The organism is Fundidesulfovibrio terrae, from assembly GCF_022808915.1.
Taxonomy (GTDB): domain Bacteria; phylum Desulfobacterota; class Desulfovibrionia; order Desulfovibrionales; family Desulfovibrionaceae; genus Fundidesulfovibrio; species Fundidesulfovibrio terrae.
This window is the reverse complement of the sequence record NZ_JAKZFS010000002.1, coordinates 56,158-171,500: the sequence shown is the minus strand read 5'-3', so window position 1 is coordinate 171,500 and position 115,343 is coordinate 56,158. Positions and strand designations below refer to the sequence as shown.

The 115,343-nt window shown below is 64.2% G+C and carries 97 protein-coding genes, 1 tRNA gene and 1 riboswitch (2 of these 99 only partly in view); of the genes, 54 read left to right on the top strand and 44 right to left on the bottom strand.

The genetic code is table 11. The features are described from left to right. Both ML540_RS07925 and ML540_RS07920 read left to right on the top strand, forming a co-directional pair. On the top strand, positions 1–1,964 hold the 3' portion of the coding sequence (locus ML540_RS07925) for a tetratricopeptide repeat-containing diguanylate cyclase (protein ID WP_243359851.1). The gene continues 442 nt to the left of window position 1, outside the view; the window shows 1,964 of its 2,406 coding nt (coding positions 443–2,406); the start codon falls outside the window, past its left edge; its stop codon occupies positions 1,962–1,964. A gap of 15 nt (positions 1,965–1,979) precedes the next feature. Continuing rightward, the gene (locus ML540_RS07920) at positions 1,980–2,348 is read left to right on the top strand and encodes a cupin domain-containing protein (RefSeq protein WP_243359850.1); all 369 of its coding nucleotides are present in this window, start codon (positions 1,980–1,982) and stop codon (positions 2,346–2,348) included. Between the two features lie 110 nt (positions 2,349–2,458). Here the strand turns inward: ML540_RS07920 and ML540_RS07915 are convergent, their stop codons facing one another. The 4 genes from ML540_RS07915 to ML540_RS07900 all read right to left on the bottom strand — a co-directional run bounded on the left by ML540_RS07915 (position 2,459) and on the right by ML540_RS07900 (position 7,495). Beyond that, positions 2,459–3,481, bottom strand: coding sequence for an AI-2E family transporter (locus tag ML540_RS07915; protein WP_243360847.1), 1,023 nt, complete (start codon positions 3,479–3,481; stop codon positions 2,459–2,461). Positions 3,482–3,546: 65 nt separating this feature from the next. Next, on the bottom strand, positions 3,547–4,443 hold the full coding sequence (locus ML540_RS17790; RefSeq protein WP_279343331.1) for an MCP four helix bundle domain-containing protein: 897 nt from the start codon (positions 4,441–4,443) through the stop codon (positions 3,547–3,549). Between the two features lie 105 nt (positions 4,444–4,548). After that, positions 4,549–7,026, bottom strand: coding sequence for a heavy metal translocating P-type ATPase (locus ML540_RS07905; RefSeq protein WP_243359849.1), 2,478 nt, complete (start codon positions 7,024–7,026; stop codon positions 4,549–4,551). A gap of 157 nt (positions 7,027–7,183) precedes the next feature. Next, positions 7,184–7,495, bottom strand: a complete 312-nt coding sequence (locus ML540_RS07900) for a metal-sensitive transcriptional regulator (RefSeq protein ID WP_243359848.1) — start codon at positions 7,493–7,495, stop codon at positions 7,184–7,186. A 279-nt stretch (positions 7,496–7,774) separates the two neighbouring features. Between ML540_RS07900 and ML540_RS07895 the strand changes: the two genes are divergently transcribed. After that, positions 7,775–8,593, top strand: a complete 819-nt coding sequence (locus ML540_RS07895; RefSeq protein ID WP_243359847.1) for a sirohydrochlorin cobaltochelatase — start codon at positions 7,775–7,777, stop codon at positions 8,591–8,593. On the opposite strand, the gene corA is transcribed toward ML540_RS07895, so the two are convergent. Continuing rightward, complete coding sequence (corA, locus tag ML540_RS07890) at positions 8,590–9,666, bottom strand: magnesium/cobalt transporter CorA (protein ID WP_243359846.1); 1,077 nt, start codon at positions 9,664–9,666, stop codon at positions 8,590–8,592. The genes ML540_RS07895 and corA overlap by 4 nt on opposite strands. 278 nt (positions 9,667–9,944) lie before the next feature. Between corA and ML540_RS07885 the strand changes: the two genes are divergently transcribed. Further along, positions 9,945–10,088: a DUF3096 domain-containing protein gene (locus tag ML540_RS07885; RefSeq protein WP_243359845.1), complete on the top strand. Its 144-nt coding sequence runs from the start codon at positions 9,945–9,947 to the stop codon at positions 10,086–10,088. A gap of 57 nt (positions 10,089–10,145) precedes the next feature. Here ML540_RS07885 and glgP read toward each other — a convergent pair whose 3' ends face one another. Continuing rightward, the gene (gene glgP / locus ML540_RS07880) at positions 10,146–12,719 is read right to left on the bottom strand and encodes an alpha-glucan family phosphorylase (RefSeq protein ID WP_243359844.1); all 2,574 of its coding nucleotides are present in this window, start codon (positions 12,717–12,719) and stop codon (positions 10,146–10,148) included. 186 nt (positions 12,720–12,905) lie between these two features. Here glgP and dut point away from each other — a divergent pair, with 186 nt between their 5' ends. The 3 genes from dut to ML540_RS07865 all read left to right on the top strand — a co-directional run bounded on the left by dut (position 12,906) and on the right by ML540_RS07865 (position 15,709). Then, a complete protein-coding gene (gene dut, locus ML540_RS07875; RefSeq protein WP_243360845.1) occupies positions 12,906–13,349 on the top strand; it encodes a dUTP diphosphatase in 444 nt (147 codons plus the stop codon). A 180-nt stretch (positions 13,350–13,529) separates the two neighbouring features. Further along, positions 13,530–14,741, top strand: a complete 1,212-nt coding sequence (locus ML540_RS07870) for an aspartate aminotransferase family protein (protein ID WP_243359843.1) — start codon at positions 13,530–13,532, stop codon at positions 14,739–14,741. Between the two features lie 68 nt (positions 14,742–14,809). After that, positions 14,810–15,709: a 50S ribosomal protein L11 methyltransferase gene (locus ML540_RS07865; protein ID WP_243359842.1), complete on the top strand. Its 900-nt coding sequence runs from the start codon at positions 14,810–14,812 to the stop codon at positions 15,707–15,709. Between the two features lie 73 nt (positions 15,710–15,782). On the opposite strand, the gene ML540_RS07860 is transcribed toward ML540_RS07865, so the two are convergent. Then, positions 15,783–16,457, bottom strand: a complete 675-nt coding sequence (locus ML540_RS07860; protein ID WP_243359840.1) for a flavodoxin family protein — start codon at positions 16,455–16,457, stop codon at positions 15,783–15,785. 485 nt (positions 16,458–16,942) lie between these two features. On the opposite strand from ML540_RS07860, the gene ML540_RS07855 reads away from it, so the two are divergent. The 7 genes from ML540_RS07855 to ML540_RS07825 all read left to right on the top strand — a co-directional run bounded on the left by ML540_RS07855 (position 16,943) and on the right by ML540_RS07825 (position 25,535). Beyond that, positions 16,943–18,376 carry a M15 family metallopeptidase gene (locus ML540_RS07855; RefSeq protein ID WP_243359838.1) on the top strand — a complete coding sequence of 478 codons (1,434 nt, stop codon included), beginning with the start codon at positions 16,943–16,945 and terminating at the stop codon, positions 18,374–18,376. Positions 18,377–18,494: 118 nt separating this feature from the next. Beyond that, positions 18,495–19,445, top strand: a complete 951-nt coding sequence (locus ML540_RS07850; protein ID WP_243359837.1) for a UDP-glucuronic acid decarboxylase family protein — start codon at positions 18,495–18,497, stop codon at positions 19,443–19,445. A 313-nt stretch (positions 19,446–19,758) separates the two neighbouring features. Further along, positions 19,759–20,709 (top strand): glycosyltransferase family 2 protein, encoded by a 951-nt coding sequence (locus tag ML540_RS07845; RefSeq protein ID WP_243359835.1) that lies wholly within the window; start codon positions 19,759–19,761, stop codon positions 20,707–20,709. Between the two features lie 3 nt (positions 20,710–20,712). Beyond that, on the top strand, positions 20,713–21,705 hold the full coding sequence (locus ML540_RS07840) for a glycosyltransferase (protein WP_243359834.1): 993 nt from the start codon (positions 20,713–20,715) through the stop codon (positions 21,703–21,705). Beyond that, positions 21,706–23,178, top strand: a complete 1,473-nt coding sequence (locus tag ML540_RS07835; RefSeq protein ID WP_243359833.1) for a B12-binding domain-containing radical SAM protein — start codon at positions 21,706–21,708, stop codon at positions 23,176–23,178. Positions 23,179–23,373: 195 nt separating this feature from the next. Further along, positions 23,374–24,342, top strand: coding sequence for a glycosyltransferase (locus ML540_RS07830; protein ID WP_243359832.1), 969 nt, complete (start codon positions 23,374–23,376; stop codon positions 24,340–24,342). A 107-nt stretch (positions 24,343–24,449) separates the two neighbouring features. Continuing rightward, positions 24,450–25,535, top strand: coding sequence for an NAD-dependent epimerase/dehydratase family protein (locus tag ML540_RS07825; RefSeq protein WP_243359831.1), 1,086 nt, complete (start codon positions 24,450–24,452; stop codon positions 25,533–25,535). 76 nt (positions 25,536–25,611) lie between these two features. Here ML540_RS07825 and ML540_RS07820 read toward each other — a convergent pair whose 3' ends face one another. Then, on the bottom strand, positions 25,612–26,793 hold the full coding sequence (locus ML540_RS07820) for a GGDEF domain-containing protein (protein ID WP_243359830.1): 1,182 nt from the start codon (positions 26,791–26,793) through the stop codon (positions 25,612–25,614). A 96-nt stretch (positions 26,794–26,889) separates the two neighbouring features. Further along, positions 26,890–28,062, bottom strand: a complete 1,173-nt coding sequence (locus tag ML540_RS07815) for a GGDEF domain-containing protein (protein WP_243359829.1) — start codon at positions 28,060–28,062, stop codon at positions 26,890–26,892. A 182-nt stretch (positions 28,063–28,244) separates the two neighbouring features. Between ML540_RS07815 and ML540_RS07810 the strand changes: the two genes are divergently transcribed. From ML540_RS07810 to ML540_RS07800, 3 genes are all read left to right on the top strand, one after another. Continuing rightward, positions 28,245–29,390 carry an MFS transporter gene (locus ML540_RS07810; RefSeq protein ID WP_243359827.1) on the top strand — a complete coding sequence of 382 codons (1,146 nt, stop codon included), beginning with the start codon at positions 28,245–28,247 and terminating at the stop codon, positions 29,388–29,390. A gap of 113 nt (positions 29,391–29,503) precedes the next feature. Beyond that, on the top strand, positions 29,504–30,583 hold the full coding sequence (locus ML540_RS07805) for an NAD-dependent epimerase/dehydratase family protein (protein WP_243359824.1): 1,080 nt from the start codon (positions 29,504–29,506) through the stop codon (positions 30,581–30,583). 306 nt (positions 30,584–30,889) lie between these two features. Beyond that, positions 30,890–33,013: a PocR ligand-binding domain-containing protein gene (locus tag ML540_RS07800; RefSeq protein WP_243359821.1), complete on the top strand. Its 2,124-nt coding sequence runs from the start codon at positions 30,890–30,892 to the stop codon at positions 33,011–33,013. A gap of 42 nt (positions 33,014–33,055) precedes the next feature. Here ML540_RS07800 and ML540_RS07795 read toward each other — a convergent pair whose 3' ends face one another. The 9 genes from ML540_RS07795 to ML540_RS07755 form a co-directional block, all read right to left on the bottom strand. Then, positions 33,056–34,195, bottom strand: coding sequence for an acyltransferase family protein (locus tag ML540_RS07795; RefSeq protein WP_243359819.1), 1,140 nt, complete (start codon positions 34,193–34,195; stop codon positions 33,056–33,058). Positions 34,196–34,402: 207 nt separating this feature from the next. Then, positions 34,403–34,936, bottom strand: a complete 534-nt coding sequence (locus ML540_RS07790; RefSeq protein WP_243359817.1) for a DUF488 domain-containing protein — start codon at positions 34,934–34,936, stop codon at positions 34,403–34,405. Positions 34,937–35,722: 786 nt separating this feature from the next. After that, entirely contained in the window at positions 35,723–37,792 is a 2,070-nt protein-coding gene (locus tag ML540_RS07785; RefSeq protein WP_243359815.1) for a ribonucleoside triphosphate reductase, read from the bottom strand. Then, positions 37,707–38,444: a radical SAM protein gene (locus ML540_RS07780; RefSeq protein WP_243359813.1), complete on the bottom strand. Its 738-nt coding sequence runs from the start codon at positions 38,442–38,444 to the stop codon at positions 37,707–37,709. The genes ML540_RS07785 and ML540_RS07780 overlap by 86 nt, the downstream gene beginning before the upstream one ends. A gap of 223 nt (positions 38,445–38,667) precedes the next feature. After that, positions 38,668–38,862: riboswitch (cobalamin riboswitch) on the bottom strand. A 38-nt stretch (positions 38,863–38,900) separates the two neighbouring features. Next, positions 38,901–41,279, bottom strand: coding sequence for a glycosyltransferase family 39 protein (locus tag ML540_RS07775; RefSeq protein ID WP_243359811.1), 2,379 nt, complete (start codon positions 41,277–41,279; stop codon positions 38,901–38,903). Continuing rightward, positions 41,279–41,872, bottom strand: coding sequence for a glycerol-3-phosphate 1-O-acyltransferase PlsY (plsY, locus tag ML540_RS07770; RefSeq protein ID WP_243359810.1), 594 nt, complete (start codon positions 41,870–41,872; stop codon positions 41,279–41,281). The genes ML540_RS07775 and plsY overlap by 1 nt, the downstream gene beginning before the upstream one ends. A gap of 136 nt (positions 41,873–42,008) precedes the next feature. Beyond that, positions 42,009–44,126, bottom strand: coding sequence for a ribonuclease catalytic domain-containing protein (locus tag ML540_RS07765; protein ID WP_243359809.1), 2,118 nt, complete (start codon positions 44,124–44,126; stop codon positions 42,009–42,011). Positions 44,127–44,269: 143 nt separating this feature from the next. Further along, a complete protein-coding gene (locus ML540_RS07760) occupies positions 44,270–45,286 on the bottom strand; it encodes a DUF697 domain-containing protein (protein WP_243359808.1) in 1,017 nt (338 codons plus the stop codon). Between the two features lie 235 nt (positions 45,287–45,521). Then, on the bottom strand, positions 45,522–46,799 hold the full coding sequence (locus tag ML540_RS07755) for an IMP cyclohydrolase (RefSeq protein WP_243359807.1): 1,278 nt from the start codon (positions 46,797–46,799) through the stop codon (positions 45,522–45,524). Between the two features lie 126 nt (positions 46,800–46,925). Between ML540_RS07755 and ML540_RS07750 the strand changes: the two genes are divergently transcribed. Then, on the top strand, positions 46,926–47,273 hold the full coding sequence (locus tag ML540_RS07750; protein ID WP_243359806.1) for a hypothetical protein: 348 nt from the start codon (positions 46,926–46,928) through the stop codon (positions 47,271–47,273). Between the two features lie 27 nt (positions 47,274–47,300). Here the strand turns inward: ML540_RS07750 and ML540_RS07745 are convergent, their stop codons facing one another. Continuing rightward, on the bottom strand, positions 47,301–48,275 hold the full coding sequence (locus ML540_RS07745) for an SAM-dependent methyltransferase (protein WP_243359804.1): 975 nt from the start codon (positions 48,273–48,275) through the stop codon (positions 47,301–47,303). Between the two features lie 353 nt (positions 48,276–48,628). Between ML540_RS07745 and ML540_RS07740 the strand changes: the two genes are divergently transcribed. The 7 genes from ML540_RS07740 (at position 48,629) to ML540_RS07710 (ending at position 59,088) form a co-directional block, all read left to right on the top strand. After that, on the top strand, positions 48,629–49,909 hold the full coding sequence (locus ML540_RS07740) for an adenylosuccinate synthase (RefSeq protein ID WP_243359800.1): 1,281 nt from the start codon (positions 48,629–48,631) through the stop codon (positions 49,907–49,909). 3 nt (positions 49,910–49,912) lie between these two features. Then, complete coding sequence (locus tag ML540_RS07735) at positions 49,913–50,764, top strand: DNA polymerase III subunit delta' (protein WP_243359799.1); 852 nt, start codon at positions 49,913–49,915, stop codon at positions 50,762–50,764. Between the two features lie 162 nt (positions 50,765–50,926). Then, on the top strand, positions 50,927–52,087 hold the full coding sequence (locus tag ML540_RS07730) for an ABC transporter substrate-binding protein (protein WP_243359798.1): 1,161 nt from the start codon (positions 50,927–50,929) through the stop codon (positions 52,085–52,087). A 3-nt stretch (positions 52,088–52,090) separates the two neighbouring features. Continuing rightward, positions 52,091–54,349, top strand: a complete 2,259-nt coding sequence (locus ML540_RS07725; protein ID WP_243359797.1) for a hybrid sensor histidine kinase/response regulator — start codon at positions 52,091–52,093, stop codon at positions 54,347–54,349. Between the two features lie 39 nt (positions 54,350–54,388). Further along, positions 54,389–56,617: a DUF3536 domain-containing protein gene (locus ML540_RS07720; RefSeq protein ID WP_243359796.1), complete on the top strand. Its 2,229-nt coding sequence runs from the start codon at positions 54,389–54,391 to the stop codon at positions 56,615–56,617. Positions 56,618–56,774: 157 nt separating this feature from the next. Further along, positions 56,775–57,503 (top strand): orotidine-5'-phosphate decarboxylase, encoded by a 729-nt coding sequence (pyrF, locus tag ML540_RS07715; protein WP_243359795.1) that lies wholly within the window; start codon positions 56,775–56,777, stop codon positions 57,501–57,503. 34 nt (positions 57,504–57,537) lie between these two features. Beyond that, the gene (locus ML540_RS07710) at positions 57,538–59,088 is read left to right on the top strand and encodes a pentapeptide repeat-containing protein (RefSeq protein WP_243359794.1); all 1,551 of its coding nucleotides are present in this window, start codon (positions 57,538–57,540) and stop codon (positions 59,086–59,088) included. 4 nt (positions 59,089–59,092) lie between these two features. On the opposite strand, the gene trmFO is transcribed toward ML540_RS07710, so the two are convergent. Beyond that, positions 59,093–60,421 carry a methylenetetrahydrofolate--tRNA-(uracil(54)-C(5))-methyltransferase (FADH(2)-oxidizing) TrmFO gene (gene trmFO / locus ML540_RS07705; protein ID WP_243359792.1) on the bottom strand — a complete coding sequence of 443 codons (1,329 nt, stop codon included), beginning with the start codon at positions 60,419–60,421 and terminating at the stop codon, positions 59,093–59,095. 75 nt (positions 60,422–60,496) lie between these two features. Here trmFO and ML540_RS07700 point away from each other — a divergent pair, with 75 nt between their 5' ends. From ML540_RS07700 to ML540_RS07690, 3 genes are read left to right on the top strand one after another with little or no spacing between them, the layout of a single operon-like run. Further along, a complete protein-coding gene (locus ML540_RS07700) occupies positions 60,497–61,474 on the top strand; it encodes an ABC transporter ATP-binding protein (RefSeq protein WP_243359790.1) in 978 nt (325 codons plus the stop codon). Continuing rightward, positions 61,471–62,457: an oligopeptide/dipeptide ABC transporter ATP-binding protein gene (locus ML540_RS07695; RefSeq protein ID WP_243359788.1), complete on the top strand. Its 987-nt coding sequence runs from the start codon at positions 61,471–61,473 to the stop codon at positions 62,455–62,457. The genes ML540_RS07700 and ML540_RS07695 overlap by 4 nt, the downstream gene beginning before the upstream one ends. Positions 62,458–62,484: 27 nt before the next feature. Then, complete coding sequence (locus tag ML540_RS07690) at positions 62,485–62,979, top strand: hypothetical protein (protein WP_243359786.1); 495 nt, start codon at positions 62,485–62,487, stop codon at positions 62,977–62,979. 198 nt (positions 62,980–63,177) lie between these two features. On the opposite strand, the gene ML540_RS07685 is transcribed toward ML540_RS07690, so the two are convergent. The 3 genes from ML540_RS07685 to ML540_RS07675 form a co-directional block, all read right to left on the bottom strand. Next, positions 63,178–64,542, bottom strand: a complete 1,365-nt coding sequence (locus tag ML540_RS07685; protein WP_243359784.1) for an NAD-dependent succinate-semialdehyde dehydrogenase — start codon at positions 64,540–64,542, stop codon at positions 63,178–63,180. Positions 64,543–64,614: 72 nt separating this feature from the next. Further along, on the bottom strand, positions 64,615–65,721 hold the full coding sequence (locus ML540_RS07680; RefSeq protein WP_243359782.1) for a D-alanyl-D-alanine carboxypeptidase family protein: 1,107 nt from the start codon (positions 65,719–65,721) through the stop codon (positions 64,615–64,617). Between the two features lie 258 nt (positions 65,722–65,979). Then, complete coding sequence (locus ML540_RS07675; protein ID WP_243359779.1) at positions 65,980–66,603, bottom strand: FlgO family outer membrane protein; 624 nt, start codon at positions 66,601–66,603, stop codon at positions 65,980–65,982. 195 nt (positions 66,604–66,798) lie between these two features. Between ML540_RS07675 and ML540_RS07670 the strand changes: the two genes are divergently transcribed. Further along, positions 66,799–67,707, top strand: coding sequence for a LysR family transcriptional regulator (locus ML540_RS07670; RefSeq protein WP_243359778.1), 909 nt, complete (start codon positions 66,799–66,801; stop codon positions 67,705–67,707). On the opposite strand, the gene ML540_RS07665 is transcribed toward ML540_RS07670, so the two are convergent. From ML540_RS07665 to ML540_RS07655, 3 genes are all read right to left on the bottom strand, one after another. Beyond that, positions 67,704–68,150, bottom strand: a complete 447-nt coding sequence (locus ML540_RS07665) for a C-GCAxxG-C-C family protein (protein WP_243359776.1) — start codon at positions 68,148–68,150, stop codon at positions 67,704–67,706. The two genes, ML540_RS07670 and ML540_RS07665, sit on opposite strands and share 4 nt — an antisense overlap. A 284-nt stretch (positions 68,151–68,434) precedes the next feature. Beyond that, the gene (locus ML540_RS07660) at positions 68,435–68,968 is read right to left on the bottom strand and encodes a hypothetical protein (RefSeq protein WP_243359775.1); all 534 of its coding nucleotides are present in this window, start codon (positions 68,966–68,968) and stop codon (positions 68,435–68,437) included. A 216-nt stretch (positions 68,969–69,184) separates the two neighbouring features. After that, positions 69,185–69,652 (bottom strand): PAS domain-containing protein, encoded by a 468-nt coding sequence (locus tag ML540_RS07655; RefSeq protein ID WP_243359774.1) that lies wholly within the window; start codon positions 69,650–69,652, stop codon positions 69,185–69,187. 332 nt (positions 69,653–69,984) lie between these two features. On the opposite strand from ML540_RS07655, the gene ML540_RS07650 reads away from it, so the two are divergent. The 4 genes from ML540_RS07650 (at position 69,985) to ML540_RS07635 (ending at position 72,889) form a co-directional block, all read left to right on the top strand. Continuing rightward, positions 69,985–70,221 carry a hypothetical protein gene (locus ML540_RS07650; RefSeq protein ID WP_243359773.1) on the top strand — a complete coding sequence of 79 codons (237 nt, stop codon included), beginning with the start codon at positions 69,985–69,987 and terminating at the stop codon, positions 70,219–70,221. A 72-nt stretch (positions 70,222–70,293) separates the two neighbouring features. Next, on the top strand, positions 70,294–70,506 hold the full coding sequence (locus ML540_RS07645; protein WP_243359772.1) for a hypothetical protein: 213 nt from the start codon (positions 70,294–70,296) through the stop codon (positions 70,504–70,506). A gap of 9 nt (positions 70,507–70,515) precedes the next feature. Next, positions 70,516–71,235 (top strand): lysophospholipid acyltransferase family protein, encoded by a 720-nt coding sequence (locus ML540_RS07640; RefSeq protein WP_243359771.1) that lies wholly within the window; start codon positions 70,516–70,518, stop codon positions 71,233–71,235. Between the two features lies 1 nt (position 71,236). Continuing rightward, on the top strand, positions 71,237–72,889 hold the full coding sequence (locus tag ML540_RS07635; protein WP_243359770.1) for a ribonuclease J: 1,653 nt from the start codon (positions 71,237–71,239) through the stop codon (positions 72,887–72,889). Between the two features lie 219 nt (positions 72,890–73,108). Here ML540_RS07635 and ML540_RS07630 read toward each other — a convergent pair whose 3' ends face one another. From ML540_RS07630 to ML540_RS07605, 7 genes are all read right to left on the bottom strand, one after another. Continuing rightward, positions 73,109–73,513 carry a hypothetical protein gene (locus tag ML540_RS07630; protein WP_243359769.1) on the bottom strand — a complete coding sequence of 135 codons (405 nt, stop codon included), beginning with the start codon at positions 73,511–73,513 and terminating at the stop codon, positions 73,109–73,111. 69 nt (positions 73,514–73,582) lie between these two features. Beyond that, complete coding sequence (locus tag ML540_RS07625) at positions 73,583–73,795, bottom strand: hypothetical protein (RefSeq protein ID WP_243359768.1); 213 nt, start codon at positions 73,793–73,795, stop codon at positions 73,583–73,585. Between the two features lie 168 nt (positions 73,796–73,963). Continuing rightward, entirely contained in the window at positions 73,964–75,166 is a 1,203-nt protein-coding gene (locus ML540_RS07620) for an MBOAT family O-acyltransferase (protein ID WP_243359767.1), read from the bottom strand. A gap of 21 nt (positions 75,167–75,187) precedes the next feature. Continuing rightward, positions 75,188–76,783, bottom strand: coding sequence for an amino acid adenylation domain-containing protein (locus ML540_RS07615; RefSeq protein WP_243359766.1), 1,596 nt, complete (start codon positions 76,781–76,783; stop codon positions 75,188–75,190). A 14-nt stretch (positions 76,784–76,797) separates the two neighbouring features. Beyond that, complete coding sequence (locus ML540_RS07610; protein WP_243359765.1) at positions 76,798–77,040, bottom strand: acyl carrier protein; 243 nt, start codon at positions 77,038–77,040, stop codon at positions 76,798–76,800. A 2-nt stretch (positions 77,041–77,042) separates the two neighbouring features. Then, a complete protein-coding gene (locus tag ML540_RS17785) occupies positions 77,043–77,171 on the bottom strand; it encodes a hypothetical protein (RefSeq protein ID WP_279343328.1) in 129 nt (42 codons plus the stop codon). Then, entirely contained in the window at positions 77,168–78,598 is a 1,431-nt protein-coding gene (locus ML540_RS07605) for a hypothetical protein (protein ID WP_243359764.1), read from the bottom strand. Before ML540_RS07605 ends, ML540_RS17785 begins: the two co-directional genes overlap by 4 nt. 197 nt (positions 78,599–78,795) lie before the next feature. Between ML540_RS07605 and rpsB the strand changes: the two genes are divergently transcribed. The 5 genes from rpsB (at position 78,796) to uppS (ending at position 82,615) form a co-directional block, all read left to right on the top strand. Continuing rightward, positions 78,796–79,584 carry a 30S ribosomal protein S2 gene (gene rpsB, locus ML540_RS07600; RefSeq protein WP_243359763.1) on the top strand — a complete coding sequence of 263 codons (789 nt, stop codon included), beginning with the start codon at positions 78,796–78,798 and terminating at the stop codon, positions 79,582–79,584. Between the two features lie 2 nt (positions 79,585–79,586). Continuing rightward, positions 79,587–80,198 carry a translation elongation factor Ts gene (gene tsf / locus ML540_RS07595; protein ID WP_243359762.1) on the top strand — a complete coding sequence of 204 codons (612 nt, stop codon included), beginning with the start codon at positions 79,587–79,589 and terminating at the stop codon, positions 80,196–80,198. 187 nt (positions 80,199–80,385) lie between these two features. Next, the gene (gene pyrH, locus ML540_RS07590) at positions 80,386–81,099 is read left to right on the top strand and encodes a UMP kinase (protein WP_243359761.1); all 714 of its coding nucleotides are present in this window, start codon (positions 80,386–80,388) and stop codon (positions 81,097–81,099) included. 10 nt (positions 81,100–81,109) lie between these two features. Then, positions 81,110–81,664 (top strand): ribosome recycling factor, encoded by a 555-nt coding sequence (gene frr, locus ML540_RS07585; RefSeq protein ID WP_243359759.1) that lies wholly within the window; start codon positions 81,110–81,112, stop codon positions 81,662–81,664. A 210-nt stretch (positions 81,665–81,874) separates the two neighbouring features. After that, on the top strand, positions 81,875–82,615 hold the full coding sequence (uppS, locus tag ML540_RS07580) for a polyprenyl diphosphate synthase (protein WP_243359757.1): 741 nt from the start codon (positions 81,875–81,877) through the stop codon (positions 82,613–82,615). 22 nt (positions 82,616–82,637) lie between these two features. On the opposite strand, the gene ML540_RS07575 is transcribed toward uppS, so the two are convergent. After that, positions 82,638–83,462 (bottom strand): DNA/RNA non-specific endonuclease, encoded by an 825-nt coding sequence (locus tag ML540_RS07575; RefSeq protein WP_243359756.1) that lies wholly within the window; start codon positions 83,460–83,462, stop codon positions 82,638–82,640. A 179-nt stretch (positions 83,463–83,641) separates the two neighbouring features. Beyond that, on the bottom strand, positions 83,642–85,039 hold the full coding sequence (locus ML540_RS07570; RefSeq protein ID WP_243359755.1) for a sensor histidine kinase: 1,398 nt from the start codon (positions 85,037–85,039) through the stop codon (positions 83,642–83,644). A gap of 201 nt (positions 85,040–85,240) precedes the next feature. Between ML540_RS07570 and ML540_RS07565 the strand changes: the two genes are divergently transcribed. After that, positions 85,241–86,932, top strand: coding sequence for a PAS domain S-box protein (locus ML540_RS07565; protein WP_243359754.1), 1,692 nt, complete (start codon positions 85,241–85,243; stop codon positions 86,930–86,932). Positions 86,933–86,949: 17 nt separating this feature from the next. Here ML540_RS07565 and ML540_RS07560 read toward each other — a convergent pair whose 3' ends face one another. Further along, positions 86,950–88,431, bottom strand: coding sequence for a hypothetical protein (locus ML540_RS07560; RefSeq protein ID WP_243359753.1), 1,482 nt, complete (start codon positions 88,429–88,431; stop codon positions 86,950–86,952). Positions 88,432–89,026: 595 nt separating this feature from the next. On the opposite strand from ML540_RS07560, the gene ML540_RS07555 reads away from it, so the two are divergent. Next, positions 89,027–89,103: transfer RNA gene (locus tag ML540_RS07555), tRNA-Pro, on the top strand. A gap of 324 nt (positions 89,104–89,427) precedes the next feature. Here the strand turns inward: ML540_RS07555 and ML540_RS07550 are convergent. From ML540_RS07550 to ML540_RS07540, 3 genes are all read right to left on the bottom strand, one after another. Next, the gene (locus ML540_RS07550; protein WP_243359752.1) at positions 89,428–92,490 is read right to left on the bottom strand and encodes an efflux RND transporter permease subunit; all 3,063 of its coding nucleotides are present in this window, start codon (positions 92,488–92,490) and stop codon (positions 89,428–89,430) included. Continuing rightward, the gene (locus ML540_RS07545) at positions 92,487–93,590 is read right to left on the bottom strand and encodes an efflux RND transporter periplasmic adaptor subunit (RefSeq protein WP_243359751.1); all 1,104 of its coding nucleotides are present in this window, start codon (positions 93,588–93,590) and stop codon (positions 92,487–92,489) included. The genes ML540_RS07550 and ML540_RS07545 overlap by 4 nt, the downstream gene beginning before the upstream one ends. 68 nt (positions 93,591–93,658) lie before the next feature. Next, positions 93,659–94,285: a TetR/AcrR family transcriptional regulator gene (locus ML540_RS07540; RefSeq protein ID WP_243359750.1), complete on the bottom strand. Its 627-nt coding sequence runs from the start codon at positions 94,283–94,285 to the stop codon at positions 93,659–93,661. Positions 94,286–95,346: 1,061 nt separating this feature from the next. On the opposite strand from ML540_RS07540, the gene ML540_RS07535 reads away from it, so the two are divergent. From ML540_RS07535 to ML540_RS07475, 13 genes are all read left to right on the top strand, one after another. Continuing rightward, on the top strand, positions 95,347–97,326 hold the full coding sequence (locus ML540_RS07535) for a sensor histidine kinase (protein WP_243359749.1): 1,980 nt from the start codon (positions 95,347–95,349) through the stop codon (positions 97,324–97,326). A gap of 72 nt (positions 97,327–97,398) precedes the next feature. Beyond that, positions 97,399–98,025, top strand: coding sequence for a response regulator transcription factor (locus ML540_RS07530; protein WP_243359748.1), 627 nt, complete (start codon positions 97,399–97,401; stop codon positions 98,023–98,025). A gap of 294 nt (positions 98,026–98,319) precedes the next feature. After that, entirely contained in the window at positions 98,320–98,679 is a 360-nt protein-coding gene (locus ML540_RS07525; protein WP_243359747.1) for a hypothetical protein, read from the top strand. Positions 98,680–98,749: 70 nt separating this feature from the next. Beyond that, entirely contained in the window at positions 98,750–99,166 is a 417-nt protein-coding gene (locus tag ML540_RS07520) for a hypothetical protein (protein ID WP_243359746.1), read from the top strand. Between the two features lie 31 nt (positions 99,167–99,197). After that, positions 99,198–99,875: a hypothetical protein gene (locus ML540_RS07515; protein WP_243359745.1), complete on the top strand. Its 678-nt coding sequence runs from the start codon at positions 99,198–99,200 to the stop codon at positions 99,873–99,875. Between the two features lie 74 nt (positions 99,876–99,949). Further along, positions 99,950–100,486, top strand: a complete 537-nt coding sequence (locus tag ML540_RS07510) for a hypothetical protein (RefSeq protein ID WP_243359744.1) — start codon at positions 99,950–99,952, stop codon at positions 100,484–100,486. 45 nt (positions 100,487–100,531) lie between these two features. Then, complete coding sequence (locus ML540_RS07505) at positions 100,532–101,089, top strand: hypothetical protein (RefSeq protein ID WP_243359743.1); 558 nt, start codon at positions 100,532–100,534, stop codon at positions 101,087–101,089. 662 nt (positions 101,090–101,751) lie between these two features. Beyond that, positions 101,752–104,244: an arylsulfatase gene (locus ML540_RS07500; RefSeq protein ID WP_243359742.1), complete on the top strand. Its 2,493-nt coding sequence runs from the start codon at positions 101,752–101,754 to the stop codon at positions 104,242–104,244. A gap of 86 nt (positions 104,245–104,330) precedes the next feature. Next, positions 104,331–104,684 carry a hypothetical protein gene (locus ML540_RS07495; RefSeq protein ID WP_243359741.1) on the top strand — a complete coding sequence of 118 codons (354 nt, stop codon included), beginning with the start codon at positions 104,331–104,333 and terminating at the stop codon, positions 104,682–104,684. A gap of 152 nt (positions 104,685–104,836) precedes the next feature. After that, on the top strand, positions 104,837–105,706 hold the full coding sequence (locus ML540_RS07490; protein ID WP_243359740.1) for a B12-binding domain-containing radical SAM protein: 870 nt from the start codon (positions 104,837–104,839) through the stop codon (positions 105,704–105,706). 30 nt (positions 105,707–105,736) lie between these two features. After that, the gene (locus tag ML540_RS07485) at positions 105,737–106,921 is read left to right on the top strand and encodes a diguanylate cyclase domain-containing protein (RefSeq protein WP_243359739.1); all 1,185 of its coding nucleotides are present in this window, start codon (positions 105,737–105,739) and stop codon (positions 106,919–106,921) included. Between the two features lie 233 nt (positions 106,922–107,154). Continuing rightward, the gene (locus ML540_RS07480) at positions 107,155–108,546 is read left to right on the top strand and encodes a flagellar brake protein (protein ID WP_243359738.1); all 1,392 of its coding nucleotides are present in this window, start codon (positions 107,155–107,157) and stop codon (positions 108,544–108,546) included. 89 nt (positions 108,547–108,635) lie between these two features. Next, entirely contained in the window at positions 108,636–109,208 is a 573-nt protein-coding gene (locus tag ML540_RS07475) for a lytic transglycosylase domain-containing protein (RefSeq protein ID WP_243359737.1), read from the top strand. A gap of 96 nt (positions 109,209–109,304) precedes the next feature. On the opposite strand, the gene ML540_RS07470 is transcribed toward ML540_RS07475, so the two are convergent. The 4 genes from ML540_RS07470 to fba all read right to left on the bottom strand — a co-directional run bounded on the left by ML540_RS07470 (position 109,305) and on the right by fba (position 113,047). Next, on the bottom strand, positions 109,305–110,258 hold the full coding sequence (locus ML540_RS07470) for a nucleoside recognition domain-containing protein (RefSeq protein WP_243359736.1): 954 nt from the start codon (positions 110,256–110,258) through the stop codon (positions 109,305–109,307). Between the two features lie 119 nt (positions 110,259–110,377). Continuing rightward, positions 110,378–110,797, bottom strand: coding sequence for a response regulator (locus tag ML540_RS07465; protein ID WP_243359735.1), 420 nt, complete (start codon positions 110,795–110,797; stop codon positions 110,378–110,380). 241 nt (positions 110,798–111,038) lie between these two features. Beyond that, positions 111,039–112,025 carry a type I glyceraldehyde-3-phosphate dehydrogenase gene (gene gap, locus ML540_RS07460; RefSeq protein ID WP_243359734.1) on the bottom strand — a complete coding sequence of 329 codons (987 nt, stop codon included), beginning with the start codon at positions 112,023–112,025 and terminating at the stop codon, positions 111,039–111,041. Positions 112,026–112,123: 98 nt separating this feature from the next. Next, positions 112,124–113,047 carry a class II fructose-1,6-bisphosphate aldolase gene (gene fba / locus ML540_RS07455; protein WP_243359733.1) on the bottom strand — a complete coding sequence of 308 codons (924 nt, stop codon included), beginning with the start codon at positions 113,045–113,047 and terminating at the stop codon, positions 112,124–112,126. A 203-nt stretch (positions 113,048–113,250) separates the two neighbouring features. On the opposite strand from fba, the gene rbr reads away from it, so the two are divergent. Then, the gene (gene rbr, locus ML540_RS07450; RefSeq protein ID WP_243359732.1) at positions 113,251–113,826 is read left to right on the top strand and encodes a rubrerythrin; all 576 of its coding nucleotides are present in this window, start codon (positions 113,251–113,253) and stop codon (positions 113,824–113,826) included. 15 nt (positions 113,827–113,841) lie between these two features. Here the strand turns inward: rbr and ML540_RS07445 are convergent, their stop codons facing one another. Next, positions 113,842–115,343: the 3' portion of a hybrid sensor histidine kinase/response regulator gene (locus ML540_RS07445; RefSeq protein ID WP_243359731.1), read on the bottom strand. Its footprint extends 1,156 nt past the window's final position; 1,502 of the gene's 2,658 nt are visible here — the last part of the coding sequence; the start codon falls outside the window, past its right edge — the gene reads right to left on this strand; its stop codon occupies positions 113,842–113,844.

Sequence of the window (115,343 nt, the reverse complement as noted above, 5' to 3'; positions counted from 1 at the left end):
GTCTGGACGCTCCGGGCGAGGCGCGCGGCAGTTTCGGGCTTGCGCTCTTCGACGTGGATTTCTTCTCCTGGGTGAACCAAGGGTACGGCTACCTCTTCGGCGAGTCGCTGCTGGCCAAGCTCGGCGCGCTGCTGGCCGAGAAGGCGCCGGACGGCGCCCTCTGCGCGCGCCTGGGCGAGGACGTGTTCGCGGTGCTCCTGCCCGGGGCCTCCCCTGCCCGCTGCCAGGAACTGGCCGAGTCCTTCCGCGCCGCCGTGGCCGAGGAGATCTACGAATACCCGGTCAACGGCGAGCGGGTGCGCCTCACGGTGAGCGCCGGTTTCGCGGTCTATCCCCGCGACCTGCACGGCGGGCAGCTGGCCGCCCCGGTGGGCGAGGCCGCGCGCATCCTGGTGCAGAAGGCCCGCAAGACCCTGGCCTGCGCCAAGGACCTGGGCCGCGACCAGGTCATGAGCTTCTCGAAGCTCCTGCGCGAGGGAGGGCAGGTGCTGGAATGCCTGCCGCTCGGCCGCCTGGCGGTCAGCCTGGGACGGGGCGTGGACGCCAAGGAGGGCCAGCGCTTCCTGGTGTGGTCCCCGCGCTTCGACGGGGCGCACGCCCTGGTGCGCGGCGGAGACCACCGGGTGTCCGGGCGCTATCCGGCCATGGTCAAGGGCGAGATCATCCTCATGGAGACCCAGGAGGACGTGAGCTTCGCCGAGGTGCTGCACCTGACCGACGCCTCCTGGACCATCGAACCCGGCGACCGGCTGCTTCTGGCCCAGGAACCCGAGGACCTCTTCGCGGCCGACTCCGAGCCCGCAGCGCCGCCGCAGCGCGACATGGTCAGCGGGCTGCTCGGCCACCGCGACTTCATCCGCCACATCAGCCTGGCCCGCGAGGCCCAGAGCGTGTTCACCCTGGCGCTCATCCGCCTGCCCGAGCCGGGCAAGGAACGCCAGCTCCAAGGCGGCTCTCCGGCCGAGGCCCGCGTGCAGGAGGTCACGGCCCTGTGCCGCGAGTTCTTCGGCCAGGACGCCCAGGGCGGGCGCTTCTCCACCGGCAGCCTGATCCTCTTCGTGCCCGGCCACGATCCCCTGGTGCTCAAGGAGCGCTTCGCCGCCTTCATGGAGCAGGCCGAAGCCCGCCTCGGGCTCAAGCTGGCCGTGGGGCTGGCCGGATATCCGTTCCTGAATTTCGGCAAGGCCGACGTGCTGGAGAACTGCCGCAAGGCCCTGGACCATTCGCTGCTCATCGCACAGGGGCGAAAGCTCGCCGTGTTCGACTCCATCTCGCTCACCATCAGCGCCGACCGGCTCTTCACCCTGGGCGACGTGTACGGGGCCGTGGAGGACTACAAGCTGGCCCTGCTGGCCGACGAGGAGAACCTGCTGGCGCGCAATTCGCTGGGCATCTGCCTGGCCAGGCTCGGACGCATGGCCCAGGCCAAGGCCGAGTTCGAACGGGTGCTCGCCAAGGACCCGCGCAACATCATGGCCCTGTACAACCTGGGCCACGCCTGCCACCGCCTGGGAGAGGAAGCCGCGGCGCGCAAGGCCTTCCAGCGCTGCCTGAAGCTCAACACCCAGGATGTGTACAGCCTGCTCCGCCTCGGGCGCATGGCCGAGGAAGCCGGAAAGCTGGCCAACGCGCGCAAGTATTACGAGAAGGCGGCGGCCCTGCCCTCGGGCAAGGAGCTCACCGTGCGTCACCTGGCGAGGGTGGAGCTGGCCTCGGGCCACGCCGAGAAGGCCAGGGAGTACCTGCACCAAGCCCTGCTGCACGACCCCAAGGACGCGTTTTCGCTGAACCTGCTGGCCCGGATGTACCTGGACGGCGGCGAGGACCCGGCCATCGCCGAGGCCCTGGCGCGGCAGAGCGCGGCTCTCCGGCCCGACCAGAAGCAGTTCTGGAAGGACCTGGCCCGGGCGCTGGAGAAGCAGGGGAAGGTTGAGGAGGCGCGGCAGGCCTTAGCGCGGGCGTAACGAACCGGAGGAAACGTGAAAGCACTCGACCTGAAAAAAGCCGTCTCCGGCATCGACGCCCTGTGGTCGCCGCGCGTGGCGGCCAAAATCAACGACACCTTCGTGAAGCTCGCCCGCATCCAGGGCGACTTCGTCTGGCACGCCCACGAGCACGAGGATGAGATGTTCGTGGTCCTCAAGGGCCGCCTGTGCATCAAGTTGCGCGACGGCGACGTGTGGCTGGAGGAAGGCCAGGCCCTGGCCATCCCGCGCGGCGTGGAGCACTGCCCCCACGCGCCCGAAGAGGTCCACATCATGCTCATCGAACCGGCCACCACCGTGAACACCGGCGACGCCACCGGAGACGAAAGGACGCAGGGCGAAACGCTTTACCTGGAAGGGTAAGGCGGGAGAAGAAGAGCCTCCGGCGGCCAAAGGGACCAGTCCCTTTGGGATCCCCTTCAGCTTCGCGGGGTTGAGCGGGCGTGTTGTCCGTGAATGTCCCTGCGAACGCCCTAGACAAGCCCCCGATCGCTGAGTTCCCGCTTCACGTAGGCGTAGTAGATCGGCGCGGCCACCAGCCCGGCCAGCCCGAAGGCCGACTCCATGACCACCATGGCCAGCAGGAGCTCCCAGGTCCTGGCGTTGATGTGCCCACCCACGATGCGGGCATTGAGGAAATACTCCAGCTTGTGGATCACCACCAGAAAGGCCAGGGACCACAGCGCCATGGAGAAGGAATAACTCAGGCTCACCACCACGATGACCGTGTTGGAGATCAGGTTGCCCACCACCGGCAAAAGGCCCGCCACGAAGGTTATGGCCACCATGGTCTTGACCAGGGGCAGGTGGACTCCCAGCGCGGGCAGGACCACGATGAGATAGAGAAAGGTCAGCAGCGTATTCACCGCCGAAATGCGGACCTGGGCGAAGACGATGGAGCGGAAGGCGTCGCCCACGCGCCTGACGCGCTCCACCAGGGCGGCGGACAGGGGGCCGTACCCGCCTTCCCGCGTCGTCTCGGCGGTCAGCGAGACGATGGCTCCCAGGGCCATTCCCACGACCACGTGGGCCAGGGTCAGCCCGATCCCCTTTCCCGCCTCCTGCATGGTGGCGGCGTGTTCCCGCAGCATCGACGCTACGCCCAGGTTGATGTCCTCGACGTTCTCCGGAAGGCTGTCCAGCGCCCAGGCAGGCACCTTGGCGCGAACGTTGTCGAGAATCTCCGCCATCTTCTTGAGCAGGGCCTGCAGGCTCGCCTCTTCGCTTTGGAAGAACACGGCCGCCTTCCAGATCAGGGCGGCCAATACCGAGACGATCACCGCCGCGAGAAGCCCGACCACCACCATTTTGGCCCGGCGGTGGCTGATCCTGGCGACGTTGAGAAGCGGCGCGGCCAGATGGACGAGCTCGCAAACGAGCAGCCCCGCCATCAGGGCCGAGAACAGATGAAGCGGAAAGACCAGCAGAAGCCCGAAGCCGGCCAGAATCCAGGCCGCGACGTCGTAAGACGTGGGCCTCGCGTGGACTGAGCTCATGTTCCTCCCCGGAGCGCAAAAGTCGATTGACGGACGACCGGTCCGATCCTGACGGTCGCCGCCGCCTAGCGCGTGGCCTTGAATCCACGGTCGAAAGCGGTCTTCTTGAGCGCGGCCAGTATCTCCGAGCAGCTGGCCGTGGCCGAGCGCTTGCGGCTGAGCGACAGGCGCAGCGAATCCAGGTTGGTGTTCTGGCGCGACAGGGCCACGATGGAGGCCGTGACCTGGGCGTACTCCTCCAGGATGGCCCCGCACTCCTTGACGCCACTTGCGCCCGGCAGGCCGGAAAACCGGGACAGGGCGTCCCGGGCCTCGGCTTCGCGCGACCGCATTTCCGCCTCCAGGGCGTCCATGCGGGACGCGCCCGATTCGTCGATGTGCGGAGAATGCAGGATCTGCACCTGCTGCACGGCGATCAGGGCCTTGTCCGCCAGCACCCGGGCCGCAGGATCGGGCGTCGCCCCCTGTGGACCGGACAGGACCCGGTTCAGGCAGTCCGCGAAGGCGGCCACGAGCTCCCTGGCCTTGCCCTGGGAGAGCCGCGCCGCCTTGATGTTGGTATTCTTCACCGCAAGATCGAGGATTTCCTTGTCCAGCTTGCGGAATTCCGTCCAGCAGGTGCTGAAGTCGGCCAGCAGCGCGGCTTCCTTGTCCAGCTTGCCCTGCTTGACCAGCTCGGACAGCTCCTGCCGGGCCTTCTCGATGGCGTTGGCGATGGCCGTGGCCTTGTCCGCGAATTCCACCGACGCCTCGTCGGTGTCGGCCATGACCGCGAGCTTCTCGGCTTCCGAGGCCGCGAACAGGGACGACTCCATGGACGTGATCAGGCTGATCTCGCGCAGGCGCTCCGCGTACTTGGCCTGCAGCGACTGGGCCTGGGCGGCTGTCGCCAGGACGGATACGGCCATGCAGGCAACCAGTCCGGCCAGGACGCGATCCGGGACAAAACGGAGCACACGCATGAGGACCTCCGGGATGTTGCTGGACGGCGCTCGGGGATTCAGGTCCCCGACGTTCGCATGACCACTCCTCTTTTCACCGCGCACTGTCAAGCAGGACAAGACCCTCTATCCCTTGAAGAAACGCAACCGCAAGGCGTTCGACACCACGGAGACCGAACTCATGGCCATGGCCGCGCCCGCGATCATGGGCGAAAGCGTGGGGCCGCCGAAGGCGTGCAGCACCCCGGCCGCGACCGGAATGCCCAGCACGTTGTAGGCGAAGGCCCAGAACAGGTTCTCCTTGATGTTGCGCACCGTGGCCTTGGAAAGCCTGATCGCCGTGAGCACGCCGCGCAGGTCGCCGCGCATGAGCACGACGTCCCCGGCCTCGATGGCCACGTCGATGCCCGTTCCCATGGAGATGCCCACGTCGGCCACGGCCAGGGCCGGCGCGTCGTTGATGCCGTCGCCCACCATGGCCACCGTCAGTCCCTCATCCTTGAGGGCGCGGACCTTCTCGGCCTTGCCCTCGGGGGGAACCTCGGCCAGCACCTCGGTCACGCCCGCCTGATCGGCCACGGCCCGGGCCGTGCGCGGGTTGTCGCCCGTGAGCATCACCACGCGAACGCCCATGAGGCCGAGCTCGCCCACCACCTGGGCAGCTTCCGGGCGCACCGCGTCGGCCACGGCCAGCACGCCAAGCATGCGCGCTCCCTCGGCCACGAAGAGCGGCGTCTTGCCGGCGGCGGAAAGCTCCGCGCCCTGCGCTTCCAGCTCAGGCGGGACAGCGGTTCCCTCGGCGGCCAGCCAGCTCGAGCGCCCCACCAGCACGCGCTGGCCCAACCCCGCGTCCGACACCATTCCTGACACGCCCTGGCCGGGCACGGCCGAGGCATCCGAGGCGCCAGGCAATGCAAGACCCCGCGCCGACGCGCCCTGCACCACGGCCTGCCCCAGCGGATGGGCCGACAGGGCCTCCACTGCGGCGGCGCTGGCAAGCAGGCGCGAGGAGTCCGCGCCGGGAGCCGGGAGCACGTCCGTAAGCAAGGGCTTGCCCAGCGTGAGCGTTCCGGTCTTGTCCAGGACCACGGCGTTCACGGCGCTGGCCGTCTCCAGGGCGCGCCCGCTTTTGATGAGCACGCCGAGCCTGGCCCCGCGCCCGGTGCCCACCATGATGGACGTGGGCGTGGCCAACCCCATGGCGCAGGGGCAGGCGATGACCATTACCGAGACGAAGATGCGAAGCGCAAAGCCCCAGCCCTCCCCGGCCCACAGCCAGGCGAGCGCCGCAAGCACGGCCAGGGCCATGACCACGGGCACGAAATAGAGACTCACCCGGTCCGCCAGGCTTGCTATGGGGGCCTTTGAGCCCTGAGCGTCGCGCACGAGGCGGATGATGCGGGCCAGCACCGTGTCCGCGCCCACGCGCTCGGCGCGCATGGTCAGCGCCCCCAGGGCGTTGAGCGTGCCGGAGGCCAGCGGATCGCCGGGGTTCTTGGCCACGGGAACAGACTCGCCCGTGAGCATGGACTCGTCCACCTCGGAAGCCCCCTCCACCACCACTCCGTCCACGGGCACGCGCTCGCCGGGGCGCACCAGGAGCATGTCGCCCGGACGCACCAGCTTGACCGCCACGCTCTTCGCGCCATCCGGCCCGACCAGCGTGGCCGTGTCCGGGGCAAGCGACAAGAGCGACTTCACGGCCTCGGTGGTCTGGGACTTGGAGCGGGCCTCGAAGTACTTGCCCAGGGAGATGAGCGCGATGATGACCGCGGCGGACTCGTAGTAGAGCCCATGGGCGTTGTGCGCGGCCCCATGGCCCAGGACGATCTCCAGGGTGGTCCAGAGCGAGGCCAGGAAGGCCGCGCCCGTACCCAGGGCGATGAGCGAATCCATATTGGGCCCGCCGCGCAGGAGCGCGGGCACGCCGTCCAGGTAGAAGCGCCTCCCCAGCCACAGGAGCGGCAGGGTGAGCGCCAGCTGCGTGAGCGCATAGACGGCGGGCGAGGTGTCCGGCGAGAGGAACGCGGGCAGGGGCAGCCCGAGCATGGGCCCCATGGCGATCAGGAGAACCAACCCGCCCAGCGTCAGCTGCGGTCCCAGGGCCTTGCGACGCATTTCCAACCGCTCGGCGGCGTCGCGCTGCTGGGCCTCGAACAGGGATTCGTCGTCCCCGGCCAGGGGGGATGCGGTGAACCCGAGGCCCGCGATGCGCCCGATGACCACATCCAGGGCAGGACCGCCGGGGGCCAGCTCCAGCTCGCCGGTCTCGGTGGCCAGGTTGACGCGCATGGCCGCCACGCCCTCCATGCCTCCCACCACCGTCTCGATGCGCCGCGAGCAGGAGGCGCAGTGCATGCCACCGATGGCCAGGCGCACGATCCCTGCGGGGGCCGGGGGAACGGCCGTAAAGCCGAGTTCCGCCACGCGGGCCGTGATGCCGTCGAGCGTGACGATGGAGGGGTCGAAGCTCACGTCCATGGTCTCGGCGGCCAGGTTTACGGCTACGGACTCCACGCCCTCCATCTTGCCCACGGTCCTTTCGATGCGGCTCGAACACGAGGCGCAGTGCATGCCTTTGACGGGCATGGTCAGCTTTTCCATGGCGCACTCCTCATGGGGAATCGCGCGGGGGCTTCGGTGTTGGAAGCCTCCGGCGGCCAAAGGGCTTCGCCCATTGGAATCCCCTTTTATTATCGTGGTGTGCCGGGCATCCACGCGGACCGGGCCCCAAAGGCTGTCGCGTGCATGATTCCCGTTCCTATTTCAAAAATCGCGACAAGGCGGTTTTGACTTCGTCCAGCAGTTCCGGCTGGGTCATGGGCCGGGCTTTTTCGTGCTCGGTTCCGCTGCCGTGACCCAGCACGCAGCTTTCCAGATGCCTGGTCAGGAGCTCCACTCCCAGGGCGTCGAGAGCCGAGCGCACGGCTGAGATCTGGTTCAGGATGTCCACACAATAGCGCCGGTCATCCAGCATGCGCTCGATTCCCGCCACCTGCCCGGCGATGCGCTTGACCCGCGCGGTCATCTTCCTGTCCGTCGCGGCCTCTTTCGAACATTTCTCGCAGCCCATTCTTTCCCTCCAGGATACCCCGCCTGGGTATCTAGATACTCCCCCCAGGTATTCTGTCAAGAGCCTCTCCAGAGAACACCGGAATTCGCATCCACGAAACACGGCCCTATACGGGATTCCAAAGGGACTGGTCCCTTTGGCCGCCGGAGGCTTCCTCCCCCCCATGGGCGCCCACGCCGCGAGCGTTCCGTCTCGCAGTTTCAGCGCCGGGGAGGCCCCGCTCCCGGCCTCTCGGGCATTGGCTCGCGGTGCGAAGTCTGCTAGGGATTTCCCCCTCCCATGACCAACCCGGACACCGTCCTCATCCTGGCCGCTCACGGCTCCTCGCATCCCGGCGCGCGCACGGCGCTGGAGGGCTTCGCGGCGCGGGTGCGTTCGGCCGCGCAGGCCTCGCGGGTGCTGCTGGCGTACACGGCGGTCAGCCGGACCGGCGGGCATCATCCGTCGCGCTACCCGGGCTGCGGCCTGGAGGACGTTCTGGCGGGGCTTGGCGGGGAGGGTCCGCTCGATTTGCGGGTACAGTCGCTGCACGTCATCGCGGGCGACGAGTTCGACAGGATGTGCGAGACGCTCGCGGCGTTCTCCACGGCGCGCGGGGCGGGGCTTGCCGTCTCGGGGCCGCTTCTTTCCGGCCCGGGGGACGCGCCCGGCGTGGCCCGGGCGCTGTTGGAAAGCTTCGGGACGGCCGAGAAATCCAGCGCGGCCGGAGGCTCCGCGCCCCAGGCCTGCGTGCTCATGGGGCACGGCACCACCCACGACGCCCAGGAACTCTACCGGATTCTCGCGCGGGAACTGAACGGCGCGTGCGCGCGGACCAGGCTCGGGGTTCTGGAGGCTGCCGACCCGGACGATCCCCTGTCCATACACGCCATCGCCAGGGACCTGGCGGCCTCGGGCGTGCGCGCGGCCCGGCTCATCCCCTTCCTCACCGTGGCCGGACGCCACGCCCACAAGGATCTGGCCGGGGATCAGCCCGGTTCGTGGAAGTCAGTGCTCCTGCGGCACGGGATCACAAGTATGCCCGACCTCGCCGGGCTCGTGGAGCGCGAGGCGTTCGCGCGGCTATGGCTTGAGCGGGCTTGCGCGTCCGAAGGCTAACGCCCGCCGATCCACCCCTTGCGCCTGAAGAAGAACAGCATGCTCACGGCCGTCACGCCCATCACCCCGAGCACACCGTAATATCCCCACTCCAGGTCCAGCTCGGGCATGTGCTTGAAGTTCATGCCGTAGAGCCCGGCCAGGAAGGTCAGGGGTATGAAGAGGCTGGAGAACATGGTCAGCACCTTCATGATCTCGTTCATCTTGAGGCTGATGTTGGAGAGGTAGAGCTCCACCATGCCTCCCAGCATGTCCCGGAAGGTCTCCACAGTGTCCATGACCTGGATGGTGTGGTCGTAGAGGTCGCGCAGGTAGAAGATGGTGTTGTCGGCGATGAGGTCGTTGCCGCCCTTCTCCAGCTTGGCCACCACCTCGCGCAGGGGGAAGATGTACTTGCGCAGGTACAGGGCCTCGCGCCGCAGCGCGTGCAGGGCCTCCAGGTGCTCCGGGCGCGGCGCGTTCAGGAGCTTCTCCTCGATGTCCTCGATCTCCTCGCCCATGCGCTCCAGCACCACGAAATAGTTGTCCACGATGACGTCCATGAGGGCGTACATGAGGTAGTCCGGCCCGAGCCCGCACACCCGCCCCTTCTGGCCCAGGATGCGCTTGCGCACCTCGTCGAACACGTCGCCGCCGGGCTTCTCCTGGAAGGTGAGCAGGGAGTGGCGCCCCAGGATGAAACTCACCTGCTCGTCCTCGATCCGGCGATCCTTCTCGTTGTAGGTGAGCATCTTGAGGATGACGAAGACCGAGTCGCCCAGTTCCTCCATCTTGGGGCGCTGGCCGGTGTGGACGATGTCCTCGGTCACCAGAGGATGGATGTGGAAGACCTCGGCGGCCTGGTTGATGACGTCCATGTCGTGCAGGCCGTCGATGTTGACCCAGGTGACCTTGGGGCCTTCTTCGAAGCAGGCGCACTCGCGGAGCACCTTGGGCTGGGTCACGGTGGCCCCGCCCTTGTCGTAGGCGATCATCTCCACGCTGACGGGATCGCTGCGTTCTACGCCCACGTACATGGGGGTCCCGGGCGGGCGCCCGGCTGACTGGCTTCTGCGGCGGAGGTATTCGAACATGCAAAGTGCTCCTTGCGGCCGCTCTAAACGAAAACGGCGCGAGGGCAAAGCCCCCGCGCCGGATCATTGCTACATCGTCATGCTGTGGATCGGGGGGCGAGGGACGAAACCGCCCCTGCGGCCTACCCGCGTTCATCTCCTTTTAAGCTTGCCGCACCCCGGCCGGGCGGATACTAAGGCCAGTGGTGGTATCAGGCGCGCCGCGCAGCGCAAGCCGCCCGGCGCTTCGGCATTCAACCCAGACGCCGTTTGGTCTGGTCCGCGAAAGGAGAAGGACCATGATATTCGGATTCGCCATGCAGCCCATGATCGCCTTGATCGCAGGGATTCTGATCCTCGTGATGCCCAGGCTGCTCAACTACATCGTAGCCATATACCTGATCATCATCGGCCTGCTGGGGCTCACACACGGCAGAATGTGAAAAGCGGCGACGGGCCAGGCCCGCCGCCGCTTTTCACGCCAAGCAAACGCGCGCCCCCTACCCCTGGTCCGCCCAGCGGATGAGCCCCAGGGAGTGGCTGTCCAGAAGCAGCGGGTGGTGCGGCAGGATGCGCACGGTGAAGCCGAAGCGCCCGGCCTCCACCGGCATCACCTCGCCCCTGAACTGCTGCCAGCCCTCCTGCATGTCGCCCGCGGGCTGCATGATGGTGGTCTCGCGCTGGCTGAACTTGCCCTCGAAGTCCACGGGGCCGGAGTATATCTCCACCCGCACGTCCTGGGGGCGGATGCCGTTCAGGTTGATCTCCGCCGTGACCACGATGGGCTCGCCCACGAACACCTGCTGTGGGTCCGTGGCGTGGACGTTGCGGATGTCCAGGCTGGACCACTTGGTCATCATGTCCATCCGCCACTGGGCCAGGTCCTTGGCGGCGGCGAAGTCCTTCTTGACCAGCCTGTTGTAGTTCTCGATGGCCGGGCCGTAGGCCACCTTGGCGTAATCCTCCACCATGCGGTGCGAGGAGAACACGGGGCCGAGGTAGCGGATGGAGTCCTTCATCTTCCTTATCCAGGCGCGCGGCAGGTTGCCGTGGCCCCGGTCGTAGAAGGTGGGGATGATCTCGTTCTCCAGCACGTTGTAGAGGGTCTGGGATTCCACGAAGTCCTGATATTGGACGTCCTCGTACTCCTCGCCGAGGCCGATGGCCCAGCCCAGCGAGTTGTCCGGCCGCCAGGCCTCGGCCCACCAGCCGTCCAGGGTGGAGAAGTTGAGCACGCCGTTGACCATGGCCTTCATGCCCGAGGTGCCGCAGGCCTCCAGGGGGCGTCGCGGGGTGTTCATCCACACGTCGCAGCCCTGGTACATGTAGGAGGCCACCTCCATGTCGTAGTCTTCCAGGAAGACCATGCTGTAGCGGCATTCGGGCGTGCCGCACAGGGCCACCAGCTGCTGGATGAGCTTCTTGCCCTCGTTGTCGTGGGGGTGGGCCTTGCCCGCGAAGATGAACTGCACCGGGCGCGGCGACTCGGAGAGAATCTTGATCAGGCGCTCCTGGTCGGAAAGGATCAGCGTGGCCCGCTTGTACGTGGCGAAGCGGCGGCCGAAGCCGATGGTCAGGGCCTGGGGGTCCAGGACCTCCTCGGCCATCTGGAGCTCCTTGCGCTTGGCCCCGCGCTGCAGGAGCTGGTCGTGGAGCTTGCGGCGCACGTAGTCGATGAGGCGTTCGCGCAGCCGCTCGTGGGTGCGCCAGAGCTCGGCGTCGGAGATGGCCTCGGCCTGCTCGAACACCCGGGTGCAGTCCGGATCCTCGCGCCAGTTGGAGCCCATGTAGCGGTCGAAGAGCAGCGCCATGTCCGGGGCCACCCAGGACGGGGCGTGCACGCCGTTGGTCACGGCCCCGATGGGCACGTCCTCCACGGGATACTGCGGCCAGACCCGCTTCCACATGTTGCGCGACACGTGGCCGTGCAGCAGGGACACGCCGTTGTTGATGCGCGAGAGCCGAAGCGCCAGCACGGTCATGCAGAAGGGCTCGGCGTCGTTGCGCGGGTCTTCGCGGCCAAGGGCCAGGAACACCTTCCAGGCCAGCCCGAGCTTGCGGGCGTAGTCCTCGAAATAGGGCTGCATGAGGTCGGGCGGGAAGCGGTCGTTGCCCGCCGGGACCGGAGTGTGCGTGGTGAAGATGGATGACGAGGCCACCAACTCGGCCGCGGCCTCGAAAGTCAGCTTGGAGTCCTCCATGAAGCGGCGGATGCGCTCCAGGCCCGCGAAGGCCGAGTGGCCCTCGTTCATGTGGATCACCTTGGGCTTGTAGCCCAAAAGGTCCAGGACCTTGATGCCGCCGATGCCGAGCAGAATCTCCTGCCACAGGCGCATCTCCAGGTTGCCGCCGTAGAGGCGCGTGGTGATCTGCTTGAACTGGGGCTGGTTCTCCGCGATGTTGGTGTCGAGGAGCAGAAGCTTGATGCGCCCGACCGCCACCTTCCATATTTGGGCGAAGATGCGGTCGCCTTTCAGGTCCACGGAGACGAGCACGCGCTTGCCCTCGGCATCGGTGGCCAGGGTCATGGGCATCTGCTCGAAGTCGTAGATGGGGTAGCGCTCCTGCTGCCAGCCGTCGGGAGTGAGGTACTGGCGGAAGTAGCCCTGCTGGTAGGCGATGCCGATGGCCACCAGGGGCAGGCAGAGGTCGCTGGCCGACTTCAGATGGTCGCCCGCAAGGATTCCAAGGCCCCCCGAATAGATGGGCAGCGCCTTGGACACGCCGTACTCCAGGCTGAAATAGGCGATGACCGGCTCCTGCCCTTCGTTCTCGGGGAAGGGGATGGAGGTGGCCGTTTTGGAAAGGTAATGCTCGAGGCTCTTGCGCAGCTCGGTTAGGCGGTCCAGGAAGAATTGGTCCCCGGCCAGGCTTTCCAGCGTTCGCTGGGGCAGCCTGTTCAAAAAGCCCACGGGATTGCTCTCGCATTCGCGCCAGAGCTTCTGGTCCACCTGCGCGAACAGTTCCGCGATCTCGGTGTTCCAGGAGAACCAGCAGTTGTAGGCCAGTTCCCACAGGGGCTTGAGCTTGGGAGGCAGTTTGGGGACGACGCTGTAGACGCGCAAGGGCTGCATGGGCGATCCTCGATGTAAGAGTTTCAGCATGGGCACCATGCCAGTCCTCCCGGGAAATGGCAAGGAGACAGAAACATTGCCCCTCCCGCCCATTTTTCGCTTTTGCCCGGGGGCCAAAAACGCTAGTGGAAGGCGACGCCGACGCCTCAAGGAGCAGCCGTGAGCCTTTCCTCGATTCAAGTTCCCATGAAGGTGAAATACCTCCACCCGGTGTGGAGCGAATTCCCCCTCGAACAAGCCACCCCCGGGTCGGCGGGCATCGACCTGCGCGCCTGCATGGACGAGCCCTCCGTGGACATCCCCCCGGGCGGCCGCCACGCCTTCGGCGCGGGGCTGGCCATCGAGATCTGCGAGCCGGGCCTGGCCGGGTTCGTGTTCTCGCGCTCCGGGCTCGGGGCCAAGCACGGCCTTACCGTGGCCCAGGGAGTTGGCGTCATCGACCCGGACTACCGGGGCGAGATCGTGGTCTGGCTGCTCAACACCTCGGAAACGCACAAAACCGTCGCGCGGGGAGAGCGCATTGCCCAGCTCGTCGTCATGCCCTTCAGGCAAGCCCTGATTACGGCCGTGGACGAACTGGGCGAAACCTGCCGAGGCGGCGGGGGATTCGGCCACACCGGCACGGTGTAGACGCGAACGCCCCCGGGCGGGTCCTGAAGATCCCGCCTGAGGCCACCGCGCACGATCCGCGCAGGCAATGGCCCGAATGAAGCCTCCGGCGGCCAAAGGGCTGCGCCCTCTGGACTCCCTTAGAGTATCTGCATGTAACGATCCCGCGCCGCCCAAGGCGGCGCGGGAGGCGAGGACGACATGAGCGAGAAATTCGACGAATTGAAGGACCGGACCTCGAAGTCCGTCATGAATACTTACGGCCGCTACCCCCTTGCCCTGGCCAGGGGCAAGGGCTGCCTCCTCTACGACCTGGACGGGCGCGAATACCTGGACCTGCTGGCCGGCATCGCCGTCACCAACCTGGGGCACTGCCACCCGGAAGTGACCCAGGCCATGTGCGCCCAGGCGAGCGAACTGGTGCACGTTTCCAACCTCTTCTACCAGGAGCCCCAGGTGGCCCTGGCCGAAGCGCTCATCGCCACGTGGCGGCCCGGCCGGGCGTTCTTTTGCAACTCCGGAGCCGAGGCCAACGAAGGGGCCATCAAGCTGGCCCGGCGCTACATGCGCAAGGTCAAGAACCAGGACCGCTACGAGATCATAACCCTCACCGGCTCCTTCCACGGCCGCACCCTGGCCACCCTGACCGCCACCGGCCAGGACAAGGTCAAGGAGGGCTTCGATCCCCTGCCCCAAGGGTTCGCCACCGTGGAGGCAGGAAACCTCGAGGCCATGCGCGCGGCCGTGACGGACAAAACCGCCGCCGTGCTCCTGGAGGCCGTGCAGGGCGAGGGAGGCGTGAAGCCCTTCCCCGCCGACTATCTCAAGGGCGTCCAGGCCCTGTGCCGCGAAAAAGGCGTCCTCTTCATGGTGGACGAAATCCAGACCGGCATGTGCCGCACCGGCAAATGGTGGGCGCACCAGAACTACGGCCTGGAACCGGACGTCATCACCATCGCCAAGGGCCTGGCCAACGGCCTGCCCATGGGCGCGGTGCTGGCCACCGAGGAAGTGGCGGGCGGCTTCGAGCCCGGCTCCCACGCCACCACCTTCGGGGGCGGCCCCGTGGTGGCCGCAGCCGCCTGCAGGGTCTTGGAGATCATGAACCGCGACCGGATGCCCGAGCGCGCCGCCCGCATGGGCGACTTCGCCAAGGCGCTTTTCGAGGACGTTTCCGCCGACAACCCGGGCAAGATCGCCCAGGTGCGCGGCCTGGGGCTCATGATCGGCATCGACCTGGCATCGGACATCCCGGGGGGCGGCCAGAAGGTCTGGGAGGAACTCGTCAAGCGCGGCTTCATCCTGAACCTGACCCAGGGCACGGTGCTGCGCCTGCTGCCCCCGCTGACCATCGAGCAGGAGGACCTGCGGCGCTTCGCACAGGCCCTGGGCGACGTGCTCTCGGAGCAGTAGCCCGCTACGGCCGACACATAATCCGGGGCCGGGCCGCGAGGCCCGGCCCCTTTTTCGAGGATAGAGCTATGTCCCGACTTCTCAAGACCGAAATCGTCGTCCCCGGCACCATCGCCGGACTGGACCCGGAATCCATCGGCGAGGAAATCGATGGCTTCCTGGCCGCCAACTCCCTGCAGGGCTGGGAGGAACTCACCGCCCCCGCCACCCGCGACCTGACCTTCCGCTTCTACCTGGAGCCCGAGTCGCCCCTGGCCGGGTCGTTGAAGGACCAGGTGGCCGCGCGCTGGCCCGAGGCCCGCGTCTCCATGGAATCCATGGAGCAACAGGACTGGTCCGCCGCCTGGAAGGAGTTCTTCACCCCCATCGACATCGGCGGGCGCTTCGAGATCGTGCCGCCCTGGCTGGCCGACAACGACCACCACGGCCTTGAGCCCATCATCATCGAGCCCAAGATGGCCTTCGGCACCGGCCACCACGCCACCACGGCCCTGTGCCTGGAAGGAATCACCAAGCTGGTGGAATCCGGACGCCTGGCCAAGGGCGCGAAGTTCCTGGACCTGGGCACGGGCTCGGGCATCCTGGCCATCGGCCTGGCCAAGCTCGGCTGCTCGGGCGTGGCCGTGGACATCGACCCCCAGGCCATCTTCTGCGCCGCCGAGAACCTGGCCCTGAACGGCCTGCCCGCCTCGGGCACGCCCGGCGCGCCCATCCAGCTGGCGGTCGGCGGCCTGGAGAGCCTGCACCCGGAGCTCACGTTCGACTGCATTGTCGCCAACATCCTGGCCCAGCCGCTCATCGACATGGCTCCGTATCTGCTGAAGCACCTGAAGCCCGGCGGGGCGCTGATCCTCTCGGGCATTTTGACCACCCAGGCCGACGGCGTGGCCAAGGCCTACGTCATGCAGGGGCTGCCCGAACCGGCTAGGAAAGACGACGGGGAGTGGACGGGACTCTTCTGGGTGTAGGGTATATCCCGTCACGGTTCAGAATGAAAACCGGCGGCCGGACGCAAAAGCGCGTCCGGGCCGCCGGTTTTCGTTACATCGCTCCTCTGATGGGCTCACCCGCCTGGGGCGCGGCCAGCCTCTCTCCCAGGGCGTACGCCTTGGCGCAGTCCTGGGGGAAGACCTCCTCGCGCCTCTTGGCCTTGGCCGCCGCGTCCCAGGCGGTGGTCAGGTATTTCCCGTAGTCCTTGAACTGGCACGTGTCCGTGGCCGTAAGCACCTCGCAGGAACCGAAGACCCGGGCCATGGTGCCCTGCATGCGGTTCATGAAGGTGTTGTAGCCCAGCTGTCCCAGGGCCTCCTCCTTCACGTTCATGGTGTAGATGAGGGCCGTTGGCATCTTCTTGGGCGCGATGGCCTGATAGCCCGGCGTGTAGGTCACGAAGGGGAAGAGCAGCCGCTCCAGGAACGAGCGCGCCTCGCCCGACTCCGTGCCGAAGTACACCGGCGAGCCGAACACCAGGGCGTCGGCCCTGGCCGCGCGCTCGAGCACCGGGGCCAGCTCGTCCTTCACGGCGCAACGGCCGTAGCTCTTGCCGCCGATCTTCTTGCACTCGAAGCAGCTGATGCATCCCTTGTACGCCAGATCATAGAGATGGATCATCTCGCACTCGGCCCCCTTGCTCCTCGCCCCGTCCAGGACGTGCGCGAGCATGGTGGCCGTGTTCCATTTCTTTCGCGGGCTTGCGTTGAACGCCAGTATGTTCATTGATCCTCCCTCGGCCGGTCGGCCGGTTTTCATCCGAGCCTGTACGCCCGGACGGGGCATCGCTCAACCGCTTACCGGGAAGATACGCAGGCACCGGGAGGGTACCGGCGCAGGACTGCGGGACCAGGCCCGGCGGATGTGCGCGATGATTCCTCAAGGGGCGGCTCCCAGTTGCCCCGGCACAAGCCGTCGCACGCACGTTCATCCGCAATGAACATCCGGAATGACTCCAGTAGAGCAATATCCAAACACCTGTTTCAACGGCATTTGTCCATGACGACAGACGAATAGCGGAATACCATTCCGTGTTTTCCAATTCGATGCTGACAACCATTCATATCCCTACTAAGAACACGGCAAAGTATCATCCTGAGCGTCTTCACCGCAGGCGATGTTGTTCTGTTTTGTTCCGGTTTGGCTTGGCTTTCCCATTGGGAATGTTCCTTTTAAAGGAACATCAACAATCAAAATGCGAGCGAAATAAGATGGTTACTCCTGAACAACGCAAGAAGATCGCGGCCTCGATCCTTGATTTCGAAGCCCGCCGGGACCAAGGCAGGCTGCAGGTCTACATGCTGCCGGACGGCGACGGAGGCGGCACCTTCGAGGTGGCCGGCATCAACGAGCGCTACCACCCGGAGGAGGCCCGGCTCCTGGCCGAACTCATCAACGAGGGCCGGTTCCCCGAAGCGGAGGAGGCGGCCCTGGAGTTCATCGCCACGTTCACGGACACGGTGAGCTCCTGGTCTGGTTGTGCGGCAGTGGAAAGCTACCTGCGCGATTGCGCGTTCAACCGGGGGCTCCGCGGGGCCGGGCGCATCCTGCAGCGCGCCCTGGAGGTGAAGGACGACGGCGTGGTCGGCCCCGTCACGCGGGCCGCACTGTCCGAAAAGGAGACGGCCCCGCTGCCGCTGCTCAAGTCCTTGCGTGTCGCCCGCGAGCAGTACGAGCGTGACGTTGTCCGCCGCGACGAGAGCAGCAAGTTCTGGAACGGGCTGGTCAACCGTTGGAACAAGGCCATGGCGTTCGCCATGAGCTTCCTTCCGTCTGACGATGCCGAGGCGGCCGCCTCTGTGGCCTCGGCCTTCCCGCCACCGGAGCCGGAAGTGCCCCCGGGCACGGCCCCGGTGGTTCTCCGGGCCCTGCGCCTGGGCTCCGAGGGTGAATTCGTGCGCGCCTGGCAGAGCTTTCTGTGCGGGAGCGGCTTCGCGCCCGGCGAGGCGGACGGCATCTTCGGCGACAAGACCTTTGCCGCCACGGTGGCCTTCCAACAGAAAAACGGGCTGGCTGCCGATGGCGTAGCCGGGCGGCAGACGCTGCTCAAGGCCGTTGATCAGAGCTTCGAACTGCTGGAGGAGCCGGCGGCCGACACGAGCGGCTCCAACTTTCCGTTGCGTCCAAACTTCCCTCCCTTGAAGGGCCTGGCTGGCCGGCAGGCGGTCTTTGGCGCCTTCAGCTACGTGTCCGAGCCAACCCCGGGCAATCCGGAGGCCGTCCGCATCCTGGGCGACTGGGAGGCGAAAACCATTGTTGACGTGGAGATTCCCCAGCTGCGCGCAGCCCTGGGGCCCGGCGCTCCGAGGACCATGCGGTTCCACCGCCTGGCGGCGGCGCAACTCCAGGGGGTGTGGGCGGACTGGGAAAAGAACGGACTCCTGGACCGCATCCTGAGCTATGAAGGGTCCTTCAACGCCCGGTTCATCCGCCACAGCCAGACGACACTCAGCAACCACGCTTTCGGCACGGCCTTCGACCTCAACGCGGGGTCGAATCCCATCGGCGCGCGACCTCCCCTGGCAGGGCAGAAGGGCTCGCTGCGCGAACTCGTGTCCCTGGCGAACGCCTGGGGCTTCTACTGGGGCGGTCACTTCCAATCTCGGCTGGACGGCATGCACTTCGAGGTCGCCTTCCTGAAATGATTGCGCGGCCCAGGACACCTACCCGTTCGGGCCCGAACCCGATTTACAAACCTCCCGAACCGGTTTACAGCCCTGCGGCAAGGACCTTTTCATCTCACCCATTAAAGGATCATCCGACATGCACCTGAACAAACGTGTGCTCGTCACCGGCGGCGCGGGCTTTCTCGGTTCCCACCTGTGTGAACGCCTGCTCTCCGAAGGCTGCGAAGTCGTGTGCCTGGACAACTACTTCACAGGCACCAAGCTGAACATCCAGCACCTCCTGGACAACCCCAGCTTCGAGCTCATGCGCCACGACGTCACCTTCCCCCTCTACATCGAGGTGGACGAGATCTATAACCTGGCCTGCCCGGCCTCGCCCATCCACTACCAGTTCGACCCGGTGCAAACCACCAAGACCAGCGTGCATGGCGCCATCAACATGCTGGGCCTTGCCAAGCGCGTGCGCGCCAAGATCATGCAGGCCTCCACCTCCGAGGTCTATGGCGACCCCTCCGTGCACCCGCAGCCGGAGTCCTACTGGGGCAACGTCAACCCCATCGGCTTCCGCTCCTGCTACGACGAGGGCAAGCGCTGCGCCGAGACGCTCTTCTTCGACTACCGCCGCCAGCACAACCTGAAGATCAAGGTCGTGCGCATCTTCAACACCTACGGCCCGCGCATGCACCCCAACGACGGCCGCGTGGTGTCCAACTTCATCGTCCAGGCCCTGCAGGGCGAGCCCCTCACCGTGTACGGCGAGGGACAGCAGACCCGCTCCTTCTGCTACGTGGACGACCTGATCGACGGCTTCGTGCGCTCCATGAAGACCCCGGACGAGTTCACGGGCCCCGTGAACCTGGGCAACCCCGGCGAGTTCACCATCATGGAACTGGCCAAGCTGGTGATCGAGTACACCGGCTCCAAGTCCAAGATCGAAAAGCGCCCCCTGCCCTCCGACGACCCCAAGCAGCGCAAGCCGGACATCACCCTGGCCAAGAGCGCCCTGGGCTGGGAGCCCACCATCAAGCTGGCCGACGGCTTGAAGAAGACCATTGAATACTTTGACTGGTTCCTGAAAAGAAAATAAGGATGCCTCCGGCGGCCAGGGGGAGAAGCCTCCCCCTGGACCCGGCGGTTAGCCGCCGCACCCCGCAGCCCCAGCCGGGAGCCTTTGCGGGGCGGCTTATGATGCGTTCGTCTCGGCCCGGATGTATGATTTAACCGTACAATCTGGCCGCCGATGAACGCGAAGCCATTTGAAAGTTTTTGAAGGAGAGTTTGAGAGGACAACTTTTCAGGAAGAAAAGTTGGACGCTGTGCGACAGCGCCCATCAGGGCGCGGGCCAGGACGGCCCGCGTCAAACTTTTTTCAGGAAGTTTCCTCTCAAGAGTATTCTTACATGCCCGATTCTTCTCCCAAATCCCTGGCGGTCGTGGTCCCGGTCTACAACGAGTCCCAGGGCCTCGACGCGCTGCACGCGCGCCTGCGCGCCGTCCTGGAAACGCTGCCCTACGACTGGCAGATCATCCTGGTGGACGACGGCAGCCCCGACCGCTCCTGGGACAAGATCCGCGAGATCGCCGGACGCGACCCGCGCGTGAAGGGCCTCATGCTCTCGCGCAACTTCGGCAAGGAGATGGCCCTCACCGCCGGGGTGGAGCTCTGTCCCGACGTGGATGCGGTCATCTGCATAGACGCCGACCTGCAGCATCCGCCCGAACTCATCCCGACGCTGACCGCCAAGTGGGAGGAGGGCTACGAGATCGTGGCCACCGTGCGCGAAGCCGTGGCCGACTACTCGCCCATGAAGAAGCTCGGCTCCAAGGCGTTCTATTGGGTGATGACCCGCTTCTCCGACCTGGACATCCCCCCCTCCAGCACGGATTTCCGCCTTCTGGACCGCAAGGTGGTCCGGACGCTTCTGCAGTTCACCGAGCGCACCCGCATGTTCCGGGGCCTCATCGACTGGATGGGCTTCAAGAAGATCTACATCCCCTTCGTGGCCCCGGCCCGCGACACCGGCCAGGTGGGATACTCCTTCAAGAAGCTCTTCAACCTGGCCGTGAACAGCTTCACCTCCTTTTCGCTCCTGCCGCTTCGGTTCACGGGCTACCTGGGGCTGACCATCATCGCGGTGTCGCTTCTCTTTCTGATCCTCATGATGACCGGAAACGTGCTGTGGGGCGCCAACTACACCCCCATGGCCTTTTTCATGGTTTTCAACACGTTCCTCATCGGCATCGTGCTCTGCGGGCTGGGCATGGTGTCGCTCTATATCGGCCACATCCATACGGAAGTGGTGCAAAGACCGCTGTACATCATCCGCGAACGCGCGGGCACCTGGGAGTAGACCATGGCGGACACCCCCCTGTTTTCCATCATCATCCCCTTCAAGGAGCCGGGCGTGCTGGTGGAGGAGAGCCTTCGCCACATCTTCGCCATGCACGAGACCCGCTACGAGGTCATCCTGCTGCCCGACGCCCCCCTCGCCCCCGAGGCGGTCAAGGGCGTGTACGCCCATCCTTCGGTGAGCATCCTGCCCACCGGCGCGGTGAGCCCGGCCATCAAGCGCGACAAGGGCGCCGAGGCCGCCAAAGGCGAGTACCTGGCCTTCATCGACGACGACGCCTATCCCGAGCCCTACTGGCTCACCTTCGCCCTGCAGGCGTTCGAGCGCGAGCCCGGCGTGGCGGCCGTGGGCGGACCGGCCCAGACCCCCGTGTCCGACCCCTTCTGGGCCAGGGCCTCGGGCGCCGTGTTCCTGTCGCGCCTCTCGGGCGGATTCCCCCAACGCTACCTGCCCCTCCCCCCGCGCCGCTACGTGGACGACTGGCCCACGGTGAACCTCATCGTGCGCCGCGAGGCGTTCTTGGACGTGGGCGGATTCGACAACGAGTACTGGCCCGGCGAGGACACCAAGTTCTGCATGGACCTGGTGCGCAAGACCGGCGGCAAGATTCTCTACCTGCCCGAGATGCTGGTGTGGCACCACCGCCGCGAGGGACTGTGCAAGCACCTGCGCCAGGTGGGCAACTACGGCGCGCACCGGGGCTATTTCGCCCGCAACTATCCTGAAACCTCGCGCCGCCTGCCCTACTTCATGCCTGTTCTGTGGCTTCTTTTCCTGGTGCTGGGCTCTCTCGTGCTGCCCTGCTCCCTCTACGAGACGGGCCTGTTCGTGTACGGCGCCGCCCTGGCCCTGGCCGCGATCGACATCAAGCGCCACGAGCCCCTGGACGTGACCCTGGCCGCCGTCCCCTACATCGTTCTCACGCACCTCTGGTACGGCTGGCGCTTCCTGCGCGGCTGGTTCACCAACGATCTCAAGAGCACCCTCGGCAGATAAATGAAAGTATCCGTTTCCTATCCTCCCCTGGAATCCTCCAAGGGCGTGGCCCTGTTGTCCCAGAACCGCCAGTTCCAGTGGTTCACCAACCCCACCTACATCTACCCCATGGTGCCCTCCTACGCGGCCAGCCTGTGCAAGGCGCGCGGCCATGAGGTGTTCTGGGACGACGGCATTGCCGAGGAAATGACCTACGCGGCCTGGCTCGACCGCATCAAGCGCGAGAAGCCGGACCTGATCGCGCTGGAGTCCAAGACCCCGGTCATCAAGCGCCACTGGAAGATCGTGGAGGAGCTGAAGCGCGAGCTGCCCGGCTCCAAGGTGGCCCTCATGGGCGACCACGTCACCGCCCTGCCGCGCGAATCCATGGAGAACTGCCCGGTGGACTTCGTCATTGCGGGCGGCGACTACGACTTCATCCTGGGCGACCTGGCCGACCACCTCTCGGGCAAGTCCCCGACCCTGCCCGGCGGCGTATGGTACCGTGAAGGCGGCGAGATCAAGGACAGCGGCCCGGCCAGCCTCGAGCACGACCTGGAGAAGCTGCCCTACATCGACCGCGAGCTGACCCGGTGGGAACTCTACGCCTACAAGAACGGCAACTTCAAATACACCCCCGGCACCTACGTCTACGCCGGCCGCGACTGCTGGTGGGGCAAGTGCACCTTCTGCTCCTGGACCACCCTGTATCCGGGCCGCAACTACCGCACCGTCTCCGTGGAACGCCACCTGGACGAGATCGAAAAGCTCGTGGCGCTCGGCGTGAAGGAAATCTTCGACGACTCGGGCTGCTTCCCCAAGGGTAAGTGGCTGGAGGACTTCTGCCGCGGCATGATCAAGCGCGGCCTCAACAAGAAGGTGGTCATGGGCTGCAACATGCGCGTGGGAGCGCTGTCGCAGGAGCAGTGGAACCTGCTCAAGGCCGCCAATTTCCGGTTCATCCTGATCGGGCTTGAGTCCGTGGTGCAGTCCACGCTGGACCGTCTGGTCAAGGGCATCAAGGTGGCCCAGATCGAGGAGACGCTCAAGATGTGCAAGAAGGCCGGACTGGCCCCGCACATCACCACCATGGTGGGCTACCCTTGGGAAACCATGGCCGACGCCCGCGCCACCATCGACTTCGCCAAGCGCATGTTCACCCAGGGCTACCTGGACACGCTCCAGGCCACCATCGTGGTGCCCTACCCCGGCACGCCTCTTTTTGCAGAGGCCAAGAAGCAGGGCTGGCTGACCACCGAGAACTGGGAAGACTACGACATGCGCAGAAGCGTGTGGAAGTCGCCCATCTCAAGCGATGACGTGTTGCAATTCAAGAACGAACTGTATAAGGCCGCCCTGACCCCGGCATTCATCCTGCGCAAGATTCTGTCGATCCGCAGCGTGGACGATATCGCGTTCTTCTACCGCGCCGCCGGGAAGCTGATCGGACATTTGCTGAACACCCGCAAGGGTTGTTCGGAGTGCAAGAAGTAAGGCGGGGCTTACGCCCCGCACCCCGGCAGGGCTCTGCGCATTACCCCGCTGGGGGGACAATTGCGCGGGACAGCGCAATCGGGCGTTGCGAAGCAGCGCCCGAAGGGCGAGGGCAAGGATGGCCCGAGTCCATGATTTCCCCCGGGCCCCCTCGATAGGGGGTTTTAGCGTTTTATCGGAGACATACGAGCTATCATGAACGGCGAGCGCGTCTCGGTCATCATCACCACCCGCAACGAATCCCGAAACATCGGCAACTGCCTGGAGTCCATCAAGGCCCAGAGCTATCCCGCCGAGCTCATCGAGATCATCGTGGTGGACAACCAGTCCACGGATGACACCAAAGCCATCGCCGGGAGCTTCACGGACAAGGTCTTCGACAAGGGCCCCGAGAGGAGCGCCCAGCGCAACTTCGGCTTCGCCAAAGCCACCGGGGACCTGTTCATGTTCCTGGACGCGGACATGATCCTCTCGGCCACCGTGGTCGAGCGCTCGGTGGCCAAGATGCGCCGCGAGGCGCTCTGCGCCCTGTACATCCCCGAGATCGTGCTCGGGAAGGGATTCTTCCCCACGGTGCGCCGCTTCGAACGCAGCTTCTACGACGGCACGGTCATCGACTGCGTGCGCATCTTCACCCGCGAGGCCTTCGAGGACATCGGCGGCTTTGACGAGAGCCTCACCGGCCCCGAGGACTGGGACTTCGACCGGCACATGCGCAACCGCTGCCGGGTGGGGGTCCTGTCCGAATACGATTTCGACCGGGTGGACGCCTACGTGTCCTCGCTTCCGGACGCTGCGGGGTCGCGTGCCGCCTGCGGCTGCACCATCGCCGGATCGGACATGGTCTCGAAACTTTCCGGCTATGAAAATTTCTCCCGGGACGACACGCCGCTCCTGTTCCACAACGAGGCGGCCTTCGACCTGTGGCGGTATCTGACCAAGAAGACGTACTACGGCGGGTCCTTTGAAGCCTATATCGCCAAGTGGCCCGCAGGCGATCCGGACATCAAGCGCCAGTTCGGAGCCGCGTACAGGTTCTTCGGGGTCTTTCTGGAAAACGGCCGCTGGCGGCGGCTCGCGTCGCATCCCCGCCTGGCCTTCGGCATGTATTTCCTGCGTTTTCTGGTGGGCTTCATGTTCATACTGGACAAAATCAAACGGTAACCCCCCCTATTGCAGGGTCCCGGGGGATCATACCCCTGGCGAGTGCAGGGCGGAGCCCTGCCGGGGTTTGGGGCAGCGCCCCAACTTACTCTTCAAGGAGCTACTTCATGTCTGTCGCCATCGTCACCGGCTCCGCCGGTCTCATCGGTTCGGAAACCGCCCGCTTCTTTGCGGACAAGGGCTTCGATGTCGTCGGCATCGACAACAACCTGCGCAAGACCTTCTTCGGCGAGGACGCCTCCACCGAGTGGAACCGCAACCGCCTGGAGCAGGACCTCAAGGGCTACACCCATTACAGCGCCGACATCCGCGACCACGACGCCATCAGCAAGATTTACGCCCGCTACGGCAAGTCCATCAAGGCCGTGATCCACTGCGCCGCCCAGCCCTCCCACGACTGGGCCGCCTCCGACCCCTACATGGACTTCACCGTCAACGCCAACGGCACCATGGTGATGATGGAGAACTTCCGCCAGCACTGCCCCGAGGGCGTGTTCATCTTCACCTCCACCAACAAGGTCTACGGCGACACGCCCAACTACCTGCCCCTGGTGGAGTTGGACAAGCGTTTCGAGATCGAGAAGGGCCACAAGTGGGAAGGCGGCATCGACGAGACCATGTCCATCGACCAGACCAAGCACAGCCTGTTCGGCGCCTCCAAGGTGGCGGCCGACGTGGTGGTGCAGGAGTACGGCCGCTACTTCGGGCTGAACACCGGAATCTTCCGCGGCGGCTGCCTGACCGGTCCCGCCCACTCCGGCACCAAGCTGCACGGATTCCTGTCCTACCTGATGCGCTGCTGCATCACCGGCAAGAAGTACTTCATCTACGGCTACAAGGGTAAGCAGGTCCGCGACAACATCCACTCCTACGACCTGGTGAACTCCCTGTGGCACTTCTTCGAGAAGCCCCGCGTGGCCGAAGTGTACAACATGGGCGGCGGCCGCTACTCCAACTGCTCCATGGCCGAAGCCATCGACATGTGCCAGGAAATCACCGGCAAGGAAATGAACTACGAATACGACGAGACCAATCGCATCGGCGACCACATCTGGTGGGTGTCGGGTCTCAAGAAGTTCGAAGAGCACTACCCCAACTGGAAGATCACCTACAACGTGCCCAAGATTCTGAAAGAAATCTACGAGGTGCAGAAGGACGTGGTCAAGGAAGGCGGCGCCGGCGGGAACTGCTAGCGAGCCTGGAGAATTAAACGCCTCCGGCGTCCAGGGGGATGATCCCCCTGGACGCCGGAGGCAGCCCATCCCAATTTTATCCCGCAGCCACGCACACCCTGTCCCGCCCTTCCCGTTTCGCCCGGTACAGGCACTGGTCGGCGCGGGCCACCAATTCCTCGAATCCCTCGCTGCCCATTTCAGCCACGCCGAAGCTGGCCGTGGTCATGATGTCCGTCCCGGGCATGGGGCGCAGGCTACGCAGCAGCCCGCGCAGCCGCTCGGCGCTGAGCCGGGCGTCCTCCAGGCCTGTCTGGGGCAGGAGCACCGCGAATTCCTCGCCGCCCCAGCGGGCCACGGTGTCCACCTCGCGCATGGCCCCGAGGCAGACCCCGCCCACTGCCGCCAGCACCGCGTCGCCCACGGCGTGGCCGTGCGTGTCGTTGATGCTCTTGAAGTGGTCCAGGTCGAAGATGATCAGGCTCATGCGGTGTCCGTAGCGCCGGGCCATCCTGACGTCGTGGGCAGCCATCTCGGTGAAGCCCCGCCGGTTCAGAAGTCCGGTCAGCGGATCGGTGTCGGCGATCTCCCGCAGCCGGGACTGGGCGTCGCGCAGCTCTTCCTCCAGGCGGATGTGCATGAGCGAGATGAAGCCGTAGACCGCAATGACCACCCCGAAGAGCCCCAGGAGCAGCAGGGGCTTGAGCAGGGGGTCCTGCAGCTGCATGCTGGGGTATGGGGCGTCGATCACGGCCATGGCGGCCCGGACGAAGAGCAGCCCGGCGATGACTCCGAAGCTCAGGCTGATGCCCAGCTGGACTAGGTTGTGCCGCGCCCTGGCGATCAGCAGGGGGGCGATCCCGGCCCGCAGCAGGAGGAAGCCCGTCACCAGCGAGTTCACGAACACCCGCAGGTTGGAGTTCTGCCAGGTGAAGAAATTCCAATACACGACGCACAGGCCCGCGCAGGCCACGGCCACATCCACGGCGAGGCGCCGCTTGCGGTTCTCCATGGCGTAAAACCGCATCAGGCCGCTGTGCATGAGTATGCCGAACAGATACAGGAGCAGATTTCCCAGCAGGACCGTCATGGTGTCTCCGATGACGGACCTGGAGAAAAACGCTCCGCTGGCCAGCACCCAGCAGGCGATGCCGATGGTCCAGCTGCGGAACCCGGGGTAGATTTTCCTCGTGAGGTAGGTCTGGAGCATCACCAGCGCCAGGGCCGTATGCAGCACCAGCCCTATGACGGCGACGGTTTTCAGATCCAGAATCGGCATTGGTTGCATCCAGGCATTCGCGCTACGCACTCAGCGGCTGCATCCATATACCTCCAAGAGGCCGGAATCCAGCGGTTCGGCCCCCAAAAAATCCTATCAGCCCGCTACGCACACCCGGTCGCGCCCCTCCCGTTTCGCCCGGTACAGGCACTGGTCGGCGCTGGCCACCAGTTCGTCGAAGCTCTCGTCACGCAGTTCGGCCACGCCGAAACTGGCGGTGGTCATGATGTCCGCCCCGGACTTGGGCCGCAGTCCCCGCAACAATTCACGCAGGCGCTCGGCGGTCAGCCGGGCGTCCTCCAGGCCGGTCTGGGGCAGGAGCACCGCGAATTCCTCGCCGCCCCAGCGGGCTAGGGTGTCCGCCTCGCGCATGGCCCCGAGGCTGGCCCCGCCCACCGCCGCCAGCACCGTGTCGCCCACGGCGTGGCCGTGGGTATCGTTGATGTTCTTGAAGTGGTCCAGATCGAAGAGGATCAGGCTCATGCGGTGCCCATAGCGCCTGGACATGCGGATATCGTGGTTCGCAATCTCCATGAACCCCCGGCGGTTCAGAAGCCCGGTGAGTGGGTCGGTGTTAGCCTGTTGCCGCAAGAGCGACTGCGCCTGGAGCAGGTCCTCCTCCAGGCGCTCGTGCATCAGGGCTATGTAGCCGTAGACCATGAAGGCCATGAGAAAGATCCCCAGCATGATCACAAGCTTCAGGATCGGGTCCAGCAGTTGGGGGTGCTCGCTCTGCGGACCGATCACCACCGCGCAGGCCCGCAGCAGCAGAAGCGCGGCCACCAGCCAGAGGCCCAGGCCGAGGTTCGCCCTGTTGCGCGTCTCCCGGGGAACCTTGCGCGCGCGGAGCCCGGCCCTGAACAGGAGAAAGCACATGGCCAGCGAATTGACGCCCACCCGGGCGCCCACGCTGTCCACAACGAAGTAGTTCCAATAGATGACCGCCAGACAGGCCAGCGACACGCCCACGTCCCACCGCAGGAGCCGCCGGGGGTCGCCCAGGCCGAAGAATCTGATGAACCCGCGATGCGACAGGATCGCGAACAGGAAAAAAAGGGGGTTGCTCAAGACGATGGAGACGGGCTCTCCGATGGCCGGACGCAGGAAGAACGCCGCGCAGGCCAGCACCCAGCTGATCTGCGACAGGGTCCAGCTGCTGAACCCTGGATAAGTCTTCCGGGTAAGGTACGTCTGGATCATCACCAGGGCCAGCGCCGAGTGCAGCATCAGCCCAACGATGGCCACGGACAGCAAATCGAGGCTCGGCATTCGAACACATCCTTCCGAAACGACACGGGAGGCCGCTCTTTACCCCATGACGGCCGCTTTTTCCACCACGCCCACCCCGTATTTTGCACCCGGAACGCGCCTTCGGGCGAAACGGCGCTCGACCCCTCACCCCTTTTCTGGCATGAATCTGCTCCTCCCGATCCGCCCACAAGGATTCCCGCATGTCTGATTCGCAACGCCGGATGTACATTTTCCTGCTCGTGGCCACCATCGCCTCCCAGGTGGGCATGCAGGGATGGGTCACGCTCATCAACAACTTCGGCGTCGAGGCCGCCGGGCTGGACGCCTTCCGCATGGGGCTGGTGCAGTCCATCCGCGAGATTCCCGGATTCCTCTCGCTTTTGGTGATCTACGTGCTGCTGGTGCTCTCGGAGCACAGGGCCGCCGCCCTGTCCATCCTGCTCCTGGGCCTGGGAGTGGCCCTGTCCGGGCTGGTTCCGAGCTTTTGGGGGGTGGTGTTCACCACGCTCATCATGTCTACGGGGTTCCACTACTACGAGACGCTCAACCAGTCGCTGTCGCTGCAGTATTTCAGCCTGGAGATGGCCCCGGTGGTGCTTGGCAAGCTGCGCGCGGCCTCGGCCATAGCCAACATCGCCGTGGGCGTGCTCATTTTCGCCCTGGCCGGCAGGCTCGGCTACCCGAGCCTCTTCGGACTCATCGGCGGTGCGGTGGTCTTGATGGGCCTGTGGGCCGTCCTGCAGGACCCGTCCGACAAGTCCATGCCGCCCCAGCACAAGAAGATGGTCCTGCGCTCGCGCTATTGGCTCTACTACGCCCTGACCTTCCTCTCCGGGGCGCGCCGCCAGATATTCATGGTGTTCGCCGCGTTCTTGCTGGTGGAGAAGTTCGAGTACTCGCTCACGGCCATGAGCGCGCTGTTCGTGGTGAACAACCTGGTGGCCTGGGTGGCCAACCCAATCATCGGCCGCATGATCAACCGCTTCGGCGAGCGGGCGCTCATGAGCGTGGAGTACGCCTCGGCCATCCTGGTGTTCCTCACCTACGCGTTCACCGAGTCGCACGTGCTGGCCGGAGCCATGTTCATCCTGGACAGCCTGGCCTTCAACTTCGTGGTCTGCATCCGCACCTACCTGCAGAAGATCGCCGACCGGCCGGACATCGCCCCCTCCTCGGCCGTGGGGTTCACCATCAACCACATAGCGGCCGTGTTCATCCCGGTCATGGGCGGCTGGCTGTGGACCTTCAATTACCGCATCCCCTTCCTGGCCGGAGCGGCCATGGGCGCGGTGTCGCTTCTGCTGGCGCAGCTGGTGCGCACGCCGTCCCAGACCCCGGCGCGCTAGCCCCTTCCCTTTCGGGTCCGCGCCTGTTACCCAGGCCGCCTATCATACGACACCAAGCGCGGCGTGCGGGATGACCTGCATGGTTCCCCTGGCCGCCGGAGGCTCTTCTTCCTATGAAAAAATACGACGGCGCGATCCTGATCACCGGCGGAGCCGGGTTCGTGGGCTCCAACCTGGCCATGGCCTTCAAGGCCCGTTACCCCAAGCAGGAAATCATCGTCCTGGACAACCTGAAGCGCCGGGGCTCCGAGTTCAACCTGCCCCGTCTGGCCCAGGCCGGGATCAAGTTCGTCCACGGCGACATAAGAAATCCCGAGGATCTGAGCTTCGAGTCCAAGATCGACCTGTTGCTGGAGTGCTCGGCCGAGCCCTCCGTGCTGGCCGGATTCGGCGGCAGCCCCGAATACCTGGTGAACACCAACCTGGTGGGCACCATCAACTGCCTGGAAGTGTGCCGCAAGCAGAAGGCCGACGTGGTGTTCCTCTCCACCAGCCGCGTCTACGCCTATGATCCCCTGAACGAGATCCCGGTTGCCGAAGGGGCCACCCGTCTGGTCTGGGCCGCCGAGACCGGCCCCGAAGGCTGGTCCCCCCAGGGCGTGTCCGAGCGCTTCCCCATCTACGGGGCCAAGTCCATGTACGGGGCCACCAAGCTCTGCTCGGAGTTCGTTCTGGAGGAATACCGCGCCATGTACGGCGTGCGCGGCGTGGTGAACCGCTGCGGCGTCATCGCCGGGCCGTGGCAGTTCGGCAAGGTGGACCAGGGCGTGTTCTCCCTGTGGATGCAGGCCCACTATTTCAAGCGCAAGCTCAAGTACATCGGCTTTAATGGCACCGGAAAGCAGGTGCGCGACCTGTTCCACCCCGCCGACCTCTTCGACCTGCTGGAACTCCAGCTGGCGGACTGGTCCAAGGCCGACGGCGGCATCTTCAACGTGGGCGGCGGCCTGGAAGTGAGCCTGTCGCTCCTGGAGACCACCATGCTTTGCGAGGAGATCACCGGCAACCGCATCCAGGTGGACGTGGACCCGGTGAACCGCCCGGCCGACATGGCGATTTACATTACCGACGCCCAGAAGGTGAAGGACACCTTCGGCTGGGAACCCAAGAAGAGCGCCCGCAACGTGCTGGAAGACCTGTTCACGTGGGTGAAAGAGCACGAAAAGGAGCTGGAGACGCTGGCGAAGCTGTAGAAGCCCCCAACCGGAGCGAGAGGGAAGAAGCCTCCGGCGGCCAAAGGGAGTTCCTCCCTTTGGAATCCCTTATCGCTTCGCGTCGATCGCTGTGAATCATGTCGGGCCGGAAGCGCGCAAGGCCGCGCTTCCGGCTTTTTGCCGTTTTTCCGCCCGGCCCGACGGGCATCCTTGACCGCGGAGGCAATCGCAGCCAAATGGCTGGGAATCGCCACAAGATGATTGTGTCCTGCCGGGTAATGGGGTTACCTCTTTCATAGGACCATGGTCTGAAGCTCTCGAGCAATCCGTACGCTGGAGGGTCCGATGGTACAGGAAGTATCCGAGCCGGGAATCGTCGACCTCATCAACTTTTCCGACATCCAACGTATGCTGGATGCCCACTACCAGGCAGCAGGAATGCCGAGCGGCGTCATCGACGCTCGGGAAGGCGCCGTGCTGGCCGGAACCGGGTGGCAGGACATCTGCGTCCATTTCCATCGGGCCAACCCCGACACCGCCGCCCGCTGCCGCCAAAGCGACCTGGCCATCGCCCAGCACATCGCCGATGGAAACTCCCACGGTTACAAGTGCCCCAACGGCATGTGGGACATCGGCATTCCCATCTTCGTCGCCGGGAAACACCTGGCCACGTTCTTTCTCGGACAGTTCCTCTTCGAAGACGAGGCGGCCGACCGGACCTTCTTCGAACGCCAAGCGGACCAGTTCGGGTTCGACAAGCACGCCTACCTTGAGGCGCTGGACAAGGTGCCCGTGTTCACGCGCGCCAAGGTGGAAAACATCCTCGATTACAACAGGGCGCTGGCGTCCTTCATCGGCAGTCTCGCCGAGAGCAATTTCCTGCTCCGCCGCCAGCTGGAAGCCACCGAGCAGGTCAAAAAGGGCCTGGACGACCAGCGGGCCTACATGCAGTCCATTTTCGAGACCATCCCCACCCCGCTGTTCACAAAAAACAAGGACCTGGCCTACACCGGCTGCAACGCGGCCTTCGAGCAGATGATGGGGCTGCCCAGGGAGCGCATGCTCGGCTCCACGGCAGGGTCCTTTTGCGTTCCCGACCTGGCGCGGGTTTACGAGCGGATGGACAGGGCGCTGCTCGATACCGGGGAGCGGCAGGCCTACTCCACCCAGGTGCGATCCAGTGAAGGCGGCATGCGGGAGGTCCAGCTCCACAAGGCGCTTCTGCACGACGCGTCCGGCACGGTCACCGGGATCGTGGGCGTCGGCTTCGACATCACCGAGCGCATCGAGGCCGAGAGGGAGCTCGAGAAATCCCGCAACCTCATCAAGAACATCCTGGAGTCGGCCCCCTCGGCCATCATCGGCGTGGATGAACACGGCGTGGTCAACCATTGGAACGCCTGTGCGAGCGATCTTTTCGGCAAGCATCCCGAAGACGTGGTGGGGCATCCGCTGCAACAGGCCCTGCCGTTCATGGGAAAGCACCTGGACAAGATGGCCGCCGCTCTCAGCGAACGGCATGTCGAGACGCTGGAGAAGCAGCCCCTGGTGCGCGAGGGGTCGGTGCATCTGCTCGACATCCAGTTCTATCCGCTGGTCGCCAACGGCATCAACGGCGTGGTCATCCGCATGGACGACGTCAGCGAACGGGAACGCCTGCGGGAGATGATGATCCAGACCGAAAAAATGATGTCCGTGGGCGGACTGGCGGCCGGAATGGCCCACGAGATCAACAACCCGCTGGGGGCCATCCTCCAGTCGGCCCAGCTCATCGAATTGCGCCTCTCGCCGTTTCGCGAGGCAAACCAGGCGGCCGCGCGCAAATCCGGGTGCGACCTGGACGGGTTACGGCGCTATCTCGAGGACAAGAACATCTTCTCCTTCCTGGAGAACATCCGCGAGGGGGGGCTGCGAGCCAGCCGGATCGTCTCCAACATGATCGAGTTCAGCCGCAAAAGCGACACCAGCAAGGAATTCGTCCAGCTTTCGGATCTGGTGGACAAAAGCGTGGAGCTCGCCTCCAACGACTACGATCTCAAGAAGAAGTACGACTTCCGCCACATATCCATCCTCAAGGAGTACGACCCCGGCCTGCCTCCGGTATTCTGCTCCCGCATGGAGATCGAGCAGGTGATGCTCAACCTGCTGAAAAACGCGGCGCAGGCCATGGCTTCCAAGAACTACGGGGAGCAACGCCCGGCGATCACCTTGCGCGTGCGCTCCTCCGGAGCCATGGCAGTAGTCGAGGTGGAGGACAACGGGCCGGGGATCGATCCTGCCCTGCGCCAGAAGGTGTTCGAACCCTTCTACACCACCAAGGCGCCCGGCGACGGCACGGGGCTCGGGCTGTCGGTGTCCTACTTCATCGTGTCCAACAACCACTGCGGGAGCATCCGGGTGGAGGAGCCACCCGGCGGAGGGACGCGGTTCGTCATCGAGCTGCCGCTGGGCGCCGGACCTTCGCGCTGACCCCAAGCCTCCCGCCAGCAGTTTCCCTGAGCGGCGGGGACGTCAGGAACGGACCAGGGAGCGCAGGACGGGGGTGGCCCGTATGAGCCGGGCAGCCGCGAAACAGACAGGCAGCGCCACCGCGCAGACCAGCAGGAATTTCGGAAGCGCCGCCAGTTCGACGCCGCGCAGCATCAGCGAGATGAAGACCAACATGGGCGCGTGGAACACGTAAACCGCGAAGGCGCTGTCCGAGAGGCTCTTGGCGAACGCGCCCTGGGTGTTCCAGTGCCTGCGCAGCACGCCCACCAGCCCCACGGTCATGAACACCCCCGTGAAGGACTCCCACAGCGAGAAGGCCGCGTTTTGCCACGTGAACCCGCCACGGAAGGACTGGTCCCCGGCCATGGCCCCGCTCAGGAAGAAGAATCCCAGCAGCACCGCCATGCCGAGCCCCGCCGCCGCGAGGCAACGTACGGCCAGCGGGTATTCGATCCGCTCCAGCCAGCCGTTGCCGTGGGCGGCGATGCCGAAGCAGAACAGGATCACGTACTGCGAGAAATAGCACAGCTGCATGTTGAGGAAATTGGTCCCGATGGGCCATTCGAGACGCAGCGCGAAGGCCAGGGCGCTTGCCGCCAGGGCCACCAGCACCGGCAGGCGCGAGGGGAAGGGGCGCGGCGAGGGCGTCCGGCCGGGCGTCCCGGACAGTTGCCTGATCGCGGCGAACACCACGCAGAAGATGAGCAGGGCCAGGGCGAACCACATGGGGCCGGTGCCGCCGAGCACCCGGCCGCCCTCGATGTAGGCGGCATAGAAGCGGGTGAAGGGCACGGGATAGAGCGTGTGGTCCCAGTCCTTCAGGTAATAGACCGTGAACGGGTTGATCACCAGCATGTAGAAGAGGGTCGGCGCGCCCAGGCGGATCAGGCGGCCCTTGATGAACCCGCCCGCGCCCTTGGAGGCGAGGGACGCGGCGGCGTAGTAGCCCGCCAGCATGAAGAGCGTCCCCATGAAGAACGCCTGGAGGAAGCACTGGAATACGGCGAAGAAGATAAACGATGCCGTGCCGAGGGGGAGGCCTTCCTTGTAGTACCAGTCGCCCAGGCCGGAATAGGTGACCGCCACGTGCATGCAGACCACCAGGACGATGACGCCGAGGCGCAGGTTGTCCACGAAGAGCATCCGTTGCCGCTGTTCCATCACGCCTCCCATGATTGTCACGGTCGCCGCACCCTGCCACGCCCTTTACGGCAAGTCATCCCGGACGTCCTTTCGCCGGACCGGCGCGGAGCGAAAAAGGATTCCAAAGGAACGAAGTTCCTTTGGCCGCCGGAGGCGTCTTTCTCCCTTCGCCGTCGCGCTCCCGGAATCATCCGCATCGGGCGCTGGGGCAACCCGACCGCGACGCTAGTCGAAGAGAGTCGGCCGCGACGGCTCTGCGGGGGTACCTCGCGTACCTGCCTCCGCCTCGGCCAGCGCGGCCTCGTCCTGGACGCGCCCGTCGCCCCGGATGTGCAGGACGGTGACGCCGCGCGCGGTAAGCCGAGGGGCGATCAGGTGGCGGCGGTGGCAGCGGGAGGGGTCCTCCTCGCCGCACATGAGGGCGATGGTGTGCGTGGCCGCGCCCGCGACCAGGCGGTCGATGCCCCGTGCGAACGCCTCGGATGCGGCGATGCGGGCATAGTCGGGCTTGCCGTCCGGGCCCAGCAGGTCCGGGTCGTCCGGCTTGCCGCCGATCAGGTCGCCCAGGAAGACGTAGGCGATGCCCGAAGCGCGCAGCAGGCGCTCGATGGGCTCGCGGCAGAAGTGCTTGGCGTATTTGGTGTAGGGTTTGGAGCGCACGTCGGCCACGGCGGTGATTGCGTGCTCTCGCAGAAGATCGAGAAAGCGTTCGGCCGGGTGGTTGGAGTGGCCGATGGTGTAAACGAGACTCGCTTTCACCGTCTCATCGGATCGCCGGGATATACGCATCACAGGAGGCGGGTATATCCTTCTCGCAAAAATATCAATTTGTCACAGAAGAGGCCCCGGAAAATCCAGGGCCTCCCTCGATTGGTTGTGGTTAACGATCTTTATTGGCCTGAGACAGGACGCTTCCCGCGAGCGCCTGCGTTATCTCAGCTGAGTTTGGATTGTGCAAAGCTTTCGAAGCCTTTGACTCCATGTCTGCTCCGGTTTGTTTACCAGTCCCAGTTTGAGACAGAGCAGACCCCGCAAGGCTCTTCTGAATGCCCGAAGCATGCGGATCAGCAAGTACGCTCGCAGCAAGCTTGGCAATGTCAGGAGACGATTGTTTGGTATTTTTCGGCATAACTAGAACACCTTATCCAGCCCATTGGGCTAGTATATTTAATCAATTGGCTGTTAACAACACCTGCAACAAGCTAAAAGGTGTTTCCCCTGCATAGCTGACGTTGCAGGAAAACTACCGCCTCAATAACAGACGGCGAAAGTTCACCTTAGCGATTTCTCAGCGACATGAACCATCCATGTCGTTCGATAACCATGCGTGTTAACTTGTGTTGTTTTTCTTGAACGTCATGAAAGCCTCCACTCAAGTGGCTTTCCTTGACGGAGAAGTGCCCAGGCGTTAGTTAAGCCAAGCGATAGCGGGCACCATTCCCCGCAAGGAGTCCCCGAACCAGCCACAAGTTGAAATTTCGGGGCTCTTTTCAAAAGCCCTTCAGATGCTGCAACATCTGAAGGGCTTTTTATCATTAATCGTTCCTACAACTGCCCCGGCTCGCAGCCGCACGTCCCCACGTACGTCACCCTATCCACGTACTCCGCCTTCTTGCCCTTGTTCCAGCGCGACACCGGCCGGTAGTACCCGACGATCCTGGTGAACACCTCGGCGTCCTCGCCGCAGGTGGGGCATTCGAAATGCTCCCCCGACATGTACCCGTGCTGCTTGCACACGCTGAAGGTGGGCGTGATGGACAGGTACGGGATCTTGGTCATGCGGAAGGCCTTGATGATGAAGTTCTTGAGCGCCTCGGTGTCCACGACGGCCTCGCCCAAGAACGTATGGAACACCGTGCCGCCCGTATACAGGGGCTGCAGCTTGTTCTGGTGCTCCAGGGCGGCGATGACGTCCTCGCACTGCCCCACAGGCAGGTTGGTGGAGTTGGTGTAGTACGGCGTGCCGTTGCCCGAGGCCTTGATGTCCGCGTAGAGGTTCTTGTCGATCTTGGCCAGGCGGTAGCTGGTGCCCTCTGCCGGGGTGGCCTCCAGGTTGTAGAGGTGCCCGGTCTCCTCCTGGAAGCGGGAGGTGATTTCCCGCAGGTGGTTGAGCACCCGGGTCATGAGGCGGATGCCGGCGTCGGTCTCGATGCCCTTGCCCAGGATGTTCAGGCAGGCCTCGTGCCCGCCCACCAGGCCGATGGTGGAGAAGTGGCCCTTGTAGCCGTTTTTTAAGTAGCGCGCCGAATAGGGGAACATGCCCCGGTCCAGGTAGTCCTGGATGAGCTTGCGTTTGAATTCCAGGGCGTCCTTGGCCATGGTGGCGTATTCGGCCACCAGGTCCAGGAAGTCCTCCTCGCCCTGCGACAGATAGGCCAGCTTGGGCAGGTTGAGCGTCACCACGCCGATGGAGCCGGTGAGGTCGCCCGCGCCGAAGAGCCCGCCCACCTTGTTGCGCAGCTCGCGCAGGTCCATCTGCAGGCGGCAGCACATGGAGCGCACGTCCTCGGGGGAGAGGTCGGAGCTGATGAAGTTCTGGAAGTAGGGCGCGCCGTACTTGGCGGTGAGCTCCAGAAGCCTCGTCCCGATGGGCGAATCCCAGGGGAAGTCCTCGGTGACGTTGTAGGTGGGGATGGGGAAGGAGAATATCTGCGAGAAGTAGTCGCCCTCGGCCATGACCTCCAGGAAAGCCTGGTTGAACATGTCCATCTCGGCCTGGAAGTCGCCGTAGACCGCGTCCTGGAGCTTGCCGCCGATGATGACCGCCTCCTTGGCGATGTGCTTGGGCGGGGTCAGATCGAAGCTCAGGTTGGTGAAGGGGGTCTGGCCGCCCCAGCGCGAGGTGGTGTTCAGGTTGAACACGAACTTCTGCACGGCCTGGCGCACCTTGTCGTAGTCCAGCCCGTCGTGGCGGATGAAGGGGGCCAGGTAGGTGTCCACGTTGTTGAAGGCCTGGGCGCCGGCCCACTCGTTCTGGAGCGTGCCCAGGAAGTTGACCATCTGGCCCAGGGCCGAGTCGAAGTGCTTGGCCGGTCCGGCGGAGGAGCGCCCGTCCAGGTTGAAGCCTTCCAGCAGCAGGTCGCGCAGGCTCCAGCCCGCGCAATAGCCCGCCAGGCCGAAGGACAGGTCGTGGATGTGGAAATAGCCGTGGTCGTGGGCGGCGCGCACTTCCTCGGGATACTTCTCCAGGGCGTAGCGGGCCTGCACGGTGCCCGACAGGTGCAGCATGAGCCCCTGGAAGGAGTGGGCCATGTTGGCGTTCTCGGCCACGCGCCAGTCGGCCTTGGAGAGGTAGTTGTCGATGGTGTCCTTGATGTCCAGGTAGGCGGCCTTCTGCTCGCGCAGGGTGCGGCGCTTCTCGCGGTAGATGATGAAGCGCTTGGCCACGTCGAACAGGCGCGACTCCATGAGCACGCGCTCAACCATGTCCTGCACGTTCTCCTGAAGCGCGACGGGCTCGTCGCCCAGCTTCTCCTCCACCTTGCGGGCCATGCGCTTGGCCAGCAGGGGGTCCTGGATGCCGCTGGCCCTAAGGGCCTTCAGTATGGCTTGGGCGATCCGTTCCAGGGACCAGGTTTCCAGGCAGCCGTCGCGTTTCTGTATCTGCAGGGGCATAGGGGCTCTCCTCCCTCCGCGCGGGTTGGACGTAGGGTTGTTCTCTCAGAGTGAAACCGCTGGGCAGGTACTCCCGCGCGGTCTGGACGTCCTCCGGGCCGAGCCCGGGAACGAGGGTGATCCTAAACAGGAACGACTGGGGCGAGGCCCAGGCCAGGGCGAAGATCGATCCAAGCCGCTCTCGCGCCTGGGCGGGCGTCGCCGCGCCACCGGTGAGGACGGGATACTTCTCCCACGGACCCTTCACGTCCACGGCGAAGAGCGTGCCCGGGCTGCGCTCCCGGACGGCCGCCACCACCTCCGGCAGCATGCCGTTGGTGTCCACCTTGACCGGCAGGCCGAGCCCGTGCAGCGCGTCCACAAGCGCGGGCAGGCCGGGGTCCAGGGTGGGTTCGCCGCCGCAGACCACCACCCCGTCCAGCCAGCGCTTGCGCGCGGCAAGCGCGCGCAGCACCGCGTCGGTGTCCAGGCGCGGGTGCAGGCTCGGAGTGAAGGCCAGGGTGGCGTTGTGGCAGGTGGGGCAGCGCAGGTTGCATCCGCCCAGGTAGACCACGGAGACGCTACGCCCGGGCCAGTCGCACAGCGACAGGGGCGTGACGGCTCTGATTCGGGCCTTTTCGGCCGGGATGTCCTGCTGAGTTTCGTTGTCCATGCGTTTCCGGAGTTTCCGGGGTTTCTAACAGAGGCAAGGGCCGCGAAGAAGCAAAAAAAGCTTCGACATATTGGGCGCTTGTCAATTAAAGCTCGCAACACCTCGAAAGGCTTGCATTTTCAAAAACGAAAAAAAGAGACGCTACGCCACGATGACGGGTGATGATAGCCCGGCCGCCTGCGCGGCAGGGCTCGTCGCGGGAACCATGGTCCGTTCGCGGGACCTGGCCGATTCTCCCCAGGAACGTCTTCTGACTTCCGGCCGGGTGGTGCGCGGAGCCTTCCCGGGTGCCTTACCCAGTGGCTTTCCGCCCGTTTTATCGCCGGTTACAGCAGCGCGCCTGCGACGGATTTGCACCGTCTTCCGTTTTCCGGGGCGTTGCTGACAAATTAGGCCGTCCCGATGGACATGTCAATTTCACATGGGGCCAGCGGCAGCAAAGGCGTCACAACCAACTTATTTCTCGAAGAAAATTGTTCCGTTTTTATTCCAGACCTGGGCCCAGCGCCCCTGGAGCAGGATTTCGACGCGGTACTTGCCACCGATCGTGAGACCAGGGTTGAGCATAATGGGGTACTGCGCGGATATAGGCGTCCAGGCTTCTCCTGCGCCGTGCAGGGCAAGGAGTTCCTCGCGCCTACCGTCTGGACCCAACTGGTAAAAACCCACGGACGACCCGTCGCCCACGCGCGGATAGACGATCATCTGCTGCACTCCGGGGTCGAGCTCGGCCAGGAAGACACCCTGCTCCTTTTCCAGCGACACCTCCAGCCTGCTCCATCCCGGCATGTCCGCATCTGCGTTGCTGGCGAGATCGCTTCCGGCGACCATGCGCTGCTCCAACCGGCTTTTCGGGATGAACCGCTCGGCCAGGAAATTTCGCAGGGAGTTCGCCCGGAGGCGTCCAGCCATGTCGCGAGCGAGCGCCTCGTCCCCGCCGGGCGCGCCGAAGGCCGCGTCCAGCCCCTCGAAGCGCAGGGTTTCGTAGTTGCCTCCTGGGAAAAGCGGCGTCAGGGGGGCGCAGACCATCTTCAGGCGTACCGTGAGGGTCTTGAACGAGCCGGACCTGTGGTGAGCTACGGAGAAGTTGCTCCTTGGGTCCGGCCCTATAGACAGGGGATACTCCGAGGGCGGCTCATCGTCGAAAACGGTTTCCGCCAGGATGTGGTTTCCCTTGCCGGTGTTACGGAAATAGAAATTGAGGACAACCTCGGGCACAGCCTGCCCGGTCCCGTTGACGAACACATACTCCACTTCGGCCTGGGTGTTGTTTCGCGTCGCCATCACGAACGGTCCCCGCGCGTCCTGGGAAAAAACGGCGTCCCGTAGTCTCCCAACCCTGGAATAGAACCCCTTGAGGTCCATTGGGACCGAGAGAATCCGCTGGTCCTGACGAACGACGAACTCAGGCGAGCGCTTAACCTCCAAGGTGAACATCTGAACGTTTTCCTCAAGGGAGTTCTCGCTCTCTGGCTCATAGTGATCCCGGAAGTCCTGACGGTTCTTAGCGATATAACCGTAATGCAGGTCGGCGAGAACGTGAACCTTCAGAGGATCGGCTTTGGAATCTACAGACTGGGAGCGGAAGCGGTTCGGCGGCGGCAGCCGGTCGGCGTACCAGTTCAGGCCGTTGCGGAAATAGTCGTGCGTCACCACGATGACGTCCCCCGTGCTCATCAGCGCCTGTACCTCGCCGGAAAGCACCTCGTAGTTGGTACCGATCACCCGGTCGCGGTAGCTGTCAACCTCGAAGAACCGGCCATGAGCGGGACCGAGATAGGCAGCGAGGCCCAGCACGCAGAGGATGACGACAAACTGCGCGTGCCGCGCCGGGGAAAGCCTAAGCGATGCAACCACGACCGCCCAGGACAGCGCGGCCAACGGGATCATGGGACTCAAGTGCCTGGCCCACAGGTTCCAGGCCATCCCAGTCACCACGAGGGCTGCAGGAGGGAGCAGCAGGAACAGCGAAACGAACAGCGCGGGCCATGGCCGCGAACGCCACATCATCACCAAGCCCGCGACGCAGGCCGTCAGCCCCAAGCCCCAAGCCAACGGGACATCGAAATAGAACAGGTTGCGCAGGAAACATTCGCCGACAACCAGAAATGCATCCCATGAGCCCATGGGCTGGGCGAGAAACTCCCCCGCCACACTGCTGTCTCGAAGGAAAAAACACCACAGACAGGCCGCGATCACTGCCACTCCCGAACCCAACACGGTGATTCCGTTCCAGCCCATCCGGCTTTTCCCGGCCACTCGGCTTAGTCCCAGGTACAGCAGTTGTGTGCCCACGAGCAGCACCGCAAGGTTGTGCAGCAGGAGCACCACCGCGTCCACGATCAGTAACAGAAGACAGTCGCGCATCTTCCCGTCCCTGGCCACACGCCAGGTCAGCAGCAGGGACAGGGCGAATAGGAACACCACCAGGGAGTATGGCCTGATGTATCTCGAGAGATACATGTGGTGAGGATTGAGGGCGGTAAACACCGCCGCGTACAAACCTACGTTGGCGTCGAAGAGTTCTGTCCCCAGCCTGTAGACCAAGTAGATTGTGGTCGCTCCTGCCAGGGCTGACGGCAGGCGCAGGAGGAAATCGCCCGAGTCGACCAGAGTCAGGCCCTTGATGATCCCGTAGAAGAGCGGGGAGTGGACCTCTATACGCCGGGAAAGCTCCAAGATGTATTCAATGGGATGGCTGGCGTTCAGGGGGACCAGAATCTCGTCCATCCATTGGGACGGCACGCCCAGATTGTAGCTCCTCAGCGCGAAACCGGCCGTGAGCAAGAAAAACAGACAAACGCGAGCCGACACGCCGCGCGAGACATCCGGCATCACGACTTGCTCTTTTTCCAGGGCTTCTCTTCGCCGGCAAGAAGCCTGCGGATGTTGTCCTTGTGCTTCCAGATGACCAGTCCGCCCACGGCGAAGCTCACCGGCACGAGGCTTCCCTGTCCCAGCCACCACACCGTGAAGGGCAGGCTGGCGGCCAGAAGGAGCGACCCCACGGACACGAAGCCCGTGGCCGCGATGGCCCCGGCGCACAGAAGCCCGGACACCGTGATCGCGCCGGGGCACAAGGCCAGGAAGGCCCCGATGGTGGTGGCCACGCCCTTGCCGCCCTTGTAGTCCAGGAACACGGGAAACATGTGGCCGCACACCGTGGCCAGGGCGGCGAAACCCGCGAACCACCCTCCGTCGGACATCTGCCAGGCGATGGCCACGGGGGCGAAGCCCTTGAGGGCGTCGAGGAGAAGCGTCGCCACGCCGAGCTTCGTGCCGCAGAGCCGGGCCACGTTGGTGGCGCCGATGTTGCCGCTGCCGGCCGTGCGGGGGTCTATGTTGCAGGCGGCCTGGGCGATGAACAACCCGAAGGGGAAGGACCCGGCCAGGTAGGCCAATGCGAGCCAGATGAGCTTGGCGAACACGTCACTCTCCTTTGCTTGATCCGGGATATTTGCCAGAGCCGGGGCGGCCGGTCAACGCGGCCCGTCCGGCTTCCGCCGGGCCGAAAATCCGCCCGTGGCCGGAGACGAAACGGGTCCGCCCGCCTCCCCTGCCGCGTCAGTCCACTTGCGGCGGCCAGTCGCCCGGTTCGGGCTTCTCCTCGGCCTCGCGCGCGCCGAGCACTCGGAATTCGTTGGTCAGGGGATCGACCTTACCGAGCTTGAGCCAGAATTTCTGCCCCGGCGTGACCGAACCGCCCAGCGTGTCCCGGCCGCAGCGCACGTACATCTGCAGCTCAACGAGACTCAGCACGGCCACCGGCCCGCAGTCCTCAACGGCCACTGCCTCGAACTCACGCTGCCTTGACTGCTCGCGCATGTACAAGAGCTTCCAGTAGCGAGGCCGGAAGCGCTGCACCTGCCCCACGGCGTCCAGCCTGGCCGCCATGCCCGGCATCCTCGCCACGAGCTCGTCGCGGGAGAGGCGCGGCGCTCCCGACGCCAGGTACGACTCCACCTGGGACAGGTTGACCAGGTCAGTGAGCCTGCGAAGGGGCGAAGTGATGGGCGCGTAAGCCTCAGCCGCAAGGCTCGCGTGCCTTCCGGGGCGGACTTCCATGGTGGCTCCGGCCAGCTGCTTCACCACCCGGTGCATGTCCACGGGGTCGGTCCACACGCCGGAGTAGCTGTGTGGGATGGAGATGTCCTGCACGCGGTGCATCAGCGCCACGCCGTGCTGCGCGGCCCAGGCCGCCATGGAGGTATTGGCCAGGATCATGAGCTCGCTCACGGTCATCTGGGCCTCGGGGTGCTCCTCCAGGTGGACGATGTCCACCCGGATGTCGGCGGGCGCTCCTTCCAAGCGGATCTTGGGCTCGGGCCGGTCGATGACCACAGCGCCGCGATCGATGCGCGCCGCGCGCAGCATCCCGGCCAGCTCGTGGGCGGCGCTCACGCTCGCCCCGGCCGAGCCGTCCGTAAGCGTCCGCTCGACACCCTCGTAGGTAAGATTGGCCGCCACCCGCACCCAGGCCAGCCTGGGCGAGAAATCCGTGACGCTGCCGGATGCGTCCAGCGTCCAATCGAGGATGAGCGCGGGACGGTCCTCCCCGGCGTTCAGGCTGTAGAGCCCGCACCCCAGGCGCTCCGGCATCATGTGGCTCACGCCCTCGGGCAGATACAGGCTGGACGCCCGGCGCGACACCTCGCGCCCGAGCCCGCCCTCGAAGTCCCACGACAGCGTGGGCCGAGCCAGGGCCATGGACACCCGCCAGCCCTCCGGGGATTTCTCCACGTGGAAGGCGTCGTCGATGTCCCGGGTGGTGGGCGAATCGACGCTCACGTACTCCACGGGCTCGGGTTCGGCCCGCTTGGCCTGGAACTCCTTCTCGAGCGAGGCGATCTCGCCTTCGAAGGCCGCGCTCCAGGCGTCGCCCGGCTCGTACCCGGCCTGGTCCAGCAAATAGTTGTGGTGCGGGGCCACGATGCCCCACTCCGTGGCCAGGATCAGCGGCTGGTGCGGATGCTCGGGCAGCCCCTTGCGCAGGCTCTGCCACAGGGGGGCCAGTTCCTGGTTCTCGGCGTCGGCCAGAAGCCCGCGCAGCAGCGCCTCGAGCTTGACGGCGGCCACCGGATCGAGCTGGGACGCGAGCTTGGCCACGTCCTTGCGGCGCCCCGACGCCCAGCCCGTCCACAGCTCGTGGAAGAACTCGTGGCCGGCGTCCACCACCAGCTCGCGCTCGCGGGCGGCCTCCTGCTCGGCGATGCGGCGCTCCACCACCTCCGCCGGATGCACCTCGAAATTGGGCGGCTGGAACTTGAAATGCGTCTTCACGCCGAGAAGCGCCCGGCCCATGGCCGCCACGCGGTCCACGTCCGGGTCCTCGAAGGCCAGGCCCGCGAACCACACGGCCGAGGCCTGCGTCACCTCGCCCTGGGCCAGTTCCCAGATTTCCAGCGGGTCGACGCCCGAGGCCAGCTCCTCGCGCAGCTTGGCGTGCTCGCGCAGCTTCTCGAGGATCGCCTCGCGGGTGAACTTGCCCTCGAAGCGGGGGCCGGCCCAGGGCAGCAGCCGCGAGGACGGGAGCTTGGTTTCGCGCTTGTTCAGGGTGTACAGGCGCAGCTTGTCGCCGGAGGCTTCCTCCACCCAAGCGATGTGGGGCTCGTTGCCCTGCATGAACTCCACGATGCAGCCGGGAGTGGGGACGGTTTGGATCGACGGGTGCTTGGTCGTCAAGAGTAGGATGCCTCCGGCGGCCAGAGAGAACTTTTTTCAAAAAGTTCTCTCTGGACTCTCTCAAAAACTTTTAGCGGGCTTCGCGCGGGGACGCGGCCCGGGGTCTATTCACGTTCGCCTTGGGTCAACGGCAGCCATCCGCCTTACTGTTCCCTGTTGCGTTTGAGCAGGGAGCCCATTTTCCTTCCGGTTGAGGCCACGGCTCCGCAGGCGCCGCCCACAGCCCCGGCGGCGCTCTTCGCAGCTTCCGCGGTTTTTGTCTTCAACTTTTCCACCGGCGCGGCGGCCACATCCATGATGGCGCTCCCGAGTTCCTGGAACGATCCCTTGAACACCCCGCGCGCCAGGACGAGGGCATCCCGGAAGGAGGTTCTGCGAAGGCCCGACTCCGGGTCGTACCCGACTCCCAGGTAATTCTTGGTCATGAGCCCCACGCGACACACCAGGATGCAGTTGACGGCACCGTGGAAAAAGGCGTTCCCCAGCGCCGACGTCACCGAGGAGACCACCGGCAGCCGTCCGGCCGCGCCCGCCATGAGCGGCTCGACGAGCGCATTGATCTGGGATTTGATGTCGATCTCGTCCACGCCGTAGGAGACGAACGCCGAACCGGCCACGTTGACGTAGATCGAGTACATCTCCTTGAGCGACGGCCGCTGGTTGTAGATGTGCGACACCCGCCAGACCAGCGCGGCCATGGAGACGAACACGATGAGCGAATCCAGCCGCCCGTTCTGGGCGATGGCCGTGGACAAAAAGACCTTCCGGGCGCAGGCGCGTATCTCGCCCTCGGCCATCTGGTCCAGGATGGCAAGCCTTGCCTGGGCGCCCTCCGGACCGGCCGGCACGGCGGCCCCTCGCAGCAGCTTGTTCCTCTTCAGGCGCGAGTCGAGCCGGGCCAGGTAGCGGGCCTTCTCTTCGGGGGAAGGGTCCACGGGCGGAACCAGCGCCTTCGGCCGCAACAGGAGCGTTCCGGCCAGCCAGAACACGCCCGCCGCCACGAGGAGCGACAGGCCGTATTTCACGAACACGCCGGTGGCCGGATGGAACGCCGAGACCACATCGGACAGGATCACGATGTTGCGCAGCAGGAAAACCACGAGCGAGAGCGCCAGCAGCAGCGCGAACGCGGGCAGCAGGATCTTTAAGCTCTTGGTCATGGTCGAAACCCGCTTCGCTGTGGCCTGAACACGTCCCGCTTCAGGCCGGCCGCCTTGGCCGCGTGCGCCGGGAGGCGCAAATCCTTCCGGCCTGCCCTGCGCAGTGCTCCCGCACACGGACGCCGCACCGCTCGTTCGTCCTGCGCCCCCCCGTCGCCGGGGTCCGGGGGGAGGCTCTCACCCCGGCCGGTCCAGGGCGGAGCCCTGGTGGGGTCTGGGGCGAAGCCCCAGCCAGCTAGTGCTTGAACGACCGCTGCCCGGTGAAGACCATGGCCACCTGCGGGGTGGCCTCGTTGACGGCCTGGACCACTTCCCAGTCGCGGATGGAGCCGCCGGGCTGGGCGATGGCGGTGACGCCCTGCTTCAGCGCCAGGTCCACGCCGTCGCGGAAGGGGAAGAATCCGTCGGACACCAGCACGCTGCCGGGCAGTCCGCCGCGGTCGGCCTGGGTCTTGGCCTCTATGTCGGCCAGCTCCTTGGCCAGGGCGGGGTCGGAGGCGGCCTTCTCGCGCAGCTCGTGGATGGAGAGCTTGTGGCGCTCGAAGGCCAGGAGGTCGGCGTACTTGGTGTAGGCCTTGTGGATGGTGAGCTGCACCACGCCCACGCGGTCCTGCTCGCCGGTGCCGATGCCCACGGTGGCGCCGTCACGCACGAAAATGACCGAGTTGGAGGTGACTCCGGCCTCAACGGCCCAGGCGAAGAGCAGGTCCTCGGCCTCGCGGGGGCTGGGGGCGCGGGAGATGAAGTCCTTGCCGTCCTTGGTCGACCCCTTGGCGGGCAGGAAGTCGTCGGCCGAGAGGATGCGGTTGCGGAAGGAGAACTGCACCACCATGCCGCCGTCCATGAGGCTCTTCACGTCCAGGAAGGGCTCGCCAAGGTAGTCGGGGAGCTTGGCGATGCCGGGGATGGCGATGATGCGCAGGTTCTTCTTGGTCTTGAGGATGGCCAGGGCCTCGGGCTCGTAGCCGGGCGCGGCCACCACCTCGAAATAGTTGGCCGTGATGAGCTCGGCGGTGGCCTTGTCGAGGGTGCGGTTGACCACGATGGCCCCGCCGAAGGCGGCGATGCGGTCGGAGAGGTTGGCTCGCTCGAAGGCCACGGCCAGGCCCTCGTCGGTCCAGGCGGCGCCGCAGGGGTTGTTGTGCTTGAGGATGACGGCGGCGGGCTTGGCCGAAAGGTACTGCAGGATGTTCAGGCCGTTGTCCACGTCGGTGAGGTTGGTCTTGCCCGGGTGCTTTCCGGACTGGATCAGGTGCTCCTCGGTGAGAGCCGAGACGAGCCCGCGCTCGGGACCGCGGAACTTCACGCCGTCCAGTTCCAGGCCGCCCTCGGCCAGCTGGTAGACGGCGGCGGGCTGGTCCGGATTTTCCCCGTAACGCAGGCCCTTCACTTCGCCGTCTATAGTCCAGGTGCGCTTCTTGAAAACCAGGGTGCGGTCCCCGAGGGTTATGGTCATGTCCGCCGGGAAGGGGTCTCCCTGGATGGTGGTATACATCTTCTTGAGGTCGCTCATGGGATATGCTCCGTGGGTGGGGTGCGAAAGAGGCCGCAGGCTATCACAGGCGGCCCCGGGCGGCAAACGGCCATTGGCCGCGCCGGGAATTCGTGCTAGAGGGGCTGCGTCACTTCCGGAGGGATCGTGGAAAAAGTTCTGGTGAAGCTGGCCAGGCAGCTCAACAACTTCGACGAGGCGTCGCTGACCAGCATGTGGGAGCGCTACGCCGAGCAGGTCAAACGCTTCGAGCCGTCCAAGCGGTGGGAAGAGGCCGTGCTCATCCTGTCCATGATCCAGGCCGTGCGGTTCAAGAACCAGCTTTTCAACCTGAACTGGTCCGAAGGCCGCACCCCGGGCGAGACGCCCCCGCCCAAGCAGCTCATCGAGGCCGTGCCCAACCACGCCGACCCGCAGCCCGAGAAGCCCAAGGCCAAGACCAAGGGCAAGGTGCTTTCCTTCAAGAGCAAGGACGAGCCCGGCAGCACGGAATAGTTCCGCCCGGCCCGCCTTCCGGGGCGCTTACGCGCCCTCTTCCGGCATCCCGAACTCGCCGAGCTTGCCGCCCGGCTCCTCCGGCGCGAAGCTGGGGAACTCCTCCTTGTCCAGAAGCACCCAGGTCAGCTCGTGCTTGTTGTTGTACAGGTGCACCAGCCGCGAGCCCGGGAAGGCCCAGAACTTGGCCGCGGTCTCGTGGTCGGTCGGTCCCTGGAACTTGATGGTGCACACGAAGTTGCGCACCTTGCCGAAGGTGCGCCAGCGGTCCACCAGCCGCCACAGCCTGTCCGGATAGCAGGCCACGTCGCAGAAGAGCCAGTCCACCTCGCCCACCTCGCGCGGGTCCAGGGCGAAGGCCGAAAGCAGCCGGAAATCCACGCCCGGCATGGCCTCGATGCGCGGATCGAGAGGGGCCTTGTCCACGGTGAGCACCTTGCACCCAAGGCTCGCCAGCACCCAGGTCCAGCCGCCGGGGCAGCCGCCCATGTCCAGGCAGAAGCTGCCGGGCTTGGGCGCGGCCTCCAGAAGCGTGAAGAGCTCCCAGAGCTTGAGGTACGCCCGGTTGGGCGGCCCCTGCTTGTTCTCCACGAACTGCACCTCCCCATGGGGGAACGGGCTCGTGCAGGCCGGGGAGGCCACGATGACGTCGCGCTCGAGGAGCGTCCAGGATCCCAGCGGCGCGCGCGGCGGCGGCGTGCCGATGGCCACGGGCTTGGGCCGCACCGCCGGGAGCTGCTCCTCGATCAAGCGGGCGCGGCGGTTGTGGCGAACGCTCCACAGGGCCCAGTTGCGCTGCAGGGCCTTCAACTTGTTGGCCCCGTCGGAGATGGAGTCGATCTGGATGCGCTGGGGATTGAGCCAGATGTTCTGGGCCCAGGCCACGGGACGCGGCGGGCCGGGCGCGAAGACCAGGCGGTCTACGACTTCCGCCACGTCGCCGAGCTCGTAGACGAGTTCGTTGGTGAAGCCCTTGGGGGCGAGATAGACGGTGAATTCCATGGGAAGAGATATGCCTCCGGCAGCCAAGGGAATTTGACTCGGGCCGTCCTGGCCCTCGCCCTTCGGGCGCTGCAGGCAGCGTCCAGTTACGCTGTCCTGCGGAATCGTCGTTCCTTTGGAATCTTTTATAGCTTCGCGGTCGAGGGCGGCGACGTTCAGCGAACTCTCTACGCCCGCCGTATTTCGTTGACAACGCTGGTGGGGTTTTTTACGCAAAAAAGCCTTTTGTGAAAGGGGTAACTTCCGGGACCCCGCGCGCGGTCCCGATGAAATTTATCGAGGGGTCCGGGGGAAATCATTTCCCCGGCGGGGTACGGGGGTCAAGCCCCGTCACTCTCTACTCTGGAGGACTCATGGCTGGCATGGTGATCCACGGCGCCCAGTGGGGCGACGAGGGCAAGGGCAAGATCGTCGACCTTCTCACCGAGAAGGCGAATCTCATCGTCAGGTTCCACGGCGGCAACAACGCGGGCCACACTCTGGTGGTGGGCGGCGAGAAGACCGTCCTGCACCTGATCCCCTCGGGCATCCTGCACGGAAGCAAGCGCTGCGTCATCGGCGCGGGCGTGGTGCTGGACCCCGAGGTCTTCCTCATGGAGGTGGACAAGCTGGCCGCCAAGGGCGTGGACATGTCCCCCGCCCGCCTGGCCGTCAGCCTGCGCACCCACGTGATCATGCCCTACCACAAGCTCTTGGACTGCGCCCGCGAGTCCGCCAAGGCCGGCGCCAAGATAGGCACCACCGGGCGCGGCATCGGCCCCTGTTACGAGGACAAGTCCTCCCGCGTGGGCATCCGCGCCGGGGACTTCCTGGACGAGGCCCTGCTCGCCGCCAAGATCAGGCACGCCCTTGCCGAGAAGAACGCCCTGCTCGCCGGCCTCTACGGACTTGCGCCCCTGGACGCCGACAAGGTCCTGGAGGAGCTTCTGCCCCTGGCCCGGCGCGTGGTCCCCTACCTGGCCGACGTGCCCGCCATGGTGCAGGAAGCCCTGGGATCGGGCGCGGGCGTGCTCTTCGAGGGCGCGCAGGGCACCCACCTGGACATCGACCACGGCACCTATCCCTTCGTCACCTCCTCGTGCTGCCTGTCGTCCAACGCGGCCGCCGGTTCGGGCTGTTCGCCCAAGGATCTGGGGGACATCATCTCGGTGGTCAAAGCCTACACCACCCGCGTGGGCTCGGGGCAGTTCCCCACGGAACTGACCTGCGCGCGCGGCGAGCACCTGCAGAGCGTGGGCGCCGAATTCGGGGCCACCACCGGGCGCAAGCGCCGCTGCGGCTGGCTGGACGCGGTGCTCCTGCGCGAGGCCGTGAGGTTGAACGGCACCACGGGCCTGGCCGTGACCAAGCTCGACGTGCTCGGCGGCCTTGACCAGCTCGAGATCTGCACCGCCTACACGTACGAGGGGGCCGAGATCCTCTACCCGCCCCAGCGCGAAGGGGCCCTGGCCCATGTCACGCCCGTGTACGAAACCCTTCCCGGCTGGAAGGAGGACGTCACTTCCTGCCGATCCTGGAGCGACCTGCCCCAGGCGGCCCGGAACTACCTGACCCGCGTGGAAGAGCTCTCCGGCGCGCCCGTGCGCATCATCTCCGTGGGGCCGGACCGGGAACAGACGATCTACAAGGATTAATGCATGGACGCCGCCTTTTTCGGGCTTTCCCCCCGCCAGGAGCAGGCGAGGCGGCGTCTGGACCAGCTGGCGGAGAACCCTCCGCAGGTGCTCGTTCTAGAGGGCGGCACCGCCTCGGACCGCGAGGCGGCCGCCCTTTATTACGCGGCTGCGCTCAGTTGCGGCGAATTCGGGGCCTGCGGGGCCTGCGAACCCTGCGTGCAGATCCGCGACAAGGTCTACATGGACCTGATCTTCCTGGACGGAACCGAGCAGTCCATCAAGGTGGACGACGTGCGCGAGGTGCGCCAGAAGGTGGGCGAGCCCCCGCGCGGCCCGGGCCACCGGGTGGTGGTGCTCACCGAGGCCCAGGGGCTCACGCCCTCGGCAGCCAACGCCCTGCTCAAGTCCATGGAGGAGCCCAGGCCAGGCAACGTGTTCGTGCTGCTGGCCCCCCAGCGGGAGCGCCTGCTGCCCACGCTGGTCTCGCGCTCCTGGACCCTGACCCTGGCCTGGCCCGAAGCGGGGGGCGCCCTCACAGCCGAAGAGAAGCAGGCTGGGGCCGACTGGCTGGACGCCCTGGAACACTTCTGGCGCACGGGGCTCGGGCTTTTTTCCCTCACATCCTCCAAGGGCAGGCTCACCCGCAACGCGGCCCAGCACGTGGTGCTGGCTCTCTCCAAGGAACTGGCCGACGTTCTGGCCGGCCGCGACGCCTCGTCGCTGGGCTCCTTTTTGAGCAGCCGCCTGGGCCTTCAAGGCCTGCGCCGCCTGGACCTCCTACTGGAAAATTCCCAGGAGGCGCTGGTGGGACAGATCAACCCCGTGCTCACCCTGGAGTGGCTGGCCACGCGCGTCGCCTCGTGGATCCGCTGACCCTCCTGTCCCGCGGAAACAGGCCTTCCCACATTTTGCCCCCCGTTACCTAGGAAGGAATCCTTCGCTTCCGCGTCTGAATATTCCATTCCCTGCTTGTCCTTTTTCCCCATTTCAGAGTATGTTCGTCGTGAAAGCCTTTCAGCCAAAAGGTCAAATCACGTGCGTACGATTCTCGCTCTGCTCGCTGCCGGCCTTTCCGCCCTCTCCATATCCGCCCAGGCGGTGAAGCCGGCCCTGCCGGTAATCGTCGGGGCAACCGTCAGCGAGAGCGGCGGCTACGCCTCCAGCGGCGACATGTACGCGAAAGGCCTGAGGATGTGGGCCCAGGACGTCAACGAAAGGGGCGGCATACTCGGGCGCAAGGTGGAACTTTTGCTCAAGGACGACGAATCCAACCCGGGAAAGACCGAGGCTGCATACGAGACCCTGGCGTCCCCCCACGGGGCTGACCTGATTCTCGGACCGGACCACGCCCGCCTGGCCCTGGCCGCTTTGCCCCCCCTGGAAAAGGCCAAGGTTCCCGCGGTCTTCCCGGTGGCCACCTCGGACGTGCTGTGGAAGGATGGCAAGGGCCTGGCCTTCGGGGTGCAGTCCCCGCTGTCCGAGTGGCCCGCCGGGTATTTCGAGCTCATCTCGCGCAGCGGAATCGACACCGTGTCCATGCTCGTGGTGGATCATCCCACCAGCGAGGAAGTGATCGACAACATTACCACTCTGGCGCGCCGCTACGGCATGGACCTGTCCGCCAAGGTGTCCACAGGCCTCCAGGGCCTGCCGGCGGCCATCGCCCAGATCGTACGGGACACCCCCCGCGCCCTGACCATCTGGGGCAGTCAGGAAGGCTGCACCGAGGCCCTCAGGGAACTGAAACGGTCGGGATGCAAGCCCAAGAGCCTCTACGTCTCGTCCGGCCAGGGAACCAACAGGATGCTGCTCGAATTCCCCGGCCGCGACCTGGAAGGCCTGTTCACCTCGACGCCCTGGGACGTCCGCATCGCCGGGGCCTATCCCGACGGCCTGGATTTCGCGGAGCGCTTCCGCGCCACCCAGAACCGCGAGCCCGACCACCTGGCCGCCTGCGGCTACGCCGCCGGGCAGGTTCTCGAGGCCGCCGCCGCCAAGGCCCGCAGCCTCGCCCCCGAGAAGATCAGGAAAGCCCTGGCGGAACTGGAAACCTTGACCATTCTCGGCCGCTACGCCGTCGACCCCACGGGCATGCAGCTGCGCCAGTTCCCCGTCACGGTGCAATGGCAGAAAGGCAAACGCGAGATCGTCTGGCCCGAAATGCTGCGCACGGCCAAACCGGCCCTCTCGAGGTAGCCCGTGCTGAACCGCCTCTCCTTCCGCCTCGCCATCCCCATCATCGCCGGAGTCTTTATCTTGTGGGGGTTCCTGGCGGTCTTCGTGCTGGGCTCCATCTCCCGCTTCGCCGAAGAGCGGGCCGGGCACGACCTGCAAGGCTACGGGCGCGAAGCGGCGGAAATCCTGAACGACGCCTACGACCACCTTGTCCAGTCCGGCAAGCTTTCCGATCCGGGCGAGGTCCGCATCGCCAAGGCCAAGGCGCTGACCCGGCTGGGAAAACACTTCCGCCTGACCGAATCCCAGGCCGTCGTCGCCAACTCCGCCGGACAGGTGCTCTTGAGCCAGGGAGTCGACCATCCGGAGAAGCTGCTTTCGATGCCCGTGGAGTCCCGGGCCTCGGGCGTGACGGGCGAGGCCGGATCCTTCACCTACACCTTCCGGATGGAATTCCCGCTCTGGGAGTGGCGCATCTGGTTTGTGGAGAACGCCTCGGACTATACCGCTCTCGCCGCCAACATCCGCAACCTCTACTTGGGCGCGGGCGGCGCCCTGATCCTGGCACTGGCCGGGTTCTTCTTTTTCGCGCAGCACACCGTGTCGCGCCCGGTGAAGCTCATCGCACGCGCCCTGGAGCGCGGCGAACGCCCCAGCTACGAGGGCATCGACGTCTTCACCTCCCTGGCCAGCACCATCCGCGAAATGATGGACTCCCTGGACGACCGGGAACGCTTCGTGCGCCTGAGCCGCACCTGGTACCGCCAGATGTTCGAGTCCGCGCCGGTCATGATGTTCTCCCTGGCCGGGAACGGCTGGTTCAGCGACGTCAACCGCACCCTGTGCGACCACACGGGCTATTCCCGGGAGAAGCTGCTCTCCACCCCGGCCTCCGAGGTTCTGCGCGTGGCCCCGGAGAGGCTGGAGCAGCTGTGGATGGGCATGCCCATCCGCCACGTGCAGGCCGAACTGCGCACGTTCCAGGGCAAGTCCAGACAGGTGGTCCTGGACGCGCTGCTCACCGAGGATCCCGCAGGGGAGCGCGTGGTGCTGGCCGTGGTCATCGACATCACCGCCCAGCTCAGGAGCGAACGCGAGCTGATCGCCGCCAAGGAGGCCGCCGAGGCGGCCAACCAGGCCAAGAGCGAATTTCTGGCCAACGTCAGCCACGAGATACGCACCCCCCTGAACGGCGTGTTGGGCATGCTCCAGCTCATGGAGAAGTCGAGCCTGGACGAGCGCCAGTCCGGGTGGGTGAAGAACGCCCTGGACTGCGGCCGGTCCCTGCTCACGCTGCTCGGCGACATCCTGGAATACTCGAGCCTGGAATCCGGAGGGCAGCAGTGCGGCATCGAGCCCTTCGCCCCGGCGGAGATACTGGACGAGATCATCCAGCTCAACGCCCGCCAGGCCCGGACCAAGTCCGTCGCCATCATCGTGGAGGCCGACCCGGCCCTGCCGCGGACACTTATGGGCGATGGGGGCAGGCTCAGACAGGTGCTCTTCAACCTGGTGGGCAACGCCGTGAAGTTCACCGAGCACGGCTCCGTGACGCTTCGCGTGGACGGCGTGGCGCGCGACCCGTCCGGGATCACGCGCCTGCTCTTCACCGTGGAGGACACCGGCATCGGCATCTCCCCGGAAAAGATCCAGCGCATCTTCGAGCCGTTCACCCAGGCCGACGGTTCGCGCACGCGCCGCTACCAGGGGGCCGGACTGGGCCTGGCCATCGTGAAGCGCCTGGTGGCCCTGTGGGGCGGCGTCCTGGAACTCGACACCGAGGCAGGCGCGGGCACCACGGTCTCCTTCACCATGCCCGTCCACGCCGCGCCCCTGGGCACCGAAGCCCCCCTGACCGCTTCGGCCCCCGCCGAGGGAGTGACCGCGGGCGGACGCATCCTGCTGGCCGAGGACGACCCCATCAACACCGTGATGACCATGGATATGCTCGAGAACCTGGGCTACCGCGCCACCATCGTGGAAAACGGCGCGGACGCGCTCAAGGCCCTGGCCCAGGATGACTTCGACTGCGTCCTCATGGACATCCAGATGCCCGAGATGGACGGCATCTCCGCCACCCGGGCCATCCGCGCCGCGCCCGCCCTGGGGGACAAGTCGCGCGTTCCCATCATCGCCCTCACCGCCCACGCCCTGCCCGGGGACCGCGAACGCTTCCTGGCCGCCGGAATGGACGACTACCTGGCCAAGCCCGTGGAGTACGACCACCTGGCCGGGGTGCTGGCCCGGGCCATGGGCAAGCATTGGCGGCAGCGGCCCCACTGAACCTCTACCAAGCCCTTCATAAAACCGTTAGGAGGGGGCATGGACAAACACCTGTGCATCCACGGCCATTTCTACCAGCCCCCCCGTGAGGACCCCTGGCTGGGCGCCATCCTTCCCGAAGGCAGCGCCGCACCGAGCCTCAACTGGAACCAGCGCATCACCCGCGAATCCTACGCCCCGCTCGCCCGGGCGCGCCGCCTGGACGGTTCGGGGCGCATCGTCGAGGTGATGAACTGCTACGAGTGGATGAGCTTCAACGCGGGTCCCACGCTGCTCGCCTGGATGGCCCAGGCCGATCCGGACACGGTGCGGCTCATGGCCGAGGCCGACCGGGCAAGCCTCGCGCGCCTGGGGCACGGCAACGCCCTGGCCCAGGTGTACCACCACCAGATCCTCCCCCTGGCCACCCAGCTGGACAAGGAGCTGGAAGTCGCCTGGGCCGTGGACGACTTCCAGGCCCGCTTCGGGCGCGCCCCCGAAGGCATGTGGCTGGCCGAGACCGCCGTGGACACCGACACCCTGGAGGTGCTGGCGGCCAACTCCATCCGCTTCACCATCCTGGCTCCAGGACAGGCCCAGGCCGTCGGTCCCCTGAGCAACGGCCACTGGACCCCGGTGGACCAGGGCAGCCTGGACATCCGCCAGCCCTACCTGGTGAAGCTGCCCTCCGGGCGTTCCATCAGCGTGTTCTTCTACGACGGCCCCCTGTCCCAGGCCGTGGCCTTCGAGCGGCTCCTGGCCGACGGCGAGGGCTTCTGGCGCAGGCTCTCCCAGGCGGCCAGCCCCGGTCTCCTGGCCCTGGCCACCGACGGCGAGACCTACGGCCACCACTTCACCTTCGGCGAGATGGCCCTGGCCTTCGTGCTGGACCAGGCCCGGCAGGGCCGCGACGGAGTGGGCCTGACCAACTTCGCCGCCTTCCTGGCCGCCAACCCGCCCCGGATGCAGGTCAGGCTGCACGAGCCCTCCGCCTGGAGCTGCGCCCACGGGGTTGCGCGCTGGCTCTCGCCCTGCGGCTGCGTAACCGGCGGCCACGCGGGCTGGCACCAGCGCTGGCGCGCGCCCCTTCGCCAGGCCCTGCAGCGGGTCAAGGACATGGCCGACCAGCATTACTTCCAGCGCGGGGCCTCCTGCTTCGCAGACCCCAGGGCGGCGCTCACGGCCTACGGGAAGGTCCTGGCCGGGCTCACGGACCAGGACGCCTTCGCCAAGGAACATTTCCGGGCCAAGCTCCCGGCCAAGGACCAGGCGGCCGCCTGGAAGCTTCTGGCCATGCAGCAGTGGGGGTTGTCGTCCCTGGCCAGCTGCGCCTGGTTCTTCGATGAGGTCTCGCGCATCGAGCCGGTCAACGCTCTCACCTACGCCCTGCGGGCCATGGAACTGGCCGAGCGAACCGGCGCGGCCTCCATCGAGGCCGAAGTGGTCTCCATCCTGGAGACGGCCGAATCCAACGTGCCCGAGTACGGCAACGCCGCAACGATCTGGCGCAAGGCGGTCACGCCGCGCCGCGAATCCGACGCCTCGCTTGCCGCCCAGGCCCTCGTCACCCTCTGGGGCGAGGATCGCCTGCCAGGTCCCGGAGCGAGCGCCCAGGCCGTGTGGCCGGGCGTGGCCGTCACCGTGCAGGCCAAGGATGCGTCCGGCGGGACGGCGTCCATCGCCTGGGCCCTGGAATCCGGCGCGGACGAAGTGCGCTGGACGTGGTCTCCGCCCGCAAGCGGGGACCTCCTGGCCACGCCCGTCACGGTGGAGGGCCCGGCCGGGCGGACCGTGTTCGTCCCGCGCGAACTGCCCGTGAACAAGCGCCAGGGGCTGGCCGACGCCTTCGCGGTGCGGGCCTCGGACGCGCTGTGGCAGGACTCCGTGAGCCGCATGACGCTGGGCGCAAACCTCATCACGGAAATCCAGGAGGCCCAGTCCACCCTGACGCTGGCCCCGCGCTGGGCCGGCATGTGGGCGCCCCTGGCCTGGGCCTACGTCTGGGGGCTTGACCTTTCGCCCAAACAGCGCGAACTCCTGCTCGCGTTTCTGCGCCAGTGCGGCGGCTGCGGCTTCGAGCGGGCCGGGCTCATGGAGCGCCTGAACGCCCGGGCGCTGGCCCAGGCCGCCTCGCCCGCGCCGGACTGGGACGAGCTCGGCCGCATGGTGGGCCGGGTGCGGGAGCTTGGCCTGCCCGAGGACTGGTGGGCCGTGCAGAACCTCCTCTGGGACAGGAAGCTCGACCAGGGCGAGGGCAAGGTCTTCGCCCAACTGCTGGGATTCAAGTGATGCGCCGGGCCTGAAGCGCCCTGCTTCGCGCGCCCGCCCGGGGGAGACGTGCGGGTGCGCGGTGCGCGGCGAACCGGCTCTTTCGAAACCATACGCAACCGTTCCTCCCGCCGGGCCCGCGCGCCGGGCGGGCGGACTTCAAGGATCACGGACCTTCATGGGCATCAAGGACATCGCGCTTCGCGAGCGCATCATCTTCGCGCTGGACGTGGACAACGGGGCCGACGCCCTCACGTTCGTGGACCTCTTGGGCGACACCATCGGCTACTACAAGATCGGCCTGCAGCTCTTCCTGGCCGAGGGCTTCGATCTGGTGGAGCGCATCCGCGAGCGCGGCGGCAAGGGCCACAAGATCATGCTGGACCTGAAATTTCTGGACATCCCCCAGACCACGGGCCTGGCCATGCGCGAGGCGGCCAAGCGCGGGGTGGAGATGGCCACCATCCACGCCCACGTGGGGAGCGTCTGCCATGCCGCCGTGGCCCAGGCCGGGCAGACCAAGGTGCTGGGCGTCACGGTGATGACCAGCTACGGCGAGACCGAGCTCGCGGAACTCGGTTATCCCGGGACGATTGAAGATCTTGTGGTGGCCCGGGCCGGGATCGCCCTGGCCGCGGGATGCGGCGGCATCGTGGCCTCGGCGCGGGAGGCGGCGCTATTGCGCCATACCTACGGGGACGATTTCGTGATCGTCACGCCCGGCATCCGCCCGGCGAGCCTGGGAAGCCACATGGGCAACGACGACCAGCACCGGGTGATGACCCCGGGCCGGGCCATCGCCGCCGGAGCGGACCATCTGGTGGTGGGAAGGCCCATCAGCCGGGCGGAGAAGCCGGTGGAGGTGGCGCAGGCGATGTTAAGGGAGGTTGAGGAGGCGTTGGGATAATCAAACACATCTTCCTTCATCTTGGGAGAAGGCGATGCATAACTCACAGCGACAACACACCTTACTCATTGTCATTCTTTTCAATATCGCGATCACAATCAGAACGACTCCAGCACTTGCCACACAAGACATTCAATGCACTTCGTTTTATCATGAATTATATGAAATTAGCACCCTCAATGTATTGTCACCCGTCAATGACGAAATATTAAAAAATTTAATTAACAACTCAAAGCACATGCCCATAAGGATACTCGCGAAGAGCATACAAAACCATAACCTTAAATACTTTACCATTCTCTACTCTTGGCCCTCATCAAAACACATCAATGAATATACTGTCATAGGCTATCCAAAACACAGCGAAACAAACACTTTTGAAGCAGAAGACAATACGATTGATAAGGACAAACAAAATTATATTTATTTCGACATTGACATCTCGTCAATACGCCCAGGCACAACACTAAGAAATATTATATTTATAAACACTCACTTCAAAAATACACAAATCGACCACATCAAATTTTACAACTGCTTATTCATAAATTGCACATTCACCGACACATCATGGAAATCAGCGACTATAAACAATGCCATGTTTGATATAAAAAAAGATTTATTCGACATTGTCGACAAAATAACCCCCTCAAAAAGGATAAAACCAAGAAACACCATAACCGACTCTAATATATACAATAGTACGTTCAACGGGGAAATACGCGACTTTCACTTTGACAAATCTTTATTTGTCAACGCAAAATTCAAAAACAGTACGATCGAAGACTGTAGCTTCACATCGTGCTCACTAAATGATGCAGATTTTAGCAACTCTATAATAATAAATACAGACATAAACAACGCAAGACTATTAAAAATCAACATAAACAACGCCACTGTTCAATTCACTGGAATACCAGACGCAAACTTTATCGGGGAAATCGCCAACATAAAAACATCACGAGCATCTGAACCTCATTTTACATTCTTGCAATGGCTAAAAAATACTTATTCAACAAAATCACTTGATTCAAAATACAAAGAAGCAACATTTGCACTCGAATTATCAAAAAAACAAAGTTCCTCGTCAGCTGATGGAAAGCAATACTTGAGCACATTTTTTTATTATTCTTGCGAATACGGACTCAATAATGCACGTCTGATCAACGCACTGTTGACAATTATTATTATATTCTCAATCATATACTTTTTGTCTTCATATAATCCACTCTTTTCAATACATACCAACAAAGCTTGTTTTTACAAAAAAAACAGCACCCATGGATTGTTTATATCTTATCCGAAGGGTGGTGTGTCGTGTGAATCGTTAAAATACAGCGACAGGCAACTATTATTTCACAATCCACACGATTTTATACATGCAATATACATAAGCCTGCTAATGTCTTCTCGGATCGGATGGAGAGATTTAACAATATCAAACTGGATAACCAGACTCCAACCAACAGAGGCAACCTATGACACACATGGATGGATACGAATTGCAGCGGGGATACAATCGTTGAGCAGCATAATACTTATTGTCGTGTATCTCGTTGCAAACTTTGGGAAACCATTTAACTAGCCCCCTAAACAGCACTTGCCCCTTCGCTACACATCGAACATTTTATTCCCCATTCCCCCCACGCCGTCCTGGCCCGCGCGGCATAGAGCGCCTTGCGCGAATCCTTCTTGGCCCGCTCGGTCAAGTCCGGCGTGAGCCCATAATTCACGTTTGAAGGCTGGAACTTCTTTGCGGGCCGCCGCAGGTGGGCCAGCAGCGCCCCCATGGCCGTCTCTTCCGGCGGCGGGGTCAGTCCCCTGGCCAGATGGTGCCCCAGCCACAGGCCGCAGGCCGCGCTCTCCACATACCCCTCTACCCCGGTGATCTGCCCGGCCAGGTACACTCCCGGCCGCGCGGCAAGCTCAAGATCGGCGGTCAGCACCTTGGGCGCGTCCACGTACGTGTTGCGGTGTATCGACCCGAGCCGTGCGAACTCGGCCTTCTCAAGACCGGGGATCATCCGGAATATCCGCTCCTGCTCCGGGTATTTGAGTTTGGTCTGGAAGCCCACCAGGTTGTAGGTGGTCATCTCCGCGTTTTCCGGGCGCAGCTGCACCACGGCGTAGGGGCGCCTGCCGGTCTTGGGGTCGGTGAGCCCCACGGGCTTGAGCGGCCCGAACACCAACGTCTTAAAGCCGCGCTCGGCCAGGGCCTCCACGGGCATGCAGCCCTCGAAGTGGATCTCCTTCTCGAACTCGCGCGGCTGCACCTTTTCGCCGTCGAGCAGCGCCTGATGGAAGGCCGTGTACTCGTCCTTCTCCATGGGGCAGTTGAGGTAGTCGCCCTCGCCTTCCTCCCAGCGCGACTGGGAGAACACCTTGTCCCGGTCTATGGAGTGGGCGAACACGATGGGCGCGATGGCGTCATAAAAATAGAGGCTGCCCGCTCCGATGGCCGCCGCGAGGCTCCCTGCGAGTTCCGGCGAGGCCAGAGGACCGGCCGCCACCACCACCGCGTCGAACCCGGCCAGTGCCGGATCGTCGAGGGACGTGATTTCGCGGCGTTCCACGGTGATGTTCGGCTCCTCGCCGACCTTGCGGGTCACGTAAGCCGCGAAGAGTTCGCGGTCCACGGCCAGGGCCTTGCCCGCCGGGACCGCCGTGGCCCGCGCCGCCTCGATCGTAAGGCTCCCCAGGCTCTCCATCTCGCGCTTGAGCAATCCGATGGCGCTGTCCGCGTCGTCGGAGCGCAGCGAATTGGAGCACACCAGCTCCGCCAGGTCAGGGCTCACGTGGGCCGGGCTCATGCGTCCGGGCTTCATCTCGAAAAGCGTGACACGGGCGCCCGAACGCGCCAGAACCACGGCGCACTCGCACCCGGCCAAACCACCACCCACCACCGCAAAAGTCTTCACCGTACCCGGCCTCCTTGCCTAATAAGCGCGAAAGACTTACGTTTACGGGTCCAACACGCGGCTCACAAGGGAAAAATGGAACCCCTCCTGCGACTCGACAACCTGAGCACGGTCTTCACCACCTCGGACGGCCCGGCCCCCGCCGTGGACGCGGTGAGCTTCGCCCTGGACCAGGGACAGACCCTGGGGTTGGTGGGCGAATCCGGCTGCGGCAAGACGGTGCTCTCGCTCTCCATCCTGGGGCTGGTGCCTCCTCCGGGCAGGATCACCGGCGGGCGCGTGCTGTTTAAGGGCCGCGACCTGGCCGCGGCCTCCCCCGAGGAGCTGCGGCGGGTGCGCGGGGCGCAGATCGGCATGATCTTCCAGGAGCCCATGACCTCGCTCAACCCGGTGATGCGCGTGGGCCGCCAAGTGGCCGAGCCGCTCATGCTGCACCTTAGCATGACCAAGGCCCAGGCTCGCGAGCATTCCGCCGACCTGTTGGCCCAGGTGGGCCTGCCAAATCCCCAGGACACCCTGGACGCCTACCCCCACGAACTTTCCGGCGGCATGCGCCAGCGGGTGATGATCGCCATGGCCCTGGCCTGCGGCCCCAAGCTCCTCATCGCGGACGAGCCCACCACCGCCCTGGACGTGACCATCCAGAAACAGATTCTCGAGCTCATGGACTCCCTGGCCCAGGCGCACGGGCTGGCCATGCTGCTCATCACCCACAACCTGGGCGTGGTGGCCCGCACCTGCGAACGCGTGGGCGTGATGTACGCAGGCAGGCTGGTGGAGCTTTCCCCCGTGCAGAACCTCTTCGACGGCCCGCTGCACCCCTACTCGCAGGGACTCATGGCCTCGCTGCCCAGGCTCGGTTCGCGCCACACGCGCCTCACCCCGGTGGAGGGAGCGGTGCCCCCGCTGACCGCCCTGCCGTCCGGCTGTCATTTCCATCCGCGCTGTCCCCGGGCCTTCGCGCGCTGCTCGCGCGAGATTCCGCCGACCTTCAGGCCAGAGGCCGGGCGTGAAGTCCGTTGCTGGCTCTACGGCGACGGAGGCCGGGCATGACCGCGCCGCCGTTGCCGCATGAGGAACCGCGCGTGAACGCCTGCCTGGAATTCAGGAACGTGCGCAAATCCTACTCCGTCCGCCGGGGCGTCTTCAGCGCGCGGGCCGAGCTGGAGGCCGTGGCCGGGGTGGACCTGTCCGTCTCCCACGGCGAGACCGTGGGGCTGGTGGGCGAATCCGGATGCGGCAAATCCACCCTGGCGCGCATGGCCGTGCGCCTGGAGCCCCCCACCAGCGGGCATATCCTCATGGACGGGCGCGACCTCTGGGAGGACCCGGACCTGCCCCAGGCCATGCCGGAGCTTGCCCAGATGGTCTTCCAGGACCCCTTCTCGTCGCTGGACCCGCGCATGACCGTGGCCCAGTCCGTGGCCGAGGGACTCGAGGCCCGCAAGGTGGGAGACAGCGCCTCGCGCAAGAGGCGCGTGCTGGAGCTTTTGGACATGGTGGGCCTCACCGCCGACCACGCAGGGCGTTATCCGCACCAGTTTTCCGGCGGCCAGCGACAGCGCGCCGCCATCGCCCGAGCCCTGGCCCTGAACCCCAGGCTGGTGGTCTGCGACGAGCCGGTCTCGGCCCTGGACGTGTCCATCCAGGCCCAGGTGATCAACATCCTGGAGGACCTCAAAACCCGCCTGGGGCTCACCTATCTTTTCATTTCCCACGACCTGGCCGTGGTCAGCCACTTGAGCGACCGGGTCGCCGTGATGTACGCGGGCAGGCTCATGGAGCTGGCACCCGCGGACCGGTTGTACGCCGAGCCGCTGCACCCCTACACGCGCATGCTGCTGGCGGCCATCCCGGCCCCGGACCCGAGGGCCGGCCACGCCGCGCCGTCGTCCGTGCAGGAAACGGCCCTCAACGCGGGCGGCCCGTGCGCCCTGGCCCCGCGCTGCCCCGAGGCGGACCGGGACTGTCTCGGAACCCCGCCCCCCTGGCGGGAGGCAGCGCCCGGCCACTTCGTGCGCTGCCACAAGAATTGAAAAATTAAGACAAGGAGCTTTTGCGATATGCTGGACCAAGACACCCTCGTCGTCAGAGACATCATCCGCGTGTTCATGTTCGAACATTGGGCGCGCTTCTACTACACCGTGGAGAAGGACGGAAAACCCTTCCTGGAGATGCCCGCGGACGTGCTCGACGACTGCCGCGCCAAGTACCCCGACCTGACCCCGCTCCTGGAGGAGGCCTCCGGCAAGGAGCTCTCCATCGAAGCCTGCATGCAGAACGTGGGAGCCTTCGTCTGCCGTCTGCTCGATGGCGACAAGTACCCCCCCGGAGTCGTGACCAAGGCCATGGACTCCAAGCCCTTCCGCATCGAGCTGCACCTGTTCGGCCTCTGGCTGCAGGGCCACGAGACCTACCTGGACGAGCGCCAGCTCAGCTTCGACGACTGGCTGGAGATGTTCACCAACTGGAAGCTCATGGACAAGGTGCAGGAGTTCATCGCCAAGCTGGAACAGTCTCCCGCCGACAACGTCTCGAGGGCGAAGACCACCCATTAGGCAGGGGATAAAGGCAGGAAGAGCAAGATGCCTCCGGCGGCCAAAGGGACTTAAGTCCCTTTGGAATCCCCGGTTAAGGGTATTGTGAAGGGCGCGGGTTTCGATGCGGGGCGATGGCCCCGGCGAACACGCGCGAATGAAAGAACGACGGCTCCCGGGCATGCCCGGGAGCCGTCGTTGCGTCTGGGAGAGAAGAGGTCAGCCGGGGATGCGCATGACCTTCACGTTGACGAATTCCATCAGCCCCTGGCGCCCGAGCTCGCGCCCGAAGCCCGAATCCTTGACCCCTCCGAAGGGCAGCCTGGGGTCGGATTTCACCAGGGTGTTCACGGCCACCGTCCCGGCCTCGACGAACGAAGCCAGCTTGGTGGCCTTGGCCACGTCCCGGCTCCACACGCTGGCCCCGAGCCCGAAACGGGTCTGGTTGGCCAGCCGCAGGGCCTCCTGCGCGTCCGTGACCGAAATGATGCTTGCCACGGGCCCGAAGACCTCCTCGTCGAACACCGGCATGCCCGGCTTCACTCCGGAGAGCACAACCGGCCGGAAGTAGAATCCCGGGCCGTCCACCGGCCCGCCCTCCACCACCACCCGGGCCCCCATGGACACGGACTCGCGCACCTGGCGGTCCAGGTTGCGCCGCAAGTCGCTGCGGGCCATGGGGCCGATGCGAACCTCGGGATGCGTGGGATCGCCCATCTTGAGAAGCTTAACGGACTTGGCCATGCGCTCCTCGAAGCGCGCGAGCACCGCCCTGGCCACCAGGAAACGCTTGGCCGACACGCAGGTCTGCCCGCCGTTGTAGAAACGCGCCCCCACGGCAGTGTGCACCGCCGTGTCCAGGTCGGCGTCCTCCAGCACGATGAACGGGTCCGAGCCGCCAAGCTCCAGCACCGCCTTCTTGAGCGAGCGCCCGGCCGCCTCGGCCACGGCCGCGCCCGCCCGGCAGGAGCCCGTCAGGCTCACCGCGCGCACCCGCGCGTCCGCGATGATTCCGGCCACCCGGTCCTCGGCCACCACCAGCACCCTGAACAGGTCCTCCGGGAGGCCGGACGCGGCCAGGACCTTCTCCAGGGCCAGGGCGCAGCCGGTCACGGACGGGGCGTGCTTGAGCAGGAAGGCGTTTCCCGCCATGAGCGCCGGGGCCGCGCAGCGCATGGCCTGCCACAAGGGGAAGTTCCAGGGCATCACCGCCAGGACAGACCCCAGCGGATCGAACACGATACGGGCGTCGGGAGGCGCGCCCGGCGGATATTCCGGGGCCAGCATCTGCTCGGCGCTGTCCGCGTAGAAGCGGCAGACGTTCACGCAGCGCTTGATCTCGGCCAGGGCCTCGCCCACGGGCTTGCCCATCTCCAGGGTGATCAGCCCGGCCAGCTCCTGGGTCCGCTCGGCGAGGATGTCCGCAGCCTTGTGCAGGCAGGCGGCGCGCTCGCGCACGCTGTGCGTGCGCCAACAACGCAGGGCCGTGTGGTTGCCGGCCAGGATGGCCTCCACCTGGGCGGGGGTATGCTCGGGATACTCGGCCACGAGCTGCCCCGTGGCCGGATTTATGCTCTGCATCATGGAAAGCCTCTAAATAAAAAGCGTCCGGCCATGGGCCGGACGCCTGGGGTATCCGTATCGGCTGGGAGTTGTCTAGTGGATCATGGCCACGTGCTTGCCGGACTGGCCCTTTTCGGCCGCCACGATCTTGAACCCTTCCTCCACCAGACGGGTGGCCTCGCGCTCGCGCACGCGCCGGTTCTTGGCCCCGAGCACCACGGCCACCAGACGGGTGTCCCCGCGCCGGGCCGTGACCACGATGTTGAAGCCCGCCGCGCAGACGAAGCCGGTCTTGAGCCCGTCAACGCCTTCCACCTTGCCCAAAAGCGAGTTGGAGTTGTGGCGCACGCGGTTGTTGTGGGTGAACTCGGTCATGGAGTGGATGGACAGGGTCTCGGGAAATTTCGTGAGGTACGCCTGGGCCAGAGTGGCCATGTCCCGGGCGGTGGTCACCTGGCCCTCGGCGGGCAGGCCGTTGGGATTGAAGAACTGGGAGTTGGTCATGCCCAGTTCCTTGGCCTTGCGGTTCATCTCTTCCACGAAGGGATGGTAGTCGCCGTTGCCCAGATACTGGGCGATGGCCATGCAGCCGTCGTTGGCCGAAGCCACGGCGATGCCCTTGATGAGTTCCTCGACCGTGACGGATTCGCCGGTCTTGAGGCGCATGGTGGAACCGCCGGCGTGGCTGGCCTCCTGGCTCACGGTGACGACTTCGTCCAGGCGCAGGGTTCCGGCCTTCAGACGCTCGTTGAGCAGGTAGAGCGTGAGCACCTTGGTGAGCGAAGCAGGCGGAATGGGCGCGTCGGGCTCCTGGGCGAAGAGCACCTTGCCGTTCTCCATGTCCACGGCGAAGGCGGCCTTGGTGTCCACCCCGAATTCGCCCTTGAAGGAATCCGGCAGGGGGACCGCGGCGGGCCTGGCGAGCGCCTCGGCGCCGTGGCTCTTCTTGCCCTTGCGGGAGGACTTGTGCTCCTGCGTGGCGGGTTCCTTCTTGGAGGCATCCTTGGAGGAGTGCTTCTTTTCCTCTTTTTTTGACGCCTTCGACGAGGACGCCGACTTCGAGGAGGAAGACTTGGAGGGGCTGTGGACCTGCTTGTCGCTCTTCTTCTCCGATGTCCCGGATTTGGCCAGCACGGGCTGGACCTGGAAGAGCATGGTGAGGATGATCAAGGCGGCTGCGAACACCGTCCATCTGCGCATTCGGTCGATCTCCTTGGCGGCTGGAAGCCGGTTGGCGTCGTGGCCCGCCCCTGGTTCCGGGGACGGTTCGCGGCCCAATGCGTAAGCCCGGTCATTCCTGGCTGGCAGGGTGCGTCTGCGTCGTACAAGACGGCACCCCCTTAGCGCGGACCAAGCCTTTGATGCAACCAATTTTTTCAATTCGGGAGTGACGCAACATATCACTGCTGTAATGTTGCAGTCACCAGACGGGCTGCAACAGTGCAGTGCAGAGGCGCGTCAGGGCTGTTGCGCCTGGGGCTCGGGCTGTTTCCCCTGAATGGCATCGCCCTGATTTTCCTGCTTTTTTTCTTCAGGCTTCGGGGCGGGTGCGGGCTCGGCTTTGGCCTCCGGCTTCTGTTCCGGCGGCGTGAGGCGCGAGACGTCGCCCTCGAGCTGGCTCACCAGCAGTTCGGCGGCCGTGGCGATGGAGCGCAGGTCGGCCTTGGCGTAGGCGTTGCGCGCGGCCACGATGTTGCCGCTGGCCACGTCCACCAGCCGGGCGTCCAGACGCACCGAGTTGCCGGTCTTGGCCACCGACCCCGTGAGCACGCCCTGGGCCCCCACCATGGAACCGATGGCCTGGGCCACCGTGCCGGGAGCGTTGGAACCTTGGCCGAACTGCATCTCGTCCAGCACCTTCTTGAGCGCCGCGCGCTCCACCACGCTGAACGAACCGGAATTCACGGCGGCGGTGATGAGGAACTCGGCCGTGACCCGGCCCAGGTTGTCCTTCTCAGCCTCGGCCGTTACCGGGTCGAACTCCAGGATGGCGATCTTGCGGGGGGCGGGCTTGGCCTGCGCCTGTGCGAGCACGGGCAGGGCCAGGACGAAGAAGACTAAAAGATAAGCGAACTTGCGCATGGACGGGCCTCCAGACCGGGCGGAACATACTCGGAAGGGAGCCGGGCCGCAAGAGAGGGCTGCGGTGGCGTCCGAAATGGCCCTGACGGGCAACGGTCCCTCGGCCGCGCCGGCGCGCCGCTGGAAGCCGGAGGGGGCAACGTCCTTTCCTTCTCGGGCGAGTGGGCTTAGCCTGGACGCATGGAATTGCGGAACGTGAAGACTTTCGTTTCGGTCGCCGGGCTTTTGAGCTTCCGCAGGGCGGCGGAAGTGCTCCATTATGCTCCGTCCACGGTGTCGGCCCAGATCCAGGCTCTCGAGGCGGAGCTCCGGCTCAGGCTGTTCGACCGCCTGGAAAAGGGGATACGCCTCACCGAGGCGGGCGAGCGATTTCTTCCCTACGCCCTGAAACTGCTGGCCTTGGCCCGGGAGAGCGCTTCGGCCGCCGCCGGCGAGCACGCCCGCCAGGGAATGCTCGCGATCCGCATGCCTGAAACCCTGGCCGCCTATCGTTTCCCGGCGCTGCTGCCTCTGTTCCGGCAGGAGCATCCGGCCATGGGCCTCAGGCTGAGGGGGAGCTCGACGCACGATGTACAAAGGTACTTGGAGAAAGGGCTCGACCTGGCTTTCGTGGTTGGGGAGGCCAGGCCAGCCGAGAACTGCTTCATCGAGAAGATCGGCGGCGAAGAGCTGGTCCTCGCGGGAAACGCCGCGGATTGGGGAACCGGCCCGGCACGCATCGAGGCTCCCGATCTGGCCGGACGCATGCTGCTCTGCGCCTCCTCCGATTCATCCGGCCGCGCCGTCCTCGAACGTTTCCTCGGCCAGAACGGCGTGCAGGGAAACGTGTGGATCGATTTCAGCAGCCTTGCCGCGCTCAAGAATTCCCTCCGGAACACCGCAGGAGGATGTGCGCTGCTGCCCCGCGTGGCCCTGGAGCAGGAGCTGGACTCGGGCGTGCTGGCCGAACTGGTCCTTCATGGGCTGCCTGTGGATTTGCCGGTCAACATGCTGTGGCATCGGGAGAAGTGGATGTCCCCGTCCCTGACCTTCTTCATGGATCTGTTCAGGAACGCCTGGCGGGAGGCCGCCCCCGCCCGGAAGCGGCCTCCCGGCGCGGCCTAACGCGACGGGGATGTGTTCTCGGCGATGTAGCGCGCGACGAAAAGGCAGCACTCCTTGCAAGGGAGATTGGGCAATCCCTTGGCCATGGCCTGGATTCGCCCTTCATCCGTGCGGAGGTCGAGCCCCAGGACGTCCACGCAATCTGTGCTTGCGAAGCGCTCCCGGAAGCGGTCCACCAGTTCCTGGACAAGGCCCGCGCAGGCGTAGAAGTCCTGGTCCGGGGCATTGCGCCCGGTGGCCAGCCCCAGGGCCAGCACCGCCCCCGTCAGGGCGCCGCACACCCCGGCCGTGCCGCCGATGCCCCCGCCAAGCCCGGTGGCGATGGCAGGCAGGTGCTCCCAGGGCATGCCCAGGTATTCGGCCGCGCCTTTGATCACACTTTCCGAACACAGGTAGCCGCGTTCCAGGTTCTTGACGACCGCATCTTCGAGATTCAACGACATCGAGCACTCCTTGGTAACAATTGTGCCGGTCAAAACCGGATCAGGAGCGCAGATATCCTTGAATGGGGCTCGGTGCCCAACGAATAGAACCGAAAGGGGTGTTCGGAAAATACGATCACCAGCCTTCCGCGACGCGCCGGGAATACGCTGGCCACGCCCCCGTGAAGCAGGCCTGCGCCGGCCGGAAGGCGGACGCCTTTCGCGGCACGCAGCGCCGGCAAACAAAAAAAGCGCCGGGCGGGCAAGCCGTCCAGCGCTTTCAAAGCATCTTTGCCCGGCGGGGGCTACTGGCGCACGGAACGCTCGAAGCGCGACTCCTTGCGTTCGATCAGGTAGCGGGCGAAGTCCGGGGCGTCCATGAACACCACGTCCGGCGACCCCTCGGCCTTGGCGAGGGGCGCGAACTGCCCCAACATGCCGGCGTCCTCGTGGATCCACCACTTTCCGGCGGGAATCCTGGTGCCGCAGCAGGGGGTGGTCAGGTCCTCGGCGGCGTAGCCCCAGCGCTGCCCCTTGAGCTTGGGCATGTTGGTGCACACGCTCGCGACCAGGGCGTCCATGTCCGCGTCGGTGATTTCGGATTTACGCTTCCAGTAGTCCAGGCGGCGCACTTCCACGGCCAGCTTGCGGATCTCGCCGTAGAGTTCGTCCAGGGTGGGCGTGGCGTGGGAGAAGGTGCGGCGGCGCTTGGACGGGTCCAGAACATAGAAATAGGCGTAGCCACCGGCGGGAAGCTCCTCGCCGGTCTTGGCCACCTCGAAACCCTTGGGGAGAACGTCCGCCACCAGACGGCGGAGGTTCATAGGAACCTGGTTCATTGATAAACTCTCGATATATATGAATTTTCTATATATTCGCACTGCAAAGCCCGATGTAATTAGGCTCTCGCGCGTCACTTGTAAAGGGTTTTAACGTTACATTTGCATGGCGGGCGGGCGTTCGGGAGACATGCACTGCACGGCGGCGACGGGCGACGCGGCCCCGCAAGGGAACGCGTCCGTGACGTGCCGAAGGGGCGGGAGGACCGGGCGGCCCTATCTGAGCGTCAGGTCCACGAAGGTGCAGATGCGAAGGGTCCCGTCATCGAAATCCAGGAAGCGGCAGGCCACCTCCGCCAGTTCGACCAGGGAATCGCCGCCGGTGCGCACCTTTCTGGCCGGCAGTTCCCGGCCGTCCGGGCATGGGACGTAGAGGGCGATGGCCAAGTCGCACTCGCGGCAGGCGGGTGAGGTGCCGCAACCGCTCAAGGACATGCTGGCGTTGGAACAGCCCAGCGCCTCGCCCACGCGGGAGCCCAGGATGTCTTCCTGCGGAACGCTGCGGAATACACGAAGGAAGTCGCGGTTGGCGAAGACGATCTGCCAGTAGCCGTTGAGCACCGCAACCGGCAAGGCCACGCTGTTGAGCAGCTCTCCATGCGTCCTGGCGAACTCCACATGGTTCGTCTGAAGACAGAAAGATGGAAGCCTGGGTCCGCCAAAACCGAAATCGCCAGTGTCCATGGTGAACCTCGCAACGGCAGTCGGATGTCCGTTTCCAAGAGGCAGAACACCACCCTGTTGCAGCGGAGCGCCTAGCTTACGACGATCCGCATTGACGCATCAGCGTTGCCACTGCCACTGGGAAGCGTCAACCAAAAGATTATTGGCGTACCGCATGAACAGCGCGGCCCCATTTTCTCCCACGGACAGGAGCAGCAGAAAACGTCACAGCATGCCTGTCGGACGCCCGACGCCTCCTTGAGGATGGCCCGGGCGGCCCGTAGCGGCCGCATCCTGCCCGCGCCAGTCGACAAGCGCGCCAAAACAGCCTACCAACACCGTGGAGGACGCTCATGAAATACATCATCTTCGAGGATTTTGCCGGACACCCCGCCCCCATCCTTTTCCCGGGCAGGGTCAGCCACGGCGAGATGCGCGAACTGGTGCCCTACTCCACCGTCCTGTCGGCCGGATACGTCGAAACCTCGGGAGGGGCGTTGCACGTGCACGGCCACTCGGTGTCCCTCGGCGTGAAGTCGCGTCCGCAGGATCTGGAGATCATCGAGCGCCACCTGGCTCCCGAGGTCTAGCTTTTTGGTCCGCCCGAGGGTACATGCTTCGGATCGGACCTGCCTCATACATCATCTTATTGGAGATTCACCGTGGAAGAATTCGAAATCGATCCCCAGGACCTGCTCCTGGAAAACGCCCTGCGCGTGGTTTTCAAGGCCGCCGAAATGCTCGACGCCGAAGCCCTGACCCCCTCCCAGCTGAAGGACCTCTCCGGCGCCCTGCGCGACGCCACCGAGATCGTGCTCTCCATCGAGACCGCCTGCGGCTGCGACCACGACCACGGCGACGAAGAAGCCGAGTAGCGCCCATTGATGGCACTCGTCCATAGAGCGCTTTTCATTCTGATCTTCCCGGTCCTCACGGCCGTGGTGTCCAGCCTGTGCTGGCTCACGGCCGGGATCGGCGAGAACGCCGTCCTGGCCCACCGCATCGAATGCCTGTGGGCCAGGATCGCCCTCGCCCTGGCCGGGGTGCGCGTGCGCGCGGACCTCTCCCGCCTGGACAGGTCCGTGCCCTACGTGTTCATGCCCAACCACCAGAGCCACTTCGACATCCTGGTGCTCTTCGCCGTGCTGCGGGACTGGAACGTGCGCTTCGTGGCCAAGGAAAGCCTCTTCAAGATTCCGATCTTCGGCCCGGCCATGCTGAAAACCGGACACATCCCCATCCTGCGCGAGAACTCCCGCAAAGCCATGCGCGCCATCGACGACGCTGCGGAAGCAGCCAAGCGCGGCATGAGCATGCTCATCTTTCCCGAGGGCACCCGAAGCCTCGACCCCGCTCATCTCGGCGAATTCAAGATCGGCGGCATGATCATGGCCCTCAAGTGCGCGCGGCCCGTGGCGCCCATCATCATCAGCGGCTCCCACGCCGTGCTGCCCAAGCACTCCATCCTTCCCAAGCCCTGCGAGGTGCGCGTGGAGGCGCTCGAGCCGTTCGACCCCTCGGAGCGCTTCACCCTGAAGCAGCGCGAACAGTTCAGAACCTGGCTCAAGGAGCACATGGAACAAGCCTACCAGGAGCGCAGATAACATGTCCGGCGGCGTGACCCTCTACCCCCTCGGCGGCCTCGGCGAGATCGGCATGAACTGCATGGCCGTGTCCACCAAGGAAGCCATGGTCCTGGTGGACTGCGGCCTCATGTTCCCCGAGGACTACCTCTTCGGCGTGGACGTGGTCATCCCCCGCTTCGATTTCATCCTGGCCCGCAAGGACAAACTCAAGGGCATCGTGCTCACCCACGGCCACGAGGACCACATCGGCGCCCTGCCCTGGCTGCTGCCCTACGTGGACGCCCCCATCTACGGCTCGCCCTTCACCCTGGCCCTGGTTTCCAAGAAGCTCGAAGAGCACGACCTGCTCAAATTCGCCGACCTGCGCCCCGTGAAGAAGAACGAGCGCGTGGAGATCGGACCCTTCGCCTTCAATTTCTTCCAGGTCTGCCACTCCATCGTGCACAGCTACGGCCTGGGAATCGAGACCCCGGCCGGGCGCATCGTCCACACCGGCGACTTCAAGATCGACCGTTACCCCCTGGACGGCCACCAGACCGACCTGGACGCCTTCCACTCCTTCTCCGAGCTGGGCGTCACCTGCATGCTCTCCGACTCCACCAACGTGGAGCGCGAAGGCTTCGCCCTCACCGAAATGGAGATCAAGCAGTCGCTGGGCGAAATTTTCCGCAAGGCCACCGGGCGCATCATCGTCACCCTGTTCTCCAGCCACATCCAGCGCATGCAGGAGATCTTCGACCTGGCCCACGACACGGGCAAACGGGTCGCCGTCTCCGGCAAGAGCCTCGCCACCAACATCGAGCTGGCCCGCGACCTGGGCTACCTGCGCATGCCCCCGGGCGTGTGGGCCTCCATGGACGAGCTGCCGGGCCTGCCCCTGGATCAGGCCGTTCTGCTGGTCACGGGCTCTCAGGGCGAACCCCTTTCGGCGCTTTCCCGCCTGGCCGCCGGCGAACACCGCCAGCTGCGCGTGCAGCCCGGCGACCTGGTGCTCATGAGTTCGCGCTTCATCCCGGGCAACATCCGGGCCATCTACAAGCTCATCGACAAGCTCTACCGCCTCGGGGCCGAGGTCATCTACGACCGCGTCCAGGCCATCCACGCCTCGGGCCACGCCCACCGCGAAGAGCTCGAAATCATGCTCGACACCGTGCGGCCCAAGTTCTTCATCCCCGTGCACGGCGAATTCCGGCACCTGGTCAAGCACCGCCGCCTGGCCCTGGAGCACGGCGTGGCTCCCGAACGCGCCATCATCATCGAGGACGGCCAGCCCATCACCTTCCTGGAGGAAGGCGGCATCCGCCTGGAAGACCCCATCCTGGTGGAGCAGGTCTACGTGGACGGCAAGGGCGTGGGCGACGTGGGACAGACCGTGCTCAAGGAACGCCAGCTCCTGGCGGGCGAGGGCATGGTGGTGGTCATGCTGGTCATGGACGAAAAGACCGGCGAGATCATGATCGGACCGAACTTGATTTCGAAAGGCTTTGTCTTCGAGCAGCAGTACTCCCACGTGCTGGAGGACGCCAAGTGCGTCATCCTGGACACCATCGACAACATGCCCCCGGGAAATCCGGATAAACTGAAAGAGCGGATACGGTCGTCACTGAGAAGGTTCTTCAGGAAGGTGCTGGAGCGCGACCCCGTGGTGGTGCCGCTGGTGATAAGCCTGTAACACCCTGTTATTGTAAAACATGAATATGCTTTACAATGTTTTTTCTCCTGGTTCTGGCTGTTCCTGGAGAAGCGCAGGCGGAAAGATGTCTCCGGCGGCCAAAGGGAGTTCCTCCCTTTGGAATCCCCCTTTCGCTTCGCGTCGATCGATGAGAACGTAAATGAAAAGGCCCGGAGCGCGCAAAGCCACGCTCCGGGCTGATTTGTTGGTGGAGAAAGGCTACATTCCGGCGTGGCCGCCCTGGGCCTTGGCCGCGTCGGCAGGCTTGGCATCGGAGGACTTGGTGTCGGCGGGCTTGGCGTCAGCGGAAGCGCCTTGCTTGTCGTGGTCCTTGCCCATGCTCATCATGCCCATCATTCCCTTGCCCTCGCCGCTCATCATGCCGCCCATGCCGCCGTCCTCGCCCATCATCATGGAGTGCATGGAGTGGTCGAAACGCCCCCACGTGGGGATGCCCTCCTTCTCGAGCTTACGCCGGAAGCCGATCTCGGCGGTGAGCAGCTTCTCTTCGGTGGAAGCGATCTCCTTCACCAGCGCGGCCACGGCCTTGTCGTCGGTACCGGGCAGAGCCTGCACGGCGTTCAGCTCATGGCGCTTGGCAGCCAGCAGCTCTTTGTAGCCCACGATGGCCCGGCCGTCGGTCAGCCAGATCTTCCGGGCCGTCTCCTGCTTGTCGAACGGCAGGTGCTTGATCTAGCCGGGCAACCCGGGGGCGAAAGTGTGCGCCTGGCCCGCCATGCCCATGCCCATCCCCATGTTCATTGAGCCATGATCCTGGGACTGCGCGGCGGGCTGCTCCGTCTTGCCCGCGGCCGCCTTGTCCTGGGCGGCCATGGCCGCGAAACCGATCAGGAACGCCAAGGTCATGCCGGTCAAGGCATGGAGAATCCGGGAAGTTCTGGTCATTGGATGTACTCCTTTGGGATGAAATTCATACCCGGCAAGGAGCATTTGGCGTGCCATCCCGGCAAGGCCTCGATATTGCTGAAGAGGTTGAGAAATCAGGCGTTTGCAAGGTGCAGAGGGGCAATCGTTTGCACAGTCCTGGTGCAAACGATTGCACAGGACGGGGAGTTACCCGGCCAGCAGCGTGTGCAGCGTCTTGAAATCGAGCATGAGCAGCATCCCGAAGCTCACGTAGCAGAAGGTGAAGGCCCGGCAGGACCAGACATAGGCGGGGTTCTCGCGCAGGGAGGCGAAGAAGTCCGGCGCGAAGCTGTCCTCGGCGGAGCGCTTGAGCGACCACAGCGACATGGAGAGCCCGTGGAACAGGCCGTACACCACCCAGTTCACCGCGTCGCCGTGCCACATGCCCATGACCAGGAAGGTGAGGAAGAACGCCCCCGCCTGGGCGGCATGGGCGGGCATCCAGGGCAGGCGCATGCGCAGGGCCCTGAGGGACGGGAAGAACAGATAGTCCCGGAACCAGGTGGACAGGCTCATGTGCCAGCGGTTCCAGAACTCCTGGATGTTGCCCGCCAGAAAGGGCCGGTTGAAGTTCTCCGGCAGCTTCACCCCGAAGAGCCCCGACAGGGCGATGGCCACGTCGGTGTAGCCCGAGAAGTCGAAGTAGATGTACAGGTAGTAGGCGAAGGCCCCCAGCGTCAGGCCGGGCAGTCCCGGCAGGCGGCCGTCCTGGAACTCCGGGGAGGCCGCGGACAGGAAATAGGCCCACTTGGCGAAAAAGAGCATCTTCACGATGCCCGTGCCCATGCGGATCACCGCCTCGCGCACCCGCTCGAAGGTGAGCGGCGCATCCGGCGCCGCAAGGTCCCGCGCCAGAGGGGCGATGCGGTTCACCGGGCCGGACACGTAGGGGACGAAATAGAGCCCCAGAAGCCCCACGGTGCAGGGGCCGGGATCGAAGCCCTTGCGCTTGGCCTGGAGGACGGCGTCGATGGCCCGAAACACGAAATAGGAAAAGCCCATCCAGCCCCAGCCGGAAAGCCCCGATCCCCCGGCATCCAGAAACGGCAGCCAGGACACGTAGACCGGATGCTTTCCCGCCGCGCACAGCACAATCCACGCAACGACCCACGGCCAGGCCCGGCCGCCCGCGCGCACCTGCCGCATTCCAAGGTAAAGCAAGGCCACCCCGGCTAACGCCAGGGGCAACAGGCCGAGCCCCCCCCGAAGCAGCGCGAGAAACGCCATGGATATGAGCCCTAAAAGCCCCGCGCGCCCCTCAGGATTGAGCCGCGGGGAGAGCAGGCGATAGAGGCACAAGGCAGGGATCACCAGGACGAAGAACGTCAATTCGGAGTAGTAGTTCAGCATGTGTGCGAATGGGTGCGCCCGCTAAAGAACCTGTTTCGTCTCATCAAGACGCGCCAAAAGGGCCTTCTTGTCCGTCTTGCCGTTGGCAGTTCTCGGCAGTTCCGGGAAAAACACCACCCGCCCGGGCAGCATGTACGGGGGCAGCACTTCCGCCAGCGCGCCGACCAGCGCGTCCCCGTTGCCCCCGGGCAGGCCCGGTCCGGACACGCAGGCCACGAGCTCCATCCCGTCGTCCTGGCGCACGGCCAGCACGGTGGCCTCCATGACGCCCGGCAGGCCCGAGAGCGCGGCCTCCACGTCGCCCAGCTCCACCCGGTGCCCCCGGATCTTCACCTGGTCGTCGGCTCGGCCCAGGAAATGGATCATTCCCTCGGCGTCGGCGTAGGCCAGGTCGCCAGTGTCGTAGAGGACGTCGTTGATGTCCGGCTGCAACGGGTTGGGCACATAGGCCTCGTCCGTGAGGGCCGGCTTGCGCCAGTATCCGGCGCTGACCTGCGTTCCCCGAACGAAGAGGCGCCCGGCCATGCCCGGCCCCACCTGGCGCATGGTGCCCGGCGAAAGGACGAAGCACTGGTTGCCCGGGATGGCCTTCCCGATAGGGATGGGCTTGCCGTTGTCCACGTGTTCCACCTTGTGCCAGGTGCACACGATGGTGGTCTCGGTGGGCCCGTAGTTGTTGTAAAGGGCGCAGTGCGGCAGGGCGTCCAACCAGGCCTTGGCCAGGCTCGGCAAGAGCGTTTCGCCCGCGAAGGTGGCCAGGCGAAGCCCGGGGAACGCGCCCGGGGTCAGCTGGCGCGACATGACCAGCATGGCGATCACCGAGGGCACTGAGTTCCAGCAGGTGATGCCGCGCGAGGCGATGAAGGGTCCCGGAAAGGCCTTCTGGGCCGGGGTCTCCAGAGGGTGCACGGACGCGCCGCTGAAGAAGGCCCCGAAGATGTCGTGCACCGAGATGTCGAAGGTGGGGCTGGCGTGGCCGGAGAAGCGGTCCGCCGGAGTGACGGCGAACTGCCGGGTCATCCAGCCCAGGTAGGCCCGCACGTTGGAGTGCCGGACCATGACCCCCTTGGGCTCGCCCGTGGAGCCGGAGGTGTAGAGGATGTAGGCCAGGTCCTGGGCGATGGACGGGCACGGGCCGGGTTCCGGAAGGTGGGCCAGGTCCTCGGGGGAGACCGCCCGGCAGGGCGCGGCCGGGGCATCCGCCGGGCCGTCAGGCACGGGGCCGTCCAGAACGAAGATGGCCTTGGGCGCGGTCCCGGCCAGTTCCAGGGCCCGCAGCAGCAGGGGATAGTGCTGGGCCACGGTGAAGATCGTTTCGGGCTCGGCGCTCCGGATGACGGCGGCCAGCCTGGGTGGCGGGCTGTTCACCGCAAGCGGCAGGTAGCAGCCTCCGGCCCGCAGGCAGCCGAGCATCCCCACGCAGCACTCCACGGAGCCCTCCATGAGAAGCCCCGCCCGGGCTCCCTGGGTGAAGCCGATTTCCTGGAGGGCGCGGGCCAGCCTTCCGGCCCGAAGCGCCAGGGCCGAATAGCTCAGCGTCTCGCGTGAGCCCACCACGGCGGGAGCTTCGGGGGTCGCGCCCGCCCAGTGCCAGACCGGTTCGTGGATAAGTGGCATGTCCGGGGGGAGCATCACCGGGAAAGAACCCCCTGCGCGTCGAGGTACGCGGCGATGGCCTCCACCGTGGTCAGCTCGCCCATGAGCTCGGGGGGAACGCTCACCCCGGCCCACTCCTCCAGGGCCAGGATCAGGTGCACGTGGGCCAGGGAATCCCATCCCCGGGTGGTTCCCATGCCCGCCCCCGGCTCGAGGGATTTCAGTTTGAGGGTGCGGCCGATGAAGGCCGCCAGTTCGTCCATGGTCTTGGCTTTCATGATCAGAAGGCTCCGTAGAAGGTTCCCCAGGCCATGCGCGCGCCGGTGACGGCGGGATTGACCAGGAGCGAAAGGGCGATGAATACCAGTATCCCCGCCAGGACGGATCGGGCGATGTCTTTTGGCGTCATGGGTTCCCCCGGGGCCAGGGCAGGCAGGCGCCCGGGCCGGACGGCGTAAAGGGCCGCACGCACATCTTCACGGCCGGGAGGCCAGCCTCTCCGGGCCAGCAGGAGGCGCCGCGCGCGTGCGCGCCCGGCAGCACCCCGGCCCGGGACATGTCCGCGAGCAGAAGCCGCACCGCCTTGAGCTTGCCGATGGACGAGGGCTTGTAGCCGTAACTGTAGGGCGGGTCGGTGGACTGCTGCACCAGGAAGTCGCGCTGGTTGAGGCCGTGATCCACCACGTGGTCGGACACCACGTGCCCCATGGGGGTGATGATGGCGCGCACCGGGTCCACCACGCCGGGCTTGTAGACGGCCTCGTACTGGGCGGGGGGGATGCTGACCTCGGGCGGGAAGAACCAGACCAGGCGCACTCCGGCCTCCTGGAGCACCTCGGCGATCATGCGGGTCCAAAGGATGTCGGCCTGGGCCTCCTCGCCGGAAAACGGGCTGACGGGAGGGTTGAGCTGTACCGGTGCGTCCAGGCGCGGGTCGCCGTAGAAGTGCGCGGCCGTGTCCAGCAGCTCCAGGGTGCGCCTGCGCTGCTCGGGGCCGTCGAGCCTCGCCAGCCAGGACAATCGCCAGACCAGCGCGTCGCGGATCTCGGAGGGCTTGTTCACGGCCAGATGCGGATTGCCCCTGAAGCTCAGACCCGAGGCGTCGTTCCGGTGGCCCTTGAGCTTCTCGCGCAGCACCCACAGGGGGCGGTCCATGAGCAGCACGCTGTCCGGATCGAGGCGGTCGCGCCAGTTTTTCCCGAAGCGATCCAGGCCGCGGGCGTAGGCCCCGGAGCTCCGGATGAGATCCATGTACTGCGTGATGATTCCGGCCGACTTGGGGAAACGCTTGGTCCAGCCATCCAGGATGAACAGGGCTTCCAGGCAGGCCCGGTCCACGTCGGCGTACGGGTTGGGCTCGAAGTGGTACATGCCCGACTGGCCGTTGGCGTAGATGATGGTCTTGAGATTTTTCGCGCGCAGGGCGTGGTCGATGTACCAGATATGGTCGAGAAAGCCGGGGCCGGGGCGCCCCATGTCGTAGAAGCCCAGCCCCGAAACGCCGAACTCCTCGTCCGCCACCAGTTCGGCAGTGGCCGCGTAGGAGCTCTGCGGATCCTCGATTTCGGGCCAGCCGCCGCGGTCCAGGTCGTTGGCCACCCAGTCGTTGATGATGTAACTGGACCCGACGAAGGCGTATTTGGGCTCGTCCGCCCGGGCCGGATCGAAGATGGCGTAGGCCGGAAGCTGCTGGCGTCGGTAGACCGGGAAGTTGTCCACGTAGAGAAGGCGGGGAATGTGGGCGCACACGGCCCAGGCCAGGCAGAAGCCCAGGATCATGGCCAAAATTCCCGGCACCGGGGCCGGAACGGTTCGCGCGGACGAGGTTACGTTCATCTTCCCGCACCGCTATCCTAAATCGGAACCGTAAAAAACCCCCCTCGAAGGGGAACCTCCCCCTTGCCAAAAGATCAGGTTCGTTGTAGCCAGTCCTGCTTCACAACTTCACACACGCCGGAAACACCCCCGAGGGTGCCCGCAAGGGCCGGAGGGCGGACCCCGGCGTGGAGGAAAAAAACCCAAGGAGATTCGCTATGGCTTACGTCACCATGAAACAGCTCCTGGAGACCGGTGTCCACTTCGGCCACCAGACCCGCCGCTGGAACCCCAAAATGCGCCCCTACATCTTCGGCGCGCGCAACGGCATCCATATCATCGACCTGCAGCAGACCGTGAAGCTCTTCCAGAAGGCTCACGACTTTTTGGTCGACACCGTGGCCAAGGGCGGCCGCATCATCTTCGTCGGCACCAAGCGCCAGGCGCAGGAAGCCGTGAAGAAGGAAGCCGAGCGTTCCGGCCAGTTCTTCGTCACCAACCGCTGGATGGGCGGCATGCTCACCAACTTCCAGACCATCCGCGGCTCCATCGACCGCTTGAAGAAGCTGGAGACCGCCTTTGAGGACGGCTCCATCCACAAGCGCTACCACAAGAAAGAAATCTCCATGTACGGCCGCGAGGTCACCAAGCTGAACGCCACCCTCGGCGGCATCAAGGACATGGACGGCCTGCCCACCGCCGCCTTCATCATCGACCCCAAGCGTGAAGAGATCGCGGTGCAGGAATGCCGCAAGCTGGGCATTCCCGTCGTGGCCGTGGTTGACACCAACTGCGACCCCGACGTCATCGACTACATCATCCCCGGCAACGACGACGCCATCCGGGCCATCAAGCTCTTCGTGACCTGCGTGGCCGACGCCTGCATCGAAGGCGAAGCCTCCCGCAAGGATCAGGCCCCCGCCGCCCGCGGCGAAGCCGAAGAGGCCAAGCCCGAGCCCGCCCCCGTGGCCGAGACCGAAGCCGCCGTGGAACAGGAGGACAAATAATCATGGCTCAGATCAGCGCCAGCGCGGTCAAGGACCTGCGCGACAAGACCAGCGCCGGAATGATGGACTGCAAGAAGGCCCTCGAAGCCTGCGGCGGCGACTGCGAAAAGGCTATCGCCTGGCTGCGCGAGAAGGGTCTGTCCAAGGCCGCCAAGAAGGCCGGACGCGCCACCTCCGAAGGCGTCATCGGCTCCTACATCCACTCCAACGGCAAGATCGCCGTTCTGGTGGAGATCAAGTGCGAGACCGACTTCGTCGCCCGCGGCGACAAGTTCCAGGAGTTCGCCAAGAACGTGGCCATGCAGGTGGCCGCCGCGAACCCCATCTGCGTCTCCCCCGACCAGCTGCCCGCCGACGTGCTGGAAAAGGAAAAGGCCATCTACATGGCCCAGACCAAGGCCGAGGGCAAGCCCGACAACATCGCCGAGAAGATCGTCGAGGGGCGTATCAAGAAGTACTACAAGGAAGTCTGCCTGCTGGAGCAGCCCTTTATCAAGGACGACAAGCTCACCATCCAGGACTTGCTGAAAAACCTCGTGGCTACCCTCGGGGAAAACATCCAGATCGGCCGATTCGTCCGCATGCAGCTGGGCGAAGACGCCTCCGGGGAATAACGAAAAGCGGGCCGCAAGGCCCGTTTTTTTTGGGTAGAGATAAGAATTTTGATGAGATAAGATGCGAGAGGAAACTTTTTGAAAAAAGTTTCCTCTCGCGCTCTCCTTCAAAAACTTTTAAGTAGCTTCGCGTCGAGCACTGCAACCACGCAGACTTCACACCCGTGCCCTTCAGGATCAGACCTACATGGAAAATCTTCGTTTCAAGCGCGTCCTGCTCAAGCTCTCCGGCGAGGCCCTGGCCGGGCCCAAGGGCTTCGGCATCGATCCCGAAACCGTCAGCAATTTCTGCAAGGAGATCGTGGAGGCTGCCTCCCTCGGGGTGGAGCTGGCCATGGTCATCGGCGGCGGCAACATCTTCAGGGGCATGTCCGCCTCCGCCTCCGGCATGGAGCGCGCCAGCGCCGACTACATGGGGATGCTAGCCACGGTCATGAACGCCGTGGCCGTGCAGGACGCCCTGGAGAAGCTCGGCCTCTCCACCCGGGTGCTCTCGGCCATCACCATGCAAGAGGTCTGCGAGCCCTACATCCGCCGCAGGGCCGAGCGCCATCTGGAGAAGGGACGCGTGGTCATCTGCGCCGCCGGAACCGGCAACCCCTACTTCACCACCGACACCGCCGCCGCCTTGCGCGCCATGGAGCTCAAGAGCCAGGTCATCATCAAGGGCACCAAGGTCGACGGTGTCTACGACAAGGACCCCAAAAAGTTCGACGACGCCGTGATGTTCGACAGGCTCACCTACATGGAAGTGCTCGAGAAGCAGCTCAAGGTCATGGACTCCACGGCCGTCTCCCTGGCCATGGACAACAACATGCCCATCGTGGTCTTCAACATGTTCGTTCCGGGCAACCTCAAGAAAGTCATCACCGGCGATCGCGCCGGGACCATCGTGGAATAAGGAGGCCAGCATGCAGACCGTTATGAAGGATGCCACTTCCCGCATGGAAAAGGCAGTGGCCGCCCTGGAGAAGGAATTTTCCCACCTGCGCACCGGCCGGGCCTCCGTCGCCCTGCTGGACGGGCTCAAGGTCGACTACTACGGCACCCCCACGCCCATCGACCAGCTCGCCTCGGTTTCCACGCCCGACAGCCGCACCATCACCATCCAGCCCTGGGACCGCGCCGCGTTCGGGCTGGTGGAGAAGGCCATCCAGAAATCCGACCTGGGGCTCACCCCGGTCAACGACGGCAAGCTCATCCGCATCGGCCTGCCGCCCCTCACCGAGGACCGCCGCAAGGAACTGGTCAAGGTGGCCAAGAAGTACACCGAGGAAGCCAAGGTGGCCGTGCGCAACATCCGCCGCGACGCCAACGACGCCCTGAAGAAGCTCCAGAAGGACAAGGCCATCTCCGAGGACGAGCTGCGCAAGGGCGAGGCCGACATCCAGAAGTCCACTGATTCCTATGTGGCCAAGCTCGACCAGAGCTTCGCCAAGAAAGAAAAAGAGATCATGGAGATCTAACGCTCCCTCCCCTGACGCCCGAACGGCCCGCAGCCGCTCCCGTCCGCGCCAGGGAATGGAGTCCAGAGGGCAAAGCCCTTTGGCGGGAGAGTGCAGAGAGGGCGGCGCCCTCTCTGCCCGCCGGAGGCATCCCCTCCCCAATATCATCATGGCCCCCAAGTCGTTTCCGTCTTGGGGGCCGCCGCTCTTGAGGCAACAGGACACGCCCATATGCCAGACACATTCCGCCCGATTCCGCGCCATCTGGCCGTCATCATGGACGGCAACGGCCGCTGGGCGCAGGCGCGCGGGCTTTCGCGCAGCGAGGGCCACAAGGCCGGGACCGAAACCGCCAAACGCCTGGTGACGCGCTGCCGCGAGCTTGGCGTGAAACACCTGACGCTCTACACCTTCTCCAAGGAGAATTGGGGACGCCCGCAGGACGAGGTGCGCACGCTCTTCGATCTGCTGGTGCGCTTCCTGAACAATGAGCTGGCCTCGCTCCTCAAGCAGGACATCCGGCTCAAGGTGCTGGGAGAACTGGAAGATTTCCCCTTCGCGGTGCGCCAGGTGCTCAAGCTGGTGCTGGCGAAGACCGAGAAATGCACGACCATGACCCTCAACCTGGCGCTCAACTATTCGGGCCGGGCCGAGATTCTGCGGGCCTGCAGGCACCTGATCGAACAGGGCGTTAAGCCCGGCGACGTGACCGAGGAGCGCTTCGCTCAGGAGCTCTTCACGGCGGGCCAGCCCGACCCCGACCTGGTCATCCGCACCAGCGGCGAGATCCGCATCAGCAACTATCTTTTGTGGCAGAGCGCCTATTCTGAATACTATTTCACGGAAGTGCCCTGGCCCGACTTCGACGACGCCCAGTTGGACCGCGCCCTGGACGCATACGCCGCCAGGCAGCGGCGCTTCGGGTTGACCGGAGAGCAGGCGACGAGCGGTTTGGACGAAGACCCTTCCTGACGCTTCAGACCGGGGGGCCCAGTCACTTGTGGAGCGCCGGGGAGAAACCCGAGACCATGCCTTTCTCTTCCTTGTGGCCCCCTTCCGCACCTCCCGAAGGTGCAGGCAGCTCCATGGCGCTTGCCTTGATCTCCGGCGGCAAACCGATGAATACAGTCACCCCCGTGATACGTTCCAACTCAGCTATGGAAATCACTGAATAGCTGCTTTTCGCGACATTCTTGACGATGTATGCCCCTGCTTTTTTGTTGATTGGATCATAGATCGCCTTAAATACAAATGCAGGAACAGCCACTCTCCCGTTAAGCTTTCTAACATTAGCATCAGAGAATACCGGCCCTGTTACGACGTATAATTTTTGATTGCTAACGGCCAGTCCACGGACCGTTTCTTCGATTTCCTTCCAAATACTCCGATTGATATTCTTGTCCTGCGGGACCATGTTTGCCAGGGAGAAACTTTCCTTCTGTGACTCAACCGTGGTCATATCCGCGCATGGAGCCATATGCCCCCTATCAAACCCTGAGTGGTCATAGTCGATCAATTCTGCACGATCAGATGCCGGTAATCGTCCCTCTTTATGAAAAGCATCTTTCCTTTCCGGATGTTCTTTTGATTGGGCATCCGCTGTCAAACATTCTGCAGAAATCAAGGGAGTTCGCGTGATACCGGAATGTACGACGGCAAACTCCTGAAAGCAGAGCTCTCGTACCTTTCCTGAAACTTTGGTATTGAAAATGTCCGGTGCCTGGCTGTCCAGATAATGTTGCGGGCACACCGTCTCGGCGCAGAAACATGACAAAGGGAAAAGCAGAATACCAGCGAGGACAAGAAGATAACGTTTCATCCCAGCCTCCATGATCGGATTCGGTTTAGATGAGGACAAAACGACCTTTTCTAGAGTAGCGCCTAGCAGACGAGAATTTCAATGGCAATAAGAACGGCAAGAATCAGCAGAAAAAATGCACCAGGGGGACTCTCATCACGAGAAAATTAAATCACATCGCTCCAGAGAACTAAAGACCGTCACGCTCCCCCTTGGGAGGGCGGCGGCCCGTCCGGCAGCCTGACCCGCACCACCGTTCCCTGTCCCTGGCCCGTCTCCAGTTCGATGCCGCCTCCGTGCGCCTGGGCGATGAGCCTGGCCGTGTAGGTGCCCAGGCCCGTGCCGCCGTGCTTCCCGCTGGTGGCGTACTTTTCGAAGAAACGCTCCCGCACGTCCTCGGGCACGTCGCGGTCGTTGGCCACTTCCACCACGGCCCAGCCCGTTTCGCGCCTCAGGCGCACCTCGATGGACTCCCCAGGATTGGAGGCTTCCAGGGCGTTCTTCATGAGGTTGGCCAGCAGCGTGTAGCAGAGAAGCTCCTCGCCCGGCGCGTGGAACGGCTCCTCGCAGGCCTGGAGGTTCAGCTCCATGCGCGCCGAGCGGTAGGGGCCGCCGCATTCGTCCCAGACGCAGCGCACCAGGGTGGCCAGGTCCAGCCGTACGGGCTCCAGGGCGTAGGTGCCGCGCTCCATGCGGTAGAACGAGAGCGAGAGCGTGATCATGGACTGCATGCGCCGTCCGGATTCCAGCATGAGCCGCACCATCTCGCGCTGCCGGTCCGTGAGGTTCTCGGCGTCCAGCAGGAACTGAGGCAGGGTCAGGATGGCCGACAGGGGGGACTTGAGGTCGTGACGGGTCATGCGTTCCACGTCCTCGCGCAGTTCCTCGGCCTTGAGCCGGTCGGTGACGTCCACCACTGCGCTGGCCAGGGCGTCGCTGAAGTGCTCCATGTAGTCGGTGGCCATTTCCGGCAGGTAGCGCTGGGGGCTCACGTCGGTGAAAAGCAGGAATCCGGCCCAGCGGCCCTCGTGGAAGCGGTCCTCCAGCGGATAGGCGAAGCAGGAGCCCCACCGGCGGACTTCGGCCTGTGAGAACAATCCCCGGGGCGCTTGCGCCGCCGGCCCCACGAAACTCCTGTTCCCGGCCGCCAGCACTTGGGCGGCCAGGGCGTCCAGCTCCTGCCGGGGAAGCGTGGGGAACCCTTCCGGCAGATAGCCGCCGAACTGGGCCCGGTCCAGGATCAGCCGGAGCATACCCACCTTGAAAAGCGTGCGCAGGCGCTCCAGCAGGTCCGGCAACGCCTCCAGCCCGCGCAACGAATCCACCAGCTCGAATGCCTGGCGGAACCGGTCGAAGGACCTGAGCGTGTCCTCGTAGCGGCGCTTGTTCGCCTCGATGCCCTCCTCGAGCCTGCGGGCCTTGAGCGCGGCCAGGGCCGCGGCTTCCTCCAGGGTTGCGCGCTCAGCCACCACTCCCAGCACCGACTGCCGCAACGCCTCGGCTTGTCCGGCCAGGAGCGGCGAGCGAATCTCCCGGGCCGAACGCTCCAAGGATTCGAGTTGTCCCAGCAGGGACGAAAGGAGCAGGTGACCGTGCATGGCCCAGTCTAGCCCATGCCGGCGCAAGTGGAAAGCGGCGGATGCCCCGGAACGCTATGGATGATCGACTAGGAATCTCAATCCTATATGAGAATTCCTTTCCTTTTTGCCGAAAACGCCTTAACAAGGAAAAGCACAGCCCTAAGCGGTTGTTTATCCTCTGGATCTTCCTGAATCATTTCAATAAATGGAACCTCGACATTGAAGAAACGATTCGGCATCCGCTTGAGGACCCTGCGCCAGACCGCCAATCTGACTCAATCGGATCTGGCTGAAATGGTTGGCATTTCAGATCGTTACCTCGGGAAGATGGAACGGGGGCTGGTCTCGCCATCCTTCGAGTACGTCGAGAAAATCGCCAGCGCCCTCGGCATCGAACCCGCCACCCTGTTCCTTTCCGCACCTGTTCCGCCCCATCAGAACCGCCCGGCCGCCATGCGAGTGGCCGGAACCGAAACCGGCGGCCCGCTCCAGCATATTCCCGGCATGACCATCAAGCTGGTGGACCCCGGCATGCACATCATCTGGGTGGCCAGCAGCGACCCGCAAGCGCCCTGCAACAGAGGCGTCGACTGCTCAGGGATGCGCTGCCACGAGATATTCCAAATGCGCGCCGACCCCTGCCCGGGCTGCCAACTCGCCGAAGCCCTGGCCTCGGGCGCCGTGCGCGAGAAGACAATCGCCGCCCCTTCCGGGAGGAAGTACGCCACCCGCAGCGAACCCATCCGGGGGGCGGACGGCAGGATATGGGGCGGCGTCCACATCGCCCTGGACATCACCGGAAGCGACCAGATGAAAAAGGCGCTGCGCCAAGTCCAGCTGCGGCTCGATCACCTCTTCGCCGGCGGATCCGTCGTCCTGTATGTCCGCAAGGCCAGCGGCAGCCATCGGACCACGTACGTCTCGGAAAACGTGCGCGAAATACTCGGCCACCCCCCCGAGGCATTCCTCAAGTCATCCGGCTTCTGGCTTGCCCAGCTCCATCCCGAAGAGCGCGAGAAGTATCTCGCGAGGCTCCCCCTGCTCTTCGACCAGGGCCGGCTGTCAATCGAGTACCGCTTCCGGCACGGGAGCGGCGGCTGGCGGTGGATACGCGACGATCTGCGCCTGGTGCGCGACGATGCAGGCAACCCCCTGGAAATAGTCGGCTCATGGCTGGACATCACCGCTACCAAAGCATTCGAAAAGGTCATGCGCGACTCGCAATCGAGACATCACACTCTCTTTGAGGGCAACTGCACAGTGCAACTGCTCATCGACTCGGAAACGAAAGCCATCATCGACGCCAATCCTGCCGCCTGCGCCTATTACGGCTATCCGCGCGAAGTGCTGAAACAAATGAGTATCGGGGACATCAACACGCTCCCCCCCGATGAACTCGCCCGCGAACTGGCCCTGGCAGGTTCATCCGGCAAAGACATCTTCCACTTCCTGCACCGCCTGGCCAACGGCGAGATCCGGGAGGTCGAATCACGGGTCACACCCATGCGCTACGGGGACCGGGCTATCATCCACTCCCTGATCATCGACGTCACCGCCCGCAACTCGGCCGAGAGGCAAGCCCTGGCCGCCACGGCGCTGTGGGAGTCCCTCTTCGAGAACTCCCCGGGCAGGGTGGCCATGCTGGACGGGGAGCGGCGGATCATCCGGTGCAGCGCCCTGTTCGCCAAGGACGCCGGAGCCTCACCCGGTGAGCTCGCCGGGGCGCAATGCCTGTTCCTGGAGCCTGGCGAGAACGCCCTGCCCGCGGCCGACGGCGCGACGCCAGTCCGGCTGCGCATCGGCTGCCGCCCTTCTTCCTTCCAGGCACTCGTCACGGATATTTCTGCCAACGATTCCCCGGCCCGCTACATGGTTGCAGCGTACCCCGAGCGCATGCGGACCGAACCGTGACCAGGCCCGACGGGCACCTAGGCTCTTCGCCGCTGAACCCACCCCAGCAAGAAAAGACCGACAATGGCAGTCAAATACGCTGACGGTTCAGGGATCGGTGCTGTGGAAGAGATTCTTACAAGCTGTATACCGTTCAAATTTGCCTCTGGAAATCCTATCCCCCCCGTACCGACCGCAGACATTGTAAATGTGATATCGCCAGTCACGCCTGCAGCCACCAGAAACTCGGCATAGGAGCTGTAAAGCCCCTGTATCGGCACACCATCCGACGCCACAATCTGACTCATTCCATCTACAACAAACAATGTCGCACGTCCGATATTATCGGCCACAGATTCGAGAATCAATTGATACATTGCTCCAGGGATCAACCCAGACAGTGTGACCGATCCCGGTCCGTCATGCCCACTTGGGTTGCCGTTTCGCATGCTATCCGCAAACAAATAAGACGACAGAAGATCATGCTGCGGCGCGCTACCGAAGATGGGAGAAAGGTTGCTGATGTCGATGAAAGAGTCTGGCGTAGAATAACTCAACAGCACTGATGTTGGCGCTCCAGAGGCATCAGTAAGAGGGATATTGCTTGCGCTCATTCCAGCCGAAGGTCCACTCACAAAATTGTTGGTAATCAGATTCCAACTGTTCCCAGCCGTTCCGCTTACCACCCCCGGCCCTGTATATTGAGGGGTAGGCCCGCCGAAGGGGGCGCCATCATTATTCTCGCCGAACTGGACATTGACCAGCTTGTGTGAATCGACCTGAGGAATCGCGCGAAGCTGAATGCCATTCAAGTTAGCCTCAGGAAATCCTCCAGTACCCGCCGCAGACATTGATATAGAAATGTTGCCACCAACATCTGCCCGGGAAATAAAGTCTGCAAAATTGTTGTTGACGCTAAATGTCGTTGATCCATTCGGCGTTACGGTTTGCGTGACGCCGCCAACAGAAAATGTCGTCCCTCGACCAATTTCGTCTGCGGCAGAGTATACGAGCGTCTCGTAATAGGCATTCGGAGTCAGCCCTCCAAAGACCACCGTGCCAGGACCGTCGTGCCCTGTCGGGCTGCCGTTTCTATTCGAGTCGGCAAAGAGGTATGACGTCATCAGGTTCCGCTGCGGTGTTCCATTGAAAATAGCTGACAGATTGCTCACATCGATAAAGGAATTCGGAGTTGTGTAACTCAACGTTACTGAAGAAGAGCCTCCTGCGGCGTTGGTTAGCGGGATATTGCTCGCGCTTAGCCCGGAAGAGGGACCCGGCAAGAAGGGGCCTGCGATGAGGTTCCAATTATTGGAGGACGCCGAAAACACCCCCGGACCGGAATAGCTTGGCGTAGGGCCGCCGAAGGGATAGCCATCGTTGGTTTCGCCAAACTGAACATTTATCAATGCATTCGCATCTACAGATACGGCTGCACGCCCTTGGCTAGGAATGCAAAAGATGGAAACAAGAAAACAAATATACGACAGGAACCGCATCAATGACTTTCTATTTTCCATGGCCGCATCCCCCTTCAGATTGTCGAATCCTCCAGACAGCACCATCCTTTGTGTAAACTTGCTACTTAGTTAACCAGGCAACAATTAACACAATAAAGCAATAAACGGTCCACGCGCACTCCACATGATATCAGTTGATTGCGGACGAGATGATTACCGGCGTTGTAAAATTAGTCGACAAATGGCAAGAAAGCCTACATCCACAGGGACCGACCGGGGACCAGCGTTATCAAATCAGACTCAAACGCAGGCAAGATTGGAAAATCACCCGTATAATTGACATGCCGCACATGAGAAAGACGCTTTATATCCCTTATCCCGAAAAGTTGTTCCGGTGCGAGTCCACCCCAGGGCACCACTACGCATTCGTGCGCCTCCTTCACGTGACGACGAAACGACGCCTCGAGCACGCGCCCCCTTTCGCCCTGGCTCTCCCGGGGTTCGAAGCATGTTTGTGCCGGGCCATCCTGCTCCGTGCTAAAACCCTGCAGGCGTTGGACGCAGGAGGCCGGCGCCTTCCCGGGGAGGCTTCCTGACGCACTGCAAGGCAAGCTTGCCACCGGCGTGATTATTCTCTAGACAACACGTTTCCGGTCGGGGCGTAGCGCAGCCTGGCAGCGCACCTGCCTTGGGCGCAGGGGGCCGGAGGTTCAAATCCTCTCGCCCCGACCAATTACTTTCCCAAAGATCAAGGGGTTAGCTCTGCCCGAGCTAACCCCTTTTTCTGTCAGATAACCTTAGAACCATCCCTAGGGCCAATGCCTGTTTTGACTTCGGGCGATCTTTCCACACAGGTTGACAATTCCATAAGCTGGCTGAACCAGCCGAACATTGGTCAATGGAATTTTGAATTCCTTGTCCAGACAATACGGCGTTTAACCTGGGATTTTATTTTATTACCAATGGAGAGACATGTATCCAATATGGAGAGCACAACACAAAGAACTCTAACCATATAGTTACTCGCCTTGCCTCGGTGAAACAGATGAAAGCCGTTTAGCATTCTGATGGTCTCCCCACTCGAAAGATCAGTGCATAAAAAGCCGGGGTAAACAGCAACGTCAGCACAGTGGCCACCAAGAGCCCGCCCATAATGGCGTAAGCCATCGGTCCCCAGAAAACGTTGCGGCTCAGCGGGATCATGGCCAAGATGGCGGCAAGGGCCGTGAGACTCACAGGTCGTGACCGTCTGATGGTGGACTCGATTACGGCCTCCCATTCCGACATCCCTTCCCGCAGATTCGCGGCGACCTGGTCAACCAGAATGACAGTGTTGCGCATGATCATCCCTGCCAGGGAAAGCACGCCAAGCAAGGCCACGAAGCCGAAAGGCTTGTTGAACAGCAGCAATGCGCCGGTCGCCCCGATCATCCCAAGAGGGGCGGTGGCCAAGACCAGAAACAGGCGGGAAAAGCTTTGCAATTGCAGCATGAGGAAAAACAGCATGAGGCCGCCGGTAAGCGGGAGCAAAACCGCTATGGCTAAGTTCGCCTTGTCGCTTTCCTCCAGCGCGCCGCCAACTTCTATCCGGTATCCGGACGGCAACTTTGTTTTCAGAGTCGCAAGCAGGGACTCGATTTCCATTGCCACGTCCGGGGCCTGCACCCCGGAGACCACTTCGGACCGGGCGGTGATCATCAGGTCGCGGTTTCGCCGCCACAGTATCGGGTCCTCGTGGACATACTGAACCTTGGCCACTTGGGAGAGCGACACGGCATGACCGTTCATGGTGGTGATCGTCAGGTCCCGCAATCGATCCGGGCTTAAACGCTCCTCCGGCGCGGCCCGCGCCACGACGTTCACCAGCTCGATGCCGTCCCGGATCTGAGTGATTGTGACTCCCGACAGCAGCATCTGAAGGGCCTTGGCGATATCCTGGCGGGTGAGGTTCAGAACGCTGGCCCGATCCTCATCCACCACCAGGCGGATGGACTTGGCTTGCTCGTTCCAATCCAGATTCACGTCGCGCGTTTTCGGGTTGGAACGCATGATGTCCCGCACCTGATGGGCGAACTCACGGACCTTGAGCGGGTTGGGCCCTATGACGCGAAATTGTACCGGAAACCCCACTGGGGGGCCGAGGCTCAGGATGGTGACGTGCACCCTGGCCTGGGGCAGGCCGCCGTTGGCGACGAATTCCTCGATCCTGGCCTTCACCCGGTCCCGGGCATCGGCATCGGCGGCGTACAAAACGCAGACGCCGTAACTTACCCTGGGAAGTTCCGGTATCATGGGCAGATACCAGTGCGGCGCGCCTGAGCCGATGTAACTGGTGCGGGTCAGGATCTCAGGATCGGTTTTCAGAAATGCTTCCATGGTCTTCACGGCGTTCAAGGTGACATCAAAGGCGCTGCCTTCCGGAAGCTGGACTTCCACCATGACTTCCGGCCGGGACGAATTTGGGAAGAATTGGCGCTGCACGTGCATGGAACCGATTATTGAAAGGATGAAGAGCACGGATGTGACAACGACGACGGCCTTGCGGTTCCCGACGCACCAGACGACGACCCGGCGGATGGCGCGATAGGGGGGCATGTCATAGATCGCGCGCGCGTCGTGATGCGATTTCCTGGAATAATCCGGCAACAGCTTCATTCCTAAATACGGGGTGAAATACACCGCCACGAGCCATGAGATAACGAGAGCGATGCCAACCACATAGAAAATACCGCAGGCGTATTCTCCGGATACGGATTTGGCCAAGCCAACGGGCAGAAATCCCACCGCCGTGACCAACGTGCCGGTCAACATGGGAAAGGCGGTGGCGTTCCAAGCGAAAATGGCGGCTTTGATGCGATCGAGCCCCTGCTCCATTTTCACGGCCATCATTTCCACGGAAATGATAGCGTCATCCACCAAAAGCCCCAGGGCGATGATGAGGGCTCCCAGGCTTATGCAGTCCAGGCTCATCCCGAAGGCCTGCATGACGGTCATGACCATGGCCATGACCAGGGGCACGGCCAGGGCCACCACGAAGCCCGCCCGCCAACCGAGAGAAAGAAAGCTCACGGCCAGAACGATGACCAGCGCCTCGGCGAACGACCGTAAAAATTCGCCGACCGATGCGTCCACCACCTTGGGCTGATCCGCCACTTTGGTGATCTCGATACCGAGAGGGAGCTTTCCCCGGATGCGCGACAAGGCCTGGTCGAGGTTGCGTCCAAGGTCCAGGATATTGGCTCCCTTGGTCATGACCACGCCCAGGGCGATGGCTGGCTTGTCTTCATGGCGGACCACGAAGGAGGGCGGGTCCTCAGGGCCGCGGCGAAGCGTGGCCACGTCGCCCAGGCGAAAGGTCTTTCCTCCGCTTTGCACCGGCACCGCAGCCAGGGCGCTTGTGCCTTTAAGGGTTCCGTTCATCCGCAGATAGATGGTGTCGGCTGCGGTTTCCAGAGAACCCGCTGCCGACACCTCGTTTTGCTTGGCGATGGCGTTGAAAACATCCTGCGCGGCAACCCCAAGCGTGGCCAGCTTGACATTGTTCAACTCCACGAAGATGCATTCCGCCTGCTCTCCATAAAACCTCACTTTGGTCACATCCGGAACGCGCAGCAAGTCTTGGCGGATGATTTCGGCCTGGTCTTTCAGGTCGCGGGCAGTGGCCTCCTCCGCGGTGAGCAGATAGAGCACCGAGTCCACATCGCCGAATTCGTCATTGAAGTAGGGGCCGGCCACGCCCTGGGGCAGGCTGCCTTTCATGTCGCCCACACGCTTGCGGACCTGGTACCAGCATTCATTGACCGCGGAAGGAGGTGTGGAATCGTATAAAGTGAGCTGCATGACCACGCTTCCCGGGCGCGAATACGTTTTCACCTTTTCCACGTGGGGGGCCTGCAGGATCTCCTTTTCAATGGGGTCGGCCACGAACCGCTGCATTTCATCGGCAGTGGCTCCGGCCCAATTGGCGTTTATGACCATGTCCTTGATGGTGAATTCCGGATCCTCCGCCCGCCCGAGCCGCGTGTACGACCACAGGCCGGATACGGACACGAGCCCGACAAGAAAGAGCGTCATTGCCCGATGGGTGACGGCCCACTCCGACAGGTTGAAGCGGTTCATCTCTCGACAACCTTGTTCGACTCGTCCAGGCGGACCGACATCCCTGGGTCCAGCATTTGAACGCCGGTGGCCACGATCGTCTCACCTTCGGCAAGCCGCCCTTGGACCAGGACATCCCTATCGGCGTAACGCGCGATCACAACCGGCCGTAGTGACAGCTTCCCCGTGTCCGGCTCAACGACCCACACGCCCGGGCCTTTGCCCTGTTCCAAAAGGGCGGTTGATGGGATGCGTACGAGCTTGTCGGAGGTCTTCCGCGAAAGGCGCAGCGTGGCGGACATCCCCAGGCGCGCGCGTTGGTCGCCGTCGACCAGGGTGAACCGCACGGCGTATGTCCGGGTGGCGGGGTCGGCGCAGGGCGAGGTCTCCCTCAACACGGCCTTGTAGCGCGTATCGCTCTGGGACCAGAGACTGACCTCGGCGTCGGAGTTTTCGATATCCCGAAGACACCCCTCGGGGATGTCCGCCTGCACCTCGAGAGCTCCGTCCTGGGCCACGGCCACCACCGCCTGGCCCTGAGTGACGACTTGGCCCCGTTCGGCATTCACCTTGGTGACCACTCCGTCGTCGTTGGAGGTCAAGCTGGCGTAGCTGAGTTGGTTCCGCGCCAGTTTGAAGGCTCGATCGGCCTTTTCCAGACGGGCCTTGGCCTCGTCGGACTGCAGGCGTTTCAAATCGTATTCGGATTGGCTCACCACATGCCGGGAAAGCAGATACGTATAGCGTTTTTCCTCGGCGGAAGCCTGGGAGACATTGGAAGACGCGGCCTTCAACTCCGCTTGGGCGCTCTCCAGGGACAGGCGAAAATCCTTCTCGTCGAGTACCGCAAGTTTCTGCCCCTGGCGCACCAAGTCGCCTTTGTCCACCAGCCGCCGTTCAATTCGTCCCGACACCCGGAAAGACTCATCCACTTCGTGCCGGGCAACAATGACGCCTGGATAGGTCCTGCTGTCGGATTCGGCCGCCAAGGCGACCCGGACCGTCTTGACCACAGGCCGGGGTGGAGGGAAGGCTTTCTCTTCGGAGCACCCCGGTGATGATCCCAGACAAAGCGTACAGAGCAAGAGCGGCACAACCCGGGCCGATGCGTTCTTTCCCATCTCGAAAATGGATACGCCAAAAGGAGACATATACGTTGTCCGCACTTACTGTTGCGTGTTCTGGAGCGTCACGCGCTAATCCCCCGCAGCACTATGGCCGCCAGGTTCAACAAGTCCGCTTCAATTCGTTTTTCTCCACCTGAATTCGCGGCGTCAGCTATCTGGCGTTCTACCAGGGCAGGATAGGTGAAGGCGGAAAAAGCATTCTGCAGGGCGAGCGACGTCGCAGGAATATCCACTTCCTTGAAAGCGCCCGCTTTGATTCCATTTGACAATATTCCCTGCACCATAATATCCATTCTATTGACATGTTCTTGTATGACAGTCCAATACTGCTCAACAGCCTTGACAACCATCTCGTGCACCCGTTGCTCTTTGATTACATTGTCCTTCACCGCGCGAAAGTATTCCAGCATAAACAGCGACAGACGCTGTTGTGCACTGCTTGTTGAATCTATTATCGATTTGCATCGATCCTCAATTCTCAGGACAACCCGCTCGCAGATGACTTCGTTGATTGAGGCCTTGGTCGGAAAATAGCGGTAGACATTCGCCTGGCTCATACCAAGGGCTTTGGCGATCTCCCCCACGGTTGTCTTGGAATAGCCCACGCTCCGGAAAAGGGCTTCAGCCGCATCAACAATGCTGGCTTTGACTGCCAAGGAATCGCTCAGCGGAGTCTTCTTTCGTCCCATATCCACTCACCTTTCATCGCCTTCGGCTAGGCCGGCGCCTGCGTTTAGTGAAAAAAATTTATTGATGAAAATTAATAATTATCACAATTTGGTCAAGATAAATTTTCATCCAGACAATACACTGAAATATTGCACTAAGTTCTGATGGACCGGGTGGCTGGCTATGGCTTGGTCAAGCGGGCCAACGACGGGCGGGGGCGCTAGAGCATGTGCAAACCGTGCGTAAAACACATGTCCACTCACGGGATTTCATCACCACTCGTTTCCACATAATCTATTGAACTCGCTTACGAATCAAACGCAAACCGGGCGGTTCCACAGTTCTCTCTCGCCGGTTGCCCTGATAGTCTGAAGCAGTCATCCCTTCACGACGTCTTTTACGACACACTTGTTAGAAGATGTCGCCAATTCGTCAGGCCTTTGTCGTAAAATCTTGAGGATTATCCAATCATTTCATTGGATATATGCATAACCCTCATCTGGGCGCAGGGGGCCGTGAGTTCAAATCACGCCGCAACGACCAATTACTCTCCAAAAGAAAAAGGGATCAGCTCCACTGAGCTGATCCCTTTTTCTGCCGGATAACCGGGGCGGACAACCTCTTGGCCTCCCCAAGGGCCTACGCCTGCCCCACCCTTCCGAAGCGAGTCATTTTTCCCCTTGCCGGGGTTGTCTGCTTTTGCCTGGAGTTGGCGATTCCACCACTACCTCTTTGTGCTCGCGGTTTGAGCTTTCTAAAACCTACTCGAATCATAGCGCCCCGAGGCCATACTCCTCAAGCCTTCCCACGGGCCAGATTCAGGGATAATGAGGCTCCATGGCGTCACTCCTCGCGTCCTCGCATTCTGGATCGGCAAAACATACACTGCTCGCGGAACCCATCATGCTTAAATCCTACCTCCTCTTCCGCTGCTGTAACGAAGGCGTCAGGAAGCCGGTGTTTTTTTCGCTGCGGATTCAAAAGAAGCACGGGAAGCCCCAACCTGGCACAGGATGCATCACCCCGAAAACGACCTCCTCCACCTTGGCCCTGTCCTGAACGACCTCGCGAGGCCACGCCCATGATCCTGCCCCGGCACACACACTCCATCGCCGCCCTGGCGACCCTGATCCTCCTTTCCTGCGCTGGGTGCTCCCTGCAGAAAGAGACTGCGCCTGTCGCCGAGCGCGGAGTGCTCGACCTTTCCGGATGGGAACCTACCCGGGACGGGCCGGTGGCCCTTGACGGCCAGTGGGAGTTCTACTGGGATCGGCTCCTGGCCCCCGTGGATTTCCGGGAGGGGGCTGAGCGGCCCGCCATGTCCGGCTATTTGCGCCTCCCGGGCTTCTGGAAGGACCATGAGCTCGACGGCCGCCGCCTGTCGGGCGAGGGGCAGGCCACGTTCCGCCTGCGCCTGCTGCTCGGTCCAGGCGCCCACCGGCTGGGGGTGCGTTTGTTTTCCTTGCCTGCCGCGTACCGTCTGTGGGCCAACGGGCGGCTCGTCGCCAGCGCCGGTGTGGTTGGGCGGACCAAGGAGGCCGAGACAGCGGAGCGCTCCCTGGTGATGGCGGACCTTCCGAACGAGGGTGGCCCGGTTGACCTGGTTCTACAGGTGTCAAACCATTATTTCCGTCGTGGAGGCGTGCATTACCCCGTCCTGTTGGCGGACATGGACCAATTGGAGCAGGCCCATGTCCGCACGTGGTGCTGGTCCATGTTCTTTACGGGCGTGCTCCTGCTGGCGTTCGCATACCACATGATGCTGTACTTCCTCAGAAAAAAGGACGTCTCCACGCTTTATTTCGGGCTTGACTGCCTTGTACTTTCGATATTGTATATCACGATGGACTCTTCAGAATGGCTCATAAGGCTGGTTGTTCCGGGCGTGAGTATAGAAGCTGCGACAACAATATGCTTCATCTGCTACGCAATATACCACTCTATAATATATAGATTTTTCATGTCACTATACAAAAATGAATTTTGCATCCAAATACAGCAGTTCTGCGACATAAGGAGTGGCGCGGCTCTGTTCGCTGTATTGTTCCTATCGAAGAGCGCTGTATACGACATGCTTCCCGCCTTCGCTGTCTCGTCCCTTTTCATTAATGCCTGCTATATAGTGTCCCTGGGGCTGTGCGTGCGGCGAGGCAAAGACGGGGCGCTCTTCCTGCTGGGCGGGTGCGTCATCCTGGCAGCGGCGTCCCTCAGCGAACTGTACCACCACATTTTCAGCACAAGCCCCGGGACAATCTTTCCCATGGGATTGACCGCGTTCGTGCTGTCTCAGGCGTTCGTGCTAGCCAAGCGTTTCACCAGCGCGTTCACCGCCGTGGAGAACCTTTCCCAGGCGATGGAATCCAGCAACGCCGCCCTGCGGGCTGAGATGGAGGAGCGCAGCCGGCTTGAGCGCGAGATAGTCTGCGTCAGCGAGGAGGAGCGCCGCCGCCTGAGTCACAACCTGCACGATGGTCTTTGCCAGCAGCTCACGGGGGCCCGTCTGCGCTGCGCGGTCCTGGGGCGCGAATTCTCTGAGAAGTCCGGCCTCACCCCGGGCTTCCAGCAGCTTTCCACCCTGCTGGACAAGGCCGTAGACCACGCCTATGACCTCTCGCGAGGCCTCTGGCCTGTCGAACACGAGCAGACAGGGGGGAAGCCTTCGCTAGAGGCGATGGTGCAGCGGTTCCGGGAGTCCAGCGAGTTCCACATCGAACTGCGCCAGGGCATTGCCTGCGACAGCTGCTCCAACAGCCATCTTACGCAGATTTTCCGCATAGCGCAGGAGGCCATAGCCAACGCCGTGAAGCACTCGGGCGGCTGCCGCATCTGCGTGGCGCTCCGCTGCGCTGCAGGCGGGGCTATCTCGCTCACCGTCAGCGACGACGGGCAAGGAAGAAAGACGGACCGTCCAACACCCGGCGGCCTGGGATTGCGGATCATGGCCCACCGGGCCAGGGTTGCCGGCGGCGAGCTCGTCGTCTCCGACGCGCCCGAGGGAGGGACCGTGGTGGTCTGCACCGCGCCCTGCGACAATGGGAATAAACGGCCGGATACCGGTTGAGCCCCGCCGGAAATCATGATGTTCATCTCAATCCGTGAGGATGCGGATGAACAAACACACGAGCGGACACCGATGAACAGCCATGCACGAAACGACATCCGGGTTTTCCTGGCGGACGACCACCCGGCCATACGCCAGGGGCTATCGCTCCTTATGGCCCAGGAGAACATCGTTGTCTGCGCCGAGGCCGAGACCCGCGAGGAGACGTTGGCCGGCATCGACTCGGCCAGGGCCGACATCGCCGTGGTGGACCTCTCCCTGGGCGAGGAAAGCGGGCTCGACCTCATCAACGAACTGACCGGCCACAACATCCCGGTGCTGATCTACTCCATGCACGAGAATCCCGAGATCATTGAGCAGTGCTTCAAACGCGGGGCCTCCGGCTACGTCTCCAAACGGGATGAAGCCTTCGCCCTGCCGCGCGCCATCCGCGACGTGCATGCGGGCAAACGCCACCTCAGCCCGAGGGCTGCTCAATGTGTTGCGTCGCGGGCGCTCCAGCCTGTCGTCCTCCCCCTCAGCGCCCGCGAGATGCAGATCATGACGATGCTCGGCCAGGGCGACTCCAACAAGGACATCGCATCCGAACTGGGCCTCAGCGTCAGGACCGTCGAATCATACTTCGCCAGGATCATTGAAAAGATCGGGGTCGAAGGCATGAAAGAGCTCAGGAAACACGCCATCCGAATCCAGAAATAGCCCCCTCGTCCTTTCCGCCGCGCCACCTCCTGTCGCGCACGCTCCCGCCGGACGCCGCACCGCCACGTTCTGTATTGCCGCATCCCGCGTCCGTAAAATCCCCCACACGTGCCCGTGAAACCCCGCTTCTCCAAAAAAGCTGGAGAGATTACCAGGGAGCGCATGTTTGGCGTCCTGGCGGGTGCGGCGCACGCCTGCGCCCCTTGTCCCCAAGGTTGACCGGACTGAAGTAGGGATTGTCGTTCAACACTCTGACTGCGGGGAGAAGCACCCCCCACTGCGGGAGAACCGATCATGAGGGTAAAGATCGTTTTGGCGACGTTGGCTTTTCTTCTGTTTGCCTCGACCGGAATGGCCTACGACAGGGCATGCACGTACATCAGGGGTTGTAATTTTAAAAAATGCAAATACAAGACTGTTGGAGAGTCTATCGACGAGGCCTTCGAAAGGCCGGCATGGGAATCCGGCAAGGCTGATGACGGGTCGTTGATTGTCAACGTCACGGGAATCGTCACTTGGCAGGGAAAACGTTACAATGTGCTCATGCAGTTTGCGCCAAGGCCAAATGGCTTTGATACCAACGGTGTAGCCTTCAACGGAAAAGAAATGGGCAAGGAATTCCTGAGTACTTTCGTCACGGAATTGTGTAAATAGATTCAAAGGCGTGGTCCGCAATGTGCGCTGGCTGACCATCTGCAGCCGCCCCCCACCCAAGGAAAGCAGCATGCTCATTCGTTCCTATCGACGCGCCCTCGTGAAGGCGCTCGCCTTGCCGGCCTTCATGGGACTGTGTCTCGCAACCGCCGCCTTCGCCGCCGACAAGCCTCAGATAGCCCTCGCCATGGGGAGCAGCAGCGCCAGCCTGAAAGGCGAGATCCAGGGGATGGACCGCGACACCTACCCCATAACGGCCAAGGCCGGACAAACCATGCGGGTGAAGGTTTCCAACAAGCTGAAGCTGGTGATCTTCCATATCAAGATGCCCGGCGAGGACGGCGCCTACCTACCCAAGGCCGGCGAAGAGGACGACGCCACTGCGTGGGAAGGGACCCTGCCGGTGAGCGGCGCCTATAAGATCATCGTCGGCGCCATGCGCGGAAAGGACACCAAATACACCCTGGATGTTCAGATCTCGAACTGAATGTTGAGCTCATGGATTCGCAGGGGCGGATGTGGCCGGCGCCGCGGAGTTCAGCAAGTTCAGGAGTGACGTGCCCGAGGGGTGGACGGCGAAAGAGGAAGCCAAGATGACCTCGCAGAGGCAAAGCCCGCGATCCTCCGCGCACGGCGGGCGCGGCATCTGGCTGTTCTTTATTTTCGCCCTGCTGTCGTTGCCGCTCGCCGGGGGAGTCTGGGCGAAGCAGCAGGCCCAGGAGGTCCGGCTGCCGCCTGGAATGGAGGCGAAGGCCAGCGCTGTATGCGGCATGACGGATGTCTACGACTGCTACACCAACCACAAGTACGGATACCTCCTCGCCTGGCCCAAGAAGCTTCTGGCCGCCCAGGGGGAATCGGACGCGGGCGACGGGCAGGTCTTCAACGCCCCGGGCGGCCGGGCGCAACTGACATGCTGGGCCGGGTTCAACAGCGTCTTGAAGCAGTCCCTCAAAAAGGTGTTCCAGGAGGCGCAGCAGGAGCCGGGCCTGCAGGTGACTTACAAGAGCCTGGGAAATGATTTCTTCGTCGTCTCCGGCCTCAAAGACGGAAAGATCCTCTACAGGAAGACCGTGATGACCGACTTGGTCCAGACGACCTTCGTGCTGACGTACGACCAGGCCCTGAAGGACGAGTTCGACCCGCTCGTGGGCAACATCGCGAAGTCCTTCATCGCGCACCCCGCGTTCATGTGACTTAAGCGGCGGCTTCGCGCCTCAGTATGAAACCCGAGAGCCAACCGCGCCCGCTATTCGGAGGAAAGAAAGCCATGCACGGTACCGTGAGAGCGATGCGTCTTCTGTTTCTCCTTCTCGCCCTCGGCCAGCCCGGGACGGCGTCCGCGCAGGGACCCAGCCGGGCGGACTGCGCGCCCCAGGCCGCCGAGCCCGCGACATTCCCCCTGACCCTCAAAGGCACGACCCTGGACATCGGCCCCACTTTGGACCGAAAGGCCCTCGTCGCGCAGATCCGGAGCGCGCTGGCCGGTGAGGCTCCGTCGATACTCACTGCCGAGCGCCTGCAGTATGACTACATCGCGGCGGAGGGCGAGGGCCCAGTCTCGGTGCTGGTTGATTTCGACCGCAAGGGCAGGTGGGAGGTGATCAGAGTCGACTCCTACCTGAAGCAGCAGAACCCCGTGGCCCAGGAATTGGCCGCCTGGCTCACGCAACATGTGGGGCGGGGCCGGAAGGCGGGCAAGGATACCATCTGGCGCCAAGGCGGCATGCAGTTCCGCCTGCACGAGGCGCGGGACGCCGGCGAGGACTCCACCTACGGGATCACGATCATCCGCAACCGGGCGTAATAAAAGGGATCGCAACAAACCTCAAAGGGGATATAGGTGAATGTCATGGAAGCAGGCAGGACCACCATTCGCTTGGCGGCATTGTTTCTGGCTGTTGCGTGGGCAGGAACCTTCGGTGTTTCTGAAGCTTTTGCGCAGGATGCTGATGTGACTGCAGCCGTGAAGGCACGCTATGAGAAGCTCTTTTCCGAGTACTCACGCTTCATGATGAATCCGACCAAGACAAGCCCAAGTGCCATAACATTTTCAATCAAAAACAACATGGTTTCGAAAGAATTGAAAGCGCTGTTATTAAAGGACGAGGCGTGTGCAAGGAAAGGTGGAGGCATCTGCAATCTTGACTTTGACTTCTTGCTCAATGGGCAAGACTCCTGCAAACCACTTAAAATTGTTGATGCATATCAAAATAAGAATACGTACGTCCTGAAAGTCAGCAACAGGATTGAAGAGTGCGACAAGGGTGGATATTACAAACCATACGACTTTACGCTGATCGAAGAGTCTGGCGCATGGGTGATCGACGATGCCGCGTATTCAATGAAGGATGATAGCGGAAAAATCATCAACTTCACTTTGAAAGACACCCTCAACGGAAAGAATTGAGCCGAGCCTTCAAAGAAGTGTCGCGTGGAGGCTGGAAAAGGCTCGCACTCCTGAACTGACCAGCACGACTCCCTCGCCTGGACTTGCGCACCGCCCCCGGACAACCTCTGGCTCACCTCTTTGGTCCGGGGGATTATCGATTTTGACCGGGGCACGCTACCACCTTCAAGAAATGTCGAATTATTTCGAGACACAACCCTTATCCTCCAAAACTTGAGCGCAGGGGGCCGGAGGTTCAAACCCTCTCGCCCCGACCAATTATTTGCCCAAGACCAAGGGGGTAGCTCTACTGGGGCTACCCACCTTTTTTCTGTTGGAAAACCGGGGTGGACAACCTTGCCCCCCAATGGCCCACCGCTTGATCCTCCGCCGCACGCCCTGTTCTTCGTCCCAACCCCGTTCAAGGGCAACCTGACCTGCCTGCTGGCAACAAAAAACGACAATTACCCCCCGACCTGGGGACGATCTACATGGAATAGCGACCTCTCAACGGCGGCTAAAGTGAGGGCGATATTCTCTGGACTTGTCACGCCGCTTATGGCTAACAATTAAACTAGCCTGAAGCCGGCGGCGCCAGCGTCGCAGCCCAAGGCCGCAACGCAGGGGGATCACGGCCTGCGACTGTCCCGGTCGGCAGAACCACATCGAATGGGGGGTCTGGTATGATGGCAGTCAGGCTGATCATCTCCCTTGCGGTTTCCTGTGTCGCCTTCGCCTTCTACTCCTCATGCTGCATCGCCCAGCAAGTCACCGGAGAGCTGGGTTCGTCCAGCGCCACGACCACTCTCGGCGGAAAACAGCTTCCGCCGCCCGACCCCGCGTTCGGCGGGGTGATCAAGGAAAAGGCCTCGGAGTCAATAGCCTGGTGGCCGCCACGGGTCGTGCCGCCCAAGGGCGCGCCCAACGTGCTGCTCATCATGACCGACGACGTCGGCTTCGGCGCGCCAGGCACCTTCGGCGGCGTCGTTCCCACACCGGCGCTGGACCGCATCGCCAAGAACGGGCTGCGCTACACGAATTTCCACTCCACGTCGCTCTGCTCTCCCTCGCGCGCGGCCTTGATCACCGGGCGCAACCACCACGTGGCCGGCTTCGGCGTGGTGGGCGAAATCGCCACGGGGTTCCCGGGGTACGACTCGGTCATCCGCAAGGAGAACGGCACCATCGGCGCCATCCTCAAGGAGAACGGCTACGCCACCTCCTGGTTCGGCAAGGACCACAACACGCCCTTCTATCAGGCCACCCAGGCAGGGCCCTTCGACCAGTGGCCCACCGGCATGGGCTTCGAGTACTTCTACGGCTTCGTGGGCGGCGACGCCAGCCAGTGGCAGCCGAACCTGTACCGCAACACGCGGGCCATCTACCCCTTCCAGGGCAACCCGAGCTGGAACCTGACCACGGCCATGGCCGACGAGGCCATCCAGTACATGAAGGAGCTCAAGGAGGTCGCGCCCGACAAGCCGTTCTTCGTCTATTACGTGCCGGGCGGCACCCACGCCCCGCATCATCCGACGTCGGAGTGGATCAAGAAGATCAGCGACATGCATCTCTTCGACGGCGGCTGGAACAAGCTGCGCGAGACCATCTTCGCCAATCAGAAGCGGCTGGGTATCATGCCCGCCAATGCCCAGCTGACCCCGTGGCCGAAGGAGCTGCCCCAGTGGGAATCGCTTAGTTGGGACGAGAAGAAGCTCTTCATCAAGCAGGCCGACGTCTACGGGGCCTACCTGGCCTACACCGACCACGAGATCGGCCGGGTGATCCAGGCGGTGGAGGACCTGGGCCAGCTGGGCAACACCCTGATCATCTACATCAGCGGCGACAACGGCGCGAGCCCGGAAGGCATGTTGAATGGCACGCCCAACGAGTTCACCACGTTCAACGGTGTCGCCGTGCCGGTCAAGGACCAGTTCCTCTGGTACGAGTTCTGGGGGTCCGACCGGACCTTCCCGCACTTTGCGACACCGTGGGCCTGGGCCATGGACACGCCGTTCAAGTGGACCAAGCAGGTGGCGTCGCATTACGGCGGCACGGCCCAGGGCATGGCCATATCCTGGCCCGGCCACATAGGCGACGCGGGCGGCATCCGCCGGCAGTTCCACCACCTCATCGACATCGTTCCGACCGTCCTCGAAGCGACCGGCATCCCGATGCCGGAGACGCTTAACGGCATCAAGCAACGCCCCATGGACGGCGTGAGCATGGCCTACACCTGGGACAAGGCCAACGCCAACGCGCCCACCCGGCATACCACGCAATATTTCGAAATGCTCGGCAACCGCGCCATCTACCACGACGGCTGGGTGGCCTGCACCACTCCGGCCACCCTCCCGTGGGAGTTGAGCAACGCCCCGCCGCCCGACGTGCTCACCGGGTACAAGTGGGAACTGTACAACGTCATGGAGGATCCCACCGAGTCCAACGACCTGGCCGCCGCGATGCCGGACAAGCTCAAGCAGATGCAGGACGTCTTCTACGCCGAGGCCAAGAAGCATGGCGTGCTGCCGCTGGACAACTCGACCCTCCATCGCTGGAACTCACCGCGCCCGAACCTGACCGAAGGACGAAAGATCTTCACCTACGCGGGAACGCTGGCCGGCGTGCCCAACAGCGGCGCTCCGAACATCCTGAACAAGTCCTACACCATCACCGCCGAGGTCACGATCCCCGAAGGCGGCGCGGAAGGCATGATCGTCACCGACGGCGGACGCTTCGGCGGCTACGGGCTGTTCATGAGCAAGGGAGTGGTGGGATTCGAGCGGGGCAGGGTGGTGTTCCTCTACAACCTGCTCGACCTCAAACGGACCATCTGGGAAGGGCCCGAACTGAGCCCCGGCAAGCACACCATCGTCTTCGACTTCAAGTCCGACGGCCCGGGTCTGGGCAAGGGCGGCACGGGCGTGCTCTCCGTGGACGGCAAGGAAGCGGCCAAGAATTCCATGGAGCACACCACCCCGGTCACCTTCCCGGAGGACGAAACCTTCGACATCGGCCAGGACACGCGCACCGGCGTCGCCATGCTCGAGTACCGCTACGATGTTCCGTTCACGTTCACCGGCACGATCGACAAGCTCACCTTCAACCTCGGACCAGAACAGGTGACGGCACAGGAACGCCAGCAGATGCAAAAGACCGTCGCCGGGGCACGCGACTAGCTTTAGCCTCGGACCGGAGCAAGCGGCGCAATCCCGGCCAGTGCCAACGCGGTCGCCCGGGCGAAAGGCCAGGAGGTGTCGGCGCTATGAGATGGGTGCTCGTTCTTGCCGCGGTGCTCGAAGCCGCCACCGGCTTGGCGTTGCTGCTGGTTCCGTCGCTGGTTGGGCGGTTGCTGCTCGGTACGGAGCTCGCGGGCGTGGCCGTGACCGTGGCGCGCGTGGCCGGCATCGCCCTGATCGCGCTCGGGGTCGCCTGCTGGCCGGGCCCGCCGCGAATCGGCATGTTGGCCTACAGCGCGGCCGTCACGTTGTATCTCGCCTACGTCGGCTTGGCGGACGGGCCGACCGGCATACTCCTGTGGCCGGCGGTCGTCCTGCATGTGATCCTGACGGCCCTTTTGACTCGGGCATCAACAAGCGACAAGGAGAAGAAACCATAGTCCTAACTCGTCAGTGACGGGCGGGATGGCGCCGCCAATGCGCCCTTTCTCTTTTCCCCTGTTTTTCCTGGTGCCAGGCGCACTTGCCTAACGCCCCCTTGGGAGTATAGATTGCAAGGGCTCGCGTGCGGCCCATCCACCGGGAACTCTCCATGCATTACGAAGGCCAGATCATCCGTCCTCCCAGCGAGGGCGACAGCATCCTGCTCCAGGTGACGGTGGGCTGTTCCCACAATTCCTGCGCCTTCTGCGGGGCCTACCTGGGCGAACGCTTCCGCATCAAGGATGAGGCCGTCGTCTTCGAGGACATCGACTTCGCGGCCCGGCACATGCCCGGCATGCGCCGCCTGTTTTTGTGCGACGGAGACGCCATGGCCATGCCCACGCGCAGGCTCACGCGCATCCTCGAGCGCATCCGCGAGCGCCTGCCCCGCGTGGGCCGCATGGGCGTCTACGCCAGCGCCATGAGCCTCGCGCCCAAAAGCCCCGAGGAACTGGAAACGCTTCGCGGGCTCGGGCTGTCCATGGTCTACATGGGCCTGGAATCCGGCGACGACGAACTGCTCGCGGCCATGGGCAAGAAGGCCCGGGTGGCGGACATGCTCGCCCAGGCGGCCAAGGTCCGCCAGGCGGGAATGAAACTCTCGGTCACGGTGATCACCGGCCTGGCCGGAGCAAGCGGCTGGGAGCGCCACGCCCGGCTCACCGGCGAGGCCCTCGCCGCCATGGAACCGGACCAGGCCGCGACGCTCAGCCTCATTGCCGTGCCCGGGACGCCCCTGTGGACGGACATCGAATCCGGACGGTTCGTTCCCCAGGACGCTCAGGCTCTGGTTCGGGAACTGCGCATGCTCCTCGAACACACCGCCATGCCCCGGGGCCTGTTCCTGGCCGACCACGCCTCGAACCATGTGCCCCTCAAGCTCAGGCTTCCCCGCGACAGGCAATACGGCCTGGACCTCCTGGACGCCGTCATCCAGGGAAGGAAACCTCTCAAACCGGAACACATGCGCGGACTCTGAAACCGGGTCCCGAGGCCTTTGCCGCACGACATGAAGACGATCCGTCTGCACCGCTACACCAAGGCATTGCTCACCGCTTATGGCGTATTTTCCCTGGGACTGCTGGGGACGTGCATCCTGGTCCTCGTCCAGACCCGGGAGGTCGGCGAAAGCGCCGAGAAGCTCTACGCCCACCCGTTCGCCGTCAGCAACGCCGCCCTCGAGGCCCAGAGGGTCCTGACCTCGGTCCGCGAGCGCGTCCTGTACGCCGCGCTCGCCCGCGACCAGGCCAGGGCCCAGGCCGCCATCGAAGACATCGCCCAACTGGACGAGAGCTTCTTCAAAAATCTCGCCACGGTCTCGGATTTCTATCTCGGCGACAAAAGCGAGGCGGAGCAGGCGGTGGCCCTGTTCAACAAATGGCGCTCGGTGCGAGACGGTATCCTGGAAACGGCACGCCAGGGAGAATTCGACGCAGCCCAGGGACTCATCCTGACATTGGGCACCCCCGCCTACGAGGAAATCAGCGCCAAGCTCGACGGCATCGTGGCCTATTCCAGGGACACGGCCGCGCTCTTCATCGGCGAGGCGCAACGGCAGACCGGCCGCGCCCAATGGACCGTGTACCTGATCATCGCCCTGGGCTTCGCCAGCAGCTTCGCCTGCGGCCTGTTCATCGTGCGCAACGTGCAGCGCGCCATTTGCGACAACGAGGCCGTACTGCACCACAAGGCCCACCACGACCAGCTGACGGGCCTGCCCAACCGGACGCTGTTCCTGGACCGGCTCACCGAAGCGCTGGACAGGGCCGGCAGACACGGGACATCCGTGGGAGTGCTGTTCATCGACCTGGACGACTTCAAGGCCGTCAACGACACCCTGGGGCACGACGCGGGCGACGAACTGCTGGTGCTCACGGCCAAGCGCCTCACCCTGGCCCTGCGCGGCGACGACACCATCGCCAGGCTGGGGGGCGATGAATTCGTGGTCGTCATCCCCGGTGTCAACAGCGGCCGGGCCGCGGCCCGGGTGTCCGAAAAGGTGGCCAGGGCCCTCAACGCACCCGCCCGAGTCAAGGGGGCGGCCATTGAGGTGAGGGCCAGCCTGGGGCTTGCGGTCTCCCCCCAGGACGGCTCCGATCCTTACTCCCTCATGGCCTACGCGGACGCGGCCATGTACCTGGCCAAGAGCCAGACGCGGGAAGCCCGGTCCCTCGGGAAGGTGATCCAGGCCTGACCTGCCCGCCAGAAAGGCGGACAAAATCAGGCGAGCCCGCCGCTTGGCGCAGGCGCGAGCCGGCGAGCGAAACGCAACCTGTTGACGAAACATCGCTTTTTCGTGTTTTCCCCCTCTTTTCTTAAAGTCTTTCATGAGTTAGTTGTAGTCGTCGTGCATTCATGGCCCGGCCTTGCAAGCTTCTCCCGACGTGGACACTCCATGGCGGCAATGCCGCCGCAACGGATTTGCCTATGAACCGCCCCCCTGCCGACAACGAATCAGACGCTTCCCTTGCGGTTCCGGAAGTGAACCTTGCCCTGTCCGTGGGGCAGCCCGTGTCCCTGCGCACCGGGGCGGAGGAACGAGGCGGACGCGCCGCGGTGCTGGGATACAAGCCCGGCGAGTTCCTCATTGTGAAGCCTTCGCCGGTGCAGTCCTCCAAGACCGGATACGAACCCGATTCGGACGTGCTGGTGAGCCTGGAGAACGACGGCGCGCTCTACGGTTTCGAAGTGCAGGTGCTCAACTGGCTCAAGCACCCCTCGCCGGTGCTCATCCTCTCTTATCCCAAGGAGGTCGAGAGCCGGGCCCTGCGCAGCCACCCGCGCATCAAATGCCTCGTCCCCACCATCATCGAAGGGCAGAGCCTGTTCGCAAGCGGTCACATCCGCGACATCAGCATGGGCGGATGCCGCATCGTGGCCAGCACGCGCGAGGCCGGGCTCGACCGCTCCGTCAAGAAAGGCGACCAGCTCGACATCCGTCTCCCCGTGGACGGCCTCCGCACCCAGACCCTGTCGGCCCAGGTGCGCGCCTGCACCCGCAAGGATGGCCTGCTGAACCTCGGGATGGCCTTCCGTAACGGGTCGACATCGAGCCAGGCCGTGTCCCGGTTCATCGACCATCTCAAAAAAATGGAGTGCATGCAGGGCGACGAGTGCAAGGAAACATCCCGGGACGCCCGACCGCACCTGGCCAGCAGCCGCTCCATGCGCGACGCCACCGCACGCGTGGGCGACGCCAGCCAGGTTTCGCTCAAGGTCCTCGACCCCCTGGACATCCAGTTCACGGGGAGCCACCTCTACGACCAGTCTTCAATCCTGGGCGTGGACGGCTCCGAGACCATCATCGCCGAAATGCCCATAAGCTCCGGACTCAAGAACTGCCCCAAGCCCGGCATGGGGTTGCGGGTCCGCTTCGAGGACCACGGCTCCCACTACGGATTCCTCACCTCCGTCACCAAGTTCATCACCAAACCCAGGCCCATGGTCTTCTTCGCCTACCCCAAGAAGATCGAAATCCTCATGCGCCGCAAGCACCCCCGGGTGAAGTGCCAGCTGCCGGCCAGCCTGGAGAACGAGCACCTGCGCATGTCCGGGTACGTCACCGACATCAGCGCCGGGGGCTGCCGCGTGGTGGCCAACCTGGACGACGGGGAGCTGATCTGCAACGTCATGACGGGCGACCGGTTCAACCTGGCCATCCCCATGGAGGGGCTGCGCGTTGCCAGCCTGCGCGCCCAGGTGAAGAGCTTCGCCCAGCAGGGGAATACCCTGTCCATGGGGCTGGTCTTCGGCCTGGACAAGACCCTGGCCTCCGCCCTGGGCGAATTCATAACCCGCCTGGATGCCGCCGCGCGCTAGGGCGCGGGTCGGAGCCTGACCCCGGCCTCCCCGCAGGCCCGCAGGTCCCCCCTCTGGACATCGGGCCGGCCCTTTGAGACGTTCGGGCAATGATCCCCAAAACCGTCCTCGCGGCCATGGCCGCCCTGCTCCTGGCTCTCGTGCCGCCGGTGTTCGCCCGCGCGGCCGAGCACACGCCCGGGGAATTCGAATTCCGCGTGCCCAAGGGGGCCACCAGCGCCCAGGTCAAGGGCTGGATACGCCAGGCCAGCGCGAAACACGGGCTGGACCCGTGCCTGGTGCAGGCGCTCATCGAGATCGAATCCGGCGGCGACCAGGCGGCGGTGTCGCCCAAGGGGGCGCAGGGACTCATGCAGATCATGCCCGGCACGGCCCGGGATTTGAAGCTTGACGACCCCTTCGACCCCACCGCCAACATCGACGCCGGCAGCCGCTACCTGCGCGAGCAGCTGAGAACCTTCGGCGACGTGCGCCTGGCCCTGGCAGCCTACAACGCCGGACCGGAGGCCGTGCGCAAGTTCGCGGGCGTGCCGCCCTACCCCGAGACCCAGCGCTACGTGGCGGCGGTGGCCAACCGGTTCATCGTGCTCAAGACGGGGGGGAATATGGAGGCGTTCGTGAAGAAGGTGCTGGAGGGCGCAAACGCCACGGGTAAGCCCTAGCGCGAGGTGGCGCGGCCTCGCCGCCGCTGGAAAATTTACGATGGGATGCGAGCGCGCCCCAAGTCAGGCCCAGGCCCACACGCGGATCAGGGCCAATCAGCCTGCAGTGCCTGACGCTCTCCGCTCCCGCGAGGCGGCAAGCCGCGACAACGCCGCCGTCACCACCAGGGAGAAGGCGAGCCTCCCCGCCAGGGATCCCCATGGGCTGGTGCCTATGAGCGCCAGGAGCATGGTGTCCTCGATGAGGGCGTGGGACAGGCTCATGAGCGACACCGCCGCGAACACGTCGCGCGGCGGGATGTGCCCGGCCCGGGTCTCGTGGATGATGAGCCCGCCGCCGTAGGTCAGTCCCATGGTCATGCCGATGACCGTCACCGTGGCCGCGGTGGGGCCGATGCCCATGAGCTTCAGAAACGGGGTCAGGATGATCTCCAGGAGCTTGGTCAGTCCCACGGCGTTCAAAAAGCGCATGAGCCCCATGAGCGTGAGTATTATCAGGAAGATGTAGCCCAGGTTCTTGGCCTCTCCGGCGGCCCAGCCCAGCAGGGTGGCATCGGGCTTGGGCGGCATCCAGAGCATGACCGCCGGGCCGGTGAAAAAGCCCCCGGCGGTGAAGATCGCATGGAGGATCCAAGCGCACCCCAGGGCGCCGAAGACCCGCAGGGCGTTCTGCCCCAGAAAGCTCACGCCGCAGCGTTTGGTGACCTGCCCCTCCACCAGGAGGTTGTGGGCGATGAGCATGAGCACGCCGAGCACCGTGACCTGGGCCTGGGTCAGGGGCGCTGACCCGGCCGCTAGGGCCTGGAACACGATGAGCCCGGAATAGATGTTGGAAAGCATGGCCGTGGCCCAGGCCAGGCCCATGGCGGCGGGCAGGCCCAGAAGCTCCATTGCCGGACCCAGCGGGGCGGCCAGATAGTCCACCACGCCCAGTTCCTGAAGGATCTTCACCAGGATGATGATGGGAATCATCACCTTGAAAAGCTCGACGCTGGCCTTGACCGCGTCCCGCATAAGCCCTGACGCGGCGGATACTGCACCGGAAAACACGGGGACTCCTGGCTTACGCCGCCCGCCGGAAAACGTGGCGCTCTCTTCCGGCGGCGCGACCATCGGGTTTTCGTTGGTTAGGGCCACAGGCTCCGGGAACGGATGGCGAGGCCCCGGCCCTAGGAGATATTGCGGCTCAGGGATTTGAGGATCTTCTGCTTGAGCACGGAACCGTCGATGGGCTTGACCATGAAATCCGTGACGTCGAGCTTCATGGCCTCCATGACCACTTGTTTGTCGGGCACGCCGGTGATCATGATGAAGGGGGTCTGGGCGTAACCGGGGTCCTGGCGCATCCGTTTGAGCAGGTCCAGCCCGTTGATCCCGGGCATGAGCCAGTCGGCCACGACGATGTCCACGTTTCCGGCCTTGAGCAGCTCCCAGGCTTCCTCGCCATTGCTGGCCTGAAGGATCTTCTGCAGGCCCAGAGGCTCGAGGATGCCGCTTATGATGCCGCGAATGATGGGCGTGTCGTCCACCACCAGCAGGCATGTATCCCCCAGAACACGCCTGAGACGCTGAATCGCGAGCTCGTCCATGGGTCATGGCTCCTTGTACGGCCCGAGTCCTGACCCGGGCGCGCCGATTGCCGTAGCGGGAACATGAAGGGTAGCAGATTCGGCTCGAGTTCCGCCAGCCTCTTCTTCACTTTTCCGGCATCCTTCCTCGCAACGCACACCTGCCCGGCGCTACGCGCATGCAGCCGCCCCAGCCGCGATGCAACGAGGCCGGGAGCCTGAACCCCCGGCCTCGAATATGGCGCGTCGTCGATTGAAGCGTCTATTTCGACGAAACGAGGTTCATCAGGCGCACCAGCTGGTGGGTGAACCCGGCCTCGTTGTCGTACCAGATGACCACCTTGACCATATTCTTGTCCAGAACGGAGGTCAGCAGGCCGTCCACCACGCCGCCGTGGGTGTCGCCCAGGTAGTCCACGGAGACCAGGGGCTCCTCGGTGTAGCCCATATTCTCGTTGGACTTGGACTTGAGCAGGGCGTTGACCTCTTCCTTGGTGACGTCCTTGGCCAGCTCGCAGGTCAGGTCCACGATGGAGCCGTCGGGGGTGGGGACGCGGATAGCGTAGCCGTCAAGCTTGCCCTTGAGCTCGGGCAGCACGATGGTGGCGGCCCGGGCGGCCCCGGTGGTGGTGGGGATGAGCGAGAGGCAGGCGGCGCGGGCCCTGCGGGGATCCTTGTGGGAGCCGTCCAGGATGCGCTGGCTCATGGTGTAGGAGTGGATGGTGGTCATGATGCCGTGCTTGATGCCGAAGGCGTCGTTCAGGGCTTTGGCCACCGGAGCCAGGCAGTTGGTGGTGCAGGAGGCCGAGGAGATGATGTGGTGCTTGGCCGGGTCGTATTCGTGCTCGTTGACGCCCATGACGATGGTGCAGTCGGGCTCCTTGGCCGGAGCGGAGATGATGACCTTCTTGGCGCCGCAGGCCATGTGGTGGCTGGCCTTCTCGCGGTCGCAGAACTTGCCGGTGGTGTCCACCACCAGGTCGATGCCGTGCTCGCCCCACTTCCATTCGCAGGCGCCGTGACGGTTGACCAGGATCTCCTTGCCGTTGACCGTGATGCCCTCGGCCCAGGTGCCCACCTTGGCCTGGAAAGTGCGGTGGACGGAATCGTACTTGAGCAGGCGGGCCAGCTCTTCGTTGCTGGCGCGAGCGTTGATGACCACGAGATCGTAATTCTTGTCGTCCGCCAGAAGCCGGGTCAGATAACGGCCGATGCGGCCGAAACCGTTAATGCCAATCCTGGTCGCCATGGATGTGCCTCCTTGCGGGTAGCTCTACGCGTCTTGAAAGTTCCGGGAAAAACTCGGGCGTCCCGGATTCGGGGACGCCCGGTGATGAGTCCTTGGTTTTACGCCTTGCCGGAGCAGCCCAGCACGTTCTTGATCTTGTGGGCCACCATGTCCCGCACGGCGTCGCGGGCGGGTCCGAGGTACTGCCGGGGATCGAAGTGTTCCGGATGCTCGGCGAAATATTTGCGGATGACCGCGGTCATGGCCAGGCGGATGTCCGTGTCGATGTTGATCTTGCACACGGCCATGGAGGCGGCGCGCCTGAGCATCTCCTCGGGCACGCCCTTGGCGCTGCCCACGGCCCCGCCGTAGGTGTTGGCCATGGCCACGAACTCCTGGGGAACCGAGGAGGAGCCGTGCAGCACCAGGGGATAGCCGGGCATGAGCTTGCCGATCTTCTCCAGGCGGTCGAAGTCGAGCTTGGCCTCGCCCTTGAACTTGTAGGCCCCGTGGCTGGTGCCGATGGCGATGGCCAGGGAGTCGCAGCCGGTGCGTGCAACGAACTCCACGGCCTGGTCGGGATCGGTGTACACGCTGTGCTCGGAGCTGACCTCGTCCTCCACGCCCGCCAGGCGGCCCAGTTCGGCTTCCACGAAGACGCCCTGGGCGTGGGCGCACTCCACGACCTTCTTGGTCAGGGCGATGTTCTCGTCGAAAGGCAGGTGCGAGCCGTCGATCATCACCGAGGTGAACCCGGCCTTGATGACCATTTCGCAGATCTCGAAGTTCTGGCCGTGGTCCAGGTGGAGCACCACCGGCAGGTCGGTGTCCTGCATGGCCGCTTCCATGAGCTTGATGATGTAGTTCTCACCCGCGTACTTGCGCGCGCCGGCCGAGACCTGGAGGATGAGCGGGGCGCGTTCCTGGTTGCCCGCGGCGATGATGCCCTGGACGATCTCCATGTTGTTCACGTTGAAGGCGCCGACGGCGTAGCCTCCGGCGTAGGCTTTCTCGAACATCTCTTTGGGCGATACCAGGGGCATGACGCTCTCCTCCTTGACGGGGCGTGGCGAATTGATGACGTGGTCGAAAACTCGGCGAAAAGCGGCGCGAAAAGCGCCGCGGCAGGGGATTATAGGCTTGCGAACGGTTTTTTGTCAATGAACAGCGGGTTTTCCCGGCATGCGCGGCCGGCTCGTTGACACGGCCGTTCCTTTCGCCCACAAGCGATCATGGAGGTGCCGCCATGGCCGACATCAAGGGAAGCAGGACCGAACGCAACCTGCTCGCCGCCTTCGCCGGGGAGTGCCAGGCGAGCGTCCGCTACGCCTTCTACGCCAAGAAGGCCAAGAAGGACGGGTACGAGCAGATATGCGCCGTTTTTCAGGAGACGTCCGAGCAGGAGCGGGCCCACGCCAGGCGCATGTACAAGCTCATGGGCGGGCTCGCCGCCGAGGTGGCCATGCCGCTTCACGCCCACGACGTGGGCACGACGCTCGAAAACCTCACCCTGGCCGTGGCCGGGGAGACCCGGGTGGGCTACGAGACCTACCCGGCCTACGCGGCCGAGGCCCGGGCCGAAGGCTTCGCCGAGGCGGCCCTGGTCTTCGAGAACATCGCCAAGGCCGAACAGTTCCATTGCGCGCGCTACAAGGCCCTGGCCGAAAACATCGAATCCGGGCGGGTGTTCGCGCGCGAGGAGCCGGTCACGTGGATCTGCCGCCACTGCGCCTGGACCTACGTAGGCAAGAACGCCCCGGAACGCTGCCCGGCCTGCGACCACCCCAAGGCGCACTTCGAGGTCGCACGGTCCGGCTGGTGAGGAGGAACGCGCGGATCAGGCCCGGACGGAACCGGCGACCTCCCGCGCCTCCGAAGCCACGGAGGGCTGGTCCGCGAGGGCTCCGGCCAGGGCGAGCGCGCTCACCGGCTTCTGCAGCACAAGGTCCGCCCCGCCGGTGAGGGTTCCCGATTCGTCCCGGTCCGTGAGCAGCACCAGCCGGACGCCGGGGCGCATCCCCCGGCAGGATTCCAGGAAGGAGCGCCCGGACATGCCATGCAGATCCTCCCCGGCCAGGACCGCGTCAAAGCGGTCCCCCACCCGGGAGAAGGCGCTGAGCGCCTTGGCGGCGTCGCGCATCATGGTGGCCTTGTAGCCGAGTTCGCTCAGGGTCATGGCCAGGGCCCGGCGCGAGAACGCCTGGGTGTCCACCACCAGGACCCGCCGCCCGTCCGAGGGCAGTTTGCCGGCCGGCCCCGGCCCGGCCAGGGGCAGGTACACCTCGAACCGGCTCCCCTTGCCCAACTCGCTCTCCACGAACACGCCTCCCCCCAGCGACCGCACGGTGCCGTGCACCGTGGACAAGCCCATGCCCGTGCCCTCGCCCGGGCGCTTGGTGGTGAAGAAGGGCGTGAAGATGCGTTCCATGAGGGCCTTGTCCATGCCGTGCCCGGTGTCGGCCACGCTCAGCACGGCGTAGCCGCCGGGAACGAGCGCGCGGCCCGAGGGACCGCCCCCCGGAGTCACCTCGCGCCGGGTCAGCCCGATGGTGAGCGTGCCCCCCTTGCCTTGCATGGAGTGCACGGCGTTGTCGGCCAGGTTGATGACCATTTGGTGCACCAGGCTCGGGTCGGCCAGGATCTCCAGGGGCTCCTCTCCCGGGTCCATGCGGGCGTCCACGTCGGGGGGCAGCCCGGGCCGCAGCAGGCGCAGGGCCTCCCGGACGATGGGGCCCAGCTCGATGCGCGCCGCGCGCAGGTCGCCGCGCCGGCTGAAGACCAGGATCTGCTTGATGAGCTGGCGGGCGCGCCCCCCGGCCTGCAGGATCTCCTCCAGAGGCCTGCGCAGGATGTCGCCCGGATTCAGAAGCTGCATGCCCACCTCGGCGTTGAGCAGGATGGGAGTGAGGATATTGTTGAAGTCGTGGGCGATGCCTCCGGCCAGGGTGCCCACGGCCTCGAGCTTCTGGGCGCGGCGCAGGCGTTTTTCCAGCCGGTCGTGGGAGGCCACGTCGCGCAGGAGCACGACGGCGTTGCACACCCGTCCGGATTCGTCGCGTATGGGCGAAAAGACCGCCTCTGCGGACATGGGCCGGCCGGAGGACTTGCCGTCCTTGATGGGCCCGGTCCATTCCTGCCCGGCGCCCAGGGCCTGCTGGATGTCGCGCGCCGGCAGGGGCGGCCTGGAATGTGCGAACAGATCGAAAAAATACCGCCCCAGGATGTCCAGGCGCTCAAGCCCCGTGATGCGCCCGAAGGCCGGATTGGCGTACTCCACGGCCCAGGTGCCGCCCGTGACGATGGCCACGCCTTCCACGGCCTGCTCCACGGCCGTGGCCA

Excerpts from the sequence above, each read along its gene's own strand:
- ML540_RS07915 (WP_243360847.1), bottom strand. The coding sequence starts at position 3,481 with ATGAGCTCAGTCCACGCGAGGCCCACGTCTTACGACGTCGCGGCCTGG.
- ML540_RS17790 (WP_279343331.1), bottom strand. The coding sequence starts at position 4,443 with ATGCGTGTGCTCCGTTTTGTCCCGGATCGCGTCCTGGCCGGACTGGTT.
- ML540_RS07905 (WP_243359849.1), bottom strand. The coding sequence starts at position 7,026 with ATGGAAAAGCTGACCATGCCCGTCAAAGGCATGCACTGCGCCTCGTGT.
- ML540_RS07900 (WP_243359848.1), bottom strand. The coding sequence starts at position 7,495 with ATGGGCTGCGAGAAATGTTCGAAAGAGGCCGCGACGGACAGGAAGATG.
- ML540_RS07895 (WP_243359847.1), top strand. The coding sequence starts at position 7,775 with ATGACCAACCCGGACACCGTCCTCATCCTGGCCGCTCACGGCTCCTCG.
- corA (WP_243359846.1), bottom strand. The coding sequence starts at position 9,666 with ATGTTCGAATACCTCCGCCGCAGAAGCCAGTCAGCCGGGCGCCCGCCC.
- ML540_RS07885 (WP_243359845.1), top strand. The coding sequence starts at position 9,945 with ATGATATTCGGATTCGCCATGCAGCCCATGATCGCCTTGATCGCAGGG.
- glgP (WP_243359844.1), bottom strand. The coding sequence starts at position 12,719 with ATGCAGCCCTTGCGCGTCTACAGCGTCGTCCCCAAACTGCCTCCCAAG.
- dut (WP_243360845.1), top strand. The coding sequence starts at position 12,906 with ATGAAGGTGAAATACCTCCACCCGGTGTGGAGCGAATTCCCCCTCGAA.
- ML540_RS07870 (WP_243359843.1), top strand. The coding sequence starts at position 13,530 with ATGAGCGAGAAATTCGACGAATTGAAGGACCGGACCTCGAAGTCCGTC.
- ML540_RS07865 (WP_243359842.1), top strand. The coding sequence starts at position 14,810 with ATGTCCCGACTTCTCAAGACCGAAATCGTCGTCCCCGGCACCATCGCC.
- ML540_RS07860 (WP_243359840.1), bottom strand. The coding sequence starts at position 16,457 with ATGAACATACTGGCGTTCAACGCAAGCCCGCGAAAGAAATGGAACACG.
- ML540_RS07855 (WP_243359838.1), top strand. The coding sequence starts at position 16,943 with ATGGTTACTCCTGAACAACGCAAGAAGATCGCGGCCTCGATCCTTGAT.
- ML540_RS07850 (WP_243359837.1), top strand. The coding sequence starts at position 18,495 with ATGCACCTGAACAAACGTGTGCTCGTCACCGGCGGCGCGGGCTTTCTC.
- ML540_RS07845 (WP_243359835.1), top strand. The coding sequence starts at position 19,759 with ATGCCCGATTCTTCTCCCAAATCCCTGGCGGTCGTGGTCCCGGTCTAC.
- ML540_RS07840 (WP_243359834.1), top strand. The coding sequence starts at position 20,713 with ATGGCGGACACCCCCCTGTTTTCCATCATCATCCCCTTCAAGGAGCCG.
- ML540_RS07835 (WP_243359833.1), top strand. The coding sequence starts at position 21,706 with ATGAAAGTATCCGTTTCCTATCCTCCCCTGGAATCCTCCAAGGGCGTG.
- ML540_RS07830 (WP_243359832.1), top strand. The coding sequence starts at position 23,374 with ATGAACGGCGAGCGCGTCTCGGTCATCATCACCACCCGCAACGAATCC.
- ML540_RS07825 (WP_243359831.1), top strand. The coding sequence starts at position 24,450 with ATGTCTGTCGCCATCGTCACCGGCTCCGCCGGTCTCATCGGTTCGGAA.
- ML540_RS07820 (WP_243359830.1), bottom strand. The coding sequence starts at position 26,793 with ATGCCGATTCTGGATCTGAAAACCGTCGCCGTCATAGGGCTGGTGCTG.
- ML540_RS07815 (WP_243359829.1), bottom strand. The coding sequence starts at position 28,062 with ATGCCGAGCCTCGATTTGCTGTCCGTGGCCATCGTTGGGCTGATGCTG.
- ML540_RS07810 (WP_243359827.1), top strand. The coding sequence starts at position 28,245 with ATGTCTGATTCGCAACGCCGGATGTACATTTTCCTGCTCGTGGCCACC.
- ML540_RS07805 (WP_243359824.1), top strand. The coding sequence starts at position 29,504 with ATGAAAAAATACGACGGCGCGATCCTGATCACCGGCGGAGCCGGGTTC.
- ML540_RS07800 (WP_243359821.1), top strand. The coding sequence starts at position 30,890 with ATGGTACAGGAAGTATCCGAGCCGGGAATCGTCGACCTCATCAACTTT.
- ML540_RS07795 (WP_243359819.1), bottom strand. The coding sequence starts at position 34,195 with ATGGAACAGCGGCAACGGATGCTCTTCGTGGACAACCTGCGCCTCGGC.
- ML540_RS07785 (WP_243359815.1), bottom strand. The coding sequence starts at position 37,792 with ATGCCCCTGCAGATACAGAAACGCGACGGCTGCCTGGAAACCTGGTCC.
- ML540_RS07780 (WP_243359813.1), bottom strand. The coding sequence starts at position 38,444 with ATGGACAACGAAACTCAGCAGGACATCCCGGCCGAAAAGGCCCGAATC.
- ML540_RS07775 (WP_243359811.1), bottom strand. The coding sequence starts at position 41,279 with ATGCCGGATGTCTCGCGCGGCGTGTCGGCTCGCGTTTGTCTGTTTTTC.
- ML540_RS07760 (WP_243359808.1), bottom strand. The coding sequence starts at position 45,286 with ATGACCAAGAGCTTAAAGATCCTGCTGCCCGCGTTCGCGCTGCTGCTG.
- ML540_RS07755 (WP_243359807.1), bottom strand. The coding sequence starts at position 46,799 with ATGAGCGACCTCAAGAAGATGTATACCACCATCCAGGGAGACCCCTTC.
- ML540_RS07745 (WP_243359804.1), bottom strand. The coding sequence starts at position 48,275 with ATGGAATTCACCGTCTATCTCGCCCCCAAGGGCTTCACCAACGAACTC.
- ML540_RS07740 (WP_243359800.1), top strand. The coding sequence starts at position 48,629 with ATGGCTGGCATGGTGATCCACGGCGCCCAGTGGGGCGACGAGGGCAAG.
- ML540_RS07735 (WP_243359799.1), top strand. The coding sequence starts at position 49,913 with ATGGACGCCGCCTTTTTCGGGCTTTCCCCCCGCCAGGAGCAGGCGAGG.
- ML540_RS07720 (WP_243359796.1), top strand. The coding sequence starts at position 54,389 with ATGGACAAACACCTGTGCATCCACGGCCATTTCTACCAGCCCCCCCGT.
- pyrF (WP_243359795.1), top strand. The coding sequence starts at position 56,775 with ATGGGCATCAAGGACATCGCGCTTCGCGAGCGCATCATCTTCGCGCTG.
- ML540_RS07710 (WP_243359794.1), top strand. The coding sequence starts at position 57,538 with ATGCATAACTCACAGCGACAACACACCTTACTCATTGTCATTCTTTTC.
- ML540_RS07700 (WP_243359790.1), top strand. The coding sequence starts at position 60,497 with ATGGAACCCCTCCTGCGACTCGACAACCTGAGCACGGTCTTCACCACC.
- ML540_RS07695 (WP_243359788.1), top strand. The coding sequence starts at position 61,471 with ATGACCGCGCCGCCGTTGCCGCATGAGGAACCGCGCGTGAACGCCTGC.
- ML540_RS07690 (WP_243359786.1), top strand. The coding sequence starts at position 62,485 with ATGCTGGACCAAGACACCCTCGTCGTCAGAGACATCATCCGCGTGTTC.
- ML540_RS07685 (WP_243359784.1), bottom strand. The coding sequence starts at position 64,542 with ATGATGCAGAGCATAAATCCGGCCACGGGGCAGCTCGTGGCCGAGTAT.
- ML540_RS07680 (WP_243359782.1), bottom strand. The coding sequence starts at position 65,721 with ATGCGCAGATGGACGGTGTTCGCAGCCGCCTTGATCATCCTCACCATG.
- ML540_RS07675 (WP_243359779.1), bottom strand. The coding sequence starts at position 66,603 with ATGCGCAAGTTCGCTTATCTTTTAGTCTTCTTCGTCCTGGCCCTGCCC.
- ML540_RS07665 (WP_243359776.1), bottom strand. The coding sequence starts at position 68,150 with ATGTCGTTGAATCTCGAAGATGCGGTCGTCAAGAACCTGGAACGCGGC.
- ML540_RS07660 (WP_243359775.1), bottom strand. The coding sequence starts at position 68,968 with ATGAACCAGGTTCCTATGAACCTCCGCCGTCTGGTGGCGGACGTTCTC.
- ML540_RS07655 (WP_243359774.1), bottom strand. The coding sequence starts at position 69,652 with ATGGACACTGGCGATTTCGGTTTTGGCGGACCCAGGCTTCCATCTTTC.
- ML540_RS07650 (WP_243359773.1), top strand. The coding sequence starts at position 69,985 with ATGAAATACATCATCTTCGAGGATTTTGCCGGACACCCCGCCCCCATC.
- ML540_RS07640 (WP_243359771.1), top strand. The coding sequence starts at position 70,516 with ATGGCACTCGTCCATAGAGCGCTTTTCATTCTGATCTTCCCGGTCCTC.
- ML540_RS07635 (WP_243359770.1), top strand. The coding sequence starts at position 71,237 with ATGTCCGGCGGCGTGACCCTCTACCCCCTCGGCGGCCTCGGCGAGATC.
- ML540_RS07625 (WP_243359768.1), bottom strand. The coding sequence starts at position 73,795 with ATGACCAGAACTTCCCGGATTCTCCATGCCTTGACCGGCATGACCTTG.
- ML540_RS07620 (WP_243359767.1), bottom strand. The coding sequence starts at position 75,166 with ATGCTGAACTACTACTCCGAATTGACGTTCTTCGTCCTGGTGATCCCT.
- ML540_RS07615 (WP_243359766.1), bottom strand. The coding sequence starts at position 76,783 with ATGCCACTTATCCACGAACCGGTCTGGCACTGGGCGGGCGCGACCCCC.
- ML540_RS07610 (WP_243359765.1), bottom strand. The coding sequence starts at position 77,040 with ATGAAAGCCAAGACCATGGACGAACTGGCGGCCTTCATCGGCCGCACC.
- ML540_RS17785 (WP_279343328.1), bottom strand. The coding sequence starts at position 77,171 with ATGACGCCAAAAGACATCGCCCGATCCGTCCTGGCGGGGATACTGGTA.
- ML540_RS07605 (WP_243359764.1), bottom strand. The coding sequence starts at position 78,598 with ATGAACGTAACCTCGTCCGCGCGAACCGTTCCGGCCCCGGTGCCGGGA.
- rpsB (WP_243359763.1), top strand. The coding sequence starts at position 78,796 with ATGGCTTACGTCACCATGAAACAGCTCCTGGAGACCGGTGTCCACTTC.
- tsf (WP_243359762.1), top strand. The coding sequence starts at position 79,587 with ATGGCTCAGATCAGCGCCAGCGCGGTCAAGGACCTGCGCGACAAGACC.
- pyrH (WP_243359761.1), top strand. The coding sequence starts at position 80,386 with ATGGAAAATCTTCGTTTCAAGCGCGTCCTGCTCAAGCTCTCCGGCGAG.
- frr (WP_243359759.1), top strand. The coding sequence starts at position 81,110 with ATGCAGACCGTTATGAAGGATGCCACTTCCCGCATGGAAAAGGCAGTG.
- uppS (WP_243359757.1), top strand. The coding sequence starts at position 81,875 with ATGCCAGACACATTCCGCCCGATTCCGCGCCATCTGGCCGTCATCATG.
- ML540_RS07575 (WP_243359756.1), bottom strand. The coding sequence starts at position 83,462 with ATGAAACGTTATCTTCTTGTCCTCGCTGGTATTCTGCTTTTCCCTTTG.
- ML540_RS07570 (WP_243359755.1), bottom strand. The coding sequence starts at position 85,039 with ATGCACGGTCACCTGCTCCTTTCGTCCCTGCTGGGACAACTCGAATCC.
- ML540_RS07560 (WP_243359753.1), bottom strand. The coding sequence starts at position 88,431 with ATGGAAAATAGAAAGTCATTGATGCGGTTCCTGTCGTATATTTGTTTT.
- ML540_RS07550 (WP_243359752.1), bottom strand. The coding sequence starts at position 92,490 with ATGAACCGCTTCAACCTGTCGGAGTGGGCCGTCACCCATCGGGCAATG.
- ML540_RS07545 (WP_243359751.1), bottom strand. The coding sequence starts at position 93,590 with ATGGGAAAGAACGCATCGGCCCGGGTTGTGCCGCTCTTGCTCTGTACG.
- ML540_RS07540 (WP_243359750.1), bottom strand. The coding sequence starts at position 94,285 with ATGGGACGAAAGAAGACTCCGCTGAGCGATTCCTTGGCAGTCAAAGCC.
- ML540_RS07535 (WP_243359749.1), top strand. The coding sequence starts at position 95,347 with ATGATCCTGCCCCGGCACACACACTCCATCGCCGCCCTGGCGACCCTG.
- ML540_RS07530 (WP_243359748.1), top strand. The coding sequence starts at position 97,399 with ATGAACAGCCATGCACGAAACGACATCCGGGTTTTCCTGGCGGACGAC.
- ML540_RS07525 (WP_243359747.1), top strand. The coding sequence starts at position 98,320 with ATGAGGGTAAAGATCGTTTTGGCGACGTTGGCTTTTCTTCTGTTTGCC.
- ML540_RS07520 (WP_243359746.1), top strand. The coding sequence starts at position 98,750 with ATGCTCATTCGTTCCTATCGACGCGCCCTCGTGAAGGCGCTCGCCTTG.
- ML540_RS07510 (WP_243359744.1), top strand. The coding sequence starts at position 99,950 with ATGCACGGTACCGTGAGAGCGATGCGTCTTCTGTTTCTCCTTCTCGCC.
- ML540_RS07505 (WP_243359743.1), top strand. The coding sequence starts at position 100,532 with ATGGAAGCAGGCAGGACCACCATTCGCTTGGCGGCATTGTTTCTGGCT.
- ML540_RS07500 (WP_243359742.1), top strand. The coding sequence starts at position 101,752 with ATGATGGCAGTCAGGCTGATCATCTCCCTTGCGGTTTCCTGTGTCGCC.
- ML540_RS07495 (WP_243359741.1), top strand. The coding sequence starts at position 104,331 with ATGAGATGGGTGCTCGTTCTTGCCGCGGTGCTCGAAGCCGCCACCGGC.
- ML540_RS07490 (WP_243359740.1), top strand. The coding sequence starts at position 104,837 with ATGCATTACGAAGGCCAGATCATCCGTCCTCCCAGCGAGGGCGACAGC.
- ML540_RS07485 (WP_243359739.1), top strand. The coding sequence starts at position 105,737 with ATGAAGACGATCCGTCTGCACCGCTACACCAAGGCATTGCTCACCGCT.
- ML540_RS07480 (WP_243359738.1), top strand. The coding sequence starts at position 107,155 with ATGAACCGCCCCCCTGCCGACAACGAATCAGACGCTTCCCTTGCGGTT.
- ML540_RS07475 (WP_243359737.1), top strand. The coding sequence starts at position 108,636 with ATGATCCCCAAAACCGTCCTCGCGGCCATGGCCGCCCTGCTCCTGGCT.
- ML540_RS07465 (WP_243359735.1), bottom strand. The coding sequence starts at position 110,797 with ATGGACGAGCTCGCGATTCAGCGTCTCAGGCGTGTTCTGGGGGATACA.
- gap (WP_243359734.1), bottom strand. The coding sequence starts at position 112,025 with ATGGCGACCAGGATTGGCATTAACGGTTTCGGCCGCATCGGCCGTTAT.
- fba (WP_243359733.1), bottom strand. The coding sequence starts at position 113,047 with ATGCCCCTGGTATCGCCCAAAGAGATGTTCGAGAAAGCCTACGCCGGA.
- rbr (WP_243359732.1), top strand. The coding sequence starts at position 113,251 with ATGGCCGACATCAAGGGAAGCAGGACCGAACGCAACCTGCTCGCCGCC.